We start from the raw sequence: 112,416 nt of genomic DNA on the forward strand, positions 1-112,416 counted from the left end.
GGTGTGGACCGGCGAGGCGCAGGTCGAATCGACCGCGAGCCTGGCGCCGGCCTGGTGCGCGATCTCGGCCGCGCCAGCGATGTCGGTGATGGTCCAGAGCGGGTTCGACGGCGTCTCGACCCAGATGAGCTTGGTCACGCCCGGCTTCACCGCGGCCTTAAGCGCGGTCAAATCGTCGGTCTCGACGAACTCGACGCTCAGGCCCCAGCGCGTCGCCTCAGTCAGGAGCCAGGCCCGCAGCGCCCAGTACATCACCTTGGAGGCGACGACATGGTCGCCGGGCGAGAGCGCCTGGAACACCGCCGTCGCCGCCGCCATGCCCGAGCCGAACAGCAGCGCCCCGGCCTTGGCCTCCTCCAGCATGGCGAGCACGGCCTGCGCCTCATGCACCGTCTCGTTGTCCGGCCGGCCATAGATGAAGCCGGAGGAGTAGCCATTGTCCGGGTCGCGCAGATAGGTCGTCGCGACATGGATCGGCGGCACCACCCCCTTCGTCACAGGATCGACCTTGCCCAGAGCCTGCGCGGCAAGGGAGCGAGGATGGAGCGGGCGCTTCGACATGCGGATATCCGGGAAAGTTCCATGAGCGACTGGAATGTCATCTGGCGCAAGCTGCATGCCCGACGCAACCTTGTCGCCTTGCGGCGCACCCGGAAGCCCCTCATCATGAATTCATGACGACGCTGCCGGAAACCTCCATCGATCGCCGCCCGCCGCTATGGGCCGCACTCGCCATCGCGATCCTGCCGGTGGTGGCCGCCTCGGTAGCGGGAAGCGCGGCGACCGTCCCGCAAATCCCGACCTGGTATGCCGGTCTCGTCAAACCGGCCTTCAATCCGCCGAACTGGATCTTCGCGCCGGTCTGGACGACGCTCTTCGCGCTGATGGCGCTCGCCGCGTTCCGCATCCTGCGCCTGCCGATCGGCCTTCCCGGCCGCCGGCGCGCGCTGGTGGTCTATCATCTGCAGCTTCTGCTCAATATCGGCTGGTCCTTCGCCTTCTTCGGCGCCAACAGCCCGGTTGCCGGCCTTGCCGTCATCATGGTCCTGCTGCTCCTGATCGCAGCAACCATCGCAGCCTTCCGGCCGCTCGACCGGCTCGCGTCGAACCTGCTCTGGCCCTATCTCGCCTGGGTCGGCTTCGCGACGCTGCTCAACGCCTCGATCTGGTGGCTGAACCGCTGAGCTTCATCCGCCGATCGAACGTTCGATCACCCTGAGCACGGTGGCGCGCAATTCGGCGATGGTGAAGGGCTTCGCCATCACTTCGGACACGATCGCCTCAAGGCTCTTGGCGCGCTCGCGCTGCTCGGCATAACCCGTCATCAGCATGATCGTCAGCTCGGGGAACTGCTGCTTGGCGGCCAGTGCGAGCGCGATGCCGTCCATCAGCGGCATGCGGATATCGGTCAGCAGCAGGTCGAAGCGGCCCTGCTCGGCGACGAGCAGGTCGAGCGCTTCGGCGCCGTCCGCGGCGGTGAGGCAGCTATGACCGTCCAGCGTGAGGCCGCGCGCGACCAGCGTGCGCAGAGGCTCCTCATCGTCGACGACCAGGATACGTGACATCGCAGCTCCTCAGAGCATTTTCGAGCGAAGGGGACACCGGTTCGCGTGCAGACAATGCGCCACGACAAAACCCTTCAGATACCCGGGAGCCCGGCCTGATCCTCGGTCTCGACCACGCCGACGAACGGCAGCTGCCGATAGGAATGGGCGACATCCATGCCGTAGCCCACAACGAAATAGTCCGGGCATTCGAAGCCGACATAGTCGGGCTGGATGTTGACGGCGCGCTTGTGCGGCTTCTCCAGGAGAACGGCGGAGGACACCTTCGCGGCGCCGCGTGCCGCCAGCAGGTCCTTGGCGAAGGCGAGCGTGCGGCCGGATTCCAGGATGTCGTCGACCAGCAGCACGTCGCGCCCGCGCACCTCGCTCTGCACGTCGCGCAGGATCTCGACCTGCCCCGACGAGACGGTGCCGGTCCGGTAGCTCGACAGGTGGATGAACTCGACCTGAGGGGCCAGGCCCACGCGATGCATCGCCCGGATCAGGTCGGCCGCGAACATGAAGCTTCCCTTCAGCACGGCGACGACGAGCAGGTCCTGGGGATTGCTGGCGGCGATGGCCTCGGCCATCTCCTCGTTGCGCCGCGCGATCGCAGCCTCGTCGTACAGAACCCTGATCCGCCTTTCCGGCATGATGTCTCCGTTTCGTATCCGGCCGCAGCGGGCCCTGCGCTTCCGATGCGCCGAGGCCTCGTGCAGCGATTATCCATGAACGCCGCCCGGCCGAATGCCATCGCCCGGTCGAGAGGCGCCCCGTCCTAGCAGCCTCAATGCGTGCTGGCGATATTGGCCGCTGTTGCAGCCGAAGTGAAGCGGACCCGTACGGAGCGGCCGTTCTCCGGCGGCGAAGCCAGCCGCGCCCTGAAGCGGATCAGTTCGGCCGGCTCGAGATTCGCCCGCGGCGGCTCGGCCGTCCAGGTGTACAAGGTCGCGCCCGCAACATCCTTCACCGCGACTTCGATCAGCGGCACCTTGGCCTGGCTCCGGGTGATGTTGGTGACGTCACCCTCGACCACGAGGAAGCGGTGCGCGCCGTCCTCAACGAGCCCGCTCTCGATCGCGCTCAGGCTCAAGCCCCGGACATTCACCGGCAGCCCGATCGTCTCGAAGATGCCTGCGAGCTGCGGCGCAGCGCGCACGACCATATTGCGCTGCCAGACGGCGAGGCCGAGCAGGGCAAGGCCGGCCAGAGCGGCCGCGGCCGGAAGCGCGGCGCCACGCTCACGCAAGGCGCCAATCCTCGGAATGCTCGCTTTGCCGGCGCCGCGCTTGCGCCGGCCCGCGGGCGGCACGGCGTCAGCGACCACAACGGATTCGGCCTCGGCTGCATCCCCGTTCTCGCTGGCTTCGGCGGCGAGCGCCGTGATCTCGGCATCGATCGCGGCGGCACGCTCCAGCTCCTCGGCCAAAAGGGCCTGCGTCTCCTGCTCGGTAGGTGCGTCGGGGAAGACGGCGGCCGGGTCGACATGCCACGCGTTCTTGCAGCTGGCGCATCTGACCTTTCGACCTTCCGGCCCCAGTTTGGCCGCGTCGAGTTCATACTGGCTGGCGCAGGAGGGGCAGACGATCAGCATGGATGCCGGGCAATCTCTTCGCAACGATGGCCGGGAGTCTCCGCTACGCTTCGTTCCGGCTTGGAGGCCACGACGGGCTCGCAAGGCACGGATGGCAGCGAACCGAAATGCCCGCTCCTATTGGCACGATTTATGGTTAACGCCCCGTGAAGAATCACTGGCGCAAGCTGTCCGCATCGCGCCTTTCCGGGCAGGCCTGCTTGCGGTGTAGGATCGGCGCGGATTCGCGTTTCGGTGAATGAGGAAGACCGCTTGGTTCGGTTCGAGAATGTCGGCCTGCGTTATGGCATGGGCCCGGAGGTGCTGAAGGACATCAACTTCAGTATCGCGCCGCGCTCGTTCCAATATCTGACCGGCCCGTCCGGCGCCGGCAAGACGACGCTGATGCGCCTGATCCTGATGGCGCTGAAGCCCACGCGCGGACTGGTCAACCTGTTCGGGCAGGACGTCTCGCGCCTCGACGCGGGGACGCTGACCGCGTTTCGCCGGCGCATGGGCGTGGTCTTCCAGGATTTCCGCCTGCTCGATCATCTCACCGTCTACGAAAATGTCGCGCTGCCGCTGCGCGTGCTCGGCAAAGAGGAGACGAGCTATCGCGCCGAGGTGGTCGAGCTGCTGCGCTGGGTCGGCCTCGGCGAGCGCATGCATGCCGTGCCCGCCGTCCTCTCGGGCGGCGAGAAGCAGCGTGCCGCGATCGCGCGCGCCCTGATCGGCCGGCCGGAACTGCTGCTCGCCGACGAGCCGACGGGCAATGTCGACCCCGGTCTCGGCCGGCGGCTGCTGCGTCTGTTCATGGAATTGCAGTCGCTCGGCACGGCGGTGATCATCGCGACTCACGACCTGAACCTGATGGAGATCTACGACGCGCCGCGTCTGGTGCTGGCCGACGGGCATCTGCATGTCGACGCTTGAGAGCGGCCATCACGAGCCGGAGCATGCCGAGCGTGCGCTGCCCTCCAATCTGCGGCGCGACCAGCCCCTCGTGCCGGTCGACAGCGTAGCAGGCCGCGCGCTGATGGCGGTGATCGCGATCCTGACCTTCCTGGCCGCCCTGAGCGCCGGTGCCGCCGTGCTCGCCGCACGCGCCTCCGACCAGTGGCGCGGCGCCATCTCCAACGAGATGACCATCCAGATCCGGCCCGATTCGCACCGCAACATCGAGGAGGACGTCAAGCGCGCGGTGGCAATGGCGCAGGCGCTGGGCGGCATCGACAGCGTCCGGGCCGTGCCCAAGGCCGAATCCGACAAGCTGCTCGAGCCCTGGCTCGGCACCGGCCTCGATCTCGTCGAACTGCCGATCCCCCGGCTCATCGTGCTCAAGCTCAAGCCGGGCGCCAGCCCCGATCTCGCCAGCTTCGGCCCGGCTCTTCGCCGCGATGTGCCGTCCGCCATCCTCGACGACCACCGGCTCTGGGTCCGGCGGCTCTCCGCGATGGCCGGCACCATCGTCATCTCCGGCTTCGCGGTTGTCCTGCTCGTGCTCGCGGCCGCGGCGCTCGCCGTCGCCTTCGCCACGCGCGGCGCGATGGCCGGCAGCCGCGACAGCGTCGAGGTGCTGCATTTCGTCGGCGCCGACGACGGCTTCATCGCCCGTGAATTCCAGAGCCGTTTCATCCGGCTCGGCCTCAAGGGCGGGGCCGTCGGCGGCCTTGCCGCCATTCTCGTCATCGCCATCATCGGCTTCATCGTCTCGCGCTGGCGAACGGCGCCGGAAGCCGAGCAATTGCAGGCCTTGTTCGGCGCGTTCGAGATCGGCTGGGCCGGCTATGCCGCGGTGATTCTCGTTGCCGTGGTGGTGGCCGCCATCGCCGGACTGGTGTCCCGCTTCACCGTCCGCCACTACCTCAGGATGCTGGCATGATCGTTTGTGGAGCGACGGCCGACCGTCAACGAAGTCTTCATTCCTGCGGCAAAAGCCGGCCGGTGGCCGCCGCCGTTATGCCCGATTGCCGGGTTATGCCAATAATATCATGGCCATGATCGGCAGCACGAACGACCATTTCGCGATGGAGCCGCCCGATTCCGCGGCCCGGCGCCCCGGCGCGGGTCGGCGGTTCTCGCTGCGCCGGATTCTGGCGATGAGCATGGCCATAGTCGCCTGTGCCGGCCTGATCCTGTCCGGCCTCGGCTATGCGCGTTTCGCCTCCGGCATCGATGCGCAGGAACCAGCGACCACGCCGCGCACCGATGCGATCGTCGTCGTCACCGGCGGCGCCCAGCGGATCGGCGACGCCATCGGCCTGCTCGGGGCCGACCGCGGTGCGCGGCTGCTGATCAGCGGCGTCAACGAGAAGACAGGCCGCGATGAGCTGGCCAAGCTGAACCCGGCCGCACGCGATCTGCTCGCCTGCTGCGTCGATCTCGACTATCGCGCCCGCAACACCATCGGCAACGCCATCGAGACCCGGCACTGGCTCCGCCAGCACGGCTTCGGCTCGCTGCTGGTCGTGACCTCGAACTACCACATGCCGCGCACGCTGGCCGAGTTCGCGCACGCCATGCCGGGCGTGAAGCTGATTCCGCACCCGGTCGTGACCGAGCATCTCGACACCTCCGGCTGGTGGCATCGTTGGGCGACGATCAAGATTCTCGCGCCCGAATACGTGAAATATCTGGTGGCCCGCCTGCGCAGCCTCGTCGAAAGCGATCCCGAAACCTCGCGGCTGTCCGTGATCGTCGGCGGCCGCAAGCCGGTCTCGTCGAAGCCGGCCGAGCTGATGGGGCCGGCAGCGGAGAAGCGGTCGCGGCTGCAGGGCCACGCGCGCCACGAAGGCTGACGCCCGAAACAACGCGACCGCGCTTGACCGGCGCCGCGTCTCGGGCTCATTGCGCAGCATGCTTGTTCTGCGCTCCCTCGTCTTCAACACCCTGTTCTATGCAAACCTCGTCCTCTGGCTGGTCTTCGGCGTTCTGCCGGCGCTGCTGCTGCCGAGGCGGATCATGCTGGCGGTGGCGATCGGCTGGTCGCTCTCCTCGCTCTGGCTGCTGCGAATCGTCGCCGGTACGCGTTGCGAGATCACCGGCCTCGAGAACATCCCGCAGGGCGGGCTGATGGTCGCGGCGAAGCACCAGTCCTTCGTGGAGACCTTCGCACTCGTCACGGTCTTCCGGAACCCGGTCTTCATCCTGAAGCGCGAACTGACATGGATCCCGTTTTTCGGCTGGGCCCTGAACAAGCTGCGCATGATCCCGGTCAATCGCGGCGCCCGGGCTCGCGCCCTGTCGCAGGTCACGCGCCGCGCCAAGGTCGAGCTCGGCCAGAACGGGCGGCAGCTCCTGATCTTCCCCGAGGGTACGCGCCGTGCCGCCGGTGCCCCGCCGGCCTACAAGTTCGGCGTCGCGCATATCTATGCCGAGCTCGGCGTGCCCTGCGTCCCGGTCGCGCTCAACACCGGCCTCTACTGGCCCCGCCGCAAGTTCCTGCGCCGTCCCGGCACGATCCGCATCGAGATCCTGCCGCCGATCATGCCGGGGCTCGACAAAATCTCCTTCCAGCGCGAGCTGCAGGAGCGGATCGAGACCGCCTGCGACAGGCTGCTGGCACAGGGGCGGACGGAACTCGCAGCGCTCGGGCTCGATCCGCTCGCCACTCCTGACAATCCCTGACAGCAGAGAGCGTCGCGAAGCAGGCATCTTCGGCCGCGACGCTTGACTTATCCCCAGAGCGTTCCCATTTTGTTCCTAGTTCAGGAGGAACGGACATGGCCGCTCTCGCCTATCGCTATACCCCCGATCTTTTCGACGAGCCGCTTGTGGCCCGCGAGATGCCGTTGCGCAGCACGGCAAGCCTCGGCGAGCGCCGCTTCACGGCCTGGCGCGGGCGCTCCGGCCGGCGTTACGTCGCCTCGGTCTTCACCGTCGATGACATCCACGCACTCGGTTTCACCGATGCCGTCCTGCTCGCGGTCTCGGCCGAGCGGCGTGTCATTGCGGCGCGCGATTCCGGCCCCTTCGGGGTCGAGGCAGCGCTGGGCCGCTGGCAGCGCGCGATCACGGCAGCCGGCGCGGCCGAGATCCACGTCCATCTCCTGGCAGAGGATGGGTTCAGCCGCCGCGCCGCCCTGCTCGACCTGATGCCGGAAGCTAATCCGGAAGCCTGATCAGCCTGACAGCGGCGGATGCGTCGCCGCGAGGCCGGGCGCGAGTTCCTGCGCCAAAGCGGCCAGGACCGGATCATAGATCCCCATCTTACGCAGATGCTCATGGGTCTGCAGCACATAGTCCGGGTTTTCCCCGGAGCTGCCGCGCCCCTGCCGGACGAGCTTGAGCAGCTCGGTCGCCGACAGCTTGCCAGCATATTGCAGGTGCTTGCGATCGGCGACGTAGACGAGGCCGCGCACCTCCCGGCCGTCCTCGAGCCTGAGCGGAACATGGCGCTCGATATAGACCGCGGTCGCCTGCTCGCGTGCCCGCAGATAGGACACGGTCTCCTGCGCCCGCGCGCCCGTGACCCGGAAGGCGAGCCCCCGGCAGACACCACCACGATCGAGCCCGAGGACCAGCCCGGGCCGCTCCGGCGTGCCGCGGTGGACATGCGAGAACACGCAGAGCGAGCGGTGATAGCCGTGAAGCCGCGCCTGCACGCTCTCCTCGAAGGCGAAGCCCGGCCGCCAGATCAGCGAGCCGTAGCCGAAGACCCAGAGATCCGCCTTGCCGAATTCGCTCGTCATCGCCATCCCATAATTTGGCCGTGCCGGCCTGCTTGCTGGCTCGCGCCATCCGGCGCAAGTGCCTTCCCGCTCTGGCGCCCGCTTTCCGGGCGAGCTAACAATCCGCCCGCCTTCGCGCAAGGAATGCCTGCCGCATGACCGATACCCTTCCGACGCGCCGCCGCCAGAGCCGGTTCTGGCTCTACGGCCCGTTCCTCCTGCTTGTCATTCTGGCCGCTGCCTGGTCCGCCTTCTGGTTCTATGCCCGCGCACGTGCCTCCGCCGAGATCGACACCGCGCTGGCGCGCGAGGCCGAGCGCGGCCGGGCCTGGACCTGCACCGACCGCACCATCGGCGGCTATCCCTTCCGCATCGAGCTGCGCTGCAACGCGCTTGCTCTCACCTCGACACGTTGGGGCGATGCCGTGCGCATCGAGACCGGCCCCGCCCTCGCCGTCGGCCAGATCTATTCGCCCAGCCTCGTGATCTTCGAACTGTCGGGCCCTGCGAAGGCGACCCTGCCGGAAGGCCGCACGCTCGACCTCACCTGGACGAATCTCGACGCCAGTTTCGCCTGGCGCAACCCGGAGCGCTTCGCGCTCGTCGCCAGCGATCTGACCGCCGTCCTGACCGTCCCCGGACTGAACCCGGAGACCTGGGGCAGCAAGACCCTGGAGGCGCATCTGCGGCGTAATCCGACCCGGCCGGCTCTTGAGCAAGCCGTCGACATCGCCGTCTCCGCCAAGGGCACGGTCCTGCCGCCGATCAACGCCCTGCTCGGCAACACCGACACCGGCGAGATCGACCTGCAGGCGACGCTGACCCAGGCCGAGAGCTTCCGGAAGGGCTTCAATCCCGATGCGCTGGAAAGCTGGCGCGCCGCCAACGGCATTTTCGACCTGACCCGCATGGTCTCGACCAAGGGCAAGGCGCGCGTCGACGGCAGCGGCCAGTTGCTGCTCGATCCGGCGCATCGCGTGGCGGGCGATCTCAGGCTGGCGGCGGCGGGCATCGAGCAGATCGGCGGCATCCGCATCGGCAACCTGCTCGGCGGCCTTGGCGGCTTGCTGGGCGGCCGCGGCGCCGATGCCGCGACGGCGCCCGGCCTCACTCCGCTGCCACCCGTCTCCCTGCGCGATGGCCGCGTCTTCATCGGCCCGTTTCGCCTGCCGCTCCAGCCGCTGCCGCCGCTGTATTGAGACATTTGCAGGCCGTCATGCTCGGGCTTGACCCGAGCATCTCCCGGCACGAAGGCGCTGGCGCCTCTCTCGGCATGAGTTTCTCGGGTCGGCGCTGCGCGCCGCCCGAGAATGACGCGCTCATAAAAAAGGGGCGCCTCGCGGCACCCCTTGAACTGTGTCGAAACCCGCCGACGGTCAGGCCGCAGGCAATGCGGCACGCGGCGCTTCGATGCGGGTGATCGCCTTCTTGACGGCCTCCTGCACCTTCTCGAAGGCGCGCACCTCGATCTGGCGGACGCGCTCGCGCGACACGCCGAACTCCTCGGAGAGTTGCTCCAGCGTGATCGGATCCTCGGCCAGGCGACGCGCCTCGAAGATGCGCCGCTCGCGCGGGTTCAGCACGTCCAGCGCCTCGCGCAGCGCGGTATGGCGGTTGCTGCTCTCCTCGGAATCGGCGAGGCGACGCTCCTGGCTTTCGGAATCATCGACCAGCCAGTCCTGCCACTCGCCTTCGCCATCCTCGCGCAACGGCGTGTTGAGCGAGGCATCACCGCCGAGGCGGCGGTTCATGTCGACCACGTCCTGCTCGTTGACGCCGAGCTTGGTCGCGATCTGCTGAACCTGGTCGGGGCGCAGATCGCCCTCGCCCAGCGCCGAGATCTTGCTCTTGGCCTTGCGCAGGTTGAAGAACAGCTTCTTCTGGTTGGCCGTGGTGCCCATCTTCACCAGCGACCAGGAGCGCAGGATGTATTCCTGGATCGAGGCCTTGATCCACCACATCGCATAGGTCGCGAGACGGAAGCCCTTGTCGGGTTCGAAGCGCTTGACCGCCTGCATCAGGCCGACATTGCCCTCGGACACGACTTCGCCGATCGGCAGGCCGTAACCGCGATAGCCCATGGCGATCTTGGCGACGAGCCGCAGATGCGAGGTCACAAGCTTATGCGCCGCATCGCGGTCGCCATGCTCGCGCCAACGCTTGGCCAGCATGTACTCCTGGCTCGGTTCCAGCATCGGGAACTTGCGGATTTCGTCGAGATAACGTGAAAGTCCGCCTTCGGCGGACAGGACGGGCAGCGAAGCACTCGCCATGCTCGTTCTCCTCATCGAGGCCCCCGCTTGGCGGCAGGCCCTCCGCGCGATCAACCTTCGCGCAGGCTTCGGACGAAGCAAACCAATCCAACGCGGGAACCAGTCATCGGTTCGGCTGGATCGCTCGCTTGCGGCGCCCCCTTGGCCATCCGCATCCGAACAACCCCAGTATATGCGAACTCACTCTGGCGGAAAGGTGGCAGCGACGCCGGATTCGCTCACAGCCTCGCGAGCGCTGCTTGCAGATTCGCAAAGTCCTCCGGCGGCTCGGATTCGAACAACATCTCCTCGCCGGTGGCCGGATGCTCGAAGCCGAGCACCGCCGCGTGCAAGGCCTGCCGGCCGAGCGCGGTGAGCGCCGCCTGTGCGTCCTCGGGCAGGCGGCTCGCCTTAGTGGCGAAGCCCGAGCCGTAGAGCTGGTCGCCGAGCAGCGGATGGCCGATATGGCTCATATGCACGCGGATCTGGTGCGTGCGCCCCGTTTCCAGCCGGCATTCGATCAGGCTGGCCAGCGGCTCGGTCTCGTCGAGCCCTTTGAGCAGGGGCGGATAGCGCTCGATCAGTTCGATGTGGGTGATCGCCTCGCGGCCACGCCCCTCGGGCACCACCATCATCTTCTCGCGGTTGCGGTTGGAGCGCTCGATCGGGGCATCGATCGTGCCCTGGCGAAGCCGCGGCGCGCGCCAGACGATGGCGAGATAGGCGCGCTGCAGCGGGCCGGTGCGGCCATGGTCGGCGAACTGCTTGGCGAGTTTCTGATGCGCTCGGTCGTTCTTGGCGACGACAAGCAGCCCGCTGGTATCCTTGTCGAGCCGGTGCACGATGCCCGGCCGCCTGACGCCGCCGATGCCCGAAAGGCTCTCGCCGCAATGGGCGATCAGGGCGTTGACCAGCGTGCCGTCCTCATGCCCGCCGGCCGGATGCACGACGAGCCCTGCCGGCTTGTCGATGACGATCAGGTGCTCGTCCTCGTAGACGACGTCGAGCGGAATATCCTGCCCGACCGGATCGGCAGGCTTGGCCTCGGGCATGACGAGGGCGAGTTCGTCGCCCTCCACCACCTTGCGGCTGCCGTCGCTGGCGACGGCGCCGTTAAGGCGCACGCCGCCCTCCTTGATGACCTGCTGCAGCCGCGCGCGCGAAATCTCGCCCGCGAGCAAGGTGAGCGCCTTGTCCAGACGCTGGCCAGCCTGTTCGGGGCCGACGTGCAGGGTCACGCCGGCATGTGGATCGGAAATGGATGTCATCGGGCCGCTATACGTCGCATGCGGCGCGACCGCACGCCTTTTCCACAGGGATCGCCGTCATCCTCGGACTTGACCCGAGGATCTTTCGAACAAGGAAGCGCAGGACCTGCCCCCTCTCCCCTTGCGGGAGAGGGTTGGGGTGAGGGGTCGCGCCGCCCTGAATCGTCGCGCTTCTTCGTAGACGTAAATTCTGAAGGGCAGCGCGACCCCTCATCCGTCTCGGCTCCGCCGAGCCACCTTCTCCCGCAAGGGGAGAAGGAAAGGGCTGCGCTCAGCCGAACAGGCGGAAACCGCTCTTCTTCGGTTCCTGCGGCGGCTCGTCGTCGGGCCCCGGATCGTCGGGCGCATGCGAGACCGGGAAGATCACCGGCTTGGGTGGTGCAGACTCGCGTGCAGGCGCAGCAGACTTGGTCTCCACCGGTTTGGACTCGACCGGCTTGGCATCCACGGGCTTCACGGGCTCTGCCGCCATCTGGACCGGCGGCAGGGGTTCCGATGCCGGTTTCAGCTCTTCCTTCGGCTGCACGGCAGGAGCCGCCGTCACCGTCGGCTCCGGCTTGGGCTCTTCCTTCGGGGCCGGCGGAGCCGCGACAGCCGCCGGCTCGATCGTCGTGACGGACTCCGGCTTGATCTCGATCAGCTTGGTCGAATCGTCGAGGTCGAACAGCACGTCGTCGATTGCCTGGGTCCGGCTGCCCAAAGTCGCCGGCGGCACGGTCCAGACGAAAGCATCGAGCCGGCCGGTGATCGGCGAGACCGGCATCCAATGATCAGAGACCAGCCCGTCCGCGACCCAGGCGGCATCGCGCGGCGCCCGTGTCGCCCGCGCCAGCCATTCGCGTACGCGGCCGTCGGCGCCGTGCTCGGCCTCCTCCAGTTCCGCCATCAGCAGGCAGGCGCGCACCGAGGCTCCGCCCGCCAGCAGCGGCTTCAGATTCTCGCGCGCCTTCGGGAACTCGCGCGCCTGTATCGCGGCGCCGGCCAGCGCCAGCACGCTTTCCGGATCGGCCGGCCGCAGCTTCGATAGGGTCGTCGCGCGGTTGAGCCGGTCGAGTGCGCTGTCGCCGGGGCGGGCATCGAGATAGGCCGCCGCGATGTCGGGATGCGGCGCTTCCTTCCAGGCGGCTTCGAGCAGCTTCGACGCCTTGCGGACGTCGCCACGCTCGGCCAGCATCCGGCCTGCGAGCGCAGCAGCCGGCGTCAGAGACGGCGCGAGCTTCACGGCTTCGAGCGCGGCCGCTAGAGCCTTCTCCGGCTCGCTATCGCGCGCCTGCAGCGCCTCGGCCGCCAGCAGGACGGCGCGCTGACGCCGGGCTTCGGCCTTGTCGGCCAGCCTGAGCGCGGCACGGCGCTCTACGGCCGTACGGGCCGCCTGCCAGTCGCCGGCATTGGTGTGGAAATCGAGCAGCGCGTCATTGGCCCAGGCGAGCGAGGGCGAACGGCGCACGGCGTCGTCGGCGAAGGCGCGCGCCGCCGTCATGTCCCCGCGCCGCTTCGCCTCGACGAAGAGCCCACGCAGGCCGAGCACCCGCGTCTCAGGCTTGTCGAGCATCGCCTTGAAAGCGGCCTCGGCCTGGCCGCGATCGCCCGAAAGCTGCGCGGTCTGCGCCTCCAGCAGCAGGGTCAGCGGCTCGTTGGGGACGAAGCGCCGTGCTTCGCCGGTATAGCGCCCGGCCGCGACCGGGTCGCCGGCGCCGATCGCGACCATGCCGCGCGACACCGCCTCGAAGCCGCGCGCCCGGCGCCTGGCCCGCGAGGACAGGCTGAAGGCCGAGGGCAGGCCGAAGACGAAGCGCAGCACCGCCCAGATCAGCAGGACGAGAAAGGCGAGCGCGACCACGCCGACGGCGGCGATCGCGACGCTGGTCTCGATCCGATAGCCCTGCCAGAGCACCGAGACCTCGCCCGGGCGATCCGCCAGCCAGACCGCGCCGAAGGCGAGGCAGGCGAAGACGGCGAGATAGACGAGAACGCGAACCATAGACCCTCTATCCTCCGTCAGCCGGCAGCGCCGAGCGCCGCGACCGCATCCTGCGCGATCTTGGCGATCGCCGCATCTGCCGCAGCCCGCTTTTGCAGATCGGCGCCGAAATCCGCACTGGCACGCCGCGCCGGCTCCGGCAACTGCGCCCACAACCCCGCCGCCTTCGCCATATCGCCGGAGGCGATGGCGCCTTCGAGCCGGATCGGCAGTGTCGCCGGGTCGTTCGAGCCGTTGTCGCCGACCGGCCTGACCGTGACGATCCGGCTCGCCAGCCCGAGCAACTTGTCAGACCAGCTGTCGGATTGCGGCGTGACCTCGCGCTGGAACATCGCCCCATGCTTGCGGAAGCCGGCGAGCAACACCTGCTGCGTTGGTGCGCCCGACGCCGCCACAATCGTCAAGGCAGCGACATCGGCCTGCGCGACGCCACTCTTCGTCAGCGCCGCGATATCGTTCGCGAAGGGGCGCCCGCCAGCAAGCGCGCGCTGCACCCGCTCGGCCAGCACGATCCGCGCCGCGGCCGTGGCTTCGGGACCCAGCGCCGCCGCGCTCTTCGCCTGCGTCTCGGCCGCACCGAGACGCCCCGCGATTTGCTCGAGTCGCTGGCCAAGTGCCGCCGTCGCAGCCTCAGCACGTTGGGCCTGCGCCGCGAAGGCGCTCGTATCGGGAGCCTGCGTATTCGCAACCGTACCGAGCTTCCCGGCCAGCGCCTGGACCTCCGATCCGGCTTTCGCTGCGGCCTCGGAAGCGGCCACCGCCTTGCGATCGGCCGCAGCGACACCCGTCTGCACGGTGTCGATCCGGCGGCGCAGTTCGCCGACCTGCTCGCTGCTCACCGCCGGGCCGGCGCGGTTCAGGGCCAGAAAAGCGCCTCCGGCCCCGACGATCCCGCCGATGAGACCGGCTGCAATCAGGGGAACCCAGGGCGTCGCTGCCGGCGCGCGACGCTCGGCGGCGTCTGCCGATGCTTCGACCGGCGGCGGCGCGAATTCCTGCGGCAGCGCCTCGGTTGGCGCCACCGCCTCCGGCGGATGAGTGTCCACGCCGGCAGCGCCAGGCTGCGCGACCGGCTCCTCCCCATCGGCCTTGAGCTCGATGGTCGGCGGCATGCGCTTGAGGCTGCCGCGCAGTTCCGGCCGGGCCGCACCGGGAGAGCCGGCACGCGTGGAGACCTGCTCCAGCGCAGCCAGCATGCCGGCCTCCTCGGGATGCTCGGCGACCAGCACCGTGCTCGCCCCGGCCGCGATCAGCGGCGCCGCGACATCGGCCGACAGGACGACATGGGTGAGTTCGAGCGCCTCGTCCGAAACGCCGGCCGCCTGGGCCAGCGTGATGAAGGTCCGTGCCCCGCGCGCCGAATAATGCAGGGCGGCATCGCCCGGCTGGCCGTGACGCAAAGCCGCCTGCGTGTCCTCGGGCAGGACGGAGACCGGCTCCGCCGCATAGGCGGTCCAGAGCTTCACGTCGTAGCCGGCCTGCTTGAGCCGGTCCGGCACATCCTCCTTGCGGTCCCGCGCGACGATCATCAGGAGCTTCGCCGGGGCCGGCAGCGTGCGCTTGATCAGCTCGATCAGGTCGTTGCGGTCGCCGTCGGCGCTGCGGGCATCGTCCAGCCCGGCTTCACGCACCTTGGCGGCGGTCCGTGCGCCGACCGTGAAGACCGGCAGATCGCGCCAGGTCGCCGGCCCCTCGGTCAGCGCGGGCAAGGCGTTGCCGCTGGTTAGCACGATCGCATCGAAGCTCCCGGCCGGCGTCTCATCCGACAGCCGGACCACCTCGAAGAGCGGCGCGACGAGCGGCTCGAAGCCGTGATCGGCGATGGCGCGCGCCGTCCGTTCGGCATCGGGACGGGGACGAAAGACGAAAACGCGCATTCACAGCTCCTGACAAGACGGGCGGCGACCACAGGACGATCCGCGAACGATGCAGCATTCCGCGATCGGGCCGCATTGAGGCGGAACAATGATCCTGTGCATGCCGTCCCCTTTTCATCCCTGCCGCAAAGGTCGCGGGCACGCCCCTTGGCCTTGCGCCCTGCCCCGCACTATACGAAGGAATTGCCGGCGAGGAACTGCCGGACGCAGGGCTTCATCCCGTTCTTCCGTTCTACGAGGTTAATCGAGCGATCATGCGTGTCCTTGGGATCGAGACGACCTGCGACGAAACGGCTGCCGCGATCGTCTCCGTCGAGCGCTCGGGCGAGAGCAAGATCCTGTCGAACGAAGTGCTGAGCCAGATCGCCGCCCATGCCGCCTATGGTGGCGTCGTGCCGGAAATCGCCGCACGCGCCCATGTCGAGGCGATCGACCGCATCATCGCGCGTGCCTTCGCGAATGCCGGTCTGAAGCCCGGCGACATCGATGCCGTCGCGGCTGCGGCCGGGCCCGGCCTCGTCGGCGGCGTCATGGTCGGCCTCACCGCCGGCAAGGCGATCGCACTCGCGACCGGCCGCCCCTTCATCGCGGTGAACCATCTCGAGGCTCACGCCCTGACCGCGCGCCTCACCGACGATCTCGCCTTCCCCTACCTGCTGCTGCTCGTCTCCGGCGGTCATACGCAGTTGCTCGCCGTGCGCGGCGTCGGCGACTACCTCAAGCTCGGCGGCACCATCGACGACGCCGTGGGCGAGGCCTTCGACAAGATCGCCAAGATGCTGGCCCTGCCCTATCCTGGCGGCCCCTCGGTCGAGCGTGAGGCACTGAAGGGCGATCCCGAGCGCTTCGACTTTCCCCGGCCGATGCAGGGGCGCACCAATCCGGACTTCTCTCTCTCCGGCCTCAAGACCGCCGTACGCCTCGTCGCCGAGCGGATCGCGCCGTTGTCGGACAACGACGTCGCCGATCTCTGCGCCTCCTTCCAGGCGGCGATCGTGGACGTCATGGTCGACCGGACCCGCGCCGGCTTGCGCGCCTGCCGCGAGGCCGGAATCACCCCCACGACGCTGGTCGTCGCTGGCGGCGTCGCCGCCAACCAGGCGATCCGCAGCGGCCTGACGCGGCTTGCGACAGAGGCCGGACTGCCGATGGTCGCCCCGCCGCAGGCGCTCTGCGGCGACAATGGCGCGATGATCGCCTGGGCCGGGCTGGAACGGCTGCGGCTCGGAATGGTCGACGACATGAGCGCCGTCGCCCGCCCGCGCTGGCCGCTCGACGAACTCTTGGCCAAGCCCGCGTCAGCCGCATGAAACGCGTGCCGGCCTATGCGACCGTCGGCGTCGTCGGCGCCGGCTCTTACGGCGCGGCGCTGGCGCTTGCAGCGACGCGCGCCGGACGCGCCGTCCGGCTCTGGGCTCGCGATCCCCTGACCATTGCGGCGATCGCGCGCAGCCGCCAGTCGCCGCGCCTGCCGGACATCGACCTCCCCGAGACGATCCGCGCCACGGCTTCGCTTGAAGACCTCGCCGGTTGCGACGCGCTGATCGTGGCCGTGCCCACCCAAAACCTGCGCTCGGCCTGCCAGAATCTGGCGGAAAAGCTGTCGGCCGACATGCCGATCGTCTCCGCGGCCAAGGGCATCGAGCAGGCGAGCGGACTGTTTCCGACGCAGATCATCGAAAGCGTCCTGCCCGGCGCCCGCACCGCGATCCTGTCCGGCCCCAGCTTCGCCAGCGATATCGGGCGCGGCCTGCCCACGGCGGTGACGCTCGCAGCGGCCGAGCCGGACTTGGCGCAAGGGCTGGCCGAGGCTCTGAGCTCGCCGGCCTTCCGCATCTACCATTCGGACGATCCGCTCGGTGTCGAGATCGGCGGCGCCGCCAAGAACGTGCTCGCCATCGCCGCCGGCATCGCGATCGGCCTGGGTTACGGCGAAAGCGCGCGCGCCGCGCTGGTGGCGCGCGGATTCGCGGAGCTGCGCCGCTTCGGCGAGGCCTATGGCGGCGAACCCGAAACGCTGATGGGCCTGTCCGGCCTCGGCGATGTCGTGCTGAGCTGCGCCTCGCCGCAATCGCGCAACTTCGCCTATGGGCTGGCGCTCGGACAGGGCAAGGCCCCGGCCGAGGCCTCCGGCGGCAAACTGGCCGAAGGCGCTTTCACCGCGCCGGTGCTGGTCGAGATGGCGAGGTCCCGGCATATCGAGACGCCGATCGCGGAAGCAGTCGCGGAGATCATCGCCGGGCGCATCGGCGTAGCGGAGGCCGTGGCTGCGTTGCTGGCTCGCCCCATTCGGGCCGAACGATAGGGAGAAGGGCATGGCGGGAGACTGGTCGGACCTCACCAAGCGCGTCGCGCGCGGCATCGCCGAGGTCAAGAAGACCACGGGGTCGGAGCTCGTTGCCGAGGGCCAACCCGTGCCTCTGGCCGGGCGGATCGCCGGGCCGGTCCTGCAGCATCGCCGGCGCAAGGCCGAGGGCACGCATCGCTTCGTGCTAATCCTGCCCTTCGGCGAGGGCGAGGTCCGTGTCGAGCTCGACCCCAAGGATTACGCCGCATTGACCCGCGAGATGGTGCGGTTCTGGAACGAACAGGGCGAGGCGGCATCGCAGCCGCCAGTGCCGCTCAAGGAGGACGAGGCCTGATGGCTCACTGGCTGATCAAATCCGAACCGTCCGTCTGGTCCTGGGACGACCAGCTCAAGGCCGGCGCGAAGGGCACGCATTGGGACGGGGTTAAGAACCACACCGCCAAGCTCAACCTGATGGCGATGAAGAAGGGCGATCAGGTCTTCTTCTACCATTCGAACGAAGGGCTCGCGGTCGTCGGCATCGTCGAGGTCATCAAGGAAGCCTATCCGTGGGAAGACGCGGGGCCGCCCTGGGTTCTCGTCGATTTCAAGGCGGTGAAGCCGTTGCCGAAGCCGATGACACTGGCCGACGTCAAGACCGAGCCGAAGCTCGCCAAGATGTCGCTGGTCACCTCCTTCCGCCTCTCGGTCCAGCCGGTGACGGACGAGGAATGGGACATCGTCTGCAAGATGGGCGGTCTCTGACCGCTCAGCGCCGGTAATACGCCGCAAAGGGCGGATACTCAGCCAGCGCGCGTGGCCGGTATTGCAGCATCTTGTCGAGGATCGGCACGGCAGGAGCCTGCAGGCGCGGCTCGACAGACGCTGCCATCCGCGCCGGTTGCGGCTGGAATTCGTGGAGAACGAAACCCTCCCGCGTGCCCTCGCTCCAGGGCAGCCATGAGGTCTTGCGCTCGTCATGCTGCTGGCCGAGCGCGTCGGGCCTGAGTTCCGCGATCAGCCGCGGCTCGACGGTGAGCGGATGCGCGATCGCCTGCGCCTCTGCGATCATCCAGCCGAGCGACAGGTCCGACAATCCCATCTTCAGGCCGTAGCCGCCGCCGATATCGGTGTGCACGCCGGCGAACCAGACCTGCCTGATCTGTCCGGGCGGGGCCTGCGTCTCGTCCCAGAGTTCGGGCGCGAAGACTTCCCGGTTCTCGTCGATGGCGAGCGCGTGGCGGCCATGCGCGACCTGCCGGTTGAGGGTGGCGTCGTGGAATTTGTGGCGTCCGGGCATGCTGCCGATCGCCGGGAGACCAAGCGCGCGCACCGTATCCCAGACCCCGACGAAGAAAGGCGGTGCCGGCTGCGTGCCGTGGCGGCTGCGGAACGCAGCCGCGGCCTCGGCCCGGGCAGCGTCATCCTTGACCATGTAGACGTCCTTGACCGCGCTGGATGCGAGCGCCCTCACCTCCGCGGCCTGGATCGCATCGGTGAAACCGTCCCAGCGCATCACCTTGGCGAAACCGCCCGGCACGCCGCAGAGCGCCAGCACCCCGCCGAGGCTGCGCACCGTGTAGGCGCCGCGGCTGAAGCCGAACAGGAAGATGCGGTCGCCCGGCCTGTAGGCGCAAAGCAGCGCGGCATAGCAGTCGATGATGTTGTCGGTGATGCCGTAGCCGGTCGCCTGGGCGAGCCAATCCTTGAGGCGGCGGAACGGGCCGCGAATCTCGCCCTCGTCCGGGTTGGAGCCGAGACCGGGATCGTAGAAGCAGATCTGCCCGGCAGGGTCCGCCTCTCGCGTCGCCATGAACAGGCGGTAGACACTCGTCCAGTTGATCGGGTTCGCGCCGCCGGCCTGCCCCGTCCCGTCGGAGAAGATGCAGATATTGCGCGCCATAAAGCCCTCCACAGGCGCCGCACCCTACCATGTGATGAGACGATCCGGGGATGTTTTGCCCGAGAGTCATGCTCCGGACGCCTGCCCCTGCCACGAAAGTGCGACGCACAATGGGTTGCCGCGCCGCCTGCGCAACCTATGATGCGGCGAATTCAAAGGAAGCGATGTCCGGCCTGCTCGCCAGAGTCGACGGACCAACGCAACACAGACGGCCGAAGTCTGGGGAGACGCCCGAATGTCCGATACGATCTACGACGTGCCAGCCGGCTGGTCCGAGAAAGCATGGGCGAACGACGCCCGCTATCAGGAAATGTACGCCGCCTCGATCGCGGACCCAGAGACATTCTGGGGCGAGCACGGCAAGCGGATCGACTGGTTCAAGCCCTACACCAAGGTCAAGAACACCAGCTACGAGCCGGGCAAGGTCTCGATCAAATGGTACGAGGACGGCACCACCAACGTCGCCCATAACTGCATCGACCGCCATCTCGCAACGCGCGCGGACCAGACCGCGATCATCTGGGAAGGCGATAATCCCAGCGAATCGAAGACGATCAGCTACGGCCAGCTCCACACCGAAGTCTGCAAATTCGCGAACGTGCTCAAGGCCAACGGCGTCCAGAAGGGCGACCGCGTCACCATCTACCTGCCGATGATCCCCGAGGCCGCCTATGCGATGCTCGCCTGCGCGCGCATCGGCGCGGTCCATTCGGTGGTGTTCGGCGGCTTCTCGCCCGATTCGCTGGCGAGCCGCATCGAGGATTCCGATTCGAAGATCGTGATCACGGCCGATGAAGGCCTGCGCGGCGGCCGCGCCGTTCCGCTCAAGAAGAACGTCGACAGCGCCGACGGCAAGGTGAAAGGCGGTATCGGTACCGTCATCGTGGTCAAGCGCACCGGCGGCAACGTCGCAATGAAGCAGGGCCGCGACCTCTGGTATCACGAGGAGGCCGCGAAGGTCTCCGACGTTTGCCCGGCGGCCGAGATCAATGCGGAAGACCCGCTCTTCCTGCTCTACACATCGGGCTCGACCGGCAAGCCGAAGGGCGTGCTGCACACCACGGCCGGCTACCTCGTCTATACCGCCATCACCCACCAATACGTCTTCGACTACCATGACGGCGACATCTACTGGTGCACCGCCGATGTCGGCTGGGTGACCGGCCACAGCTACATTCTCTACGGACCGCTCGCCAACGGCGCGACGACGCTGATGTTCGAGGGCATCCCGACCTATCCGTCGATCTCCCGCTTCTGGGAGGTGATCGACAAGCACAAGGTCAACACCTTCTACACCGCGCCGACCGCGATCCGCTCCCTGATGGGCGCCGGCGAGGAGCCGGTGAAGAAGACCAGCCGGGCGTCGCTGCGCCTGCTCGGCTCGGTCGGCGAGCCGATCAACCCGGAAGCCTGGGAGTGGTACCACCGCGTCGTCGGCGACCGCCGCTGCCCGATCGTCGACACCTGGTGGCAGACCGAGACCGGCGGCATCCTGATCACGCCGCTGCCGGGCGCGACGAAGCTGAAGCCCGGCTCGGCCACCCGGCCCTTCTTCGGCGTCAAGCCGGAGATCGTCGATGCCGAAGGCAAGGCGCTGGAAGGCGCCTGCGAGGGCAACCTCGTGATCGCCGACAGCTGGCCCGGCCAGATGCGCACGGTCTATGGCGACCACCAGCGCTTCATGGACACCTATTTCGCGACCTATCCGAATAAATACTTCACCGGCGACGGCTGCCGGCGCGACGCGGACGGGTACTATTGGATCACCGGGCGCGTCGACGACGTCATCAACGTCTCAGGCCACCGCATGGGCACGGCCGAGGTCGAATCGGCACTGGTCGCGCATCCTTCCGTCTCGGAGGCTGCTGTCGTCGGCTATCCGCACGACATCAAGGGCCAGGGGATCTACGCCTATGTCACGCTGATGACTGGCGAGACGCCGAGCGAAGACCTGCGCAAGGAACTCGTCGCCTATGTCCGCAACGAGATCGGCCCGATCGCCTCGCCGGACCTGATCCAGTTCGCGCCCGGCCTGCCCAAGACCCGTTCCGGCAAGATCATGCGCCGCATCCTGCGCAAGATCGCCGAGGACGAGTTCGGCGCGCTCGGCGACACCTCGACCCTGGCCGATCCCGCCGTCGTCGACGACCTCATCGAGAACCGCCAGAACAAGCGCAAGGCAGGCTAGCAGGGAACTGGCGTTTTCTCCTCGACCACACGCCGTCATCCCGGATGCAGCGAAGCGGAGATCCGGGATCCATCGTAGAGCTCCGGAGCCCTATGATGGATCCCGGATCGGCGCGGCTTTGCCGCTTGTCCGGGATGACGGCGAGATTTTTCGGCGAGAGCCCTATTTACAGCGCCGCCGCCACCACCTCGATCTCGACCTTGAACTCGGGCCGCGTGAAGCCCGAGACGATCATCAGGGTCGAGGCCGGCGGCGGGCTGGCGACGTGGCAATCGCGCGATTCCATATAGCCTTTCATATGGGCGCGGTCGGTGACATAGGCGTTGATCCGCACGATGTCCGCGAGCGTCATCCCAGTCTCTGCAAGGATCGCGGCGATGTTGGCGAAGCAGAGATCAGCCTGCGCCCGCGCGTCCTCCGGCACGGTCCCGTCTGCGGCGACGCCCAGCTGCCCCGAGCAGAAGACGAATCGCTGGCCCGGCGGCACTTCCATGCCATGACTGTAGCGGGCGAAGGGCGGAGCGATCGCGGCGGGGTTGAGCGGCTTCATGCGGACGGTCTCCAGAATCGGGCCGACTATGCCCGCCCACATCTTAGGGAACCAGAGCCGGCATCGCGGGTTCGCATCGCGCCCGGCCTGCGCTAGACCATGCTCATGCCGCGTTCATTGAGTTGCTGTGATAGTGACGCAAAGTTCGGCTGACCGAGATCGGAACCCGCACCGCATGACGACGATGCAGACCGCCACGCCTGCCGCCCTGACCCGGGTGGTCGCCCTGCTTCCCCTGCTGGCCCTGACGGCCTGTGCCGGTTCGCAGCGTTTCACCGGCCCGATGATGAACCCGCCCTCATACGGCCAGCCCGCCCTGTCCTCGGCCCCGCCCGTCTCTTCGGCGCCGATCACGTCGGAGCCGCTGCCGCCGCCCGGCGGCTATCCGGCGGCATCCGCTCCCCCGCCAGGTGGAGGCCCCCTGCCCGCACCGCAGGACCCGTTCTTCGATCCCAGCGCCGGCGCCCCGCCGCAGGGCCAGCCTTTGCCGCCGACCGGCCAGCCCGAGCAGGCGCCCGGCCTGCGCGGCAGCAACAATCAGGTCGCGGGCCTCGGCCCCAGCGCCACGGCGCCGCGCCCGGCCGCAGGTCGCGACAGCATGGTCGGCGGCTGGACGGCACGCGAGGCGACCGGCGGCTCCTGCCGCGTTCAGCTTTCGAGCACGCCGACGCTGGATCTCTATCGCGCCAGCTCGTCGGGCTGCGCCAACAAGGATCTACAGAGAATCTCGGCGTGGGATTATCGCGACGGCGAGGTCTATCTCTACCAGCAGGGCGGCACCGTAGCGGCACGGCTGCGTGCCGGCAGCGGCAGCGCTCTCGATGGTGCCGTGACCAAATCCGGTGCGGCGCTGTCCCTCAACAGGTAAGGCGCGGGAAGCGCAGGCCAGGCCGTCTAAGCCCGCTCTGCGCTTCGAGCCCAGCCTGAGCTCACGCGCCGAACGCGCGGGCGAGCAGCGTTGTCGGCCAGAAATTCTTCTGGATCGACAGGGCGATGGTCGCGAAGCCGGCAGCATTGTCCAACGCCTCGTCGAGGATCGTGAAGGGCGTCGGGCCTGCGGTCGTGATCACGCCTTCGACATCGGCATAGCCGCCGACGAGATCCGCCTCGAACTTGGCCGCGAGCCGACGCATGGCGACATTCTCCGGCAGGCAGGTCATGTAGAGCGTGCGGATGCCGCGGTTGCGCGATGCCGTGATCAGGCGCCCGAACAGCTTCGTGCCGAAGCCGCGACGGCGCCAGCCGCTCTCGACGCTGAAAGCGGCCTCCCCCGTCTGCGCCACGATATCGTCGAGGCCACGCAATTCGGCGGCGCCGCGAACGATTCCGTCCTCGACATAGGCATAGACGAGCCCGCCCACGCCGAAGGTCGTCGCCGCATAGTTCTCGAGGAATGCGTCATTGACCGCCGTGCCGAAGCGCTGTTGACGGGTCACCGGATCGAGCCGGAGCAGGTGTTCCCGCCGCAGATCGCGCTCGGTCGGCCATAGCCGTCGGATCACGCCAGCGCCGGCCTTGGTGCCAGCGAATTTCGAACGAACCAATTGTCTTCTCCTGAACAGCGCAAACAGCGCGCTACCGACCAGGAGGCGTATCTTCCCTAAGACGTCTCAGATTGTGCATGATTCAGGCGATTGCAAGACAGTCTATCTGCGGCATTTTCGCCGTAGCGAACCAGGAATCGTACCTGAACAGCTTGGTCTCATGCACAAGAAGCATGGCGATTGGGCATTATGAGCTTGAGGATGGCTCGAAAAAAAGCACTACAACCCCGCCAAACGTCGTGCGATAATTTCGCCAAGACCCCGATGACGGCGCGTCCGGCATGAGCTAAGTTGCGTGCTCCCGGTCACTCATACTTGAAGCTCCATGTTCGATCGTCGCAAGCCTCCTGCTGCCCAGCCCTTCGTCACGCACGAAAATATCGAAGCCAAGGTCAAGTGGTTCGACCCCGAGAAGGGGTTCGGTTTTGCATCGCCCGCCGATGGGTCGGGCGATGTCTTCCTGCATGTCTCCGCGATCGGCCCGCTCGATCAGCAGGATCTGCTGCCAGGCGCCACCATCGTCGCCGATCTCGGTGAAGGTCGCCGCGGCCTGCAGGTCGTTGCGGTTCACGAGATCGACGCCTCCACCGCAACCCAGACGACACCGGCTCCCCGCGCTTTCTCGCCCCGCCCGCCCCGCGATGATTTCGGTGGCGGCGGCTATGGCGATAGGGATCGTGGCGGCTTCGGCGGCGGCGATCGTGGCGGCTATGGCGGCGGTGATCGCGGCGGCTTCGGCGGCGGCGACCGCGGCCCTCGCGGCGGCGGCTTCCATGATCGCGACAGCGGTCCGGTCGAAGGCCCCTTCGATGGCGCCGTGAAGTTCTTCAACTCGGATCGTGGCTTCGGCTTCATCGCTCCGGACAAGGGCGGCCCGGACGTGTTCCTGCATGTCTCGTCGCTGAGCCGCAGCGGCCTTCAGGCGCCGATCGACGGGCAGCGCGTGCGCTTCTCGGTCCGCGCCGGCCGCAAGGGTCCGGAAGCCGCCAACGTCAGCTTCATCTGACGGCTTCCATCGCCTCGAAAGATTGAAGGCCCGCCATTGGCGGGCCTTTTCTTTTGATCGGACCTGTGAGGTTTCGGAGCGAGCCGGCTAAGCGGCGCGCTCCGGGCACCCTATCAGTGGCTGTGATCGTCGCCTTCGAGGCCGCCGATATGCTTCTGGGTGTAGAGTTCGAGGCCGATGCGTCCGATCAGGTCGAGCTGAGTCTCGAGGAAGTCGATATGGCCTTCCTCATCCTTCATCAGCGCCTTGAACAAATCCTCGGACGGGTAATCACCCACTTCGCGGCAGTAACGGGCGGCTTCCTGATAGAGCGAGCGCGCTTCCACCTCGGCCTTGAGGTCGCATTCGATCACTTCCTTGACGTTCTCGCCGATGCGCAGCTGGTCGAGCGTCTGCAGATTCGGGAAGCCGTCGAGGAAGAGGATGCGGTCGACGAAACGGTCGGCATGGACCATCTCCTCGATCGATTCCTTCTTCCAGGTCTTGGCCATTTCCTTCAGCCCCCAATTGTCGAGCATCCGGTAATGCAGCCAGTACTGGTTGATGGCGGTGAGCTCCGAGCGCAGCCCCTTGTTGAGATATTCGATGACCTTCTTATCGCCCTTCATGGCGGAGCACCCCGATGCACTACATTAGAATGATCCTAATGTATTCACGCCGGGCCCGAAAGGGAAGAGCGAAAACACCGTCCCACCAATGAATGAGCGAATGGAGCGGACCGGCGCCTCAGGCAGCCGCCGCCACGTCCTCTGCGAACTCGATGCCCTCGAGCATGCGCTCGACCGTGACATGCACGGCGCACTCGATCTCGCGGCTGGCGCAGCTGTTGCACTGCGTCGCGCAGGCGGCCCGTGCCTCGGCCAGGATGGTGCGAACTTCGCGCGCGCAACGTCCGCAGTTCGGGCTGCAGCCGAGGCAGTCATAAGCCTCGCCAGCCGTACGCGGCCCACTGCCGTCAGGGGCGATGGTGCCCTTGATCTGCCGGCAGGAGATAACGTTGCAGGAGCAGACGATCACGCGTGATGGCCTACCACGCGCTTGGTCTCGATCTCCTCGCCATCGGCGCGGCGCAGCCGCACGATGACTTCGACCGAGGAGATCAGCATGCCTTCCGGCGCTTCCGGCAGGCCCGAGACGTGGATGGTCGAGCCGGGGATGTCGGTGACGGTCTCGTCGTCCTCGTTGTAGAAATGATGATGCTCCGACACGTTGGTGTCGAAGAAGGTCTTCGGCCCGGAGACCGAGACCTGGCGCAGCAGGCCGGCTTCGGAGAACTGGCGCAGCGTGTTGTAGACGGTTGCAAGCGACAGCGGCTCGCGCGCGCGGATCGCCTCCTCATAGAGCATTTCCGCGCTGACATGGCGGTCGCCCTTGGCGAAGAGCAGCCAGCCCAGCGCCATGCGCTGGCGCGTCGGGCGCAGGCCGGCCGAGCGCAGACGGGCCTTCACGGCGCTGATCGGGCACGAGGCCGGGTTTTTCTGCGGCCACGGAATGTGGTCGCCCGCCACCGGCTTGTGATCCTGATCCTTGTTCGTCAGAACGCTCATCGATAACGCCTTCCACTACGCCGGTCGCCCCGGCCACGTAGTTTAGAAAACATCTAAACTACTGATATTACTGCTATATTTGGCAAGATCGATGTCAGTTGTCAATCGTTCCGACTGCGGCATCCGGCAGCGGCCCACAGCCGGCCGATCACGAAATCGCGGTCACGCCCAGGCGCCCCGAGAGAAAGCCGGCCCCGCCACGCTCAGTGCCGCGTCAGTGCCCGCCGCCGGCTCCGGCGGCCGCCGCCTTGGGTGGCTTGCGCAGGAAGACGGACAGCACGACCAGGCTCGCGAAGATCACCGTCAGGCCGAGGAAGACGTCGCCGAACGCCATGATCAGGGCCTGCTTGTGGACGCGCTGGTTGATCAACGCCAACGCCATTTTCTCGGCGGCATCGCCATAGTCGCCGAAGCGCTGGATGGTGTTGGCGAGCGCCTCCTCGGCCACCTGCCGCCCGGACACGACCATCTCGTGAAGCCGCATGATGTGCAGATCGGTGCGGGTGTTCAGCAAGGTGTTGATGACGGCGAGCCCCACCGCGCCGCCGAGATTGCGCGTGAGGTTGTAGAGGCCCGAGGCGTTCTTGAGCTGCTGCGGCGGCAACGACCCCAGAGCGACGTTGTTGATCGGCACCATGCACAGCATCAGCGAGCAGCCGCGCAGGATCTGCGGCACGAGGAGCTCGTGGAAATCCCAGTCGGCCGTGATGAACGAGGCCCACCAGGTGCCCACCGCGAAGCCGCCGAAGCCGATCATCATCATGATGCGCGGATCGAGCTTGGCCGAGAGCCGCCCCGCGATCGGAGCGGTCAGGAACATGGACAGGCCCGTGACGAACATCGTCTCGCCGATCATCAGCGCGTCGTAGCCGCGCACGCGCCCGAGATAGACCGGATAAAGATAGGTCAGGCCGTAGAGGCCGATGCCCATGCAGAAGGAGAACAGCGAGCCGAAGGCGAAGTTGCGGTTCCTGAAGGCGTAGAGATCGACCAGCGGATCCTCGCGCGTCAGCGCCCGCCAGAAGAACAGCACCGCGCCGAAGACCATCACGACCGAGAAGAATACGATCTCGTGGCTCTGGAACCAGTCGAGCCGCGTCCCCTCCTCCAGCACATATTCGAGGCTGCCCAGGAAGGCCGCCATGCCGGCGAGGCCCAGCCAGTCGAAGCGCTTGATCAGGCTGTGGTCGGGCTTGTCAAAGTCGATCAGCGTCCAGGCCGCGATCGTCACGCCGATGCCGGGCACCACGTTGACGAGGAACAGCCAGTGCCAGGAGAAGGCATGGCTGAGATAGCCGCCGATGGTCGGGCCGATCGTCGGCGCCAGCGTCGCGACGAGGCCGATCAGCGGCGAGACGATCGGGCGCTTGGCGGGCGGGAAGATGGTGAAGGCCGCGGCGAAGACGCCGGGAATCATGCCGCCGCCGATGAAGCCCTGCACGGCGCGCCACAGGATCATCTCGTTGATCGAGGTCGACTGCGCGCAGAGCACGCTGGAGATGGTGAAGCCCGCAGCGGCGATCGAGAAGAAGACGCGCGTCGACAGCGCCCGGCTGAGATAGCCGGAGAGCGGAATCATGATCACTTCCGCGATCAGATAGGCCGTCTGCACCCAGGCGATCTCGTCGGCAGAGGCCGACAGGCCGGCCTGGATCTCAGCCAGCGAAGCCGAGACGATCTGAATGTCGAGGATCGCCATGAACATGCCGAACACCATCGCCAGGAAGGCGAAGATGCGGCGCATCGGGATGGCGTCCGGGGCCGGCGGCGCTCCCGCCGGCGCGTTCATGGTCGCGGTGGCCATGACGGCCTCCTGGGGATGGGCTCAGCGCTGGCTGGCGGGGCGCGGATCGATCGACACCACGACCGACATGCCCGGCCGCAGCACATGCTTGCCGGTCGATTCCTTGTCGAGCGCGATACGCACCGGCACGCGCTGCACGATCTTGGTGAAGTTGCCGGTCGCGTTGTCGGGTGGCAGCAGCGTGAAGACCGAGCCGGTGCCGCCGGCGATGCCGCTGACCGTGCCGTGGAAGACCTGCCCCGGCAGGGCATCGATCGTGATGCTCGCCTTGTCGCCGACCTTTAGCGGCCCGACCTGCGTCTCCTTGAAGTTCGCGTCGACATAAATCTGGTCGAGCGGCACGATCGACATCAGCCGCTTGCCGGCGCTGACGAGGTCGCCGAGCTGGAGATTGGTGTTGGCGACGACACCGTCGATCGGCGCGGCGATCTTGGTGAAGGAGAGGTCGCGCTCCGCCTTCTGCTCGGCGACCTTGAGTTCGTCGATCTGGCGGGCCGCTTCGACGCGCTGCGCCTCCAGCACCTTGATGTTGGCCTGCGCCTGCATGACGCCGGCCTTCGCGCTCGCCAGCGACGCGATCGCCTGGTCGCGCCCGGCTGTCGCGGCGTCGAGGGTGGCCTGCGAGCCATAGGACTTGGCGGCGAGGCTGTTGGCGCGCTCGAAATCGGCGGCCGTGCGGGTCACCGCCGCCTCGGTGGAATTCTGCTGCGCCTGCGCCTGCACCAGCGCCGCGCGCCCGGCTTCGATCTGGCTGTCGATGCGCGCGAGCGTCGCCTGCGCCGTCGCGGTCTTGGCGCGGGCGCTTTCGAGCGCGATGCGCCAGTCGCCATCGTCGAGCGCGGCGAGAGGCTGGCCGGCCTTGACCTGCTGGTTCTGCACGACCGAGACGGTCGCGATGTTCGCCGCGAGCTTGGCCGACACCGTCGCCATCTCGGCGCCGACATAGGCGTCGTCGGTCGAGATGATGAAGCGGCCATTGCGCCACCAATCGATGCCGTACCACAGGCCGGCGCCGAGAGCTGCGACCGCTGCCACGGTCAGGAGGCCGCGCTTCAGCGGGCTCTTCTTGGCCTTGTTATCGGCGGCCTCCGCGGCAGGCGGGGCGTCCTTGGCCTGCGGCTCGCGTGCCTCGCGGGCGGTGGCAGGGTCGGCTGGCTGGGCGGTTTCGGCCTTGGCGTCGACCAGCTTCAGCCGGTCGCGGCGCAGTTCTGATGCGGTTTCAGCAGACATCGTGCGTCCTGCATGTCAATTCGAACCACCTGGTTCGATTGCGCTTGAAATAGCGCGGGCGATAATGCATATCAAGTCAAATCGAACCGGTTGGTTCGATTCTTTTTTCGCAGTTGCCATGCAGTGTCCGCAGGGCGGGCCAGGAAGTGATGTCAGAAACCTCTGAACCCACGGTGAAGACGGGCCCGCGCAATCGCCGGATTGCGGGCGCCGATCCGGACAAGCACCGCCAGATTCTCGACGGCGCGTTGCAGATCTTCACCTCGCGCGGCTTCGACGCCGCCAGCATGAACGACATCGCCGCGGCGGCCAATGTTTCGAAGGGCACGCTCTATGTCTACTTCCAGGACAAGGAGCATCTCTTCGTCGCGCTGATCCAGCGCGAGCGCGAGGCGCAGAAGCGCGGCGCGATCGAGGCCCTGAACGAGGATTCCGATCCGGTGCGCGCGCTGGGCAATTTCGGCCGGTGCATCGTGCGCATGATCAATGCCGAGCTGGCGGTCAGCGCGCATCGCGTCGTCATCGGCGTCGCCGAACGCATGCCCGATCTCGGCCGGGAATTTTACGAGAACGGGCCGATGCTCGGCTCCCGGCTCATCGCACGCTATCTCGACCGCATGGTCGCCGAGGGCAAGCTCGCGATCGACGACACCTATCTCGCAGCCGTCCAGTTCCTCGATCTCTGCCAGGCCACGCTGACGCGCCCACGCCTGTTCAACGCGGTCCGCACTCCGCCGAGCGACGAGGAGATCCGGCGCGTCGTCGCCTCGGCGATCGAGATGTTCATGGCGCGCTACGCCACCAAGCCGCAGGGCTGACGCCAAACGGGCTTCAAGCGGCGACCTGCTTTGCCCGGATGCGCTCGCGATGAGCCGTATAGAGGCCGGATCCCGCGATGATCACGGCGCCGACGAAGGTCCAGACATCCGGCAGCGTCGCGAACAGGAAGAAGCCGAACAGCGCCGCCCAGAATAGCTGGATGTAGGAGAACGGCGCCAGCAGCGACGCGCCGGCGAAGCGGAAGGCGATGATCACCAACCAGTGCCCCGCCGTCGAGACCGCGCCGATGAACAGGCCGACCAGTGCGATCTCCCAGGTCGGCGTGACCCAGTGCAACGGCAGCAGCAGCGTCATCAGCAGCGCGCCGAAGACCGTCGAATAGGTCACCGTCGCGATCGGGCTCTCGGTGCCGCTCATCAGCCGGGTGATGATGAGCGAGAACGCCCAGCTCAGCGACGAGCAGACCGGCAGCAGCGACGCCGGCTGGAACCCCGCCCCGCCCGGCCTCACCACGATCAGCACCCCGATCAAGCCGATGAGGGTCGCGAGCCAGCGCCGCCAGCCCACCTTTTCGCCGAGCAGCGGGATCGACAGCGCGGTGACGAACAGCGGCGCGACGAAGCTCGTCGCCGTCGCATCGGCGATCGGCAGGAACTTCAGCGACGAGACGAACAGGATCGACGAACCGATGATGCCGACGCCGCGCAGCAGATGCATGCCCGGGCGCTGAGTCCGCAGCGAAACGGAGCGGCCCTGCCAGGCGATGATGATCAGCAGGAAGAAAGCAGAAGTGATGTAGCGCAGCCAGACGATGTGCAGCGCCGGCACGCTCGCGGCGAGGTATTTCGACGCCGCATCGCCCGCCGACAGGAAGATCGTGGCGAGCAGCATGATGCCGATGCCGAGCAGGCCGTTGTCGCGCCGGAGCGAGGCAGCGGGTGTGGCAGGCACAGGCTCGGGTCCGGGAGAGAAGGGCTGCGGCAATGTCTTGGCGGGATTTTTATGATTACGACGCAGCCTAATCGTTTTGATCGGCATCCCGCTGCGCAAAGAAGGCAGGTTCTCCATGCACCGGAGGGCCTCTCGGCCCGGATGCCTCAAAAAGAAAAGGCGGGCACGAAGCCCGCCTTCCTCAAATGCCGGTCTAGCCCGTTCAGGCCGCCTGCTTGCGCGGCTGGATCAGCTTGCGGTTGACCAGTACCTCGGCGATCTGGATCGCGTTGAGTGCCGCACCCTTGCGCAGATTGTCGGAGACGCACCAGAAGGCGAGCCCGTTCTCGACCGTCGAGTCCTCGCGGATGCGCGAGATGTAGGTCGCGTCCTCGCCGGCCGCCTCGTGCGGGGTGATGTAGCCACCCGGCTCATGCTTGTCGATCACGAGGATACCCGGCGCCGTGCGCAGCACTTCGCGCGCCTCGTCGGCGGTGATCGGCTTCTCGCATTCGATGTTGACCGACTCGGAATGGCCGATGAAGACCGGCACGCGCACGCAGGTCGCGGTCAGCTTGATCTTCGGGTCGAGGATCTTCTTGGTCTCGACCATCATCTTCCACTCTTCCTTGGTGAAGCCGTCCTCCATGAAGACGTCGATCTGAGGAATGAGATTGAAGGAGATGCGCTTGGGGAACTTCTTGGTCTCGACTTCGCCGGCCGAGAACACGGCGCGGGTCTGGTTGAAGAGCTCGTCCATGCCTTCCTTGCCGGCGCCGGAGACCGACTGATAGGTCGACACCACGACGCGCTTGACGCCGAAGCGATCATGCAGCGGCTTCAGCGCCACGACGAGCTGCGCGGTCGAGCAGTTGGGGTTGGCGATGATGTTCATCTTGGTGAAGCCGGCAGCCGCCRCGGCGTTCACCTCCGGCACGATCAGCGGCACGTCGGGATGCGTGCGCCAGGCCGAGGAATTGTCGATGACGACGGCGCCCTGCGCGCCGATCTTCGGCGACCAGACCTTTGACACCTCGCCGCCGGCCGACATCAGGCAGATATCGGTGTCGGAGAAATCGTAATGCTCGAGCGCCTTGCACTTCAGCGTCCTGTCGCCGAAGGAAACCTCGGTGCCGATCGAACGGGACGATGCCAGCGCCACGACCTCGCCGACCGGGAAGGCGCGCTCTGCGAGAATGTCCAGCATCTCGCGGCCCACATTGCCGGTTGCACCGACCACTGCGACCTTGAAGCTCATGATGTTATCCTTTGCGGATGAAAGCGGTTCGGGTCTCCCTTTGGGGCCGCCCCGCCCAGTCCTCGGGCGGGTTCGGCAATCTGCCCCCGCCGGGGGGAGATGGACCCGGAACCGAGGCGAAGCGTCAGCGCGACGTACCGGCTTTCCCGGTCGTCGTTTTGGTCGTGAGTTTCGTCGTCTGACGGACAGTCACAGAGCCAATCCCGAAGGGCTGAAAACTTCGCTCGCGGCGCATCGCTGCACCACGGCCCTGTCAGAACACCCGCCGCGCGAAAAAGTCAATCTCCCCCTGACGATCCGGCAAGCGCCGGCCATTAACCCTGCTCGTTGACCGAACGTTCATGCTGCCGACCGATCGGCATCGGCCGGTAACCGCCCGGCGACTCTTCGCGGCCAGCCTGCGCCCCGAACGAAGGGCGAGCCGCCGTGACGCGGCATGGGAATGGTGGTTCGCGTTTGCATTGGGTCGATGTGGTGTCGAGGTTGCAGGCAGGGCTCGATCGGCTCAGGCCGTGGCTCGCCCGTGCCCTTGCCATCGGCCGCAACATCACGGCGCGCATCGCCGGGATCGACGCCGTACCGCTCCTCATCAGCTGTGCCGACCGCATCGAAGCCAGCTTCCGCTGGACCCTGCGGCTCGGCCGTCATCTCCTGCCACGCCGCGGACTCGGCCTGACGGGAGCGCTCGCCTGGCGCTGCGCGGCAGCGCTGGGCGGCATCGGCATGACAGCCATCCTGGTCACCGGCCTTTCGGCCAAGGACGAAGATCAGCCGAGGCTCGCCAGCCTTGCCCTTCCTTCCGCAAATCCCATGGCTCAGGGTGCAGCAACCCCACGCCGGCCACGCCAATCTGCCACTGCGGAGGATTGGGTCGCGATCCCCCGCCCCATGGCGATGTTCAGCCTGGAGGCTTCAGAACTCGGCCGGGAAGCCCCGTCTCTCGAAACCCGACGCAGCCAGGACGGCAGCCGGCGTGAGGATCTTCTGAGCTTCGGCAGCTTTGCCGAGCCGAAAGCGCATCTCGTTCTGCGCCTCGCCACCGGAGAGGGCGCCGCCGCCGGCAGCCGCTCCTTCATGGTTGCGCTGGTGCATGACACCGCTCAGCGTGGACACGCCATCGAACGCAGCAGCGCTCCCATCCCGACCGAGACCCGGTTCGGCCCATTGGAAACAGCCGATGTCGTCCTGGGCGAAGGCGCGGAAAGCCGCTCCTGCGTCGCCTTCCGCACGCCGCCGGGCGAAGCGACCTTCGCGATGAGCGGCTGGTGGTGCGCCGCGTCCAAGCCGAGCGATCGCCGGCAGCTGACCTGCCTCATCGACCGGCTCGATCTTGCCAATGCCGGGGCCGATCAGGAGTTGCGCGCCGTCTTTGCCAGCAGCGAGCTCAAGCGCCAGCCGGGTTGCGCCCCGCCACGCCTCTCGGCCAGTGGCCCGAAAACCTCCTGGCTCGACGTCGATGGCAACCTGCCGGCCCTGCGGATGAAGACCGCCAGCGCCGATCCCGCGCGCCCCGCCAGCGAGATCCGCAGGAATCGCGACAAACCGGCTCGACGCCAGCCCTGACGCTCCGCGAAACTCATCGGCGCTAACAAAGTTGTTAACGACAGCGCGCTACTCTTTGCGCCGGATTAAGGATGCTTACATCGAGTGGGTGCATCCACTCCCGGAGATCGCCGCCATGACGCCGTTCAAGCGTGTTGCCACTGCCCTCACCATCGCTCTGGCGGCATCGACCGTCATGACCACCATCGCCGAGGCCCAGAGCCGGCGCGGTCCCCTGCGCGTCACCATCCAGAAGCGCAGCTACTTCGACGCCGGCAACGTCGTTCCCGTCGGCTCGCTGAACCGCTACGCCAACCAGCACAGCTATGCCTCGCCGGTTTATGCCAGCACCGGCGAGCTCTATGGCGAAGGCACTCTGCCCGGCCGCATCGGCGCCGGCGTCAACCCGTTCGCCAATACCTTCGCGACACCGCGCTTCTGAGCCAGCGTCATCACGTGCGTGCTGCGGCGCGCACGGGATGACGCATGTCGTTCAGGGCAACGCCTTGAGATAACGCACCGGCCGCCCCGGCGCGGCCGCGTTCGCGGCATGGACGATCGCATTCGCGTCGATGCCGAAATGCCGGTAGAGATCGGCAACCGTGCCGGTCTGGCCGAAATGCTCGACGCCGAGCGCCTTCTGCCTGTGGCCATGGACGCTGCCGAGCCAGGCCAGGGTCGCCGGATGCCCGTCCAGCACCGAGACGATGCCGCAATCGCGTGACAATTCGCCGAGCAGCCGCTCGATATGGCTCGTCGCCGCAGCGTTGCCGCGCTGGCGCGCCCGTTCCGCCGCCTGCCAGCCGGCATTGAGCCGGTCTGCCGAGGTGATGGCGAGCAGCCCGACATCGCGCCGGTCCTCGCTGAGCAGCCCGACGGCCTCGATCGCCTCCGCCGCGACGGCACCCGTATAGGCGACGACGACCGAGGCGTTCGGCCCCGGCTTCCTCAGCCAATAGGCGCCGTCGATGATATCGAGCTCCAGCTCCGGCGTCATCTTGCGCTGCGGCTGCTCGACCTGTCGGGTCGAAAGACGCAGATAGACCGAACCGCCGGTCTCGTCGCGCAGCCAGGTCCGCTCGTCCGGATCGCCCTCGCCGTCGCGCTGCATGTAGTCGAAGGACCAGCGCATCATCACCGCGAGCTCGTCGACGAAGGCCGGCTCGAAGGCGCAGAGCCCGTCCTGGCTCATGCCGATCAGCGGCGTCGCGATCGACTGGTGCGCGCCGCCCTCCGGCGCCAGCGTCACGCCGGACGGGGTCGCAACGACCATGAAGCGCGCGTCCTGGTAGCAGGCATAGTTCAGCGCATCGAGCCCACGCGAGATGAAGGGATCGTAGAGTGTGCCGATCGGGATCAGCCGCTCCCCGAAGATCGAATGCGAGAGGCCGAGCGCCGAGAGGTTGATGAACAGGTTCATCTCGGCGATGCCGAGCTCGACATGCTGCCCCTGCGGCGAGAATTCCCATTTCTGCATAGAGGGAATGCGCTCGTCCTTGAAGGTGTCGGCCATCGACGCCTTGGCAAAGAGCCCGCGCCGGTTCACCCACGGCCCGAGATTGGTCGAGACGGTGACGTCCGGCGCCGTCGTGACGATGCGGTCGGCCAGCGGCCCGCCCGCCTTGGCGAGTTCGTCGAGCACCTTGCCGAAGCCCATCTGTGTGGACATCGTCGCCTGGATGCCGGACGGCAGCGTCGCCGGGACCGGCAGCTTGGCGGCGGAGAGGCGCCGGCGGCCCTGCGAGAAGAACGGCACCTTGTCGAGGAAGGCCCGGACCTCGCTTTCGGGCATCCCCAGCCCCTCGAACAGATCCCATTCATGGCCGGGGCGAACGCCGTTCGCCTTGCGGAAGCCGTCGAGCTGCTCCTTGGTCATCAGCCCGGCATGGTTGTCCTTATGCCCGGCCAGCGGCAGGCCGAAGCCCTTCACGGTATAGGCGAGGAAGCAGACCGGCCGGTCATGGTCGATGCCCTCGAAGGCCTCGAGGATCGACGGCAGGTCGTGGCCGCCGAGATTGCACATCAGCTTGGAAAGCTCGGCGTCGGAACGCTTCTCGATCAGCTTGGTCACCGGGCCCTGGTCGCCGAGATCGTCCATCAGGCGCTTGCGCCAGGCTGCGCCACCCTGGAAGGTCAGTGCCGAATAGAGCTGGTTCGGGCAGGAATCGATCCAGGCCTTCAGCCGGTCGCCGCCCTTCTCCTTGAACGCCGCCTGCTGCAGCGAGCCGTATTTCAGCGTCACGACATCCCAGCCGAAATTGCGGAACATCGTCTCGAAGCGGTCATAGAGCCCCTCGCGGATGACGGCATCGAGCGACTGGCGGTTATAGTCGATGATCCACCAGGTATTGCGCAGGCCGTGCTTCCAGCCCTCCATCAGGGCTTCGAAGATGTTGCCCTCGTCGAGCTCGGCATCGCCGATCAGCGAGACCATGCGGCCTTCGGGCCGATCCTTCGCCCAGCCATGCGCCTTCACATAGTCCTGCGTTAGGGAGGAGAACAGCGTCTGCGCGACGCCAAGGCCCACTGACCCCGTCGAAAAATCGACGTCGTCGATGTCCTTGGTGCGGGAGGGATAGCTCTGCGCGCCCTTGTAGCCGCGGAAATTCTCGAGCTTCTCGCGCGTCTGCAGGCCCATCAGGTAATTGATGGCGTGGAAGATCGGCGAGGCATGCGGCTTCACCGCCACCCGGTCCTGCGGCTTCAACGCGGCCATGTAGAGAGCGGTCATGATGGTGGCGAGAGAGGCCGAGGAGGCCTGATGGCCGCCGACCTTCATGCCATCGTCGCTCGCGCGGATATGATTGGCGTTATGGATCGTCCACGACGCCAGCCAGAGAATCTTCTTCTCCAACTCGGCAAGAAACGGCAGGCGCGGATCGTTGGTTGTCATTGTTTTGGCCCGAACTCCCCAGTGCAGCCGATCATGCACGGAAGCTCTGGCAGGACGAACCAAATTTCAGTGTGGAGCCAGCCTTCTTTGGCGGCTTCCACCACGATAGCCCGGGGAACCGCCGGAAATCACCAAAACGAGTGCCCGGCCGGCGGCCCCGAATGCCGGCTACTTGTCGATCTGCGCGATGCGGTCGAGCGCCGCGGCGAAGCCGGTCAGCGTGACGTTGAAGGAAACCGGCTCGTTGTTTCCCAGGTTGAGCGCCGCCACCGTCAGCATCTTGCCGGACTTCATCGCGTCCGTCGCAACCGTCGGGAAGGAGATCGGCAGCAGGCAGCCCTGTGCCATGCAGGTCGAGAAGCGCAGGCCCTGCCCGAGATCCTTGTCGTCGAGCCGCAGCACCGCGCCGCTCTCGAGCTTCATACCGAACGGAAACAGGATCGTACCCTCGGCCCGTCCGTCCTTCGGTGTGCGCAGCTCGATGGCGAAGACGCGCTGCCCGGTCTGGCTGTTGCCCTGCGATTGCAGCAGGACGCAGAGGCGCTGGCCATTGGCAATCCGGCAATCGACCGTCCAGTCGCCAAAGGTCTCGTTGATCGCGGTGGCACCGTTCGGCAGCGTCGCGGCCTGTGTGGCAGGCTGGCTGATGGCCGGAGCGGACGGCTGAGCCTGCGCGACCGGCTGGGCCGGCTTCGCCGGCGGCTTGGGGGCCGGACGCGGGGCGGCGGGACGCTGCGGCGCGGCAGGGGCTGCCTGGGGAGCAGGCTCCTCCTGGGCCCTCAGCACGGGCGCAGCGGCGAGGGAGCCGATCACGAGGGCGGCGGCAAACGAGACGGTCTGAAGATGATGGCGATGCATGTCGGTACGTTCGGCTGAAGATGTCGGCAGCGGTATTGCAGAAACTCTTCGAGAGAGGAAGGCGAAATCGCGCACCGCCTTCAATAAAGCGACGTCTATCTCTCGACATCCAAGCAAGTTTTACATTTTAACGAATTGAATGTGGAATATATCTGCAACGAATACGGCGCGCGGAGCTTCTGCGCCGCGCCCACGCCCCCTGCCTCTAGGCTTCGCAGAGCACGGCATGGACGCCCTGCGGCTGGCGGGCGCGGCGGATCGCATCGCGCACCTCCGGACGTTGGAGGCGCCGGGCGACGCAGGCCAGCGCATTGAGATGCTGCCCCTGCGCGGCATCGGGCGTGAGGATCAGGCAGACGATATCGACCGGTTCGCCATCGACCGCTTCGAAATCCACTGGCTTGGCCAGGCAGGCGAGCAGGCCGATCGGCGCGGACAGGCCGGCGACGGGAGCATGAGGCATGGCGATGCCGCCACCGATTCCGGTCGAACCCAGGGCTTCCCGGCGCTTCAGGGCGGAGCCGATGACCTCGCTCGCCGTGCCGATGAGCCCGGCCGCATGCTGCGAGAGGCGATCCAGGCATTGCTCCTTCGACGACACCTTGAGCCCGGTCAGGATGGCACCGGGCGTGATCAGATCGGACATCTTCATCGCCGTCAGTCGCTCTCGCGCAATCGGTAGCCGACGCCTGGCTCGGTCGTGATGTAGTGCGGCTGCTCGGGAACCGGCTCGATCTTCTGGCGCAGCTGCCGGATATAGACACGCAGATACTGCACGTCCTCGTTGCCACCCCAGACCTCCTTCAGCAGATGCCGATGGGTCAGGACCTTGCCGGCATGCTGCACCAGCGCCCGCAGGATGTCGTATTCCTTGGGCGAGAGCTTCACCTCGGCACCGCCGACCTGCACGATCCGGCGCACCAGATCGACCGAGAGCTCGCCCGTGCGGAAGATCGGCTTCTCGCCCTGCTGGTGCAGCTTGTGGCGCAATGCCACGCGCAGCCGCGCCGCCAGCTCGCGCATACCGAAGGGCTTGGTAACGTAATCGTCGGCCCCGGCTTCCAGCGCCTGGACGATGCCGGCCTCGTCGGTGCGGCTCGACAGGATGACGACGGGCAGCGTTCGTCCCTCGCCGCGCCAGAGGCGCAGGAGTTCCTGGCCGGTCATGTCCGGCAGGCCGAGATCGAGCAGAACCAGATCGGGCGCCTCGGCATTGATCCGTGCGATCGCGTCCTTCGCGTTGACGGCCTCGCTGATCGTATAGCCCTCGGTCCCCAGCCCGACGCGCAGCAGCTTGCGGATCGGCGGCTCGTCGTCGACGACGAGCACCCGGACGGCCATCGTGGTCATGGCAATACCTTCATTTGGTGAGCCTCGGGTGGGATCGGCATGCGGATCGTGAACACCGCGCCCTGCCGGTCCCTGCGGTTGGCCGCGGTGATCGTCCCGCCCATCGCCTCGACGAAGCCGCGGCAGATCGCGAGGCCAAGCCCGGTGCCGGCGCGGACCTGATCGCCCTTGCCGACGCGGTAGAAGCTGTCGAAGATCCGTTCGAGATCGGCCGGCGGGAGGCCCGGCCCTTCATCGAGAATATCCAGCACCACCACCTCGCCTTCCGAGCGGGCGCGGACCCCGATCGTCGTGCCGTCCGGCGCGTATTTGGCCGCGTTGTCGATCAGATTGAACAGGACCTGGTCGAACAGCACGGGGTCGAGCCGCAGCATCGGCAGGTTCGGCGCCAGGGACAGGTCGATGCTGTGCCCGCGCGTAATCTTGCCGGCGCGCCGCAGCGCCGCGCCGACGACGTCACCGACATCGAGCAGGGCATAATTCGGCTCCATCGCGCCGGCCTCGATCCGCGTCATGTCGAGCAGGTTGGCGATGAAGCGGTTGAGTCGCTCGGCCTCCTCGACCACCGTGCCCAGCAGCTCGGAGCGGTCTCCTTCGGGAATGGCCTTGCCGTAGTCGCGCAGCGTGCCGGCTGCGCCCATGATCCCGGCGAGCGGTGTCTTGAGATCATGAGAGATCGAGGTCAGCAGCGCCGAGCGCAAGCGGTCCGCCTCGGCAGCGAGCTTCGCCTTGTCGACGTCGGCAGCGAGCTGCACCCGCTCGATCGCGATCGCCGCCTGATCGGCCAGCGCGTCGAACAGGCGCTGCTGCTCGGTCGTCAGCAGCGCGCCTGGCTTGTCGCTGTCGAGCCCGATCACGCCGATGGCGCCCCGCCCGGTTCGCAGCGGCAGATAGAGCCGTTTTGCGCCGGGCAGCGTATCGGCGCCGCGCCCGGCCGGGCGATCATGCTCCCAGGCCCAGTGGGCGGCGGCGATGTCGGCATCGACCAGGCTGTCGTCGGGCGGATAGCCGGCCCTGACCGCGATGCTGTTGGCTTCCGGCAGCAGGATGACCACGCGCACGCGCAGCATCGCCGCGATCTGGTAGGCGCTCGCCCAGAGCACGTCGTCGAGCGTACCGGTCCCGGCGAGCTTGCGCGAGAACAGGTAGAGGTCTTCGGTCGTCCGCGCCCGCTGGCGTGCCGCCGCCGCCTGGCGCTGGACACGGGCGGTGAGATTGCTCGCGATCAGGGCGACCACCAGGAAGAAGGCGAAGGCGAGCACGCTTTCGGGGTCGCTGATGTTGAGGGTGTAGAGCGGCGGCAGGAAGAAGAAATTGAAGGCCAGCGCACCGATCACCGAGGTGAACAGCGCCGGCCACAACCCCGCCGTCACCGCCGAGGTCAGCACCGCCATCAGGAAGACGAGCGCGATATTGCGAACGTCGAGAAACAGGTTGAGCAATGTGCCGAGGCCGGCGGCCGCCGCGACGAAGACGATGCCCGCGAGATACGGCCCCGGCTCGATCCGGCGCTGGCCCGCGGATTTGGCGATCCGGACTTCCTCGGCACCCGCCTCCTGCCCCGGAATCACGTGGACGCTGATGTCGCCGGCGCCACGGATCAGCGCCTGCGCGACCGAGTCGAACAGGACCTCCCGCCAGCGCGAGACGCCCGGCGAGCCGATGACGATATGGCTGACATTCTTGGAGGTGGCATAGCGCAGCACCTCGTCAACGACGGTCTCCCCCGGCAGGATCACCGCCTCGCCGCCAAGCTGCTCCGTGAGCCGCATCGCAGCGGAGAGCCTGTCCTTCTCGGCTTCCGAGGGTCCGGCGCGGCCGGGCGCCTCGATATGCAGCGCGGTCCAGGATGCCTTCAGCTTCTCGGCGAGCCGCCGGGCATGGCGCACCAGCGAAGCGGCCCGCGTGCTGCCGTCGATGCAGACGATCAGCCGGTCGCCCGCCGCCCATGGTCCCGGAATCGCATGCGCCTGCATATGGCTGAGCAGCTGGTCGTCGACCCGCTGCGCCGTGCGCCGCAGCGCCAGCTCGCGCAGCGCCGTCAGGTTGCCCGGCGAGAAATAATTGGAGACGGCGCGCTTGGCGGTCTCCGGCAGATAGACCTTGCCCTCGTCGAGCCGCTTGATCAGGTCCTCAGGCGTGAGGTCGATGATCTCGATCGCATCGGCCCGGTCGATGATGGAATCCGGCACGGTTTCCCGCACGCGGATGCGGGTGATCTGCGCGACGACGTCGTTGAGGCTCTCGACATGCTGGATGTTGAGCGTGGTGTAGACGTCGATGCCGCGCTCGATCAGCTCGAGAACGTCGAGATAGCGTTTCGGATGGCGGCTGCCCGGCGCGTTGGTGTGAGCCAGTTCGTCGACGAGGACGAGCGCCGGCCGCCGCGCCAGAACCGCATCGAGGTCCATCTCCTCGACGCTCTGGCCGCGATAGGCGACCTCGACCCGCGGCACCACCTCATAACCCTCGATCAGCGCCTGCGTCTCGTGCCGGCCATGCGTCTCGACGATGCCGATGATGACGTCGACGCCCTCGGCGCGACGGGCCCGGCCGGCCAACAGCATCTCGTAGGTCTTGCCGACGCCGGGCGCGGCACCGAGGAAGATCTTCAGCCGGCCACGCATCCCGCCGCGGACCTGCTCCAGCAGCGCATCCGGCGAAGGCCTTGGCGGCTCGGTACGAAGCTCGTCCGGCATGGGTAGACAAAAATCCTCAAAAGGCGCGGCGGCAGGATCGCTCCGGCCACCGCGCTCTTCCTTAGCGTTATTTCGCCGTGCCCGCATCGAGAGCGAGATTGAGCTTCAGCACGTTGACCACCGGCTCGCCCAGGATGCCGAACTGCCGCCCCTCGACATGGGCCGCGACGAGGCTGCGCAGATCGGCCTCGCCGACCCCCCGCGCCTTGGCGACACGCGGCACCTGGAAGTAAGCCGCCTCCGGCGAGACATGCGGATCGAGCCCGCTGGCCGATGTCGTCACCAAATCCATCGGCACGGCGGCTTTCGGGTTCTCCTCCTTCAGCGTCGCGACATCGCCCTTGATGCGTTCGGTCAGCTTCGGATTGGTCGGGCCGAGATTGGAGCCGCCGGAGCTCGTGGCGTTATAGCCGTCACCAGCTGCCGAGGGCCGGCCGTGGAAATAACGTGCATCAGCGAAGGACTGGCCGATCAGCTCGGAGCCGATCACCTTGCCGTCCTTCTCGATCAGGCTGCCTGCGGCCTGGCGTGGGAACAGCGCCTGGGCGAGCCCGGTCATCGCCAGCGGATAGGCGAGACCGGTGATGGCGGTGAGTGTAACGATCATCACGATCGCGGGGCGGATATGCTTCAGCATGGCTGGAATCCTTCAGATCAGGCCGATGGCCGTGACGGCCATGTCGATCGCCTTGATGCCGATGAACGGCACGATGATGCCGCCGAGGCCGTAGACGAGCAGGTTGCGCGAGAGCAGCGCGCCAGCGCCGACAGGCCGGTACTTCACGCCGCGCAGCGCCAGCGGGATCAGGGCGACGATGATCAGCGCGTTGAAGATGATGGCGGAGAGGATCGCGCTCTGCGGCGTGGCGAGCTGCATGAAGTTGAGCGCGCCGAGCTGCGGATAGAAGGCGATGAACATCGCCGGGATGATGGCGAAATACTTCGCGATGTCGTTGGCGATCGAGAAGGTCGTCAGCGCGCCGCGCGTCATCAGGAGCTGCTTGCCGATCTCGACGATCTCGATGAGCTTCGTCGGATCGCTGTCGAGATCGACCATGTTGCCGGCCTCGCGCGCCGCCACCGTGCCGGTGTTCATGGCGACGCCGACATCGGCCTGGGCGAGCGCGGGCGCGTCGTTGGTGCCGTCGCCGCACATCGCGACGAGCTTGCCCTTGGCCTGTTCCTCGCGGATCAGCGAGAGTTTGTTCTCGGGCGTGGCCTGCGCGAGGAAATCGTCGACGCCGGCTTCGGCCGCGATGGCCGCGGCGGTCATCGGATTGTCGCCGGTGATCATCACCGTGCGGATGCCCATGCGGCGCAGTTCCGCGAAGCGCTCGCGAATGCCGCCCTTGACGATATCCTTGAGCTGGATGACGCCGAGCAGCCTGCCGTCGCGAGCGACCGCCAGCGGCGTACCGCCGGCCTTGGCGATCTCCTCCGCAAATGCCTGCACCTCGCGCACCGCCTCGGAATCGCCGCCGGTGCCCGCGGCGCGGACATGGTTCAGGACAGCATCGACCGCGCCCTTGCGGATGCTGGAGCCGTCATGGTCGACGCCGCTCATCCGGCTCTGCGCGGTGAAGGGCACGAAGCTGGCGTGCAGCGCGACGAGATCGCGCGCCCGGATGCCATGCGCTTCCTTGGCGAGCACGACGATCGAGCGCCCTTCCGGCGTCTCGTCGGCGAGCGAGGCGAGCTGGGCTGCATCGGCCAGCTCATGCTCGCTGACGCCCCGAACCGGTTTGAACGCGGTCGCCTGGCGGTTGCCGAGCGTGATCGTGCCGGTCTTGTCGAGCAGCAGCGTATCGACGTCGCCAGCCGCCTCGACGGCGCGGCCGGACATGGCGAGCACGTTGAAGCGCACCAGCCGGTCCATACCGGCGATGCCGATCGCGGAAAGCAGCGCGCCGATCGTCGTGGGGATCAGCGTCACGAACAGCGCGACGAGGACGATTACGGGAATGGCGCCGCCGGCATAGCTGGCGAAGCTCGGGATCGTCGCGGTGGCCAGCACGAAGATCAGCGTCATGCCCGCGAGCAGGATGTTGAGCGCGATCTCGTTCGGCGTCTTCTGGCGCTCGGCGCCTTCGACCAGCGCGATCATGCGGTCGATGAAGGTCGAACCCGCCGTCGCGGTGATGCGTACGCGGATCCAGTCGGACAGCACCTGCGTGCCGCCGGTCACGGCCGAGCGGTCGCCGCCGGATTCGCGGATGACCGGGGCGGACTCACCCGTGATCGCCGCCTCGTTGACCGAGGCGATACCCTCGATCACCTCGCCGTCGGAGGGGATGATGTCGCCAGCCTCGACCAGCACGACATCGTTGAGCTTGAGGCTCGGTCCCGGCACCAGCCTGTAGTTGCTGCGGTCGTTGCCGCTGAGCAGCTTGGCCTGCGTTTCCGCACGCGCCCGGCGCAGCGAATCCGCCTGCGCCTTGCCGCGCCCTTCGGCCACGGCTTCGGCGAAATTGGCGAACAGCACCGTGAACCAGAGCCAGAGCACGATCTGGAAGGAGAAGCCGAGATGGGCCGCTCCGGCGAGCCAGTCGCGCAGGAGCAGGATCGTGGTCAGCGCCGAGACGACGGCGACGACGAACATCACCGGGTTCTTGGCGAGGCTGCGCGGGTCGAGCTTGAGGAAGGCGCCGCCGAGCGCCGGAACGAGGATGCGGGCATCGAGGATGCTGCCGGATCTGGAATGGCTCATGACGAAAGCTCCGTCGTGGCGTGCGCGGGACCCAAGACGGGTCAGACCGCGGCGAGAAGAAGGGAGAGGGTGTGGAAGACGATGGCGATCAGCAGAACCGCGATCGTCGCTCCGCAGATGAGGGTGGAAGGGCGTGGCCCGGTGTCGGTGCGCATGGACCGTTCCTCAGAAGCTCTGGCCGGCGAGCATCGCCAGGTGCTCGACGATCGGGCCGAGCGCGAGCGCCGGGAAGAAGGTCAGGCCGCCGACGATGACGATCACGCCGATGAGCAGGCCGATGAAGAGCGGGCCATGGGTCGGGAAGGTTCCGGCCGATTCCGGCACGGTCTTCTTGGCCGCGATCGAGCCCGCCAGCGCCAGCGCCGGGATGATGACGAGGAAGCGCCCCATCAGCATGGCGATGCCGATCGTCAGGTTGTACCAGACCGTGTTGCCGGTGAGCCCGCCGAAGGCCGAGCCGTTGTTGGCCGCTGCCGAGGTGTAGGCATAGAGCACCTCGGAGAAGCCGTGCGGTCCGGGATTCGCGATCGAGGCGACGGCGTCCGGCAGCACGACGGCGACGGCGGTGAAACCGAGCATCGCGAGCGGCAGGCACAGCACGGCGAGCATCGCCATCTTGACCTCCTTCGCTTCGATCTTCTTGCCGAGGTATTCCGGCGTACGTCCGACCATCAGCCCGGCGACGAAGACGGCGATGACGACGAAGAGGATGATGCCGTAGAAGCCGGCGCCGACGCCGCCGATGATGATCTCGCCGAGCATCATGTTGATCAGCGGGATCAGCCCGCCGAGCGGCATCAGGCTGTCATGCATCGCGTTGACGGCGCCGCAGGAGGCAGCGGTCGTGACGACTGCGAACAGCGCCGAGAGCGTGATGCCGAAGCGCGCCTCCTTGCCTTCCATGTTGCCGCCGTCGAGGCCGAGCGCCTGGACGAGCGGGTTGCCCGAGGCCTCGGCCCAGTAGCAGACGACGACGCCGGCGACGAAGAGCAGGCCCATCACGGTGAAGATCGCCCAGCCCTGCTTCTCGTTGCCGACCATGCGGCCGAAGACGTTGGTCAGGCCGGCGCCGATCGCGAAGATCGCGACCATGTGGATCAGGTTGGTGAACGCGGTCGGGTTCTCGAAGGGATGCGCCGCATTGGCGTTGAAGAAGCCGCCGCCATTGGTGCCGAGATGCTTGATCATCATCTGAGAGGCGACCGGCCCCTGCGCGATCGTCTGCTGCGCGCCTTCGAGCGTCGTCGCCACGGTGTAGGGGCTGAGGTTCTGCGGCACGCCCTGCCAGACGAGGACGAGCGTTCCGATTATGCACAGAGGCAGGAGGATATAGAGCGTCGAGCGGACGAGATCGGCCCAGAAATTGCCGAGGGTCCGGGTCGAGCGGCGCGCGAAGGCGCGGATCACCGCGACCGCGATCGCGATGCCAGTCGCCGCCGAGACGAAGTTCTGCACCGCGAGCCCAGCCATCTGGGTGAAGTACGACATCGCGCTTTCGCCGGCGTAGTTCTGCCAGTTGGTGTTGGCGACGAAGCTCGCGGCCGTGTTGAAGGCGAGGTCCGCCGGTACCGCGCCGATCCCCGCCGGGTTCAACGGCAGGACGTCCTGCACGCGCTGCATGGCGTAGAGCACGAGGAAGCCCGCCAGGTTGAACAGCAGCATCGCCGCGACGTAGCCGGTCCAGTGCTGCTCCTCGTCCTCATGCGTACCCGCGGAGGTGTAGAGCAGCCGCTCGACCGGCTTCAGGACAGGCGACAGCAGCGTGCGTTCGCCGGCGAAGACGCGCGTCATGTAGCCGCCGATGGGCCGCGCGAGCGCAACGACGATCCCGCAGAAGAGCAGGATCTGGATCCATCCGTTGAGTGTCATGGATGAGGTTCCGATTTGTGAGAGGCAACTGCCGTCAGAACCGCTCGGGGCGGATCAGCGCGTAGGTGAGATAGGCGAGCAGGAACAGCGCCACTGCCCCGCCGAGGACATGGTCCAGAAGCATCCGACCCTCCCCTAGAGCGCGTCGCAGGCGGCGACATAGGCGAAGGAGAGCCCGAAGAAGACGAGCCCGATGGCGAGTGCGATGGTGTCCATCATCAGAAAACCCCGAAGATCGCGGCCGCCGACCGAGCGTCGGCGGCGAGCGCCGATGCCATTGCGATGGGATCGGCGGTTCGGGGCGAATATCGCGCTGCGGCCATAGCCGTTCGAGACGGGGGCGGTCGCGGGGAAATAAAGAACTTATAGGAATTTCCGCACGCCCAAGCCGCGCCTATGATCGGCGCCGCAGCAGCCACGAGGCGCCGGTCCTGCCGAAAACGCAGGGAAGCCCGTCGCGGCGTCGCTTGTGACCCGCCCTCGCGCCGTGTCAGAAGCTGGCGCGAATTTGGGCAGACCGGCCCATGCAGGAGGAGCCTTCCCATGAGCAACAGCAAGGACGTCTGGCGTCTGATCGACGACAAGGCCCCGGCCTATTTTGGGCTCTCCAACCGCATCTGGCACATGCCCGAGCTGAACTACCAGGAGGTCCGCTCGGCCGCCGAGCATCGTGCCATGCTGGAAAGCGAGGGCTTCCGCGTCACGACCGGTGTCGCGGGCATTCCGACCGCGGTCATCGGTGAGGCTGGCGAGGGCGGTCCGGTCATTGCGATCATGGGCGAATACGACGCGTTGCCGGGGCTGAGCCAGGAAGCCGGCGTCGCCAGCGAAGCCCCGGTCGAGAAGAACGGCAACGGCCATGGCTGCGGCCACAACATGCTGGGCTCGGCATCGCTGCTCGCCGCCGCCGCGGTGAAGGACTATCTCGCAGCCAACGGCATCAAGGGCCGCGTGCGCTATTATGGCTGCCCGGCGGAAGAAGGCGGCTCGGCCAAGGGCTTCATGGTCCGCGCCGGCGCGTTCGACGATGTCGACATCGCGCTGTGCTGGCACCCGGCCTCGTTCAACGGCGTCAACCGGCCCTTCTCGCTCGCCTGCGTCGAGATCGAGTTCACCTTCAGCGGCCGCGCCTCGCATGCCGCCGCGGCGCCCCATCTCGGCCGCTCGGCGCTCGACGCCGTCGAGCTGATGCATATCGGCGTCAACTACATGCGCGAGCACATGCCTTCGACGGCGCGCGTGCACTACGCCATCATCGACAGCGGCGGCATCGCGCCCAACGTGGTCCAGGCCCGGGCGACCACCCGCCAGTTGATCCGCGCTGCCACGCTCGCCGAGATGTGGGACCTCGTCGCTCGCGTGAAGAAGATCGCCGAGGGAGCGGCCCTGATGAGCGAGACCACGGTCGTCGCCAAGCAGCTATCGGGCGACGCCAACCTCATTGGCAACGGTCCGCTCGAACAGACGATGCACGCCAACCTGCAGGCACTGGGCGGCCCGGGCTTCGATGCCGCCGACCATGCCTTCGCCGCGCAGTTCCAGAAGACGCTGAGCGCCGAGGACATCGCCGCCGCCTATGCCCGCTTCGGCATGAAGCCGAAAGCCGGCGAGGCGCTGAGCGACGAGATCTACCCGCTCGGCGCCGGCAGCGACACCTCGGTCGGCTCGACCGATGTCGGCACGGTGAGCTGGGTCGTCCCGACCGTGCAGTGCCGCACCGCCTGCTATGCCGTCGGCACGCCCGGCCATTCCTGGCAGCTCGTGGCGCAGGGCCTCGCTCCTGCCGCGCATAAGGGTCTCGCGCTCGCCGCCAAGGCCATGGCCGGCGTCGCCTCGGACGTGCTGGGCGATCCCGCTCTGCTCAAGGCGGCGAAGGACGAGTTCGCGGCCTTCCGCGCCAGGAACCCTTTCGCCAACCCGATCACCGACGATGTCGAGCCGCCGCTCGACATGGCCGCGCATTGAGCCTTTCGCGGCGGAGCGCGCACCGAGCCGAAGGCCAATCGAAGGCCATTGCCGGCGCCAATCCCGGCACGATCAGAACGCTGGGTGAGACGTGTTTCGGCTTGGATGTCTCGGTGCGCTGAGACGTCAACTCATCCTGCGCGGCCGTCCGACAAGGCGGCCGCGCAAGGCGCTATGGAGAATTCTCAGCCGCGCCGGTGCTGGGCGGCGACATCGACGCGGATCGCCGGTCGGGTCGCCTTGAATTCGGCGACGGCGGCCGCAGCGAGATCGGAAACCGAGCCGGAACCGCTCGACATCAACTGCAGGATGATGCGCCCGAGGCGATCACGCGCCTCGGTCTCGAGCTCGGTATCGAGCCTCTGATCATGCCCCAATGTGGCCCAGGCTCTGGCCTGGACGGCTTCTGCGACGAGAAGTTCCTGGGAATTCAGGACACCGGGAAAGCGGAAATTGGGCGTAGGCATGGGCGATTCGAACATGGCTGGGCAACCGATATAGGGTCCCCGAGGTTCCCGGCAAGGCATGCGGAATTGCAGCCATGACCTGGGCAACTGCCGCGATGCGCCGCCGGCCCTTGCTTGCGGCGGCTTCCGCCGGCCAGAGTTTCGCGTCAAGCCAGTCGATCCGAGGACCAGCCCGATGCCCCTTCCCGCCTCTGCACGCGTCGATATCGAGCGCTTCTGGACGACGATCGAACGCTCGGGCGAGATCGGCGTCGGACGTCCCGGCGGTCTCTCGCGCCTCGCGCTCGGCGATGCCGACAAGGAGATACGCGATCTGTTCGTCGCCTGGTGCCGGGAGGCCGGCCTGACCGTCCGGATCGACGCGATCGGCAACATCTTCGCCCGCCGCGCCGGCCAGGACGACACGCTGCCGCCGGTGATGATGGGCAGCCATCTCGACACGCAGGTGAATGGCGGCCGCTTCGACGGCATCGCCGGTGTCCTTGGTGGGCTCGAAGTCATCCGCACGCTGGATGCCATCGGCCACCGCACGCGCCGCCCGCTAGAACTGGTCAACTGGACCAATGAGGAAGGCGGCCGGTTCTCGCCGCCGATGGTCGGCTCCGGCGTCTTCACCGGCGTCTACACGCTCGACTGGGCGCAGGAGCGCCGCGACGATGACGGCAAGTCGATGGGCGAGGAGCTTCAGCGCGTAAGCTATGCCGGCGAGGCTCAGGCCGCCCCGCCGCCGCTCGACGCCTATTTCGAGTTTCATATCGAGCAGGGCCCGATCCTCGACCGCGAGGGCTTCCAGGTCGGCGTCGTCACCGGCGGCTACGCCAGCACCGGGACGATCGTCGAGTTCCGCGGTGAGACGGCCCATACCGGCCCTTGGCCGATGGAAAAGCGCCGCAACGCCCTGGCCGCGGGCGCGCGGCTGCTGACCGCCGTCGACGATCTCGGCTGGGAGTTCGCCGGCAGCGGCGGCAAGGCGACGGCAGCGCGCCTCGTCGCCTGGCCGAACAAGCCGGGCATCATATCGGACTGGGCGCAGGTGACCTGCGATGTCCGCCATGCCGACCCGGAGGCCGCTGCCGTCATGGCCGAGCGCATGCTGCGCGCCGCCCATGAGGCCGCCGCCCGCGCCTCCTGCGGCATCGAGATTCTCGACACCTGGCGCTGGGGCGGCAAGGTCTTCGCCGAGGAGATGATCGGCCTCGTCCGCGAGACATCGCTCGCTCTCGGCTACCGCACGCGCGACATCCTCAGCCAGGCCGGGCACGACGCCTATTTCCTTGCCCGGCATACGCCGAGCGCGATGATCTTCGCGCCCTGCAAGAACGGCATCACCCACAACAACAACGAACTCAGCACCCGCGAGGATCTGGAACCCGGCCTCAACGTGCTGCTGCGGGCCGTGGTGGCGCGAGCCGATCGCTGATGGGCAGCCCTTGCGATCACATGAACAATCAGTCCAAATTGGATTTATTGTCCAAAATTGACTTGACCCTGCCGACGGGGAGCTTCACAGATCGCGAGTGACGCCCGGCTCATGCGACGGGCACCGACGCCGCATCGGCCGGAGGCTTTCGTGAAGTTCGACATTTTCCAGATGGAGCGGAACCAGACGCTCTTCGAGAACGACGTCGAGATCAACCTGACCGAAAGCGGCGTCCACCCCTGGGCGATCGAGGATATCCTTGGCGAAGAGGCCGCGCGCGACCTGCTCAGGCAGCCGCTCGGCTATGGCTGGACCGACGGCCGGCCGGACCTGCGCGCCAACATCGCCTCCTGGTATCCGGGCGCCACCGCCGCCAACGTGCTGGTGACGAATGGCTCGTCGGAGGCGACGATGATCGCCCTGATGGCGCTGTTCGAGCCCGGCGACGCGTTGGTCGTCGCCCTTCCGAACTTCATGCAGATCGACGGCCTCGGCCGCGCGCTCGGCTTCGATATCCGCCGGCTGGAATTGTCCGGCGAGAGCGATTGGCAGATCGACCCCGCGCGCCTCGTCGATGTCGCGGCCGGTGCCAAGGCCATCGCCGTCACCAACCCCGCCAATCCGACCGGCAGCGTCCTTTCCGCCGCAAGCCGCGCGGCCCTCGTCGAAGCCGCGAAGCGCAACGACGCCTGGCTGATCGTCGACGAGATCTATCGCGGAGGGGAAATCGAAGGCGCGGAGACCGAAACGCTCTGGGGCAGCTACCCCAAGGTCGTCATCACCAGCAGCCTGTCGAAATCCTTCGCCTGCCCCGGCCTTCGGCTCGGCTGGATCGTCGCATCGCCGGACGTCGTCGCGGCAGCCGCCGAGCGGCAGGACTACACCACCATCGGCAGCGGCATCCTCAGCCAGATCCTCGCGGCGGAGGTGATGCGCCCGGAAACGCGCGGGCGCCTGCTCTCGCGCGGCCGCGATCTGCTGCGCACCAACGCCGATCTCGTCGGCCAGTGGATGGCGCGGCACAACGACTGGTCCTGGCGTCGCCCGGAAGCCGGCGGCATGGCCTTCCTGCGCTATCCGCTGGAAATGTCGTCCGAGGACTTCTCGCAGAAGCTGCGCGAGGAGGAGAGCGTCTTCGTCGTCGCCGGAAGCTGGTTCGGCATCGAGAGCCACATCCGCATCGGGATCGGCGTACCGACCGAAACGCTGCAGAAGGGTCTGGTGCGGCTGGATCGTTTTCTGGCCCGGCACAAAGGCTGATAACGGCCTGCCGTCATGCTCGGGCTTGACCCGAGCATCTCCTGCCGAAGGAGGCTCCTGCGCCTCACTTTCCAGAGATTCTCGGGTCAAGCCCGAGAATGATGGCGGAGACGGCCGTTCAGCGCGTGATCCCGTCCAGCACCACACGCGCGATCGCGATGTCCTGGACCGCGAGCCCGGTCAGGTCGGCGATGGTGATGTCGCGATCGGAACGGCGAGCGGGCGCTTGTCCAGCCAGCACGGCCCCAAGCTCGACGCAATCGCTTCGGCCGATCAGCCCGCCGGCCGCAGCCGGAGCGAACTCGCCATGGTCGAGGCTCTGTTCCAGCGAATCTGCGATCCGGATATCGGCGCGCGCGACCAGCGCCGTCTCCAGCTCCTGCTTGCCCGGCGCATCGGCCCCGAGCGCGGTAATATGAACCCCCGGCCCGATCCACTCATCGCGGATAACCGGTCCCGCAGCCGGCGTCGTGGTGATCAGCGCATCGGATTGCGCGCACAACGCCTCCAGATCGTCCACCGGCTCGACGGCGATGCCACCCTTTGCCAGATCGCGCCGCAATGCCTCGAGCCGCTCGGGCGAGCGCGCCCAGGCGGCGAAGCGCGGCTCGCGCTCCCGCAGCAGATGCGCGGCGGCGCGAATCTGGAAGCGCGCCTGCGTGCCCGCGCCCACAACGCCGATCATCCGTGCGTCCCGCCGCATCCCGGCACGGGTCGCAATGGCGCCTGCCAGCCCCGTCCTCAGATCGGTCAGCCAGCCCTCGTCGCGCAGGATGGCGACGACCGCGCCGGTCTCGGCCGAGAGCGCGATCATCATGCCGCTCGTGGTCGGCAGGCCCTTGGCTGGATTATCGTAGAAGCCGGTCGCGATCTTGACCACGAAGATCGGATCATCAGCGATATGGCCGAACTTGATATGGCAGTCGCCGTTATGTGCGGGAAAGCCGAGATAGCCGACCGGCGGCATCTGCACGCGCCCCGCCGCAGCCGCCCTGAACCCGTCCTCCAGCGCGGCGAAGGCCCGGTCGAGATCGACGGCGGCCTCGATCTCGGCCCGCGTCAGATCAAGCATCCGGCGATCCGTTGGCCTGGTTGAGGTAGTTGTAGACGGTGGCGCGCGCGAGCCCGAGGATGCGCGAGATATAGGCGGCGGCATTGCGACCGCCGAAGGCGCCGTTGGCTGCGAGATCGGCGACCAGCTCGCGCTTCTCGGCACGGCTGAGATTGGTCACGGCCAAGCCCCGCGCCTGCGTCCATTGCTGCACGAACTCGTTGATGCGCTCGTGCCAGTCTTCCTTGAACAGCGCCTGCGGCTTCTCGGTGCCGGCCGGCACGGTCGCGAAGGCGGAGAGTGTCTGCATCAGCGCATGGAAATGCGAGACGTCGACATTGATGCAGAGCACGCCGGCAGCCTTGCCCCCGGCCGAGAGCACGACGCTGATCGATTTCAGCCGCCGCCCGTCCCAGTTCACCTTCTCATAGGGGCCGATCGTCGTCTCGTCGGGATCGAAGCCGATCTCGTCGAGCAGCGAGGGCTCGCCCAGCACGCGCTGCGAAAAGTTCCCGGCGATATGGACGACGCTCTGCGATGCCAGATCGTGCAGCACAACCTCCGCATGCGGCCGGAACAGCAGCGCGACCGCATCGCAGATCGGCACGTAGGGAGCGAGTTCCGGCGTCATGCTCGACCCTCCGGCGCGTCAGCGCGGCTGCGATTTGAGATAGTCGCTGAGCCGCTCGAGCCCGGCCGAGAGATGCTCGCCCGGCGCGCCGATCCCGATGCGGATATAGCCGTCGAGGCCGTAGACGTCGCCCGGCAGCAGCATGATGCCGCGCTCCTCGCGCAGTCGATGCACCAGCTCCGTCGAGTTCATCGAGTGGCTGTACTTGATGAAGGCCATGCCGCCCGCCTTGGGCGGCACGAAGGAGAAGAACTCCTCGTTCGCCTTCACCCAGCTCGTGAGCAATGCGAGGTTTTCCCGGAGGATGGTCTTGCTCCGCTGCAGGATCTCGGCCCGCTTGGCCGGCTGGACGACGATACGCGCGATCTGCTCGCTCAGCGCGCTGGTCGTGATCGAGGTGTAGTCCTTGTTCTGCCAGGCCGTGTAGATATCCGCGGCAGGCCCGACCAGCCAGCCGATGCGCAGGCCCGGCAGCGCCATGGCCTTGGAGAGCCCGCTGGTGATGATCGCCTTCTCGTAGAGATCGGCGAAGCTCGGGGGCTCATCGACCTCGAGCTCGGCGCCCTTGTAGACCTCGTCGGCATGCAGGTAGCAGCCCTGCGCCCGGGCGATCTCGACGAGCGCGTCCATCGTCTCGCGCGAGAGCAGGCTGCCGGTCGGATTGTTAGGATTGCAGATCGTCATCAGCTTGGTGCGCGGCGTGATCGCCTTTCGAACCTCGTCCAGATCGGGCGTCCAGCCCAGCTCTTCGCGCAGCTTCACTTCCTTCACGGTGGCGCCGATCGCACGCGCCCAACCCCAGATCTGCAGGTAGTTCGGCGCGAAGACGATGATCTCGTCGCCGGGCTCGATCAGCGACATCACCATCAGGAAATTGGCTTCGGCCGAACCGTTGGTGACGATCACCTCGTCGGAGCTGCGGTTGCGGTAGAGCTTGGCGATGTCCTCGCGCAATTCGACCGCGCCGTTCGTCCAGCCATAGCCGAGCTCGACATCCATGAGCGTCGCGCGCTGCTCGGCGCTGAGCAATTCGTTGAGCGAATAGGGATGGACGCCGCTATCCGAGAGGTTGAACTCCACGGTGTTCTCGTAGAGCGACTGGATACGCTCCAGGCTGAATTCTTCGATCTTCATGCTGCCCATCCCGTGGCGGCCCGGCCGGCCGCAGCTCTCATGCGAGTATGATGGGCGTGATTTGGACGTCAAGGTCAATTTTGGAATTTACAGTCCAATCTCCGATTGCTATCCCTGCATGGCCTCGTCACAGCTGCTCCCGGAGAGCCTCATCATGTCCGACCAGACCCCCGGCGCCAACAAGATGTGGGGCGGGCGCTTCACCTCCGCCCCGGCCGAGGTGATGCGGCGGATCAACCCCTCGATCGGCTTCGACTACCGGCTCTACCGGCAGGACATCGCCGCATCCAAAACCCATGCCGCGATGCTGGCCCGCCAAGGCATCATCGCGAGCGCCGACAACGAGCGCATCCAGGCCGGGCTCGACCAGATCCGCGGCGAGATCGACCGCGGCGAGCTGAAATTCAGCATCGACCTGGAGGACATCCACATGAATGTGGAGGCACGCCTCAAGGAGATCATCGGCGAGCCGGCCGGGCGCCTGCACACCGCGCGCAGCCGCAACGACCAGGCCGTCACCGATGTCCGTCTCTGGATGCGCGACGCTATCGACGGGCTCGACGGTGCGGTCCAGGAGCTTCAGCGCGCGCTGATCGAGCGGGCGAGCGAGCATGCCGAGACGATCATGCCCGGCTTTACCCACATGCAGGTCGCTCAGCCCGTGACCTTCGGCCACCATTTGATGGCCTATGTCGAGATGTTCGGCCGTGATCGCGAGCGGCTAGCCGGCGCGCGCGAACGCACCAACGTCTCCCCGCTCGGCGCCGCCGCGCTGGCAGGAACCGCCTTCCCGATCGACCGGCAGTTCACGGCGGCTGAGCTCGGCTTCGCCCGGCCGACCGAGAACTCGATGGATTCGGTCGGCTCGCGCGACCACATCTGCGAATTGCTGTTCTGCTGCTCGATGCTGGCCGTCCATCTCTCGCGCATCGCCGAGGAGATCACGCTCTGGTGCAGCGACGGCTTCCGCTTCATTGCGCTGTCGGACGCCTTCACTACCGGCTCCTCGATTATGCCGCAGAAGCGCAACCCCGATGCCGCCGAGCTGGTGCGCGGCAAGACGGGCCGCGTCGTCGGCTCGCTCACCGCCCTACTGATGACGGTGAAAGGCCTGCCGATGACCTTCATGAAGGACATGCAGGAGGACAAGGAGCCGATGTTCGATGCACTCGAAACCGTCGAGCTCTGCGTCGGCGCGACCATCGGCATGGTCCGCGACCTGACGGTGCGGCCCGAGAACATGCGCGCCTTCCTCGATCGCGGTTTCCCGACCGCGACCGACCTCGCCGACTGGCTTGTGCGGGAGGTCGGCATGCCCTTCCGCGATGCCCATCACGTCACCGCCCGTATCGTAGCGCTCGCCGAAGCCAAGGGCTGCACCCTGCAGGCGCTCGACCTCGACGCCATGCGCTCGGTCGATCCGCGCATCAGCGCCGCGGTCTTTGAGGTGCTGGCGCCGGAGCATTCGGTCCGCAGCCGCCGCAGCTATGGCGGCACCGCGCCGGATACCGTGCGCGAAGCGATCGAGCGAGCGAAGCAGCGCTGGCTGACGGACGACGATCGGTGAGCACGATCGAAGACGCGGTCGCGCCGCCGCCTTGACTGAAGAAAATCGCGGCCGCAATGGCAGAAGCAATCCTCCTCGCGGAGGATATCGTCGCCGGTCCTTTCGCTGATAACGCGACGTCGGTCAGGCCGACGTGAACGGTTCGACGCATCCCCCGGCAGGCCAATGGGCTCGTCAAGGGGGACGGCTGGGAGATTTGAGATGAAGCATGACTGGTTGCGCGACATCGCGAATGATTTCGGTGTCGTCGGCGCTCTCCGACAGCTCGGTGGCGAATACGATCTCAACTTCCGTGGCCGGACCGCGCAGGGTGACGTGATCGTCAAGGCGATGCGTCCCAGCGGCGAGCCCGCGCTCGTCGACCAGCAATGCGCAGCGATCAGCCACGCGCTCGCCGCCGATCCGACGCTGCCGCTGCCACGGCTCCTGCCGGCCGAAGGCAAACGCTTCTGGCAGAACGTCGCGGACACTGAGGGCCGCCAGCGCATGGTCTGGGTCCAGCGCGCCTTCGAGGGTATCCCGATGGGCGAAGCCGGGCCGCAGCCGCCCGCCGTCCTCTCCGAGTTCGGCGCGCTGACCGCGCGGCTCGATCTCGCCTTGCGCGATTTCAAGGTCACGGCTTCGCCCGATGCGGCGAAATGGGACCTGACCCAGGCGGGCTGGATCAAGCCGCATCTCGATGTGCTCGAAGGCCCACGTCGCGCGCTCGTCGCGGCGATCGTCGCCGCCTACGAGGCCTTGCAGCCTGCTCTCGACCAGTTGCCTCGGCAGACCCTCCACAACGACCTCAACGACTTCAACATCCTCGTCCAGCCACGCCTCGGCGAGCCCACGCGCATCAGCGGCCTGATCGATTTCGGCGACATGACCACCGGCCCGCGCGTCTGCGAGATCGCCATCGCCGCCGCCTATGCCATCCTCGACCACGAAACACCGGAAGCGGCGCTCGCCGCCTTCGTCGCCGGCTATCACTCCGTCTCAGCCCTGAGCGCCGAGGAGATCGGGCTGATCTGGCCGCTCGTCCGGATGCGGCTGGCCGTCAGCGTCGTCAATTCGACGATCGAGGCCAGGGGCCGCCCGGACGATCCCTATGTCACGATCTCGCAGGCGCCGGCCTGGCGGCTGCTGGAGAATCCGGCCATCGACGGCGAGTTGATGGGTGCTCGCCTGCGCAATGCCTGCGGCCTGCCGGTCACCGACGCAGCCGGCCGCATCGCAAGCTGGATCGCCGGACAGCGCGGCAGCTTCGCGCCTGTGCTCGGCCGCGCGCTCGACGGCCTGGCGGTCGGCTCGCTCGCCGTCGCCGAGGCCACGGTTCCGCAGAACCCGTTCAGCATGCGTGCTGACGAGGCCCGGAACCTCGGGGCGGCCATCGGCATCGCCTCCGAATGGTGGCTCGGCCAATATGGCGAGCCGCGGCTGGTCTATACCGACAAGGCCTTCCGCAAGGGTCGCTGGCTCGCTTCGAACCGCCGCACCATCCATATGGCCATCGATGTCTTCGCGCCGGCCGGCGAACCGGTCCGCGCACCGCTCGCCGGCCGCGTCGCGCTGGCCGAGAACCGCAAAGGCCATCTCGACTATGGCGGCGTCGTCATCCTCGAGCATCGCACGCCCGAGGGCGACGTCTTCCACACGCTCTACGGCCACCTCGCCGCCGATGGCGCCGCGAAGCTGAAGCAAGGCCAGCAGATCGCGGCGGGCGAGGCCTTCGCCACACTCGGCCCGGCCGAGGAGAATGGCGGCTGGGAGCCGCATCTGCATTTCCAGCTCGCGCTGACGCTCGACGGCATGGGCCATGACTGGCCGGGCGTCGCCGATCCCGACGATTGGGCGCTGTGGCAGGCGATCTGCCCGAACCCCGCCGCACTGCTCAACCTGCCCGACGAAGTCGTCGCCTACCGCGCAATCGACGAGGCCGCACTGCTCGCCGAGCGCAGGGCCCGCTTCGGCGCCAACCTCAAGCTCAGCTACAGCAGGCCGATCACCTTCCTGCGCGGCTGGCGCCACCATCTCTTCGACGCGATGGGCCGGCCCTATCTCGACGCCTACAACAACGTGCCGCATGTCGGGCATGCCCATCCGCGCATCCGCAAGGTGGCGATGGACCAGCTCGCGCGGATGAACTCCAACACGCGTTATCTGCATCCCGCGCCGATGGCGCTGGCCGAGCGCCTCACCGCGAAGCTGCCTGGGGAGTTGGAAATCTGCTTCTTCGTCAATTCCGGCTCGGAGGCCAACGAGCTCGCGCTGCGCCTCGCCCGCGCCGCCAGCGGCGGCTACGACATCGTCACGCCCGATCACGGCTATCACGGCAACACCACCGGCGCGATCGACATCTCCGCCTACAAGTTCAACAAACCGAATATGGGCGGCCGCAAGCCCTGGGTACAGCTCGTCGACGTCGCCGACGACTATCGCGGCCGCTTCCGCCGCGACGATCCCAGCCGGGCGCTGCACTATGCGCAGCAGGTCGACGGCGCGCTCAAGGCCATCGCGGAGCGCGGGGGCAAGGTCGCCGGCTTCATCGCCGAGACCTTCCCGAGCGTCGGCGGCCAGATCATCCCGCCGCCCGGCTATCTCGCCGCGGTCTACGAGCGCATCCGCGCCGCCGGCGGCATCTGCATCGCCGACGAGGTCCAGACCGGGCTTGGCCGCCTCGGCGACTATTATTTCGGCTTCGAGCAGCAGGCCGTGCGGCCGGACATCGTCGTGCTCGGCAAGCCGCTCGGCAACGGCCACCCGATCGGCGCGGTGATCACTACCCGCGCCATCGCCGAGCGCTTCGCCGAGGGGCCGGAGTATTTCTCGACCTTCGGCGGCTCGAACCTCTCCTGCCGTATCGCCTCGGAAGTCCTCGATATCGTCGAGGATGACGGGCTCTCGGCCAATGCCAAGGCGATGGGCGACAAGCTGCTCGCCGGCATGCGCGAGCTCGCCGAGCAGTACCCTTGCGTCGGCGACGTCCGCGGCATCGGCCTCTTCCTCGGATTGGAGCTGGTCACGGATCGCGAGACGCTGGAGCCCGCAACCGATGCGGCCGCCCATGTCATGAACCGCCTGCGCGACATGCGCATCCTGGTAGGGCGCGAGGGCCCGGCCGACAACATCCTCAAGATCCGCCCGCCGCTGACGGTCGAAGCCGATGATGTCGACATGATCCTCGACCGGCTGAATATCTGCCTGCGCGAGGTCGAGGCCGCGCGCTAAGAGACACAGCCGCCGGTCTCAGCCCTCCCGGAGGCTGCGGCCGCGATGCGGCGGGGGCGGCAGGAAGTCGAGCTTTTCCTCGATCACGGCGCCGTCCTCAGAGACGATGGCGAACCAGCGGCGGTTGCCGCAATGCACGGAGAGCCGCCAACGGCCGTGATCCTCGGCCTCGCCGCGCTCGACACGGCTGGTCACGAGGCCGCGGCGCTGCATGCCCAGCCATTCCGCGGACGACCAGCCGAAGCGGGCAGCGATCCGCTCCGCATCGATCACGAAGGCGCCGCTGGCATCGCGGACGACCGGAAAACCGGCCGGGTCAGTTCGCTGTTGCTCCATCGCCGACTTCCCCATGCGAAGCCGGATGCGGCGGCATGACCCGCAGCGTCTCGGCCAGACACAGGAAGAGATGGTAGAGGACGCGGCTCGGCAGCGATACCGGCAACGGCTGGCCGGCACGGTCGAGCTGGTTGTGCCAGAGCCCGGTCCGCAGATCGATGAAGTGGCGGAACATCAGCTCGACATGGCGCGGCAGGCTCGCCGCAGCGTCCTCGTCCGCAACGAATTCGACGCGGGCACCGAGCGCCTTGATGAATTCCGTCTGCGGCCAGAGCAGCTTCGTCGGCGCGACGATCCTACCCTCGGGGCCCACACCATCCAGCACCAGCGGCGGATAGGCGGGGTCGCGATCGAGGCCCTGCGCGAGCCCGAAACGATAAAGCCCTTCCGCGAGCGCGGGCGCCTTCTCCCAGCCGGTCAGCCGATGGTGATGATGCAGCAGCCAGACCCATTCGAATTGGTGACCGGGCTCGCGCAGCCGCCCCGGATCGCCCGCGACGGGCTGCCAGTCCGTGCCGAAGAACTCGCCGAGCGTGCCATTACTGTCGATGAAGCGCTCGGCCGCGAGCTGGACGATGCCGTTGGCCGCGTCGAACCAGCGCTGATTGCCCGTCGCTTCCGCCAGGGCGTGGAAGGCTTCGAGCAAGTGCATATGCGGGTTCTGGCGGCGCGGCAGCGCGCCGAGATCATCCTCCGCATAGCCGCCGAGCGGAGCGGCGAGCTCGCTTTCGATCAGGTCCATCGTCGCCCCGGCGAGGCGCAGCGCAGCCGCGTCTCCGGTGGCCCGGTGATAATGCGCGCAGGCGAAGAACACGAAGGCGAGATCGTACAGATCGCGGCGCGGTACGCTTACGGCTCCGTCGGGCCGGAAACGTTTCGGCACGTAACCATTGGCCTCATGCGCCTTCAGCAAGAGCGCGAAGCCGTGCTGCGCGGCCTCCAGCGCCGCTTTGTCTCCGCTCAGCCGGGCAGCATGGCTGAAGGTGTAGACCAGCCGCGCCGTCGTCAGCGCGCTGCGATCCGGTGCCGCAACGGGTTGTCCGTCCGGCGTGAACTCCTCGATGAAGCCGCCGGCCTTGCGATCAACCGAACGTTCGATCCAGGCCGGAATCAGCGTTCCATGGGTCCAGCGCTGCAGGCCGGCAGGCGACAGATCGCGCATGGGCTGGCTCAATGCGCCTGCGCGTGCAGAATCTGGCCGAGGAACTTGCGGGTCCGCTCGCTCTGCGGCGCCGAGAAGAACTGCTCGGGCGGCGCGACCTCGACGATCTCGCCGGCATCCATGAAGATCACCCGGTCGGCCACCTTGCGGGCGAAGCCCATCTCATGGGTGACGCAGATCATGGTCATGCCGCTCTCCGCGAGCTCCACCATGGTGTCGAGCACTTCACTGACCATTTCGGGATCGAGCGCCGAGGTCGGCTCGTCGAACAGCATGATCTTCGGGTTCATACAGAGCGAACGCGCGATCGCGACGCGCTGCTGCTGCCCGCCCGAGAGCTGGACCGGGTATTTGTGCGCCTGCTCGGGGATATGGACGCGTTCCAGGATCTTGCGGGCGTTCGCCTCGGCCTCCGCCTTGGCAATGCCGCGCACCTTCATCGGCGCGAGCGTGCAGTTTTCCAGCGCCGTCAGATGCGGAAACAGGTTGAAGCTCTGGAACACCATGCCGATCTCGCGGCGGATATCTTCGATGCCCTTGAGCTTGGCATGGACGGTCGTGCCGTCGATGACGATCTCGCCCTTCTGGTGCTCTTCGAGCTGGTTGAGGCAGCGGATCAGCGTCGATTTGCCGGAGCCGGAGGGGCCGCAGACGACGATGCGTTCGCCACGCGACACGGTCAGGTCGATATCGCGCAGAACGTGGAAGTCGCCATAGAACTTGTCGACCTTGCGCATCTCGATCATCACGTCGCCGATCTCATGGTCGGCGGAAGGGGCGGTCGCGGACATCGGGCAAAAACCGTTCTGGATGGCAGGCTCTCGAAAGCCCTTGGGATGCGCCCGGCCGGGGCCGGGCGCATGTCTTGCAGGATCAGAACTGCGGCATCGCCGGCAGCTTGGTCAGCGGAATGCCGAACCACTTCTGGTTGATCTTCGAGAGCTCGCCATTGCCCTCGATCTCGGCGATGAACTTGTTGGAGTACTCGGCGAGCGCCGTATCCGACTTGCGGAAGGCCATGCCGTTCGCCTGCTCGCGAAGCGTGATCTTCGGCTCGATGTTGAGCTGCGGATAGTCCTTGAGGAGCTGGGCGAGGATGGTGTTGCTCGCGCCCATCGCCTGGACCTGGCCGGAGATCAGCGCCTGCAGCGCGGTCGCATCGTCGTCATAGCGCTTCAGCGGCGTGCCCTGCGGGGCGACGGCGCTGATCGCGGTGTCCTGCGTCGAGGCGCGGGCGACGCTGATCGTGACCTGCTTCAGGTCTTCCGGCGTCTTGACGTTCACGCTCTTGGGCGCGAGCACATAGATCGTCAGCGTGCTGTAGGGGTTAGAGAACAGCACCTGCTTCTGGCGCTCGGCGGTGATGCCGAAGGTGGCGATCAGCACGTCGACCTTGTTGGTCAGCAGATAGGGGATGCGGTTCGGGCCGGTCACCGGCACGAGCTCGAGCTTCACGCCGAGCGACTTGGCGAGCAGCGCTGCGACATCGGCGTCGTAGCCGGCAGGCTGCTGCTGGGCGTCCGTGCCGCCGAAGGGCGGATAGTCGGTGAGAACGCCGACCATCAGCTTGCCGCGCGCCTTGATCTCTTCGGGCGTGGCGGCGTGAGCCGGGGCAAGCGAGGCAGCGGCGAGGCCGGCGAAGACCAACGCGCCGAAGCCGCGACGGCAAATCGATTTAAACAGGGACATGGGACGTTCTCCTCTGAGGGTAGGCTGGTATTGCATCAACGCGTTCCGAGCAGGCTCAGCGCGCGGCGACGAGGAGCTTTTGCTCCATTCTCTTGCTGTAGGCCGAGAGCGGCCGGCAGATGATGTAGTAGACCAGCGCGACGAGCGCGAAGATCGTGAAGGGCCGGAAGGTGGCGTTGTTGATGATCTGCGCCGCACGCGTCAGCTCGACGAAGCCGATGATCGAGGCGAGCGACGTGCCCTTGATCAGCTGCACCAGGAAGCCGATCGTCGGCGGAATCGCGATCCGGACCGCCTGGGGGGCTATGATCAGCGCCATCTTCGGCGCATAGGGCAGGCCGAGCGAAGTCGCCGCCTCCCATTGCCCGCGCGGCACCACCTCGATCGCGCCACGCCAGATCTCGCCGAGGAAGGCGCTGGCATGGAGCGACAGGCCCAGCGCCGCCGCCGTCCAGGGATCGACCGACCAGCCGAACAGCCCCGGCACGAAGAAGGCGAGGAAGAGCTGCATCAGCAGCGGCGTGCCCTGGAAGACCTTGATGTAGCCGGCCGAGGCGATCCGCAGCCATTTGAATTCGCCGGTCCGGGCGAGCGCCACCAGCAGGCCGCCCAGCGCCCCGCCGAGGAAGGCGACGAAGGACAACAGCAGCGTCCAGCGCACCGCCATGAGGATGTAGATGATGTCGGCTTGTCCGAGTACGCGCATCGGGGCCTCAGCGGGTTGGCTTGCGCAGGAAGGCGCGCTCGATCCCGGCGAACGCTGTCCAGAAGAAGACGGACAGGCCGAGATACATGCATGTGACGACGAAATAGACCTCGAAGCTGCGGAAGGTGCGCGACTGGATGTCGCCCGCCACCGCCGTCAGCTCGCTGGCCGCGATCGCCGAGCAGACACTGGTGTTCAGCATCAGCAGGATGAACTGGCTGGTGAGCGAGGGATAGATCGCCTGGATCGCCGGCTTCAGGATGATATAGCGGAAGATCTGCAGCGGCCGCATGCCGAGCGACTTGCCCGCCTCGATCTGCCCCTTCTGGATGCTCTCGATGCCGGCGCGGATGATCTCGATGCCGTAGGCGCCGACGTTGACGACCAGCGCCAGCAGTGCCGCCGTGTTCGAGGACATCTTCAGGCCCATCGACGGCAGGCCGAAATAGATCATGAAGATCTGGATCAGGAACGGCGTGTTGCGGATCAGCTCGATATATTCGTCGATGATCCAGCGCAGCCATTTCGGCCCGGAGGTCTTGCCGAGCGCACCCGCGATCGAGACCACCATGCCGATCGCCATCGCCACCGCCGACAGCACGAGCGAATTGAACAGACCCTGCAGCAGCTCGGGCCACGCCGCGAAGACGTCGGCGAAATCGAACTCATAGCTCATGCGGACCGCCCATAGGGGGCGGCGAAAGCAGGAATGCCTTCATGCGCCATCCTCATCCCAATCCTCCCGGCCGGCTCGGGCACCGGCTTCTCTCGGCCGTGCCGCAGAATCCCTACAATCGCGGAATCAGCAAGCCGCCATCGGCGTTTATCACCGTCCCTGTCGCATAGGCGAATTGCCCGCTGCTCAGGGCGGCGACGACGGCGGCGACATCCTCGCCCTCGCCCCAGCGCCCGGCCGGGATCAACCCCTCGGCTATGCGCGCATCGTATTTCGCTGCGACCTTCGCGGTCATGTCGGTTCGGATCACGCCCGGCCGCACCTCGAAGACCGGGATGCCCTCCGGCGCGAGCCTGACGGCGAGCGCCTTCGCCCACATCGAGAGGCCGAGCTTCGAGACGCAGTACTGCGCCCGGTCGATCGAGACCAGCTCCGTGCTGGCCGAGGTGACGAAGACCATTGCCGGCCGCTCCGCCTTGCCCGCGAGCATCGCCTTTGCGACCTCCTGGCTGAGGAAAGCTGCGCCGCGCAGATTGACGTCCATGACGACGTCGAAGCTGTCCGGCGTCATCTCCAGCATGTCGCCGCGCACCGGCGCGCCGATGCCGGCATTCGAGACGAAGAGATCGAGCCGGCCGAAGGCGGCTTTCACATCCGCGACGAGGGCGGCATGGCTCTCGACCGCGGCGACGTCATGCCTGAAGAACCGCGCCGCGGCTCCGGCCTCTTCGAAAAGCTTCGACGCCTCGGCGACGGCCTCGTCCTCGGCGATGTCGGTGAAGGCGATGTCATGGCCGACCTTGGCGAGTGCGACGCCGATGGCGCGGCCGATGCCGCGCCTTGCGCCGGTGATCAGGGCGACGGGACGCGTCATCTCATTCCCCCCGATAGAGCGGCGTGCGCTTTTCCTGGAAGGCGGCGACGCCTTCCTTGACGTCTTCGGTATATGAGACGAGCGAACTCGCCAGCGTCTCCATGATCGCGGCGCTATCCTCGTTCTCGGCAGCGTTGATGAGCTGCTTGACGACGAGGTTCGCCACCGGCCCGCGCTGGCTGATGCGCTCGGCCATGGCCTGCGCAGCCGCGAGCGCTCCGCCCTTCTCGACGACCTGATCGACGATTCCGAGTGTGAGCGCCGTCTCGGCCGTGACGATTTCGCCGGTCAGAGCCAGCCTCCTCGCAACCTGTCCGCCCAGCCGCTTCACCAGACGCTGCGTGCCGGACCAGCCCGGGATCATGCCGAGCCCGGTTTCGGGCAGGCCGATCTTGGCCTGAACCTCGCAGATGCGGATATCGGCGGTGACGGCGAGTTCGAGCCCGCCGCCCAGCGCATGGCCGTTCATCGCGGCGATGACCGGCGGCTTCATCCGCGCCAGCTTGTCGAAGACGCGGTGGCCGGCGCGCACCCAGCCCTGCCCCATCTCCAGCGGGGACAATCCGCCCCAGGCGACAATGTCGCCGCCGGCGCAGAAGGCCTTGCCTTCGGCCGTCAAGATGACGGCACGGACCGAGCGATCGGCGTCGATGGCATCGGCGAAGCGGCCGAGCAAACCGACCATGACGTCGTCGAGCGCGTTGAGCTTTTCCGGCCGCGCGAGTGTGATCGTCGCGATGCCGGAGGCGATGTCGAGGCGGACCGGGTCGCTCATGCCGCCCTCGCCGGGACTTCGAGGCCGATCAGGGCTTCATCGAACAAGGCCGCGTCCATCAGCTTCGGCGTTTGCGGCACCAGCAGCGGGAACTCGCTTTGGGCGAGGATATCGCGCTCCAGATCGACGCCGGGCGCGATCTCGGTGACGACGATACCTTCCGGCGTCAGCTTCATCACGCAGCGCTCGGTGATGTAGGTCACGTCCTGCCCCTGGGCGACGGCGCGCGGCCCCGAGAAGGAGATGTGCTCGACCGCATCGACCAGCTTCTTCACCTTGCCCTCCGTCTCGATGACGAGCTTGCCATCCGCGATGGCGAGCTTTGCCGCGGCGCTGAAATAGCCGGAGAAGACGATGCGCTTGGCCCGCGCGGTGATATCGATGAAGCCGCCGGCGCCGGCCGTGACATGCGGCCTGACGCCGAGCTTGGAGACGTTGACGCAGCCCTGCTTGTCGATCTGCAGGAAGGAGAGCAGCGACATGTCGAAGCCCGCCCCCTGGAAATAGGTGAACTGATAGGGCGAGGGCACGATCGCCTCGGCATTGGAGGCACAGCCGAACTGGAACTCGAGCAGCGGCACGCCGCCGACCGCACCCTGCTCGATCACCCAGGTGACGGCGCCGTGCTGGCCCTCCTCGATCAGGATGCGCGGGACATTGGCCGAGATGCCGAAGCCGATATTGACCGCGTCGCCGTAACGCAGCTCCTTCGCCACGCGCCGCGCGATCACCTTGGCGACGTCGAAGGCCGGCGTCTCGAAGCTCGATAGCGGCCGCCGCACCTCGCCGGAGATCGCCGGGTCATAGACGGTCTGCGTCGTCTGCATCTGGTCGGGCGCGACGACGATCGCATCGACGAGGATGCCGGGCACGAAGACCGCTTGCGTGTTGAGGCTGCCGGCCTCGACCACGCGCTTCACCTGCGCGATGACGATGCCGCCATTGTTGCGCACCGCCAGCGCCTGATCGAGCGGGCCGAGCAGGCCGCCCTCATGCTCGTAGGAAAGGTTGCCGCGCTCATCGGCCGTGGTAGCGCGGATGATCGCGATCTTCGGCACGATGCTGCGGAAATAGAGCCAGTCATCGCCATCGAACTCCACGCGGGTAACGATCGGCTCCGCCGCGGCCCGCGCATTCATGGCGCAGCCCTGGTGCTTGGGGTCGACGAAGGTGTCCATGCCGATCTTGGTCAGCACGCCCGGCCGCTTTGCCGCGGCCTCGCGATGCATGTCGAAGAGGATGCCGCTCGGGATGTTGTAGGCGGGGATCTCATCGCCGGTGACCATCTTCCAGATCGCAGGCGGCTCGGCCGAGGACGGGCCGGACGGGTAGGACCCACCCATGATCCGCGCCAGCAGGCCGGGCTTGGCCAGATGGTCGATGCCCTTGACGCCCCACATGTCGCCGGCCGCGATCGGATGCAGCGTCGTCAGGTTGCGTGGATGGCCCGAAGCGTCGAAGCGCCGGCCGATCGCCGCCAGCACAGCGTCGGGGCAGCCGAGACCCGAAGAGGACGAGACGGTGACGATCGCCTCGTCCGGGATCAGGGCAGCGGCTTCGTCGGCGGAGAGGATGCGGGGAAAGGCCATGGTTTTTGTCTCTGGGTGAACGTTTCAGCCGGCGGCGGCCAGCGCGCGCTGATAGGCGCCACAGGATTCGCGGATGACGAGATTGGCGGAGCCGATGAAGGTTTCCGGCTCCGCAGCGGGATCGGCGATCTGTTTCAGCAGCATCGCGGCGGCGCGCTCGCCGAGCCCGACGGCATCGATGGCGATGGTGGTCAACGCCGGCGAGACATGGCGCGCCTCGCTGGTGTCGTCGAAGCCGACGATCGCGATGTCGCGGCCGACGACGAGCCCGTGCCGCGCCGCGGCCAGCATCGCGCCGATGGCGACGACGTCGTTGTAGCAGACCACCGCCGTCGGCCGGTCGCTGAGCGAAAGCACGGAGCCCATCGCGCTGAAGCCGCCGTCGCGCGTCGGCATGCTTTCGAGATTAAGTCCCGGATCGACCGCGTGGCCGGCGGCCTCCATTGCGGTGAGGAAGCCCCGATGCCGCTCCTGCCGGACGACCATCGAGTTCATGCCGCCGAGATAGGCGACGCGCTCATGGCCGAGATTGATCAGATGGCGTGTGATCCGGCTGCCGCCCGCCACGTTCTCCGGCACGACCAAGCCCGCCTGCGCGCCCGGCAGGCGGCGGATCGCCACCAGCAACGCCGTATCGGCGGCCTGGGCCCAGTCGAGATGCTCGGGGCGGGTATCGAGCGCGGGGCAGAGGATGATGCCGCCGGCACCATGCTCGCGCATCATGCGCATCACCTGGTCCTGCCGCACCACGCTCTCGGCGGTGTTGGCCATGAAGGCGACATAGCCTGCCATCTGCAGGACTTTCTCCACGCCGATCGCGAATTCGGCGAAGAACGGGTTTGAGAGATCGTTGAGGACGAGGCCGACGATGCGGGATTGCGCGTTGCGCAGGTTGGCGGCACCGCGATTATAGACATAGCCCAGCCGGTCCATGGCCTGCTGGACCTGCCGGCGCGTCTCGGGCTTGACGCTGCCGCGCCCGGTGAGGACGAGGGAGACCGTCGATTTCGAGACGCCTGCGGCGTCCGCGATCTCGATGATCGTCACCTTCCCCTTGCTGCCTTTCGGCTGCGACATCGTTTCATCCCTGAAGCATCTTGTGTTTTTTCTTATGGAACGTTCCATTATCAGTCTTACGAAAACAATGCAATATCCCTCTTTCAAATGATTTTATGCCCTTGTATAAGGCTGGAAAGGCGTTCTTGAACTGGAACGTTCCAATAAATTACACCGGAGGAAGCGATGGCCGAGATTACCCTGCCCCGCGCGGACGGCAGCAGCGAGCGCTACCGGCTGGCGCCGCCCTCCCCTTATCCCCGCACCGCTCCAGCCAATGGCGTCCGCACCGTCTACGCCGCCGCCCATGTCGTCGCCGACCCGCTGAAGCTGCAGGAGCCCTGGCGCATCCCGGCCGTGGATTGGGACGCGACGCTCGCCTTCCGCCACCACCTCTGGGGTCTCGGCTTCAAGATCGCCGAGGCTATGGACACCTCGCAGCGCGGCATGGGGCTGGATTGGCCGAATGCCGCCGAACTGATTTCCCGCGTTCTCGCCGAGGCCAAGACGACGCCCGGCGCCGATCTCGCCTGCGGCGCCGGCACCGACCAGCTCGATCCGCAGGCCGCGCGTAGCCTCGACGAGGTCATCCGCGCCTATGAGGAGCAGATCGGCCATGTCGAGAAGCATGGCGGCAGGATCATCCTGATGGCGAGCCGCGCGCTCTGCCGCGTCGCGAAAAGCCCGGACGACTACCTCTCCGTCTACGGCCGGCTGATCCGCCAGTGCCGCGGCAAGGTGATCCTGCACTGGCTCGGCGAGATGTTCGATCCCGCGCTCGCCGGCTATTGGGGCAGCCGTGATTTCCACCCCGCCATGGACACGGTGCTGACCCTGATCCGCGAGCACGCCGCAAAGATCGACGGCATCAAGATCTCGCTGCTCGATGCCGGCAAGGAGATCGAGATGCGGCGCCTCCTGCCCGAGGGCGTCGTCATGTATACCGGCGACGACTTCAACTATGCCGAGCTGATCGCAGGCGACGCGCAGGGCTTCTCGCACGGGCTGCTCGGCATCTTCGACCCGATCGCCCCGGCCGCCGCCGCGGCCTTCGCGAAGCTGGAGGCGGGCGACCGGGCCGGCTTCCACGCCATCCTCGATCCCACAGTCGCGCTCTCGCGCAAGCTCTTCGAGGCGCCGACGCAGCATTACAAATGCGGTGTCGTCTTCCTTGCCTGGCTCAACAGCTTCCAGAGCCATTTCCGCATGGTCGGCGGCGCCGAATCCGCGCGCGGCATCCTGCACTATGCCGATCTCTTCCGCCTCGCCGATCGGTCCCGGCTCTTCGTCGATCCGGATCTGGCGGCCCGCCGCATGGCGCATCTATGTGCCCTCAACGGCGTCGCCTGAGGGAAGGAACGCACCATGCATGCCCCCCTGCTCGACATCGAGATCTACGACCAGATCCGCGAGACCGCCCGGCGCTTTGCCGAAGAGGTCGTCAAACCCGTCGCCGCCGATCTCGACCGCGACGAGACCTTTCCCGCTGAGATCTACGCCCGAATGGGCGAGCTCGGCCTGTTCGGCATCACCGTGCCGGAGGAGTATGGCGGCGCCGGGCTCGACACCTTCGCCTATGCGATCGTGATGGAGGAATTGTCGCGCGGCTATGCCTCGATCGCCGATCAATGCGGCGTCGTCGAATTGATCGGCACGCTGCTCACCCGCTACGGCACGCCCGAACAGCTCAGGCGCCTGCCTGACATCATCGCCGCCAGGACCCGCATCGCCTATTGCCTGACCGAGGCCGAGGCCGGCTCCGACCTATCCAACGTCCGCACCACCGCGCGCGAGACGGCGGATGGCTACGTCATCGACGGCAGCAAGCTCTGGATCCACAACGCGCCGGTCGCCGATCTCGGCTTCGTGCTGGCCTCGACCGACCCCACCGCCGGCCATCGCGGCATGAGCATCTTCCTGGTCGACCTCCATGCGCCCGGCGTCTCGCGCGGGCCGAAGGAGCACAAGATGGGCCAGCGCGCCAGCCAGGTCGGCGGGCTCAATTTCGACGGCGTCACCGTCCCGCGCGAGGCCATGCTCGGCCCTAAGGGGCGCGGCTTCCACATCATGATGAGCGTATTGGAGAAGGGCCGCGTGGGCATCGCCGCGCTCGCCACCGGCATCGCGCAGGCCGGGCTCAAGGCCGCCCTCGGCTATGCCCGCGACCGGCGCCAGTTCGGCAAGCCGATCCTCGACAATCAGGGCCTGCAATGGATGCTGGCGGATATGGCCAAGGACATCGCCGCCGCCCGCGCCTTGACCGAGCGCGCCGCGCTCCTGATCGATCACGGCAAACCCGCGACCTCCGCCTCCTCGATGGCGAAATGCTTCGCCAGCGACATGGCGGTGGCGCAGACCGCCAACGCCGTCCAGATCTTCGGCGGCTCCGGCTATATCCGCGGTTTCGAGGTGGAGCGGCTCTACCGCGACGCCAAGATCACCCAGATCTACGAGGGCACCAACCAGATTCAGCGCACCATCATCGCGAAGGAACTGATCAAGGCCGCGCAATAGCGCGGAGGCCTGCCCGCGCCCCTCCCTTGCCGCCTCGGCGCGTGGCGCTCGACATTCGCCGCCAATCGCGGTCCGCTACCGAAAAGCGAATCCCGTTGCAGCGGGATTCGCCGAGATCATTCGGGAGGATCAGGGGATGAAGACGATCAAGGGACCGGCGATCTTCCTCGCCCAGTTCGCCGGCGACGCAGCGCCGTTCGACAGCCTGGCGAGTATCGCCCGCTGGGCCGCGGGGCATGGCTACAAGGGAGTCCAGATTCCGAGCTGGGATGCACGGCTGTTCGACCTCGCGCGCGCGGCCGAGAGCAAGACCTATTGCGATGAGGTGCAAGGCATTCTCAGCGAGGCCGGCGTCGCGCTGACCGAACTCTCCACCCATCTCCAGGGCCAGCTCGTCGCGGTCCATCCGGCCTACGATCTCGCCTTCGACGGCTTCGCCGCCCCGCAGGTGCGCGGCAATCCGAAGGCCCGGCAGGAATGGGCGGCGCAGCAATTGCGGCTGGCCGCAAAGGCCTCCCGGAAACTCGGGCTTTCAGCCCATGCGACATTCTCCGGCGCGCTGGCCTGGCCCTTCATCTACCCCTGGCCGCAGCGGCCGGCCGGGCTTGTCGAGACTGCTTTCGAAGAGCTGGGCAAACGCTGGCGCCCGATCCTCGATGCTTTCGACGAGGCCGGCGTCGACCTCTGCTACGAGCTGCATCCGGGCGAGGATTTGCACGACGGCATCACCTTCGAGATGTTCCTGGAGCAGGTCGGCAACCATCCGCGCTGCAACATCCTCTACGACCCCAGCCATTTCCTGCTGCAGCAGCTCGACTACCTGTCCTTCATCGACATCTATCACCAGCGCATTCGCATGTTCCATGTGAAGGACGCCGAGTTCAATCCGAGCGGCCGGCAGGGCGTCTATTCCGGCTTTCAGCCTTGGGCGCAGCGTGCCGGGCGGTTCCGTTCCCTCGGCGACGGCCAGATCGATTTCGGGGCGATCTTCTCGAAGCTGACGCAGCATGATTTCGACGGCTGGGCCGTGCTCGAATGGGAATGCTGCATCAAGGATTCCGAGCAGGGAGCAGCGGAAGGAGCGCCCTTCATTGCCAGCCACCTGATCAATGTCGCCGCGCGGGCCTTCGATGATTTCGCCGCCAGCGGCATCGACCTTGCCGCCAATCGTGCGCTGCTGGGGATAGGCTGACGACGTTCGGGAAACGCGGCCTCGCGCAGGCCGCGCCTTGAGCATGCGGAAACGTCAGGCTGTCAGCACGACGACGTCGTCCTGCCGGGCAAAGAAACTGTCCGGATGGCAGCGCCGCAGATTGGCCTCGCGCAGCTCGAGCTCCGGATCGGGCAGGTCCGGCGAATGATGCACGCAGGCAAGGCGCTTCGCGCCGGCGCACGCCAGCAGACGCAGCCCCGCTTGCCAGGTCGAGTGTCCCCAGCCGCGGTGAGGTTCGTAGTCGATCGCTTCGTCCCACATCGCGTCGTAGACGATGAGGTCGGCACCGCGGCAGAAGGCGATGAGATCGGGTTCCGGATCGCCGGCTGCATGCTCGTGGTCGGTCAGGATCACCAGCGTCCGGCCGCCATCGCGAAACCGGAAGCCAGCTGCGCAGGGATCATGCCGCAGCGCGATCGTCGCGATTTCAAGTCCCGAAAAGCCGAGTTCGTCACCCGGCGCAAAGCACGAGAAGCGAGGCTTGCCGGGAGCCTGCGTCAAGCCGACGGGGAAGAACGGCTCGGCAAACAGCGTCGATAGCTGCGCACCGGGATCGGCTGCCATGCAAGCCGGCACATGCATCGCGATCTCGCCCCGCATGCGCCAGAGCGGCGCGAACGCAGCCAGACCTATGACGTGGTCGAGATGCAAATGGCTGAGAAGAAGCGTCGCATCGCCCTCCTCAATGGCGGCCATGGCCTGCCCGAGCCGGCGCAATCCGGAACCAGCATCGACGATGATCCGGCTCCCGGCGATTTTGATCTCGAAGCACGTCGTATCGCCGCCGAAGCGCTCATAACAGCGGCCGGAGACCGGCATCGATCCGCGCGTACCCCAGAAGCGGATGCCGAAGCCGCAGTCGAGCAGCCCCACTGTTTCAGTCACGTTCCGAACCATCGGGGTCGCGCCTGGAGACGATCGCGACGTTGTCCTGGAGCCGTTTGACCATCAACCGCATGACGGACAACGTCATGTCCGGGAATTCTTCCAGCAAAGCGACGAACACCTCTTTGCGAAGCTTCAATGCCGTCAGCTCGCTGGTAGCACGGATGGTCGCCGATCGCACCTCGCCGGTGACGACGCCCATTTCGCCGACGATCGCAGGTGCTTCGATATGGGAGACGCGAACCGGCTTTTCCGGAGGCCCGATCAGGACGTCCGCTGTGCCGGCTATCACGACATAGGCCGAGTTGGATTCGGCGCCCTGCTCGAACAGCGGATCGCCCGCGGCGAAAACGGTTCGCTCGCTGGTGAAGGCCAGCAGCTTGATGCGCGCGAGATCGAGATTGGCGAAGATCGGGACGGCTCTCAACGCGCGGACATCATCGCGCTCGCCGCTCTCGCCTTCGGCCGGGAGCGCGGCGGCTGCAGGTTGCGTGCCGGGAACCGGGCGCAATCTGGCGCCGTCGAAGACCACGGAAATGTCCATCGGCACCTCGCCATCATACTCGCGTGCGACGACGATCAGGGTGCGGCCCTTCATGGCCTCGCGAAGGCGTCTCAGGATGGCTTTGCCCTCGGTCGGGCTCAAGCTGCTCAAGGCGTTGTCCAGGATCAGCAGTGATGGGCGTTTGATCAGGCAGCGCGCCAGCGCGACCTGGGTCTTGACCGCCGGAAAAAGCAGACGGCCAGCATAGCCCGCGGGCTGCGCCAGACCGATCCGATACACCTCGCGATCCAGTCCGAGATCGGCCAGGGCATCGCGAATGGCCTCGTCGACGCGCTCGCGCGTGCCGGCGCTGGCCTGGGTGACGCGGCCGAAGATAAGGTTCTCCCGGATCGATACGGCTCCCCATTCATTGGAGTCGTAGAAGTCGATGATCCCTGCACCGTCCTGCGAAATGCGTGCGCGGAAGGCCTGACGCGCCAGCAGGATGCGTCCCTCCATCTCCTCGTCGAGAAGACCCAGCCGGTGTTCCGGCTCGACATAGAGCAACGACAACCCCACGAAGCTGGTCCGGTCGGCTTCGCCCATCTGTCCGGCATCCGCCCGCGCAAGACGCTCGCGATAGGCGGGGAACTCCTCGGCCGCGATGAAGGAAAAGCTTTCGAACAGGAGGTGATCAGGCGTCAGATCCGAGAAGATTTCGAGCATGGTCGCGGCGATGCGCTGGCCGATCATCGTCAGATCGTCGGTCAACGCGAGCGCCTCGAGCACGTCCCGGGCGAGATCGTATTCAGCCAGCTTCGCCCCGCTGATCGCCGTCTTGTTCGGAACGCCGAAGAGGATGTTCTCTCCGATCGTGGCCGTGCGGATGTACCGAGCCGGATCATAGGGCTCGACGGCATCCCCAGCGCCTCGGGCGGCCAAAGCCCCGCGGATATGCGCCCTGATCGCCGGCAAACTGGCAATCAGTGAAGTGACTTCATCAGCCACGGACTTGCTCGCAAGGCCATGGCGGAACACGGCGTCGGAAAGGCCGACGATGCGCAATACCGCGGCCAGGTGCGTCTCCAAGGCCTCTTCGTCGGTCGGCGTCGAAGCCGCGCCACCGCTCATCCGGTCGACATCGGGGTCGGCCTGAGAGCCCGGGCCGCGCAGGCCGTAGACGATGTTGTCGCGCAGCGTTCCGTCGAAGATCGCTGGCTCGGCGCCCGCATAGGCGATGCAGCGACCGCGTGCCTCTTGCGAGATCGCGTCTATCGAGGCATCGCCGATCTTGAGCGACCCATCGCTCGGAGTGAGCCGTCCGCCGAGAATACGGGCAAGGCAACCGGCACCTTCGCCCGTTCCCGACAGCATGATGTGTTGCTTCAGCGGCAAAGCGAGGGAGATCCGGTCGAGCATGCGATCTCCCGTCGCGCTGATGGCCGTGAGCCCTTGCGCAGCGATCATGCCCGTTTCCGGAAGCTGGTCGAAGACGGGCTCTGCCGCCTGAATTCCAGCCTGAACCGAGGGAGTGGCGAGAGCGAACTGTTCCGTGACCTGTTGAAACTTGGCTTCGGCATCCAGCCTCTGCTGGTCCCAGTCGATGAGATCCTTCACGGGCGGTGGCAGATCACGATAGGCGGCGATCACCGCCACGAGTTGGCCGATCCCGAGACTTCCGGTCAGGGCCGCGTAGCCGCCGATCGTGTAGAACAGGAACGGTGTTATCTGAGCCATGAGGTTGTTGAGGGCCTTGACCGCGAATTTCCGCCCGTAAAGCCGGTAGCGAATACCGAACAGAGCTTCGAGCCTTTGTGCGACCAGCCCGCGTTCCAGCGCGGCGGTGCCATGGTTCGAAACCTCGTCCAGAGTCTCGACCACCTCGCCGATCTTCCCGGCCAGGGCGCGGGAGGCGATCTGGCGCTGCTTGCCGAGCCGGATCTGCTCTCGCCGCAATCGCGGAATGACCAGCATCTGCGATGAAATCATCAAGATGGCGACAATGCCGAGCAGCGTATTCTGCACCAGGATGAAGACGAGCGCGGTCATCGCCTGCCCGCCCAGGAAGACGGGCTGGACGAAGGCGTCGCCGACGAAACCGCCGATCGGTTCGACTTCGTCCTTGATGATGGAGGCCGCCTCGGCCGGCTTCAAACGCTGCCGTTGTTCCGGCGTCGACGAAAGCAGGGATGAGAACAGGCCGAAACGCAGGCGCTGCAACAGCCTTTCGCCAAGCGCCCCTTTCCTCATATTGATGACGTATTTGAAATACCCATTGATGAATATCAAAACGAGAAACGCAAAAGATAATATAAAGAGATACGATATGCGACTTACTGCGATTCCGTTGGATTTTATCTCGAAGCCAAAAGCGTTAATTCCGGAATTGAACGGCAGGATATTTACATATCCGCCTCCGTTCGGAAAATCCTTCCCCTGCAAAGCACCTGAGATAATATATTTAGGCAATTCGAGGGAGAGATAATAAAACGGAAGAGATATGACGACGATCGCAATAATACCTATCTGTTGCCGATAGCTGTTGCGCCAGACATAGGCAAACAGGCGGCTCGGGGCAGGCATTATGTGGATCGAGCCAAGCTGTGTGCCAATTTCGAAGCCCCTCACCACGGCGACTATCGCGTATTCTGGATGAAGGCAGGAATTCGGTCTCGCGCGCTATGCCGGCGGTCGCTATGAGCCGGAACGTTCCTGAGACCGAAGGATCGCAAGGCTATGCAAGGCGGCTTCAGGCCAACGAATACTTTCGAAGATACAGTATCCCGATAGCGATCTATACCCTAAAGTAAGGCACGAATATTTCAAGCCATATCGCGCCGCCCGCGACGCCGCCTTGCGGCCGAAACGCCGATCGCTTCAGGCCCGGGCTTCCACGCGCCCGGCGAAGCGCGTCGGTCTCGAAACCGATCGCGCACCGTTGACGAAGAACGGATCGGGCGCGGGGGCTTTCCCTCCCCGACGCCCGTGATGTCGCAGCCGGCAGCCAAAGCCGACGCGGTCTAGATTCTCGGTTCGCCGAGCGACAGCATCAGCCGGTTGGCCCAATTGAAGAACGCGGCCGAATGGATCAGATCGGCGATCGCGAGATCATCGAGGCCGAGATCGCGCAGCTTGCGCACATGCTCGGGGCCGAACGCGACCGGAGTTGCCGTCAGCGCCACGGACGCCTCGATCACCGCATTCCAGAGCGGATCGATGTCGGCGCCGACGCCTTCGTCGAGCAGGCGCTGAACCTCGTCCCGGCGCTTCGAATAGGTGCTCGCGAAGCGCGCATGGACCGAAGCGCAGTAGATGCAGCCATTGCTGCGCGAAACTGCCGCTGCCGCCAGCTCCCGCTCGGCGCGCGGCAGCCCGGCGCGGGTGTTGTAGAAGATGTCCTTGTCCGCCAGCGTGCGGAACCGCAGGATATCGGGATCATGCGCGAGCAGCCTGAAATAGGCGCTCTTGGCGCGGGCGATATCGACCAGCCCTTCCTTCTGGCGATCGGTCAGCGCCTCTTCCGGAACGGGATCGAGCCATGCTTCCCAGCCCAGCTCGGCCTGGGTGAAGGCGTTCGGTGCGGCGGCGATCGGGCGTTCGAGTGTGGTGTCGGTCATAGCGTCACTCCGTCGGGGCGGAATTCAAAGGCCGAGCACGCGCAGGCCATGCGCGGCGCGGATCTGGAAGGAGAGGAAGGCGACGATCTGCGAGAGCGTCACGATAGCCGATGTGCTCCAGCCGGCAGCCTGCAAAGCGTCGAAATCCGAGGCCTTGGCGTCGCGTGGATGAAAGACCAGAGCATGCGTATGCTCCAGAGCCGCAGAGAGAAGATCGCCCAGCTCCGCGCGGTCGGCGGCTGCTATGGCGAGAACCGGCCCGGCGGTGTCCTCCTGCGACAACGGGCCAGGTGGATATGCGCCGTACGGCCCACGCGTCGCGGCACGCTCGGCTTGCGCCCGGATGAGCGACGCGAGCGCTGACCCTCCGGCTTGCTGCCCGAGCAGCTCAAGATAGTGTTTCGAGGCCGCATCGTCGCCGTGAAGCAGCGCGACGAAGCTCGCCACCGCAAAACGTTCGCCAGGCGCCGCGCCGGTCTCGTCCTTGGCCTCGAACAGTGCCTCATAACTCGCCTGTGCGTTGCCACGGGTCTCGGGGCGCTCGCGTCGCAGGGCATCGAGCGGCGAGCCCCCGGCGATACCGGCAAGGCGGTCGAGGACGTCGATTGTCTGCTGGTTACTCATGGCGGGTTCCTCATGCCTGGACGGTGTTCGCGCCCGCCGGCTGGCGGGGCAGTTCGCGCTGTTCTGCGAGCGGGTCGCGCCCGCGCCAGCCGAGAGCCGGCGCAACCTCCTGCGCGGTCAGCTCGATCGAGCGCAGGGTCAGCGAATGCGGCGGGTCGACCGAATGGACCTGAAAGACGATATCCGTGACGCGCGGCAACACCGTGTCGGCAGCAAGCGAAGCAACCACATCCTCGGGCGTGCCGACATGGGTGTCCAGGGTCTTGATCAGCCCTGGCAGGCTGCGGTCAGCGATCTGGTGGCCGCTGGCAATGAAGCGATCGAGCACGCGGTTGAGGCCATGCTCGGCATGTCTCAACGCTTCCTGCCGGCTGTCGGCGACGAAGAGTGAGCGTGAGGCCATGATACGCGGCGCAGCGCCTCTCGGCAGGTTGGCGAGATAGGCGTCGACGATCGGGTGCTGGATTTCGGGCAGCGTCGCCTGCGGATTGCCGGGGCTGCGCGGCTGCGTCCGGGAGAGCATGAGCCCCGCCCCGGCCTTGCCGATGCGCTCAGCGCCCACAGCGGAAAAGGTCGCGTGCCAGACCCTGTCGGCCAGCGTTCCGGCCTCGGGGTAGAGCCTGTTCCTGTCATGGCCGAGCGCCGCGCCGCCCCAGGCTTCCAGCAGACTTTCGAGCTTGTCCGCGAAGATCGCGGTGCGCTGTTCCTTGTCGAGCCCGAAGGCGAGGAAGGTTTCTGGCGTCGCGCCGGTGCCGAGACCGACTTCGAGGCGACCTCCCGAGAGCAGGTCGACGACCACCGTATCCTCGGCCGTGCGGACAGGGTCCTCCATCGGCAGGATGATGATGCCGGTGCCGAGCCTGATCGTGCTGGTCCTGGCCGCGACATAGGCCAGGAACGGCAGGGGCGAAGGCAGCCCGCCCTCGTCGCGGTGGAAATGATGCTGCGCGACCCAGGCGCTGTCGAAGCCGTGCCGCTCTGCATGAACGATCTGCTCGGTTGCGAGCCGGTAGCGCTCGCGGGCCGGCGCATCGTCGAGAAGACGGGTGAAGAAACCCAGGCGTTTCACGCTCATGCCGCCTCCGCGCCGCCGAGATAGGCGTCCCTGATGCGGCTATCGACCAGCAGATCGGCAGCCTTGCCTTCGAGCACGATGCGGCCGGTCTGCAGGACATAGCCGCGATGGGCGATCTGAAGGGCCAGGCTCGCATTCTGCTCGACCATGAAGATGGCGACACCCTGACCATTGATATCGCGGATCAGCTCCAGCACCCGGTCGACCCAGAGCGGCGAGAGGCCCATCGTCGGCTCGTCCATGATGACGATGCGCGGCCGGCCCATCAATGCGCGCGCCATCGCCACCATCTGCTGCTCGCCGCCCGAAAGCGTACCCGCCTGCTGGCTCAGGCGCTGCGCCACACGGGGGAACAATGTCAGAATGCGTTCGAGATCTGCCGCGATGCCGGCCTTGTCGTCGCGCACGAAAGCCCCCATCAGTAGATTCTCGCGCACGCTCATCGCGCCGAACAGGCGGCGCGCCTCCGGCACGGTGCCGACCCCGAGACGCACGATCTGCGGCGTCTTGAGCTTCAGCGTCGAGATGCCGTCGACCAGAACGTCACCCGCTGCCGGCTTCACCAGCCCGAGGATGAGCTTCATCGTCGTCGATTTGCCGCTGGCATTGCCGCCGAGCAGGCTGACGATCTCGCCCTGACCGACATGCAGCGACAGGCCGAAATGGGCCTGCACGGGGCCGTAGAAGGTATCGACGTCCTTCAGCGCGAGAATGGGGTGGGTCTGGCTCTGGGTCATGGCAATCCCTTCATGCGGAAAGGGAAAGCGGCTGCGCCTCAGCCGCCGTTGGCTCGGCCGCCGAGTTTGTGGTCCCGACGCTGCCATGGCCGAGATAGGCCTCGATCACCTTCAGATCGCTGCGCACCGCGAGCGGTTCGCCTTCGGCGATCTTCTTGCCGTCGTCGAGCACGACGACACGGTCGGAGAGGCGCATCACCATGTCCAGCTTGTGCTCGATCAGCAGGATGGTCTGCCCGCGCGCCTTGAGATCGGCGATGATCTCGAGCATCTCCGCCGTCTCGGTCTGGTTCATGCCGGCGGTCGGCTCGTCGAGTAGCAGAAGCTTCGGCCTCGCGGCGAGCGCACGCGCGATCTCGACGCGGCGCCGGTTGGCGTAGGAGAGGCTGTAGGCCGGCTGGTCGATGCGCGGCAGCAGCCGGTCGCCGAAGATCGCCAGGATCTCGCGGACCTCCTCGCGCAGCGCCGCTTCCTCCGCCTTGACCGAAGGCGGGCGGATCAGCGCCAAAGCGAGTTCCGCCAGCGGGCCGATCACCGGCCAGGCGGGGCGGACGGCCTTGAGGCGGCGATGGGCGCCGACCAGCACGTTGTCGGCGACACTCAGATTGGCGAAGACGCGGCCATGCTGGAAGGTCCGGGCAAGCCCGGCGGCCGCCAACGCCTCCGGCGGCTTGCCGGTGATGTCGACGCCATCGAAGCGGATCGAACCCTCGTCGGGCCGATCGAGGCCGCTGATCAGGTTGAAGGCGGTCGTCTTGCCCGCGCCGTTCGGGCCGATGACGCTGACGAGTTCTCCCTGTGCAATCGACAGATCGACACCCGCTACTGCAGTGAGTCCGCCGAAGCGGCGCACCAGCCCGCGCGCCTCCAGCAGCGGAAGGGGGATGGCCGTGTCGGGCAAGGGGAAGGAGACGGTCACGGGCATCTCCTCAGACGGTTCCGAGCAGGCCCTGCGGCCGGAAGCGGACCAGCAGCAGCAGCGCGATGCCGTAGAGCAGGATGCGGTATTCCGCCGCGACGCGGAACACCTCCGGCAGGCCAATTAACGCGAGCGAGCCGAGGATGGCGCCGCCGACATTGCCCATGCCGCCGAGGATCGCGATCGTCAGCGCCAGCACCGAGATCTGCGTGTTGAAGGTCTCGTGGTTGATGAAGGAGTACATATGAGCGGTGAAGGCGCCGCTGATGCCGGCGAAGAAGCCGCCGAAGGCGAAAGCCAGGCCCTTGTAGCGGTTGAGCCCGATGCCGAAGGAGCGCGCCGCCACGTCGTCGTCGCGCACGGCCCTGAGCGTGCGACCGAGATGCGAGCCGAGCAGCCTGACCTGCAGCAGCGCCAGCGAAGCCATCAGCGCGAAGGCGAACCAGTAGATCGCGTTGGTGTCGTATAGCTCGAAACCAAAGAGCGAGAGCGGCGGAATGCCCGCGACCCCGATCGGCCCGTGCGTCACGCTCTCCCAGTTCAGGATGACGAGCGCGACGATCTCGCCGATGCCGAGCGTGGCGATCGAGACGTAATGGCCGCGCAGCCGGAAGGCCGGGGAGACCAGCAAGGTGCCGAGCCCCGCCGCAGCCACACCACCCAGAAGCAGCGTCAGCCAGACCGGCCAGCCGAAATCCGAGGCGAGCAGCGCCGAAGTATAGCCGCCGATCGCCAGCAGGGCCGCGTGGCCGAGCGAGACCTGGCCGCTGGTGCCGGCGACGAGCGTCAGGCTCAGGCCCAGCAAGGCATAGAGCCATGCATTGGTCAGCGTCTGGATCAGGTAGCCATTGTCGATCAGCAGGGGCAGAGCGATGAAGAAGGCGGTCGCCGCCGCCAGCAGCGGCACGGGCAGCCGCACCGGCCTACTCGGCGCGACGAAGGTGCCGGTCATCGGCTCAGGTGGGAGCTGGCGGCGACTGGCGAAGAGCCCGTTGGGCCGCAGCACGAGGATCACGATCAGCAGGATGAAAGCGAAGAGATTGCGATAGCTCGTGCCGAGCAGCGCGACGCCATAGCTCTCGATCACGCCGAGCAGCAGCGAGCCGACGATCGCGCCCGGTACGTTGCCGACGCCGCCGACCACCTCGGCCACGATGCCCTTCAGCGTCGCCTCGAAACCCATCGTCGGAGTGATCACATTGTAATACATGCCGACCAGCACGCCGCCGACCCCGCCGAGCGCCGAGGCGATGGCGAAGACGATCATGTTGACCTTGTCGACATCGACACCCATGGCGCGGGCTGCGTCGCGGTCGAGCGCGGTGGCGCGCACTGCCCAGCCCCATTTCGACAGCTTGAGGAAGGCGAAAAGCGCGCTGGCGGCCGTGATGCCGATGCCGCCGATCAGCAGATCGAGCACCCCGATCGAACCGCCGCCGATCGTGATGCGCCAGTTCGGCAGCTGCATCGGCACCGAGCGGGGATCGGGGCTGAACAGGATCTGCACGGTCTGATCGAGCACGAAGCTCAATCCGATCGTCGCGAGCAGTGGCGCGATACGGGGCGCATCGGCCAGCGGCCGGATGCCGAACCTTTCGATCAGGATGCCGAGCCCCGCCGTGAAGGCGACCACGACGAAAAGCGTGACCGGAAAGGGCGTCTGCAGAACCGAGACCGCGACCCAGCCGACATAGGCGCCGACGACATAGACCGAGCCATGAGCGAAATTGATCAGCCGGCTGACACCGAAGATCAGGGCAAGCCCCACCGCCAGCAAGGCGTAGATATTGCCGATGATCAGGCCGTTGATGGTGTGGTCGAACCAGGAGGTCATCGCTGCGTCGGTTCTTGGGATCGTCCGGACGAAAAAACGAGGTCATCCCGGGCTTGACCCGGGATCCATGCCGGAGTGCGCCGATCGAGGCTCAGGCATGGATCCCGGATCGGCGCCGCTGTCGCGGTTTGTCCGGGATGACCCGAGCCTCTTGCGGAAGGCGTTCGAGGCTCAGTTCGTCGCCTTGCCGTCCCAGAGCGTGAAGCGGCCGTTCTTCACGACGAGATCGGCGTTGCGGGCGCCCAGCACGCGGCGTGCCTGCGGATCGAAGCTCGCCTTGCCGTAGATCACGCTCGGCACGTCCTTGACCTTGGAGAGCGTGTCTCGGATCGTCCTGCGCTCCAGATCCGGCGCCTCGCGCAGCACCTGCCCGAACAGGATCACCGTGTCGTAGGCATAGGCGTTGAAGGCGTCCGGCTCCTTGCCGTATTTCGCCTTGAAGGCATTGACGAAGGTCTGGACCTCCGGCCGCGGGTCCTCGGGGAAGAAGCGCGCCGCGGTGAAGACGCCTTCGGACGCGTCGCCGCCGAGCTCCACGAATTTGGGAGAATAGATCGAGCTCGACGCTGCCGCCGGGATGCTCAGGCCGGTCTGCCGGGCCTGACGCACGATCAGCGCGGCGTCGGCATAGTAGGAGACGAGGAAGAGCCCGTCGGGATTGGCATCGCGTACGCGCACCAGCGTCGAGCGGAAATCCTTTTCCTCGGGCAGGTAGCCCTCGGCCGCGACAACCTCGGCCCCGAGTTGCTTGGCGGCCGCGACGAAGTGGTCCTTGCTGGTGCGGCCCCAGTCCGTGTTGAGGTGCAGCAGCGCGATCCGCTTGAAGCCCAGGCGCTTGACCGCATAGGCAGCATTGAGCGGCTGCTCGTCGGCCTGGCTGACCGAGTTGCTCCAGATGAAGTCGCCCGGCTTGGTGAAGTCCGGATGCGAGTTGGTAAAGCCGAACTGGACGAGGCCGGCGCGCTGGTAGATCGGCGAAGCGGCCATCGAGGCCGGGCTGGCGAAATCGCCGAGCTCCGCGACGATACGCTTGTCGGCGATGAACTTCTGCGCGACGGCGACGGTCTGCTTCGGGTCGCTCTGCGTGTCCTCGAAGATGTAGCGCAGCGGACGGCCCTTGATGCCGCCGCTGCCGTTGATCTGGTCGAGGGCGAGGTCGAAGCCCTGCTTCCATTGGGCGCCATATTGGGCATTGGGGCCGGTCAGCGGGCCGCTGACGCCGAGATAGATCGGTTCGCCATTGGGCTCTGCGGCTACGGCCTCGCCGATAGCCGGCAGGACAAGCGCGGCGCCTCCGGACAGCAATAGCGTACGACGGGTGATCATGACGATGTTCCGCAATAATCCGAGCTGCCGACGACAGCTGCCAATTGCGGAAAAGACTGCGCCTCGGGCCGGATACCGTCAATGAAACGTTCTTTCAAAAGAACACTGCATTGGAGACGCAATCTCTCCCGCGCGTCATCCGAAGAAAATTCCTATCGTAACTGCGGAATAATGCGTCACTTTTTGTTGAATTATTCTTCTCCTCGGAAGGAGATGGACGCCTGCGCCGGCCATTTGTCCCGTATGACAAACGATCCCTGACCTGCGGCATGCCCTCCGCCACGACGCGGAGCGATGGAGCGCCCGGGAACCGCGCGCTCCATCTGATGCGAAGTGCCTCACTCGGCCGCCTGCAAGACAGGGGCGTCGCTATCGTGCCGCGCCAGCGGGCGGTTGCCCGCCAGCTTGCGCATCAGCACGTAGAAGACCGGCGTCAGGAAGATACCGAAGGCGGTTACGCCGATCATGCCGGCAAAGACCGCGATGCCCATCGCCTGGCGCATCTCGGCGCCGGCGCCGGTCGACGTCACCAGTGGCACCACGCCCATGATGAAGGCGAGCGAGGTCATCAGGATCGGCCGCAGCCGCAGCCGGCTCGCCTCGATCGCCGCTTCGACCGGTGTCCGGCCCTCGAATTCGAGCTCCCGCGCGAATTCGACGATCAGGATCGCATTCTTGGCCGATAATCCCACCAGCACCACGAGCCCGATCTGGGTGAAGACGTTGTTGTCCCCGCCCGAGAGCCAGACACCGGTCAGCGCCGCGAGAAGGCCCATCGGGATGATGAGCAGGATCGCGATCGGAAGCGTCATGCTCTCGTACTGAGCCGCCAGCACCAGGAAGACGAGGAGGATGGCCACGGGGAAGACGATCACCGCCGAGTTGCCAGCCAGGATCTCCTGATAGGTCAGCTCGGTCCACTCGAACGCGAAGCCCTTGGGCAGGGTCTCGGCCGCGATACGCTCCACCGCTTCCTGCGCCTGCCCCGAGGAGAAGCCCGGCGCCGGGCCGGCATTGATGTCGGCGGAGAGGAAGCCGTTGTAGCGCATCGCCCGCTCCGGACCCGAATCGGCGCGCACGTTCAGGACCGCGCTGAGCGGGATCATCTCGCCCGCGTTCGAACGCACCTTCAGCTGCCCGATATTCTCCGGCTGCGCCCGGAAGGGAGCATCGGCCTGGACGCGCACCGTGTAGGTGCGGCCGAAGCGGTTGAAGTCGTTGACATAGGTCGAGCCGAGATAGGTCTGCAGCGTGTCGAACACCTCCGTCACCGGCACGCCGAGCTGGCGGGCCTTGGTGCGGTCGATATCGGCATAGAGCTGCGGCACGTTGACCTGGAAGCTCGAGAACATGCCGGCGATCTCCGGCGCCTGCGCGGCCTTGGCCATGAAGGCCTTGGTCGCCTCGTCGAGCGCGGGATAGCCGAGGCCGGCGCGATCCTCGATCTGCAGCTTGAAGCCGCCGATGGTGCCGAGACCCTGCACGGGCGGCGGCGGGAACATCGCGATGAAGGCCTCCTTGATGCCGCCGAACTCCTTGTTGAGCTGCATCGCGATGGCGTTGCCGTTGAGCGAGGGGTCCTTGCGCTGGTCGAAGGGCTTCAGGCCGACRAAGACGATGCCGGAGTTGGAGGAGTTGGTGAACCCGTTGATCGAGAGGCCGGGGAAGGAGATCGCGTTCTCGACGCCGGGATGCTTCAGCGCGATCTCGTCCATGCGGCGGATGACATCCTCCGTCCGGTCGAGGGTCGCGGCATCCGGCAACTGGGCGAAGCCGACGAGGTACTGCTTGTCCTGGCCGGGCACGAAGCCCGATGGCACCGCCTTGAACAGTACGCCGGTCAGGCCGAGCAACACGACATACACCGCGAGCATGATCGCCCGATGCGAGATCACCCGGCGCACGCCGCCGCCATAGGCCTCCGAAGAGCGGTTGAAGAAGCGGTTGAAGGCGCGGAAGAACCAGCCGAACAGCTTGTCCATGACGACAGTCAGCCCGTCCTTGGGAGCGTGGTGGCCCTTCAGCAGCAGCGCCGCGAGAGCCGGCGACAGCGTCAGCGAGTTGATCGCCGAGATCACCGTCGAAATCGCGATGGTCAGCGCGAACTGGCGGTAGAACTGCCCGGTCAAGCCGGAGATGAAGGCGAGCGGCACGAAGACGGCGACGAGCACCAGCGCGATCGCGATGATCGGGCCGGAGACCTCGCGCATCGCCTTGTAGGTCGCCTCGCGCGGGGAAAGCCCGTTCTCGATGTTGCGCTCGACATTCTCGACCACGACGATCGCATCGTCGACGACGATGCCGATGGCGAGGACGAGGCCGAACAGGCTGAGCGCATTGATCGAGAAGCCCATCACATACATCACCGCGAAGGTGCCGACGACCGAGATCGGCACGGCGACGAGCGGGATGATGGAGGCCCGCCAGGTCTGCAGGAAGACGATGACGACGAGCACGACGAGGGCGATGGCTTCCAGCAGCGTCGAGATGACCGCCTTGATCGAGGCGCGGACGAACTGGGTGGTGTCGTAGACAATCGAGTAGTCCACGCCCTCGGGCATGTTCTGCTTGATCTCGCGCATCACCTCCTGCACGCGGTCGGCGATCGCGATGGCGTTGGAGCCGGGCGCCTGGAAGACCGGCACGGCGACGGCCGACTTGCCGTTGAGCAGCGAGCGCAGCGCGTATTCGGCGGCGCCCAGTTCGATACGGGCAATGTCGCGCAACCGCACGATCGCGCCGTCAGTACCGGTCTTGACGATGATGTCGCCGAACTGCTCCTCGTTGTGGAGCCTGCCCTGGGCGTTGACCGAGAGCTGAAGATCGAGACCGGGCGCGTTGGGCGAGGAGCCGATCACGCCGGCCGCTGCCTGGACGTTCTGGGCGCGGATCTCGCGGACGACATCGCCGGGCGAGAGGCCGTGCTCGGCGACCTTCTGCGGATCGAGCCAGACGCGCATCGAATAGTCGCCCGAGCCGAAGAGCTGAACCTGGCCGACGCCGTCGATCCGCGCCAGCCGGTCCTTGACGTTCAGCACCGCGTAATTGCGCAGATAGGTCATGTCGTAGCGGCCGTTCGGCGAGGTGATGTGCACCACCATCGTCAGGTCGGGCGAGCTCTTGACCGTGGTGACACCAAGCCGGCGCACCTCCTCCGGCAGACGCGGCTCGGCCTGGCTGACGCGGTTCTGCACCAGCTGCTGCGCCTTGTCCGGGTCGGTGCCGAGCCGGAAGGTAACGTTCAGCGTCATGACGCCGTCCGTCGTCGCCTGGCTCGACATGTAGAGCATGCCTTCGACGCCGTTGATCTGCTCCTCGATGGGCGTCGCCACCGTCTCGGCGATGACGCGCGGGCTGGCGCCCGGATATTGCGCGCGCACGACCACGGTAGGCGGCACGACTTCCGGATATTCGGAGATCGGCAGAGCCCTGATCGAGAGCAGCCCGGCCAGGAAGATGAGCACGGAGAGCACCGCCGCGAAGATCGGCCGGTCGATGAAGAATTTCGAGAGATTCATGGGACGCCCCCTTGGCGAGCGGCTTGTCGTTGGATGAAAAACGCCGTCATGCTCGGGCTTGACCCGAGCATCTCCCACCGAATGAGGCTCCTTCAGCCTCATCCTGCCTGAGTTTCTCGGGTCTGCGCTCCGCTTCGCCCGAGAATGACGGCTATGTGCCTCAGCGTTGGGCGAGTTCGGTCGCGGGCTTCCTCAACTCGCTCTTCTCGGCCATCGGCACGGGCTCCGGCGCAACCACCGCACCGGGCCGGACACGTTGCAGCCCGTTGACGACGATGCGTTCGCCGGGCTTCAGCCCGGCAGTGACGACCCGCAGCCCATCATGCGCAGCCCCCAGCGAGACTTCACGCCAGACCGCCTTGGCGTCATCGCCGACCACGAAGACGAACTTCTTGTTCTGGTCGGTGCCGACCGCCCGCTCGTTGATGACGAGCTGCGGCTCGGCCTTGGCCTGCCCGAGCTGCACGCGGACGAACTGGCCCGGCATCAGCCGGCCTTCCGGGTTGTCGAGCAGGGCGCGCACCCGCACCGTGCCGCTGGCGCCGTCGATGCCGTTGTCGACGAAGTGCAGCCGGCCGCTGACGCTCGTGTTGCCGCCAGCAGCCGTCGTCAGCTTCACCGGAATCTGCTCCAGCGCGCGCGAGCCGTTCGGCAGMGAGGCCAGCGCATCGAGCAGGCTGCGCTCGTCGGCATTGAACGCGGCATAGATCGGATCGACCGAAAGCAGGCTCGTTAGCACCTGCCCGCCGGCCGCGATCAGATTGCCGATGGTGACGTCGAGCCGCCCTATACGACCCGCGATGGGCGCGCGGATCTGGGTGTAATCGAGATTGAGCCGCGCCGTGCGGCGGGCGGCTTCGGCCGCGCGCAGATTCGCTTGCGCCTCACGCAGGGCATTTACGCGAGTGTCGAGGTCGCGCTGCGAGAGGTTGCGGCTGGCGCTGAGCTGCTGGCCGCGCTCGTTCTCGCTCTCGGCCAGTGCGACGCGCGCCTGCGCGGCGAGCACCTGCGCCTGGACCCGCTCCAGCTCGGCGAGATAGGGCGCCTGATCGATACTGACGAGCAGATCGCCCTGCTTGACGAGATTGCCCTCGCGGAAATGCACGGCCTCGACGACGCCGGCGACGCGCGAGCGCAGCTCGACGCGCTCGATTGCCTCGAGCCGGCCGGAGAACTCCGCCCAGGGCACGATCTCGCGCGCCTCGACGGTGGCGACGGAAACGGGAATGGCGGGCGGCGCGGCTGGCGCCGTGTCGCCCTGCGCGCGGTTGCCGGAAAGGCCGATGGTGATGATGGCGGCCAGAGCGACCGAGGCGGTGAGCCCGGCCAGCAGGCGACGACGGTTCGTTCCCTGAATCATGGGTCAAAATCCTTATGGAATGATCGGAATGGAATTGGCGAAGCGGCCGAGCGCTAGGGCGGCGCCGTCAGGGCATAGAAGGCCGCGATGGCGCCGCGTGTGGCGCAGAGGCAGGAACCTTCCTTCGGCGCCTCGGCATAGGCCTGCGGCCAATGCGTCGTCGCGTCGAGCTCGACATGGCGGACGGTCACGCCGGCCTTGTGCAGCCGAGTGGCATATTGTGCGGCCTCGTCGCGCATCGGGTCGTCCTGTGCGCTGATCAGCAGCGCCGGCGGCAGCCCGGTGAGACGCGTCGCCTGAAGCGGCGCTGCATAGGGATGGGCCGCGCGCTCGGGCGTGCCGAGATAATCGGCCCAGCCATCTGCCCAGCGGCAACCCACCGGACCGGCCTGCACCTCGCGCAGCGAAGCGGTCGCGAGGCAGGCATCGAGCATCGGCGAAAGCAGGATCTGCCCGGCCAGCGCCGGCCCGCCACGGTCGCGGGCCATCATCGCCAGCGCCGCCGCCAGATTGCCGCCGGCCTCCTCGCCCGCGACATAGACCGGAGCCTTGCGAGCCGTCCATCGCGCGCGCCCTCTGGCGAGAGCCTCGAGCGCGACATAGATGCCTTCCAGCGTATCGGGGAAACGCAGCCCCGGGGCGAGCGGATAGGAGAGCGAGAACACCACCGCGCCAGCCTCGGTCAAAGCGGTAGCGACTGCCTGTCCCTCGGCGAGAGAGCCACTGTTGAAGTGGCCGCCATGCAGATGCAGCACGAGGCCGGCATCTTCAGGCACGTCCGCGGGCACATAGAGACGGCCCGCGACGCTCTCGCCACGCACGCTCAGGCTCTCGTCCCGCCAGAAGACGGAGAGAACCGGCTGCAGCCTCTGTGTTGCGATAGCGGGCATGGCTCACCTTCGCTGTTGCGTTGCAGCATGAGGTAGTGGGTGGCCTGATCGAAATAAATAGGCTAATCACTCATTCATTGTTTACACAGAGAAACAATCAGAGGGCACATGGACCAGCTCGGAGCCATGCGGGCGTTTGTCAGGGTCGTCGAAACCGGGACGTTCACGCGTGCGGCGGATCTCCTCGACATGCCGAAGCCGACAGTCACGAAGCTGATCCAGCAGCTCGAAGCGCATTTGCGAGCCAAGCTGCTGAACCGCACGACGCGGCGTGTGACGGTGACCATGGATGGGGCCGCCTATTACGAACGAGCGCTACGCCTGCTCTCCGAACTCGATGAGCTCGACGCCAGCCTGACGGTCGCACAGGCGCGCCCGAGCGGACGGCTGAGGGTCGATTGCAGCTCGGCGCTGGCGATCTCGGTGATCATCCCGGCGCTTCACGAGTTCCAGGCCCGCTATCCCGACATCCAGCTCGACCTCGGCCTCAGCGACCGTCCGGCCGACCTCATCGGCGAGAACCTGGACTGCGCGGTGCGCGCCGGCGAGATCGCCGACCAGAGCCTGATCGCCCGGCGGATTGGCGAGATGCAGCTCATCACCTGTGCTTCGCCCGATTATCTCGCCCGCTTCGGCACGCCACGCCATCCGCGCGACATCGAAAGCGGGCATCAGATCGTCGCCTACCGCCCGGCTCTGGGCGGACGCGTCTTGCCGATGATCTACCAGAATCGCACGGAAACGATCGAGATCGCCGGCCGCTACACCATCTCGCTCAATGACGGCACCGGGTATCTTGCCGCCGGGCTTGCGGGCCACGGCATCATGCAGCTGCCGACCTTCATGGCTCGCGAGCCGATCGCGGATGGGCGGCTGGTGCCGCTGCTGCTGGACTGGTGCGCGGCTCCAAAGCCGCTGCACATCGTCTATCCCCCGAACCGGCATTTGAGCAACAAGCTGCGTGTCTTCGTCGATTGGCTGGCGGAGCTGTTCGCCAGGGACAATCTGGTTCAGCGGCCCGGTGTCCCACCGCCAGCGCAGTACGTGGAGACCGCCGCCTGAACTCGGTGGATTACCGAGCCGGCAGCTTGGGGGCCTGAAGATTCACCGCCGTTCTAGCCCATCATCCGCGCAACGATAGCGCGCAGCTCTGCCCGGGATAAGCTGGAAGATTGGGGTTTCCAGTTCGGAGAAGACTTAGGCGGCAATACATTTTGCGGAACTGCAGCAGGCTGCTGCTTTTTGATCTGTTTAAGTCGTGTGATGTTTTTCATATCAATCCGATGGCGCACGGCTTTGCCGTCGCGCCTTGTAAAATCGCCGCACCGAAAGCTCCCAAGGAGCTGCGCACAGCGATCGATTTTTCGAGGGAGTGAGGCCGGCGCCTCGCTTGGAGGCAATGCCAGCTGATTGCTCTGTCGACCGCTATGGATAGCGAGTCATTGTGGCTAATCAACGTTGGCGTCGGCCAAACCGGTTGGTCAGGAATCTACTGTCTTGGATCGACGGCAACGCCATGCCGAGCGGCACGGCGCGGGCGCCTGTCAATGGCCTGCGTTGCTTCTTCGAGCATCTTGAACGGGCCGCCGTGTATGGTGGCCCATCGTTCCAGCAGGACGGTCACGCGCAACACTGGGATGGGCCTGATCGTAAGGCGATCGATAGCCATCCCCCGATTGTCGAATTATCGGGCGATGCGACTCCGCCGGACAGTGCTTTTTGCGGCAGGCGCGCGCGGTGCACTGGCTGCAACCGCAGCAGCGGCTTCGGCCTCGGCCGCCTCTTTTGCCAGCCGGAGCGCGCGCAACTTGGCGGTCCGATCCCGAACCGCAGCCTGTTCGATCCGCAGAGCTTCGAGCGCGCTGTCCGCCTCGACACGACGTTGCGCCGCAAGCGTTGCCCTGCTCTGCGCTCGCAACTGAGCTTCGTCTGACGAAATCCGCTTGGTCGACATCGCAGAACTCCTTGGCGCTCTTAAACGCCAGCTGTCAGCGGCGCTTTCCGGCAGCACGCGTTTGCATGTACTGGACCGCTTCGAGAAGCACTTTGCGCGGACGATCAGCTTCGATTCTGGCTCGTTCGGCCGCGCGGGCTACTTCGCGAGCCCGTTCTTCCTGGCGTTCTTCTTCGGCGATACGCTCACGTTCGGCCGCTGCGAGACGTTCCTCTTCAGCGCGGATCCGGGCCTTCTCGCTCTCCCGTTCGGCTCGCGCCCCGGCCAAAGCTTCCCGCTCGGCGCGGCGTTGAACCATGATCGGATCATCCGCCTTCGGGCGAGCCTGGAAGCGTTCGAGAAGCGCTTTCTTTGCGCTGGCCGAATGAGCCCGACGATCCGTGAAATTCTGCGGGTTGAAGCTCAAGCCTGTTTCCTCGCTATCACGCCAACGCGGCGGGACGCGGCGGGCGAGCGGGACGCTCTGCACGCTTGGGAGTGGGGATCAATCCCTCGCGCTGGGCCTGCTTGCGCGCTGCCTTGCGGGCGCGGCGGACGGCTTCAGCTTTTTCACGGGTGCGGCGTTCAGACGGCTTCTCGTAGGAACGACGAGCCTTCATTTCGCGAAACACGCCCTCGCGCTGCATCTTCTTTTTGAGGACGCGGAGCGCCTGCTCGACATTGTTGTCGCGAACGAGAACCTGCATTCGGATATCCTTCTGGTAAAAGAAAAGGGCCGGGCTATCCCGACCCTCCGTGACCATCCGTCGCTTTATCGAATTAGGCGCCGGTACATCCGCGGTCGCCACACATCTCGATTATCGCGCCGGACGGCGTCTCGACTCACTCGGCCTGCAGATTATCCGCAGAAACCTTGCCGGAGCGCTTGTCCTGCACCAGCTCGTAGGAGACCTTCTGGCCTTCCTTGAGCGTACGCAGACCAGCGCGCTCGACAGCGCTGATATGGACGAAAGCGTCCTGGCCGCCGTCTTCGGGCTGGATGAAACCGAAGCCCTTGTCGTTATTGAACCACTTAACCGTGCCGCGGGCCATGCTGACCTCCTGTAAAAAGCGACCGTGCATACGCAGCGGACGCCACGCATGTTTCGATTTGAGCAGGAAGTTCGTCAGCGGTGCGCAATAGGGCGCGGGGCCAATTCGTTCGGCCTAGATCGATTGCCGCAACATGAGCCCAACACGTGACTTTGTCAAACCTGACTGTTCTCGTGACAATTCCGGACGGGTTCCTCGCGGAGCTTATCGCTCGGAAAGAAACACTGGATTGCTGCTGTTTAGCAGCATTACGCGCGAGAGCGAAGCGGATGACGCCGGCCCGCTACGCTGCAGCAAGGCGCCTCAAAGCCATCTGGAGCGCCCGATCTGTGAGTCGGGCCCACGCCGTCGGCGAAAGCCCTCTAGGCATCGATGCCGCCCAGGCAGAGATACTTGATTTCGAGATAGTCCTCGATTCCGTATTTTGATCCTTCGCGGCCGAGTCCGGAAGACTTGACCCCGCCGAATGGCGCGACGGCTGTCGAGATCAGCCCCTCGTTGATACCGACCATTCCGTATTCGAGGGCTTCCGCCACGCGCAGGATCCGGCCGATATCGCGACTATAGAAATAGGACGCCAGGCCGAACTCGGTATCGTTGGCCATCTCGATCGCCTCCGCCTCCGTCTTGAAGCGGAACAGCGGCGCCACCGGTCCGAAAGTCTCCTCGCGGAATATCCTGGCTTCCCGCGGGACGTCGACCAGGATCGTCGGCGTGAAGAAGCTGCCGCCAAGCGCATGGCGCTTCCCGCCCGTGATGACTGACGCGCCGCGGCCGAGCGCATCGGCGACGTGATCTTCAGCTTTACGGACGGCGGCCTCGTCGATCAGCGGGCCGACGGCCACGCCGTCACCGAAGCCATCGCCGACCTTCATCGCCTCGACCGCCTTTTTCAGCCTGGCGGCAAAGGCGTCATAGATTCCGTCCTGTACCAGCAACCGGTTGGCACAGACGCAAGTCTGGCCGGCATTGCGGTATTTCGAAATCAACGCGCCTTCGACCGCCGCGTCGAGGTCGGCGTCGTCGAAGACGATGAAGGGCGCATTGCCGCCCAGTTCCATGCTGGTCTTCTTGATCGTCGGGGCGCACTGCGCCAGCAGGGCCGCTCCAACCTCGGTGCTCCCCGTGAAGGAAAACTTGCGCACATCGCGATTCGAGGTCATCTCGCCGCCGATTTCGCTGCCCGGCCCTGTGATGACGTTACAAACGCCCGCCGGAAAGCCCGCTCGCTCCGCCAGGACAGCGATCGCAATCGCCGAGAACGGCGTCTGGCTCGCCGGGCGCAGCACGCCTGCGCAGCCCGCAGCCCAGCCGGGGCCGGCCTTGCGCGTGATCATCGCAGCCGGAAAGTTCCAGGGTGTGATCGCCGCGAAGACGCCGATCGGCTCCTTCTGCACGATGATGCGGCGGCCGGGGAGATGCTGGGGAATGGTATCCCCGTAGATGCGCTTTCCCTCTTCCGCGAACCATTCGATGAAGCTGGCGGCATAAGCGATTTCATTGCGGCTCTCGGCCAGGGGCTTCCCTTGCTCCGCCGTCATGATCCGGGCGAGGTCTTCCTGATTCTCCATCATCAGCGCGAAGAGGCGCCGCAGTTTCACTGCGCGCTCCTGCGCCGTCAGCGCGCGCCAGGCCGGCTGGGCGCGCTTGGCCGCCGCGATCGCGCGGGCCGTCTCCTTCGCGCCGAGCGAGGGCACCCGGCCTATTGCAGCTCCAGTGGCCGGATTGGTGACCGAGATGCTCCGCCCCGTATCGGCCTCCAGCCACGCGCCGTCGATATAGTTCGCCTCGCGGAACAGAGAGCGATCCTTGAGCGTCGCCAGAAATGTTTCGTCGGCCATATGCGTGCTCCTCACTTGCCGTGTCCTCGCCGAGGCAGGCTTCCGCCTGCCGCGATGCCGATGCGCGTCCCGAGCATCTAGTCCGTCGGGCGTCCATAATGATATATGATATTTATTGAAACGAGGAGATAGCCTGTGCTCAAGATTTTTGGTGCGCCAAGCCGTTACGTTCAGGGGCCGGACGCGCTCAGCGGTCTCGGACCTTTCGCGGCGAGGCTCGGGCGGCGTGCAGTGGTCGTCTCGGATCCGCTAGTCGGCAAGATGATCGGCGAGAGAGTTCTGCGATTATGCGCCGAGGAGCAGGTCGACGCCCGGATCTCCCTGGTCGAAGGCGAGGTCACGCATCAGAAGATTGCCGCCGTCGTCGAAAGCGTGCGCGCTCATGCGCCCGATCTCGTCATTGCCGCGGGCGGCGGCAAAAGCATCGACATCGGCAAGGCCGTGGCCAACGCCCTCAAGACGCGTCTCATCACGGTGCCCACCGTCGCCTCCAACGACTCACCCACGAGCAAGAACTACGTGATCTACGATGACCGGCATCAGCTCGTCGCGGTGGAGCACCTGCCCTTCAATCCGGACTATGTCGTGGTCGACACATTGCTGCTGTCCAAAGCACCGAAGCATCTGTTTCTTGCCGGGATCGGGGATGCGATCTCAAAGAAGTTTGAGGCGGAACAGGCGTTCGCGGCAGGCGGCGCGAATATGTTCGGGGAACATTCGACTCTCGCAGCACAGCTGCTCGCTGACGGCTGCTACCGCATACTCCGGGCCGACGCCGCGGCCGCGCTGGATTGTGCAGGCTCGGGAAGCCCGACGCCTGCATTCGAGCGAGCCGTGGAAGCCACCCTGCTGCTCAGCGGCCTGGGCTTCGAAAGCGGCGGCCTGTCGATCGCTCACGCGCTGACGCGGGGTTGGCCGGCCGTTCCGGGTGTCGCGGCGGCGATGCATGGGCTGCAGGTCGCCTTCGGGCTCCTGATCCAGTTGACGCTGGAAAAGCGGGATGACGCGATCGTCGCCGAGCTGGCCGAGTGGTACCGGACGGTCGGCCTGCCGCGCAGCATGGCTGATCTCGGAGCGGCCGAAGCTTCGCAGGCCTCGCTCCTGGAAGCCGCAGAGCGGACCCTGACGGCGCCCCATGTCAGGAATTTCAAGCGGGCCTTGTCCGCGGCAGAGCTGGCGGCCTGCCTGGACACGTTCCGGCATGCGACTCCGATCTGAGTGGAGCGCCGCGCCGACAGCCCAAAAACACGAAAGAGCCCGTCAGGGCTCTTTCGATGTCATGCTTCAGGATTTGATCTTTGCGAGCGTCTCCCGCGCGACGCTCTCGATACCGCCGGCGTCGAGTTTGTAGTGCGCGTAGAGGTGGGTCGGTGGGGCAATCAGGCTGTACTCGTCATGGATGCCGTGCCGCACCAGCTTGATGCCCGCTCCCTCGTCAGCCAGGACCTCGGCCACCGCAGCCCCCAGCCCGCCGAGCACATTGTGCTCTTCGGCCGTCATCAGGATCTTCGACCGGGACGCGGCTTTCAGAATGGCTGCGCGGTCGAGCGGCTTGATCGTCGCCATATCGATCACGCCGACCGAACGGCCTTCACCGTTCAGCTTCTCGGCTGCTGCAAGCGCCGAGGAAACCGGCAGGCCGCATGCGATGATCGTGAGTTCCTCGCCAATCCCGTGCTCGATGGCCTTGCCGATCGTGAACGGCGTATCGGAGGAGTAGACCTCCGGCTCGCGGCCACGGCCGATCCTGAAATAGATCGGCTCGGGCCAATCGGCGGAAGCCTTGAGCGCTGCCTCGAACTGTGGGCCATCGGCCGGAGAGATGACCGTCAGATCAGCGATCGAGCGCATCGTCGCGATGTCCTCGGTCGCGTGATGGGACGTGCCATAGAATCCGAGGGAAATGCCGGTGTGATGCCCGATCAGCCTCACCGGCTGGCCGCCATAGGCCACATCCATGCGAATCTGCTCGCAGCAGAGCAGTCCGAGGAAGGACGCGAAGTTCGCCACGAACGGCATGTAGCCGGTCGTCGCCAATCCGGCAGCGGCCGACACCATGTTCTGCTCTGAAATGCCGAACTGGATATAGCGATCCGGATAATGGCTGGCGAACTTGTTGAGCCCGTTCGAATACTGCAGATCGGCGGATCCCGCGATTACCGGATGCCCGGCGTCAGCGAGGTGAATGAGCGCGTCCGAAAAATGGTTCAGGCCCGGCGTAATGGCGTTGAGCGCGCGATACTGCCAGGAATTCGGCGACATGGGCTGCGACATTGATCAAATCTCCGTGGCGAGGATTTCTTGGCGTACGCGTTCGGCATCGGCCGGATCGAGGTAGCCCAGGTGCCAGCCGGGTTCCGTTTCCATGAACGAAACGCCCTTTCCCTTGACCGTCTTCGCAATGATGCAGCAGGGCTGCGTCCTCCCCGCATCGGCCTTCACCCGCCGCAGAAGCGCGGTCAGTTCATTCAGGTTGTGGCCGTCGACCACGTGGGTCTCCCAGCCGAACGCGCGCCAACGCTCATCGAGCGGCTCGACGCCGATGACGTCGTCGACCGAACCGTCCAGCTGGAAGCCGTTTCGATCGACGATCGCAACCAGCCGCGACAGCCTGTGGTGGGAGGCGAACTGAGCGGCTTCCCAGACCTGCCCTTCCTGCATCTCACCGTCGCCGACCATGACGAAGGTCGTGAAATCCCGGTTCTGCAGGCGCCCGCCCCACGCTATGCCGGCACCGTTGGAGAGAGCGTGCCCGATGGAGCCCGACGAGAAGTCGACGCCCGGAACCTTGCGCATGTCGGGATGATCGCCGAGCGGATTGCCAAGACGGGTATAGCCGTCGAGCAACTCCTTCGTGATGAAACCCAGCTCGGCGAAGATCGGGTAGAGGCCGACCGCGGCGTGCCCTTTTCCCATCAGGAACCGATCGCGGTCCTCCCATTTCGGCTCGCCCTGGCGGAGGTTCATGACGTCGTAGTAGAGCGCCGCGAAGATCTCCGCGGCGGAGAAGACCGACGAGTAGTGCCCGACCTTCGCGATTTCGATGAGCCGTACGGTTTCCAGCCGGATGAACCGCGCCTTCTCGCGGAGCAGCGCGAGTTGTTCCGCCGTCAGCGCAAGCGAATTGCTAAGCTGTCGGTCAAGGGCGTCCGTTTCCATCTCATCACTCCATTGCTATATGATATATCATTTTCGCAGACGCCCCGCCGTCAGCAGGAGCGCACTGAGCGGCTCGACGACCAGCGCCCGCTCGCGTTTGAACAGGGGCGAAATGACATAGGCCTGGATACAATACCCGATGGCGAACAGGATGGGCACTGTAGCGATGACAGTAAAATACGGATGGAGACCTGTTATACTGACGATCGTATAGGAGATATACATCGCCAGCATCAGTAACGATCCATGCGCGAAATTGATGACGCGCAGAACGCCGGATGTGATCCGGCGTATAGGCGACGACCAGCATCGCATCGGGCTTCGCTGCGCGGATCTTGAGCAGCTGCGCCGAGAAATCGACCTGGTTGGGCGGATAGGATTCGTTCAGCACGACTTGCATGCCGCGCGCGGTCACGAGCTTCTGGATGGCCGCGACATGCGAGCGACCCCAGTCGGTGCCCTCGTAGAAGAGCCCGATACGGGCCGGGCCCTTGCCGGTTTCCTGCTTCAGCAGATCGATGGCGTCGATCTGCTCGCGCGCATCGTACTGAGCCTTGTTATTCGGCCGGAATACGTATTTGAAGCCGCGTTCGGTAATCTCGTCCTTCACAGCGCCGGTGACGAGCCAGGGCGTCTTGTAGCGCTCGGCGACCTCGGAGGCGGGGAAGGTGACGGCGCTGTTGTAGGCGCCGACGATCATGGCAACCTTTTCACGCTGAATCAGACGCTCGGTTTCCGCGGCGCCGACATCGGGCTTCGACTGCGAGTCGGCGAATATCAACTTCAGCTTGGCGCCGCCGAGCGATTTGATCCCGCCCGCGCCATTGATCTGCTCCGCGGCAACGACAGCGCCCAGCCTGGTCTGGTTGCCGATTGTCGCGGAGGCTCCAGACAGCGGCAGGACGAAGCCGATCGAGACCTCGTTCTCGGCCTGGGCCCGCGCGGCCGTCCCTAGAACGGCCGTCCCGGCGGCCAAGGCCGCGGCTGAAAGCACAATGCGTCGATTGAAACCTGACATAGACCCTCTCCTCCCACATCTTCTTTTAAATATGATACAGGATATATCTTCGAACGGAGGTGCTGTCAACGCTGCGCCGCTTCCCAGCCGGTTGGGGCGAGGTGTCAGTTGGTGCGGGGCCTTAATTCTCGCCGCGCGGCAGCCGAGCCCGGAACACAGCCGGATCTGCAACGGGGCGCTGGCTTTAGAGTGGCGAGATGCGGCGCCAGGCGACCGCGATGCAGGCTCCGCAAGAACGGCCGGCAGCACGTCGGGCCGCAGCGAAAGGAACCGCCAACCTATAAAGCAAGGCTCGCTAAGCGGCTCGCAAGGGAGCCGGCGCGACGCCGACGGGCCAAGGGGTCATCTTTGGAAGCCGGGCCATCGTTAGAAACTGGCCGGCTACCCGAGCGCCCTATGCGGACAAGCTTTCCGCCTTGCGCTCGACCCAGTCGATCATCACGCGGTCCCACTTGATGTCCGCCTGAATCGCCTGCCTGGTCTTTTCGGGGTTCCGTTCCCGCAGGCCGTCCAGCACTTCGAAATGCTTGTGATCGCGGCTACCGAGTTCGCGCGGCGGCATCTCCTCATGAAACCGCCGGAGCAACGGCCCCATCATCACCCACATGTTTCCCACGGTCGCCAGAATCAACGGCGCTCGCGCCGCCGAGATCAGCGCGAAATGAAACAGGCGATTCTGAATGGCGGCCTCGCGTGAATCCACGGCCGCGGCGTTGTGGAAGTCCGCCTGAATCCGCTCGATCTTGGCCAACTCAAGTTTGGTGATGCGCTCCGCGGCCATGGCCGCCGCTTCGCCCTCCAGATGAATCCGGATGCGCTGGATCTCGTCGAGATTTGCCGCAGAAAGCTCGGGGACATGGATCGCGGTCGCTGCCTTCATTTCCAGCACATGGTCGCTGACCAGACGGAAGATCGCCTCACGTACCGGCGTTATCGAAACACCGAGCTCATCCGCCAATTCCGCAATACGCAGGCGGTCGCCCGGTTGAAAGCGTCCTTCCATCAGGGCGCCACGGATATTCTCGTAAACGCGCTCCGAAAGGTTCCCTTTTACGACTGGCTTAAGCGTTTTCATGGATGCCCTCGCGACCTCGTCTTCATATATCATATTCCGGTCTCGGGTCTAATCGAGGGCCGAGTGCCGGAAAATGCCCCTTGCGGCCTTTTTCAAATGAAATATGATATATGGTGTTTCATCGCTTGGAGGAGCGCTCGTGACGACACCATCAATCTCCGGCAAGACCCGGCTCGTCCCTTTGGTCGGCTACCCGGCCGGCCATATCCGCGCCCCGTCCTTTCTCAATCCGGCCCTCGCMACGCGGGGCATCGATGCCATCGTCATTCCCTGGCAGGTGGCGCCGGGCAACTTGCCGACGGTGATCGATGCATTTCGGCATTCCGAAAGCATGGCCGGGTTCATCGCGACCGTGCCGCACAAGACGGCGCTTCCCCAGTTATGCGACCACCTGACGGATGATGCCGCGGCACTGCGGGCCGTGAATGTCGTGCGGCGCGGCGAGGATGGCCGGCTCGAAGGCGGAATCCTGGATGGCGAGGGCTTCGTCGCGGGCTTGAAGAGCCAGGGCCACGACCTCACCGATCGTAATGTCCTTCTCATCGGCGCCGGTGGAGCGGCGTCCGCAATCGCGCTCGCATTGGCGCGGGAGCCGATCGCGTCTCTGACGATTGCCAATCGCAGCCGCGACAAGGCTCAGGCGCTGGCTGCCCTGGTCGGCGACATGACCGGCAAGAAGGCCTCGGAAGGCCCGGCCGATCCGCGCTCATACGACATCGTCGTCAACGCTACCGTGCTCGGCATGAAGGATACCGACCCGCTTCCGGTCTCGGATACAGGCTTCCGTCCGGGCCAGCTTGTCGCCGAAGCCATCATGCAACCGCCAAAGACCCGCCTCCTCTCCGAGGCCGAACAGGCCGGTGCGGAGATCCATCTCGGCGAGCACATGGTCCGCGCTCAGATCGGCCTCCTGATCGATTTTCTGTTCAACCCGTAGGCCGCGCGATCCTGGCCTCGGCGCAAGACATTCACCGCATCGGAGACGTAGATGCCTGACCAAAAGAAATCTGGAGCCGGGACGGCCATCGTCACCGGCGGCGGCACCGGCATCGGACGGGCCTGTGCCGAATTACTCGCCGAGAGAGGCTTGCGCATCATCGCGATCGGGCTGGATCGCGACGAGAATCTGCCTCCGGCGATCGAGTTCCGCAAGCTCGACGTCACCGACGAGACCGCGCTCGCCGAGCTCGCGGAAGCCTGCCCGGATGCGTCCGTTCTCGTGAACGCAGCTGGAATCATTCTGCACGAGAACCGCGAGTTCACGCCTGAGGGGTTCCGCAAGGTGTTGGACGTGAATGTCACGGCAGGGCACATCGCCACCATGTCATTGCGTCCGCATCTGGCGCGAAATCGCGGATCCGTCGTCAACATCGCGTCGATGTGGAGCTATTTCGGTTCCCCCCGCAATCCTGCTTACGCGACGTCCAAGGGCGCGGTTGTCCAGTTGACCCGCTCTCACGCCGTCGCGTTCGCACCGGAAGGCATTCGCGTGAATGCCGTAGCTCCCGGTTGGATCGAAACGCGCCTCTCGGCCGGGGCTCTGCAGAACCCAGAACGCGCGCCCGCGCTGCTCGCCCGCATTCCGCTCGGACGGTGGGGCAGCCCTCGCGACGTGGCCGAGGTCGTCGGGTTCCTGACGTCGCCCGCCGCAAGCTACGTCACCGGCGCCATCATTCCCGTCGACGGCGGCTTTGGAATTGCGTGAAGCCGCTTCGGTTGGCGGCCATTCAGCGCCCGCCAACCACCGGCCTCTCCCCGTCCCGCTCGCAACAACCGGTGTACGCAATGATCTATGAAGAGCGCGATTATCGCATCAAGTTCGGCAAGCTGTCCGAGTTCCTCCAACTCTATGGAGACCACGGGCTTCCGATACAGAAGGAGCACTTGGGCAACCTCGTCGCTTATTTCACCAGCGAGATCGGCGAACTCAATCATATCGTCGCGATCTGGAGCTATGAGAGCTTCGAAGATCGCGCCGCCCGCCGCAAAAACATGCTGGCGGACCAGCGGTGGCACGAATACCTGAAATGCGTCGATGGCTTCATCGATGTTCAGGCCACTCGCATCCTCTCGTCCGTCTCGTTCTCGCCTTTGCAGTAGCGCTCAAGCTTTCCATCGCTTGAAAAAGAAGGGCTTTCTCAGGTTGGACGTCGCGCGCGCGCATGGTTCGGGCGCGCGGCCTAACTCGCCCCCTCCCAAGCCCGCACCGCGCTATCCGTCGTGAGGAAATCGATCAGGGCCCGTGTAGCGGCCGACAGGCGGCGATGCGGCGCGAAGAGGATCGAAAACGGCCGGGTGCGCCCGCTTGCATACTCCAGAATCTCGACGAGCCGCCCTTGGGCAATGCGATCACGCACGATGAAATCGTAGGACTGGCAGATGCCCAGGCCGGCTTCGGCCAGCGATACGACGCCCAGCACATCGTCATAGACATGGACACGGCCCGACGGCGTCCAATCGATGTCGCGTTCGCCTGCGCGAAACAGCCAGGGCGCACAACGACCGGTGCTCGGCATGACGAAGGGCAGGCATCGATGGTCGGCCAGATCCTCGATCGTCTTCGGCGTTCCGGCCCGGTCCAGATAGTCAGACGACGCCACCAGACGCAGCGGCGCATCTTCCAGCTTCCGTCCGACGAGCCCGCTATCCTGCAGCGGCCCTAGGCGGATCGCCAGATCATAGCCTTCGGCCACGAGATCGACGTTGCGGTTGGCGATGCTCAACTCGATCTGGACCTCCGGATAGGCTCTCGCGAACCCCTCGAGCGCCGCGGGAAGCCGGTAATGGCCATAGGTCGTCGGCACGCTCAGGCGAATGCGCCCCTTCAGTTGCGCCCCTTCCTGCCCCTGAATGGCTCGCTCGGCGTCGTCGATCAGGAAGAACGCATTGCGCGCCTGGTCGAGATAGGCGCGGCCGGCATCCGTCAGGTTCAGGCGCCGGGTCGTCCGACGCATCAGCTGGGCGCCGAGCCGCGTTTCCAGGCGCGTGATCGCCCGGCTGAGAACCGACGGCGTCGTCGACAACGCGACCGCCGCATCGGTCATCGATCCCTTCTCCGCCACCGTCACGAAAACCTCAACGTCCCCTAGATGGTCGAACCGCCTGCCCATTCTTGCCTCTCGCGACTAAATCGATTTCGACACCGGCATTTTTCGCCATTGCTGGCGCCGCTCAGCTTCGCGCGGATTTGGGCAGCCGCGCGTGCGCCGACAGAGGCGTTACCATTTGGCTCCATAGCGAACAAATCAATTCCATCGCTGATTATTTATCGCTGCAATCGGCCTGAATAGATTGGCGTCATCGGACCCCGAAATGTCCACGATGATTATGTTCAGGAGCAAATCATGGCCAACATCGATGGACAGCGCAGACCCGTCCTGTTCGTTCTGACCAGCCGCGGCGCGAAAGGCGAAACCGGGGAGCCCACCGGCTTCTATCTCGGCGAGGTGACGCATCCGCTGGCGGTGCTGGAAGCCGCCGGCATTCCGGTCGAGTTCGCCTCGATCAGGGTGGCGAGCCGCCGGTCGACGGGCTCGATCTCGACGACGCCGTCAACGCGCGTTTCTGGAACGACGACGCTTTCCGCAGTGCCATCCGAACGACGCAGCGTCTGGCGGACGTGAAGCCCGAGCGCTACGCGGCCATATTCTTCGCGCGCGGCCATGGCGCCATGTGGGACTTTCCGAAGAGCCCGGCGGTGAACAGCGTCACGCGCAGCATCTACGAGGCGGGTGGTGTCGTCGCCGCCGTTTGTCACGGCCCGGCAGCACTGGTCAACGTCACGCTGAGCAACGGCACCCATCTCGTGGCCGGCAAGAATGTCGCCGCCTTCACCGATGACGAGGAGCGCGCTGTCGAGCTCGACAAGGAGGTTCCCTTCCTCCTCGCAACCACGCTCGTTGCACGCGGCGCTCACCATCATCCCGCGCCCGACTGGACCGCCAAGGTGGTGGTGGATGGCCGCTTGATCACCGGCCAGAACCCGCAATCCGCAGCCGGAGTCGGCGAAGCCCTGCGCGATCTGCTGAACGCCCGTTCCTGAAAATCCCAACTCGAACTGACGGCGTTCCCTGCCTGGCGGCGGGTCGCGCTCACTTGGAGACTATCATGAAGCTCATTCGCACTCTCGCTGTCGCCCTGGCGTTGGGAACGACCGCCATCAACGCGCAGGCCGGCAATGTCCTGGTCGTTCTTTCGGATACCGGACGCCTCGACCTGAAGGACGGGAAGGTCTTTGAAACCGGCTTCTATCTCAACGAGCTGATGCAGCCGGTCAAAGCCCTGCTCGACGCCGGCCACGACATCACCTTCGCGACACCGAAGGGCAACGCGCCCACCCTCGACAAGTCCTCCGTCGACAAGATGCATTTCGCCGGCAACGAGACGGAGATGCAGGCGAGCAGCGCGCTGCTCGAAAAGCTCAACCTGACGTCGCCGACCAAGTCGCCCGTCATCAGCCTCACTCGCGTGGAACAGATCGGCTACGACCGTTTCGACGCGGTCTTTGTCCCCGGCGGCCATGCCCCGATGCAGGACCTCCTGGTGAGCCCGGAACTCGGCAAGCTTCTCACCGACTTCCATGCCAAGGGCAAAACCACGGCGCTCGTTTGTCACGGACCTATCGCGCTGCTTTCGGCCCTGCCTGATGCCAAGGGGTTCACCAGCCAGCTTGAGGCCAATGGCGCCACGAAGAAGCAGGACTGGATCTACGCCGGATACAAATTCACGGTGATCAGCAACAACGAAGAAGAAATGGCGAAGGGCCTGCTCAACGGCGGAGAGATGAAGTTCTATCCGCAAAGCGCCCTGGAGGCCGCCGGCGCCAGCTTCGTCAGCAACAAGACCCCATTCACGTCGAATGTGGTCGTCGACCGCGAGCTGATCACCGGCCAGAATCCGGCTTCCGCCCCGGCTGTCGCCGCCGAGCTGCTGAAGCGCCTGAAATAACCCTCGTCATTCCTGATAGCCCAGTCTCCCACCTGCGGGGACTGGGAGCCTCCAGCGTGTGCCGTCGACAAGAAGCCGAACGGCGACGCGCAGGCAAATGACTCCCTCAACTCAAAAGGCAAGAGATGACCGCCAACATCAAAGTCGTGGCCCGCGTTGTCATAACGATGGGAAAAGAGAATGCGTTCGAGAATCACGCCAGCGCTCTTTCCGTCGCAACCCGAACCGAAGCAGGATGTGTATCCTACCATCTTTTCAGCAACCCCACCCAAAAGGGCGTCTACGTCTTCGTTGAAGAATGGGCATCGCGATCCCTATGGGAACAGCACATGTCCGGCGAGGCCATACGTGCATTCAATGCGCAGCTGCCGGCCGGAACCATTGCCCAGATCGAGATCCACCCGCTCGAACAGATCGCCTGATCGCACGCATCGGCGCAAACGGACCTCAAGATGCTTCGCTTTGCCGCCGAGCACGCTCGGCGGCACCGTCGAGATTGGTGTCGGCACGATCAGCCATCGCTCGTTCCTTATCGAGAGGCTTTGTAGAGCTTGGTGGCAATCTCGAACATTTCCTCGGGGGCATAGTCCGGCGTGAACGCGGAGGGAACGCCGGTCAACTGATGGATCTTGCCGCCCTCCGGCATGCCCTCGACGACTTCCAACTCGCCTGGGGGATCGCCCGGCAGGGCCATTTCTCCGTTGCCCCATATGCCCGCCATCTCCCGGTAATCGCTGGGGCTGAACGTGTAGAGGCGCCGGTGCGAGCCTTCCTGAAGGTACTTCTGACATTCGGGGATCTTGTCGAGATTGATGTTCGGCGTCGGCAGCATCTTCTCGATCTCGACGCCGGTGATCTGCTTCAGCGCAAGTGCATAGGCATGAGCGTGGACCGAGCCGCGGACCAGCAGATAGCCGCAAACCTCGCGTCCTGTCGGGTCGGTCAGCGTCTCGTAGACGCGCAGCTTATGGAGCCGAGCGCCGCATTCGAGATGGAAGTTGTGCAGCAGATCGGTCACGACATTGCCCGTTGTCGTGATGAAATCGGTGTTCCAGGAGACGCCGTTGCTATTGACCGGCGTCGCGCCACCCGCATTCGACAGGAATGCCGCTGCAAGCCGCATATCCTGCATGCCTTCGTAAGGCGCCTTGGAGATGTCTCCGCCGTCGCCGAGGTCGCCATCCTTCTTGTCCGGCCCATTGGCAATCATGGCCACGCCATTGCTAACCAGCTCGACATGGCCGAGTTCTTCGGCCGTGATGCTGGCGACCAGACTGTAGAAGGGCCGCAGCTTCTCCTTGCTGCGGAAATTGAAGCTCTGGAACATGTAGTTCCCGAGGGTGGACATCTCGCCATACTTGCCGCCGAGCAACTCCTGGAGAGCGGCGGCGGCATTGGGATCTGCCTTTTTTGGAGGTGGCAGTTCGGCCTGAAGCCGATCGACGCGCATGAACATGAAATTGAACTCCCGTTTTACCTTTGCGAAAAACGGYCATGCGCAGCGCTATGTTCCGATCAACTGATAATTAAAATCAGTATGTCAAAAGACATACCGGGCGGTATTTCGCTGCAATTTCAACGAATGCTCTAAATTTTTCAAATAATACGTGAATTTATTTTGACATGCCGGGCAAACAGGCGCCTTTAGAGAGCGGGATTTAACGCCTTTATTTCCGCAGATAACGCGGTTGATCGGTTTTTCCCGTGAAACCCACAATTGAAACTTATACGGTCGCCATACCGTGGTACCAGCCAGAAGATTTCGCTTGCCTTTGGGCAATGGCTCTCGACGGCAATGACGAGCCGCCCGATTACGAGGCTTGGCGCCGGCAGGCACTTGCGGTCTGCAACGAATGGCTGGCGAGGGGCAGAGCGCTTCAGTTCGTGACGGTTCGACCGGCTGCCTTGATCGCATGGCTCGACGAGCGCGCTTTGGCGAACACCTCGGAAAACCGGCGCCGGTATGTCGAGAGCCTTGCCATGGGGAAGTCCACGGAGGCGACCTAGAGCACAATGCCGAGTAGCAGGAAACCACGTTCCATGTTCAAAATGTTCTACGAGATGTCGATGCTCGCAATTGAAGCCCAGCAAGCGATCTGGCTTCGCACCCTCAAGCTCGCGAGAGGTGGCGCGGCGGCTGACAGCGAAGCAAAACGAATGGTGGCCGAGAAAGTCGCCGCGGCCCAGCAGGCCGCTGGAAGGCTGGCAACCGGCACGGCACCGATCGGGATTGTTCGAGGATACCGGCAAAAGGTCCGCTCGAACGTAAAGCGGCTATCGAGATCATAGCGAACCCGGTCGGGCTGTGGCGGCATTCGACGCGACGATGCTGCCGACCGCCCGTGATGGCGACGAACGCGAAGGCCCGCCACGCAGCTCCGCGCGGACATATGCCCGTAGGCCAGGAGTTGGTGCGTCGAGCCCGCGGGAGCGGCAAGACCTCGGCCGGGCTCAGCCAAGGAACGGCGCTGGACTGAGGCATCAGATTCAGGTGTCGATCGACTGCGGATCGCACTCCAGTCCTTGATACCGCAAGCACGGCGAGGCCGGAGGCGACCGCAAGGCTAGTGACACCTTAATCGAAGGCGTGCGCACTCAAGGCAGGACAAGCGGCGATTGAACGTATAGTAACAAGTTTTGTCGCCTTATTGTGCAGTGAGCCGCTCAGGGGCCGGTGCAAGCTGCATGCTCATCCGCGGGGAGAACTGATGAGAGGAAGAGCGCGCGCGTCCACCCGACGCCCCGAGGAGCCCGGCGAGAAGCCTTCGCAACCGGCCGTCGGTCGGCCAAACGGCTATGTGCTCGACGAGCAGGTCGGCTTCCTGATGCGCCGGGCGCAGCAGCGCCATATCTCCATCTTCCAGCAGACCATCGGCGAGAATGGTCCGACGCCGACGCAATTCGCCGCATTGAGCAAGCTTGCTGCAGGGGGCGAAGACATCTCGCAGAACCAGCTCGGCCGCATGACGGCGATGGACCCTGCGACCATCAAAGGCGTCATCGCCCGCCTGGCCGAACGTGGCCTCGTCGAACGCCTGCCCGATCCCAACGACCAGAGGCGCATCCTCATCCGGCTGAGCGAGCAGGGGCAGGCGACGATACCCGAGCTCTTCGAGAAGGCGAAGGCGATCACCGCCGCGACGCTGGAACCTCTGTCGCGAGAGGAGGCGAAGCAACTGCTTGCGCTCCTCGCCAAGCTCGGCTGAGCAGAACGCCATCCACCGCAATTGCGTGCCTGCTCGGGTGCCCTGAGGTCGAGGCCTTTAGTGCGTGCTGGAGTTTCGTGGAAAGGCTGGTCATCCCGGACGGAGCGAAGCGCAGATCCGGGATCCATGCCTGAACCTCGACTGGACGCGCTCCGGCATGGATCCCGGGTTAAGCCCGGGATGACGACGTGCTTCCGTGAAAAAACAGCACGCTCTAGAGCGACAGGTACTGGCTGCGGATGGCTTCGTCGGCCTTGAGCTCGTCCATCGTCCCGGTGAAGCGGATGATGCCCTTTTCGATGATCGCGGCGCGGTTGGCGACGTTACCGGCGAAATGCAGGTTCTGCTCCGAGATCAGGATGCTCAATCCCTCGTCCTTCAGCGCCAGGATGGTCTTGGCCATCTCCTCGACGATGACCGGCGCCAGCCCCTCCGAGGGTTCGTCGAGGAGGACGAGCTGCGGATTGCCCATCAGCGTGCGGGCGATGGTCAGCATCTGCTGCTCGCCGCCGGACATCGCGCCGCCCGGCCTGTCCCGCATGCGGCCGAGATTGGGAAAAAGCGCAAAGAGCCGCTCCGGCGTCCAGTGCGGCACGCCCTCTCGCGGTGGCCGCTGGCCGACGGAGAGGTTCTCCATCACGGTCAGTTCCGAGAAGATGCGCCGTTCCTCCGGCACATAGCCGATGCCGAGCCGGGCGATCTCGAAGGGCTCGCGCCCGTCGATGCGACGCCCGTCGAAGGAGACGCTGCCGCCGGCCGGGGGCACGAGGCCCATGACCGCCTTCATCGTCGTGGACTTGCCGGCGCCGTTCCGGCCCATCAGCGCCAGCACCTCGCCCCTCGCCATGCCGAAGGCGACGCCCTGCAGGATATGCGCGCGCCCGTAATAGGCGTCGAGTGCGGAGATTTCGAGCAGCGCGGTCATCAATGGCCTCCCGAAGTCGCGCCGGAGCCGAGGTAGACCGCCCGCACATTGGGATCCTGCCTGACATCCTCGGCCGTGCCGTCGGCGATCAGCCGGCCACGGTCGAGAACGATCACGCGGTCGGAATGGGTGAAGACGACATCCATGTCGTGCTCGGTGAAGAGCACCGCGATATTTTCGGCAGCGGCGATCCGGGCGGTCAGCGCCATCAGCTCGATGCGCTCGCGCGGCGCCATGCCGGCGGTCGGCTCGTCCATCAGCAGAAGGCGGGGCCGGTTGGCGAGCGCGACGGCGAGCTCGACACGCTTGAGGTCGCCATAGGCCAGCACGCCACAGGCGCGATCCGCCTGCTCGAGCATGCCGACCTGCGCGAGCAGGGCCTCGGCCTCCGCGACATGCCGCGCCCGGGCCGGCGCGAAAGGGTTCCAGAGCCCGCGCTCATGGGAGATCAGCGCCATCTGAATGTTCTCGCGGACAGTCATCGAGGTGAAGGTCGCGGTGATCTGGAAGGTCCGACCCACGCCCATGCGCCAGACGATGCGCGGCTTCAGCCCCGTGATCGGCCGGCCGGCGAGGACAACCTCTCCCCTGTCGGGGCGCAGCTGGCCGTTGAGCATGTTGAAGCAGGTCGTCTTTCCGGCGCCGTTCGGGCCGATCAGCGCCAGCATCTTGCCGGCTTCGACCGAGAAAGACACGCCCTGAACGGCATGGACGCCGCCGAAGGACTTCGCCAGATCGCGCACGACCAGAACGGCATCGTCCGCAAGATCGGACCGCAGGGATGCAACGGCGCTCATCGCACGCCCTCCACAGCCAGCCGGGCCGGGATCGCGCCATCATCGGTGTGCTGCGCATCGCGCCGCCGCTCCCGCAGCGCCAGCAGGCCGCCGACGAGACCGCGCGGGAAGAGCACGACCAGCAGCACGATCGACAGCCCCAGCATGAACCGCCAGTACATCGTCAGCTTCATCAGCTGCTCGCTCAGGCCCGCGAAGGCAAAGGCGCCTATGATCGGGCCGGACACCGTCTGCACGCCGCCGAGCAGGACCATCAGCAGCGCGTCGACCGAGCGCGGGATCGCCATGTAGGTCGGGAAGACCGAGCCCTTGAAGAAGGCGAACAGGCCCCCCGCGATGCCAGCCGAGAAGGCCGCGACGGTGAACGCCACCCACTGCACGCGCATCACGTCGATGCCGATGGCCTCGGCGCGCAGCGGATTGTCGCGCGCCGCCCTGAGCGCGTAGCCAAGCGGCGAGAACACGGCGAAGCGCAGCGCGATGATGCAGATCGCGCACACCACCAGGGCCAGATAGTAGTACGCCGTCTTCGAAACCGCCCAGGGCGACGGCCAGACGCCGAGGATGCCGTTGTCACCGCCGGTGAGATCGACCCACTGGAAGGCCGTCGCCCAGGAGATCTGCGCGAAGGCGAGCGTCAGCATGGCGAGATACACACCGGACAGCCTGACGCAGAACCAGCCGAAGACCACGCCGGCGATGCCCGCCAGGAATGGCGCAATGATCAGCGCCGGCTCCATCGGGGCCCCCAGCCATTTCACCGCCAGCGCCGAGCCATAAGCGCCGAGGCCGAAATAGGCGGCGTGGCCGAACGAGGCCATGCCGCCCGGCCCCATCATGAAATGCAGCGATGCGGCGAAGAGCGCGAAGATGACGAGTTCGGTCAGCGTCAGCAGCAGATAGTCGGGCGTCGCCAGCGGAGCGAGCACGAGCAGGATCAGGGCGGCGAGCCCGGCCAGCTTCGTCGCGCGGTCGGCGGGCGTCAGCAAGGGCTCGGCTGCGGCCGGGCCGCGCGCATGGCCGACCGGGCGCTTGCCCATCAACCCGTAGGGCTTGATGACCAGAACCACCGCCATGACCAGGAAGACGAGAACGAGCGTGATCTTGGGGAAGATCAGGATGCCAAAGGCATGCAGGATCCCGATCAGCACGGCAGCGAGATAAGCGCCGGTCACGCTGCCGAGCCCGCCGACCACCACGACCACGAAGGCCTCGGAGATCATCGCGAGGTCCATGTGCAGGGTCACGGCCTCGCGCGGCAGTTGCAGGGCGCCGCCGAAGCCGGCGAGCATCGCGCCGAAGGCGAAGACGGAGGTGAACAGGAGCCGCTGGTTGACGCCGAGCGCGCCGACCATGTCGCGGTCCTGCGTCGCGGCCCGCACAAGCGTGCCCCAGCGCGTCTTCTGGAACAGGAACCAGAGCACCGCGAGCACGGCCGGCCCGACCGCGATCAGGAACAGCTCGTAGGTCGGGAAGCGGTTGTCGAAGAGCACGACGAAGCTGCGGAAGCCGGGCGCACGCGGCCCCAGCTTGTCCTCGGCGCCCCAGGTGGCCAGCGCGATGTCTTGGATCATCAGCACGACGCCGAAGGTCGCGAGCAACTGGAAGAGCTCCGGCGCCTGGTAGATGCGGCGCAGGATCGTGACCTCCATCAGCAGACCGACGACCGCAACCAAAAGGGCCGCAAGCACCACGCCACCCCAGAAACCGAGCGCGTCGCCGGGGCCGAACCAGGTCACCAGCGTCCAGGCCAGATAGGCGCCCAGCATGTAGAGGGAGCCATGCGCGAAATTCACGATACGGGTGACGCCGAAAATGATCGACAGCCCCGATGCGACGAGAAACAGAGACGATGCGGAGGCAAGTCCGTTCAGCGTCTGCGTGAGAATGAGATCGAACATGAGGACCTCGCCTTCGGGCAGTATACGACACTGGCCCCGCCGGCACGTTAGGCCACGACGGAGGCGATCGCAGAGCAGAAGGTTTGAGACGACATCCCGGACGGATCAGCCCGTCCGGGAACCGGCTATGTGGCGGCTGAGCCTCACCCGGCGGGGCGCATGGCTTTCACGACATCGTCGCTCGGCAGGTACTTCGCGCCGTCGCGATAGCTCCAGTCGATCATCGTGCCCTTGCCGTTCCTCACCGCCGTCTTGCCGACGAAGGCGCCGAGCGTCGACTGATGGTCGACGGCGCGGTACTCGGCCGTGCCGAAGGCGGATGGGAATTTGAGCCCCTTCATCGCGTCGATCAGCTTCTCGTTGTCGGTCGTACCGGCCTTGGCCAGTGCCGCCGCGATCGAGTTCATCGTGTCGAAGCCGACGACCGAGCCCAGCCGCGGATAGTCGTTGTACTTCGCCTTGTAGGCGTCGCGGAACTTGACGTGCTCCGGCGTCTGCAGATCGGCATGCGGGTAGCCCGTCACGATCCAGCCTTCCGGCGTCTCGGCGCCGAGCGGATCGAGATATTCCGGCTCGCCGGTCAGCATCGAGACAACGGCGCGCCCCTCGAACAGGCCGCGCGTATTGCCCTGGCGCACCAGATTGGTCAGGTCGGCAGCGAAAGTGACATTGAAGATCGCGTCGGGCTTGGCCGCTTCCAAGGCCTGGACCGTGGCGCCGGCATCGATGCGGCCGAGCGCGGGGAACTGCTCGGCGACGAACTCGACATCGGGCCGCGCCTTCTTCAGCAGTTCCTTGAACCACTTCACCGCCGACTGGCCGTATTCGTAGTTCGGCGCGACGATCGCCCATTTCTTGGCCGGCAGCTTCGCGGCTTCCTCGACCAGCATCGCGGCCTGCATATAGGTCGAGGGGCGCAGCCGGAAGGTGTAGCGATTGCCCTTTGACCAGACGAGAGCATCCGAGAGCGGCTCGGACGCGGCGTAGAGCCGCTTGTTCTGAGCCGCGAAATCGGCGATCGCGAGGCCGACATTGGACAGGAAGCCGCCCGAGAGCAGGTCGACCTTCTCGGCATTGATGAGGTCGCCGGCATGGCGCACCGCGTCCTCCGGCTTGCCGGCATCGTCGCGGAAGATCGTCTCGAGCTTGCGGCCGAGCACGCCACCGGCGGCATTGACCTGATCCTGAGCCAGTTCCCAGCCCTGGCGATAGGGTTTCAGGAAGGCCGGCTGGGCCGTGTAGCTGTTGATCTCGCCGATCTTGATGGTGCCGCTGCCCTGTGCCCGAACGAGCGAGGGAGCAGCCATGGCTGCTGCGCCTGCGGAGGCGGCGGCTAGAAARCGTCTGCGGTCTATCGTCATCGCTGTTCCCCTCGTTCTTGCTTCAGATGCGCGGCGCCTATTCGGTCCCTTCGTCGCTGGCAGGTTCCTCCATGCCGGCTTCAAAGGGCTTTATCGCGGTCGTCTCGTGCAACTGAATTGTTTGTGCACCTACGAATTTGATGGGGTCCAAAATTCTTGTCAACCTATAATAATTCTGCCCGCTGCCCGCATTGAAGGCAGCCGCCGCGGGCAAGCGGGCGGCACTCAACGCCGGAAGGCGGCTAAGGTCGCCGTCCCCGCATGGCGTCGCAATGCTCCGGCAGCGCTGAGGACTCACCGAACGTTGCTGGGCTTCTAGCGCTTCCGCCCGGCGGGCGCGATGCAAAATTGGGCATGCGGCCATCCTCATGCGTTCATGCCGGCCCGCGCCCGGTAGCCGATGCAACCGGGACCGCCAGCCCCCGGACTACGCGGGTGTCTTGTCCCACTGTTGACGGGCTCCCGTTCGTTCGCTTACATTGTTTGCATACAAACAATAACAATCTGCGCCGCCGGCGCGAGGGGT

The 112,416-nt window shown here is 66.1% G+C and carries 104 protein-coding genes and 1 pseudogene; 37 read left to right on the plus strand and 68 right to left on the minus strand.

Translation table 11 applies throughout. From position 1 onward, the window contains the following. Positions 1-561, minus strand: a 561-nt coding sequence (locus AC1DVA_RS11670; protein WP_476806011.1) for an aminotransferase class V-fold PLP-dependent enzyme, incomplete at its 3' end; no start/stop codon positions are given. A gap of 113 nt (positions 562-674) precedes the next feature. On the opposite strand from AC1DVA_RS11670, the gene AC1DVA_RS11675 reads away from it, so the two are divergent. Next, a complete protein-coding gene (locus tag AC1DVA_RS11675) occupies positions 675-1,184 on the plus strand; it encodes a TspO/MBR family protein (protein ID WP_265050248.1) in 510 nt (169 codons plus the stop codon). A 3-nt stretch (positions 1,185-1,187) separates the two neighbouring features. On the opposite strand, the gene AC1DVA_RS11680 is transcribed toward AC1DVA_RS11675, so the two are convergent. The 3 genes from AC1DVA_RS11680 to AC1DVA_RS11690 form a co-directional block, all read right to left on the minus strand. After that, positions 1,188-1,565, minus strand: a complete 378-nt coding sequence (locus tag AC1DVA_RS11680) for a response regulator (RefSeq protein ID WP_265050249.1) — start codon at positions 1,563-1,565, stop codon at positions 1,188-1,190. Positions 1,566-1,639: 74 nt separating this feature from the next. Then, positions 1,640-2,197 carry a hypoxanthine phosphoribosyltransferase gene (hpt, locus tag AC1DVA_RS11685; protein WP_265050250.1) on the minus strand — a complete coding sequence of 186 codons (558 nt, stop codon included), beginning with the start codon at positions 2,195-2,197 and terminating at the stop codon, positions 1,640-1,642. Between the two features lie 134 nt (positions 2,198-2,331). After that, positions 2,332-3,138, minus strand: a complete 807-nt coding sequence (locus AC1DVA_RS11690) for a zinc-ribbon domain-containing protein (protein WP_265050251.1) — start codon at positions 3,136-3,138, stop codon at positions 2,332-2,334. A gap of 288 nt (positions 3,139-3,426) precedes the next feature. On the opposite strand from AC1DVA_RS11690, the gene ftsE reads away from it, so the two are divergent. The 5 genes from ftsE (at position 3,427) to AC1DVA_RS11715 (ending at position 7,238) form a co-directional block, all read left to right on the plus strand. After that, positions 3,427-4,050, plus strand: coding sequence for a cell division ATP-binding protein FtsE (gene ftsE / locus AC1DVA_RS11695; protein ID WP_442865036.1), 624 nt, complete (start codon positions 3,427-3,429; stop codon positions 4,048-4,050). After that, positions 4,037-4,999 (plus strand): cell division protein FtsX, encoded by a 963-nt coding sequence (locus tag AC1DVA_RS11700; protein WP_265050253.1) that lies wholly within the window; start codon positions 4,037-4,039, stop codon positions 4,997-4,999. Before ftsE ends, AC1DVA_RS11700 begins: the two co-directional genes overlap by 14 nt. A gap of 115 nt (positions 5,000-5,114) precedes the next feature. After that, positions 5,115-5,915: a YdcF family protein gene (locus AC1DVA_RS11705; protein ID WP_476806012.1), complete on the plus strand. Its 801-nt coding sequence runs from the start codon at positions 5,115-5,117 to the stop codon at positions 5,913-5,915. Between the two features lie 58 nt (positions 5,916-5,973). Next, the gene (locus AC1DVA_RS11710; protein WP_265050254.1) at positions 5,974-6,744 is read left to right on the plus strand and encodes a lysophospholipid acyltransferase family protein; all 771 of its coding nucleotides are present in this window, start codon (positions 5,974-5,976) and stop codon (positions 6,742-6,744) included. Positions 6,745-6,839: 95 nt separating this feature from the next. After that, on the plus strand, positions 6,840-7,238 hold the full coding sequence (locus AC1DVA_RS11715) for a hypothetical protein (RefSeq protein WP_265050255.1): 399 nt from the start codon (positions 6,840-6,842) through the stop codon (positions 7,236-7,238). On the opposite strand, the gene AC1DVA_RS11720 is transcribed toward AC1DVA_RS11715, so the two are convergent. Beyond that, positions 7,239-7,808 (minus strand): gamma-glutamylcyclotransferase, encoded by a 570-nt coding sequence (locus tag AC1DVA_RS11720; RefSeq protein ID WP_265050256.1) that lies wholly within the window; start codon positions 7,806-7,808, stop codon positions 7,239-7,241. A 134-nt stretch (positions 7,809-7,942) separates the two neighbouring features. Between AC1DVA_RS11720 and AC1DVA_RS11725 the strand changes: the two genes are divergently transcribed. Next, a complete protein-coding gene (locus AC1DVA_RS11725) occupies positions 7,943-8,986 on the plus strand; it encodes a DUF2125 domain-containing protein (protein WP_265050257.1) in 1,044 nt (347 codons plus the stop codon). 177 nt (positions 8,987-9,163) lie between these two features. Here AC1DVA_RS11725 and rpoH read toward each other — a convergent pair whose 3' ends face one another. The 4 genes from rpoH to AC1DVA_RS11745 form a co-directional block, all read right to left on the minus strand. Further along, on the minus strand, positions 9,164-10,060 hold the full coding sequence (gene rpoH, locus AC1DVA_RS11730) for an RNA polymerase sigma factor RpoH (protein WP_265050258.1): 897 nt from the start codon (positions 10,058-10,060) through the stop codon (positions 9,164-9,166). Between the two features lie 218 nt (positions 10,061-10,278). Beyond that, complete coding sequence (locus AC1DVA_RS11735) at positions 10,279-11,307, minus strand: RluA family pseudouridine synthase (RefSeq protein ID WP_265050259.1); 1,029 nt, start codon at positions 11,305-11,307, stop codon at positions 10,279-10,281. A gap of 271 nt (positions 11,308-11,578) precedes the next feature. Next, a complete protein-coding gene (locus tag AC1DVA_RS11740) occupies positions 11,579-13,288 on the minus strand; it encodes a heme biosynthesis HemY N-terminal domain-containing protein (RefSeq protein WP_265050260.1) in 1,710 nt (569 codons plus the stop codon). 17 nt (positions 13,289-13,305) lie between these two features. Then, a complete protein-coding gene (locus AC1DVA_RS11745; protein WP_476806013.1) occupies positions 13,306-15,165 on the minus strand; it encodes a uroporphyrinogen-III synthase in 1,860 nt (619 codons plus the stop codon). A 254-nt stretch (positions 15,166-15,419) separates the two neighbouring features. Here AC1DVA_RS11745 and tsaD point away from each other — a divergent pair, with 254 nt between their 5' ends. From tsaD to AC1DVA_RS11765, 4 genes are read left to right on the plus strand one after another with little or no spacing between them, the layout of a single operon-like run. Then, on the plus strand, positions 15,420-16,475 hold the full coding sequence (tsaD, locus tag AC1DVA_RS11750; protein WP_265050262.1) for a tRNA (adenosine(37)-N6)-threonylcarbamoyltransferase complex transferase subunit TsaD: 1,056 nt from the start codon (positions 15,420-15,422) through the stop codon (positions 16,473-16,475). Continuing rightward, on the plus strand, positions 16,472-17,470 hold the full coding sequence (locus AC1DVA_RS11755) for an NAD(P)H-dependent glycerol-3-phosphate dehydrogenase (protein WP_476806014.1): 999 nt from the start codon (positions 16,472-16,474) through the stop codon (positions 17,468-17,470). The genes tsaD and AC1DVA_RS11755 overlap by 4 nt, the downstream gene beginning before the upstream one ends. A gap of 10 nt (positions 17,471-17,480) precedes the next feature. Then, complete coding sequence (locus AC1DVA_RS11760; RefSeq protein ID WP_265050264.1) at positions 17,481-17,807, plus strand: hypothetical protein; 327 nt, start codon at positions 17,481-17,483, stop codon at positions 17,805-17,807. Continuing rightward, complete coding sequence (locus AC1DVA_RS11765) at positions 17,807-18,217, plus strand: EVE domain-containing protein (protein WP_476806015.1); 411 nt, start codon at positions 17,807-17,809, stop codon at positions 18,215-18,217. The genes AC1DVA_RS11760 and AC1DVA_RS11765 overlap by 1 nt, the downstream gene beginning before the upstream one ends. Positions 18,218-18,221: 4 nt before the next feature. Here AC1DVA_RS11765 and AC1DVA_RS11770 read toward each other — a convergent pair whose 3' ends face one another. Next, the gene (locus tag AC1DVA_RS11770) at positions 18,222-19,355 is read right to left on the minus strand and encodes a DUF2235 domain-containing protein (protein WP_476806016.1); all 1,134 of its coding nucleotides are present in this window, start codon (positions 19,353-19,355) and stop codon (positions 18,222-18,224) included. Between the two features lie 235 nt (positions 19,356-19,590). On the opposite strand from AC1DVA_RS11770, the gene acs reads away from it, so the two are divergent. Then, a complete protein-coding gene (acs, locus tag AC1DVA_RS11775; protein WP_265050267.1) occupies positions 19,591-21,543 on the plus strand; it encodes an acetate--CoA ligase in 1,953 nt (650 codons plus the stop codon). Positions 21,544-21,709: 166 nt separating this feature from the next. Here acs and AC1DVA_RS11780 read toward each other — a convergent pair whose 3' ends face one another. Beyond that, positions 21,710-22,093, minus strand: a complete 384-nt coding sequence (locus AC1DVA_RS11780; RefSeq protein WP_265050268.1) for a RidA family protein — start codon at positions 22,091-22,093, stop codon at positions 21,710-21,712. A gap of 175 nt (positions 22,094-22,268) precedes the next feature. On the opposite strand from AC1DVA_RS11780, the gene AC1DVA_RS11785 reads away from it, so the two are divergent. Beyond that, positions 22,269-22,961 carry an AprI/Inh family metalloprotease inhibitor gene (locus tag AC1DVA_RS11785; RefSeq protein WP_442864840.1) on the plus strand — a complete coding sequence of 231 codons (693 nt, stop codon included), beginning with the start codon at positions 22,269-22,271 and terminating at the stop codon, positions 22,959-22,961. Positions 22,962-23,022: 61 nt separating this feature from the next. On the opposite strand, the gene AC1DVA_RS11790 is transcribed toward AC1DVA_RS11785, so the two are convergent. Next, entirely contained in the window at positions 23,023-23,637 is a 615-nt protein-coding gene (locus AC1DVA_RS11790; RefSeq protein ID WP_476806017.1) for an N-acetyltransferase family protein, read from the minus strand. Between the two features lie 325 nt (positions 23,638-23,962). On the opposite strand from AC1DVA_RS11790, the gene AC1DVA_RS11795 reads away from it, so the two are divergent. Further along, positions 23,963-24,643: a cold-shock protein gene (locus tag AC1DVA_RS11795; protein WP_320109512.1), complete on the plus strand. Its 681-nt coding sequence runs from the start codon at positions 23,963-23,965 to the stop codon at positions 24,641-24,643. 113 nt (positions 24,644-24,756) lie between these two features. Here the strand turns inward: AC1DVA_RS11795 and bfr are convergent, their stop codons facing one another. The 5 genes from bfr to AC1DVA_RS11820 form a co-directional block, all read right to left on the minus strand. Next, a complete protein-coding gene (gene bfr, locus AC1DVA_RS11800; RefSeq protein WP_265050270.1) occupies positions 24,757-25,251 on the minus strand; it encodes a bacterioferritin in 495 nt (164 codons plus the stop codon). 118 nt (positions 25,252-25,369) lie between these two features. Beyond that, positions 25,370-25,660 carry a (2Fe-2S)-binding protein gene (locus AC1DVA_RS11805; protein ID WP_265050271.1) on the minus strand — a complete coding sequence of 97 codons (291 nt, stop codon included), beginning with the start codon at positions 25,658-25,660 and terminating at the stop codon, positions 25,370-25,372. Further along, positions 25,657-26,190, minus strand: coding sequence for an iron response transcriptional regulator IrrA (gene irrA / locus AC1DVA_RS11810; RefSeq protein WP_265050272.1), 534 nt, complete (start codon positions 26,188-26,190; stop codon positions 25,657-25,659). The genes AC1DVA_RS11805 and irrA overlap by 4 nt, the downstream gene beginning before the upstream one ends. A 214-nt stretch (positions 26,191-26,404) precedes the next feature. Beyond that, entirely contained in the window at positions 26,405-27,994 is a 1,590-nt protein-coding gene (locus AC1DVA_RS11815; RefSeq protein ID WP_476806018.1) for a DHA2 family efflux MFS transporter permease subunit, read from the minus strand. A gap of 21 nt (positions 27,995-28,015) precedes the next feature. Further along, positions 28,016-29,224, minus strand: a complete 1,209-nt coding sequence (locus AC1DVA_RS11820) for an HlyD family secretion protein (protein ID WP_265050273.1) — start codon at positions 29,222-29,224, stop codon at positions 28,016-28,018. Between the two features lie 149 nt (positions 29,225-29,373). Here AC1DVA_RS11820 and AC1DVA_RS11825 point away from each other — a divergent pair, with 149 nt between their 5' ends. Then, positions 29,374-30,042 (plus strand): TetR/AcrR family transcriptional regulator, encoded by a 669-nt coding sequence (locus tag AC1DVA_RS11825; RefSeq protein ID WP_265050274.1) that lies wholly within the window; start codon positions 29,374-29,376, stop codon positions 30,040-30,042. Positions 30,043-30,055: 13 nt separating this feature from the next. On the opposite strand, the gene AC1DVA_RS11830 is transcribed toward AC1DVA_RS11825, so the two are convergent. Together AC1DVA_RS11830 and AC1DVA_RS11835 are read right to left on the minus strand one after the other, a co-directional pair. Continuing rightward, positions 30,056-30,955, minus strand: a complete 900-nt coding sequence (locus tag AC1DVA_RS11830; protein WP_265050275.1) for a DMT family transporter — start codon at positions 30,953-30,955, stop codon at positions 30,056-30,058. Between the two features lie 202 nt (positions 30,956-31,157). Continuing rightward, positions 31,158-32,192, minus strand: coding sequence for an aspartate-semialdehyde dehydrogenase (locus AC1DVA_RS11835; RefSeq protein WP_476806019.1), 1,035 nt, complete (start codon positions 32,190-32,192; stop codon positions 31,158-31,160). Positions 32,193-32,666: 474 nt separating this feature from the next. On the opposite strand from AC1DVA_RS11835, the gene AC1DVA_RS11840 reads away from it, so the two are divergent. Further along, entirely contained in the window at positions 32,667-33,755 is a 1,089-nt protein-coding gene (locus tag AC1DVA_RS11840; protein WP_476806020.1) for a hypothetical protein, read from the plus strand. Positions 33,756-33,870: 115 nt separating this feature from the next. Beyond that, positions 33,871-34,176: a hypothetical protein gene (locus tag AC1DVA_RS11845; protein ID WP_265050278.1), complete on the plus strand. Its 306-nt coding sequence runs from the start codon at positions 33,871-33,873 to the stop codon at positions 34,174-34,176. 51 nt (positions 34,177-34,227) lie between these two features. Here AC1DVA_RS11845 and AC1DVA_RS11850 read toward each other — a convergent pair whose 3' ends face one another. The 9 genes from AC1DVA_RS11850 to kdpF form a co-directional block, all read right to left on the minus strand. After that, positions 34,228-36,627 (minus strand): transketolase-like TK C-terminal-containing protein, encoded by a 2,400-nt coding sequence (locus tag AC1DVA_RS11850; RefSeq protein ID WP_265050279.1) that lies wholly within the window; start codon positions 36,625-36,627, stop codon positions 34,228-34,230. A gap of 168 nt (positions 36,628-36,795) precedes the next feature. Then, positions 36,796-37,485, minus strand: a complete 690-nt coding sequence (locus AC1DVA_RS11855) for an invasion associated locus B family protein (protein ID WP_265050280.1) — start codon at positions 37,483-37,485, stop codon at positions 36,796-36,798. Between the two features lie 205 nt (positions 37,486-37,690). Further along, positions 37,691-38,131 (minus strand): PTS sugar transporter subunit IIA, encoded by a 441-nt coding sequence (locus tag AC1DVA_RS11860; RefSeq protein WP_265050281.1) that lies wholly within the window; start codon positions 38,129-38,131, stop codon positions 37,691-37,693. Between the two features lie 11 nt (positions 38,132-38,142). After that, complete coding sequence (locus AC1DVA_RS11865; protein WP_265050282.1) at positions 38,143-38,835, minus strand: response regulator transcription factor; 693 nt, start codon at positions 38,833-38,835, stop codon at positions 38,143-38,145. Next, entirely contained in the window at positions 38,832-41,534 is a 2,703-nt protein-coding gene (locus AC1DVA_RS11870; RefSeq protein WP_265050283.1) for a sensor histidine kinase, read from the minus strand. Before AC1DVA_RS11870 ends, AC1DVA_RS11865 begins: the two co-directional genes overlap by 4 nt. A 67-nt stretch (positions 41,535-41,601) precedes the next feature. After that, positions 41,602-42,171, minus strand: coding sequence for a potassium-transporting ATPase subunit KdpC (kdpC, locus tag AC1DVA_RS11875; RefSeq protein WP_265050284.1), 570 nt, complete (start codon positions 42,169-42,171; stop codon positions 41,602-41,604). Between the two features lie 12 nt (positions 42,172-42,183). Further along, positions 42,184-44,241: a potassium-transporting ATPase subunit KdpB gene (kdpB, locus tag AC1DVA_RS11880; RefSeq protein WP_265050285.1), complete on the minus strand. Its 2,058-nt coding sequence runs from the start codon at positions 44,239-44,241 to the stop codon at positions 42,184-42,186. A gap of 165 nt (positions 44,242-44,406) precedes the next feature. Beyond that, positions 44,407-46,110, minus strand: a complete 1,704-nt coding sequence (gene kdpA / locus AC1DVA_RS11885; protein WP_265050286.1) for a potassium-transporting ATPase subunit KdpA — start codon at positions 46,108-46,110, stop codon at positions 44,407-44,409. A 34-nt stretch (positions 46,111-46,144) separates the two neighbouring features. Next, positions 46,145-46,234: a K(+)-transporting ATPase subunit F gene (gene kdpF, locus AC1DVA_RS11890; protein ID WP_265050287.1), complete on the minus strand. Its 90-nt coding sequence runs from the start codon at positions 46,232-46,234 to the stop codon at positions 46,145-46,147. Between the two features lie 419 nt (positions 46,235-46,653). Here kdpF and AC1DVA_RS11895 point away from each other — a divergent pair, with 419 nt between their 5' ends. After that, a complete protein-coding gene (locus AC1DVA_RS11895) occupies positions 46,654-48,075 on the plus strand; it encodes a M20 family metallopeptidase (RefSeq protein ID WP_265050288.1) in 1,422 nt (473 codons plus the stop codon). 185 nt (positions 48,076-48,260) lie between these two features. Here the strand turns inward: AC1DVA_RS11895 and AC1DVA_RS11900 are convergent, their stop codons facing one another. Next, positions 48,261-48,542: a hypothetical protein gene (locus AC1DVA_RS11900; protein WP_265050289.1), complete on the minus strand. Its 282-nt coding sequence runs from the start codon at positions 48,540-48,542 to the stop codon at positions 48,261-48,263. Positions 48,543-48,717: 175 nt separating this feature from the next. Here AC1DVA_RS11900 and AC1DVA_RS11905 point away from each other — a divergent pair, with 175 nt between their 5' ends. Both AC1DVA_RS11905 and AC1DVA_RS11910 read left to right on the plus strand, forming a co-directional pair. Next, a complete protein-coding gene (locus tag AC1DVA_RS11905; RefSeq protein ID WP_476806021.1) occupies positions 48,718-49,962 on the plus strand; it encodes a Zn-dependent hydrolase in 1,245 nt (414 codons plus the stop codon). Positions 49,963-50,112: 150 nt separating this feature from the next. Further along, positions 50,113-51,222 (plus strand): aminotransferase class I/II-fold pyridoxal phosphate-dependent enzyme, encoded by a 1,110-nt coding sequence (locus AC1DVA_RS11910; protein ID WP_265050291.1) that lies wholly within the window; start codon positions 50,113-50,115, stop codon positions 51,220-51,222. 118 nt (positions 51,223-51,340) lie between these two features. Here the strand turns inward: AC1DVA_RS11910 and AC1DVA_RS11915 are convergent, their stop codons facing one another. Genes AC1DVA_RS11915 through AC1DVA_RS11925 form a run of 3 tightly spaced genes read right to left on the minus strand, consistent with a single transcriptional unit; the run spans position 51,341 to position 54,038 of the window. Then, complete coding sequence (locus tag AC1DVA_RS11915; RefSeq protein WP_476806022.1) at positions 51,341-52,294, minus strand: ornithine cyclodeaminase family protein; 954 nt, start codon at positions 52,292-52,294, stop codon at positions 51,341-51,343. Further along, on the minus strand, positions 52,287-52,904 hold the full coding sequence (locus tag AC1DVA_RS11920; RefSeq protein WP_265050293.1) for a helix-turn-helix transcriptional regulator: 618 nt from the start codon (positions 52,902-52,904) through the stop codon (positions 52,287-52,289). Before AC1DVA_RS11920 ends, AC1DVA_RS11915 begins: the two co-directional genes overlap by 8 nt. 18 nt (positions 52,905-52,922) lie before the next feature. Continuing rightward, on the minus strand, positions 52,923-54,038 hold the full coding sequence (locus AC1DVA_RS11925; protein ID WP_265050294.1) for an aminotransferase class I/II-fold pyridoxal phosphate-dependent enzyme: 1,116 nt from the start codon (positions 54,036-54,038) through the stop codon (positions 52,923-52,925). Positions 54,039-54,192: 154 nt separating this feature from the next. Here AC1DVA_RS11925 and argH point away from each other — a divergent pair, with 154 nt between their 5' ends. Together argH and AC1DVA_RS11935 are read left to right on the plus strand one after the other, a co-directional pair. After that, entirely contained in the window at positions 54,193-55,605 is a 1,413-nt protein-coding gene (gene argH, locus AC1DVA_RS11930) for an argininosuccinate lyase (RefSeq protein ID WP_476806023.1), read from the plus strand. 201 nt (positions 55,606-55,806) lie between these two features. Continuing rightward, complete coding sequence (locus AC1DVA_RS11935; protein WP_476806024.1) at positions 55,807-58,815, plus strand: aminotransferase class III-fold pyridoxal phosphate-dependent enzyme; 3,009 nt, start codon at positions 55,807-55,809, stop codon at positions 58,813-58,815. A gap of 18 nt (positions 58,816-58,833) precedes the next feature. Here the strand turns inward: AC1DVA_RS11935 and AC1DVA_RS11940 are convergent, their stop codons facing one another. The 10 genes from AC1DVA_RS11940 to AC1DVA_RS11985 form a co-directional block, all read right to left on the minus strand. After that, complete coding sequence (locus tag AC1DVA_RS11940) at positions 58,834-59,151, minus strand: DUF6522 family protein (RefSeq protein ID WP_265050297.1); 318 nt, start codon at positions 59,149-59,151, stop codon at positions 58,834-58,836. Further along, positions 59,132-60,313: an AGE family epimerase/isomerase gene (locus tag AC1DVA_RS11945; protein ID WP_265050298.1), complete on the minus strand. Its 1,182-nt coding sequence runs from the start codon at positions 60,311-60,313 to the stop codon at positions 59,132-59,134. Before AC1DVA_RS11945 ends, AC1DVA_RS11940 begins: the two co-directional genes overlap by 20 nt. Before the next feature lie 8 nt (positions 60,314-60,321). Then, the gene (locus tag AC1DVA_RS11950; protein WP_320109513.1) at positions 60,322-61,104 is read right to left on the minus strand and encodes an amino acid ABC transporter ATP-binding protein; all 783 of its coding nucleotides are present in this window, start codon (positions 61,102-61,104) and stop codon (positions 60,322-60,324) included. A gap of 82 nt (positions 61,105-61,186) precedes the next feature. Beyond that, positions 61,187-62,002, minus strand: coding sequence for a transporter substrate-binding domain-containing protein (locus AC1DVA_RS11955; protein ID WP_265050299.1), 816 nt, complete (start codon positions 62,000-62,002; stop codon positions 61,187-61,189). Between the two features lie 55 nt (positions 62,003-62,057). Then, positions 62,058-62,708 (minus strand): amino acid ABC transporter permease, encoded by a 651-nt coding sequence (locus AC1DVA_RS11960; RefSeq protein ID WP_265050300.1) that lies wholly within the window; start codon positions 62,706-62,708, stop codon positions 62,058-62,060. Positions 62,709-62,715: 7 nt separating this feature from the next. Then, positions 62,716-63,384, minus strand: coding sequence for an amino acid ABC transporter permease (locus AC1DVA_RS11965; RefSeq protein WP_265050301.1), 669 nt, complete (start codon positions 63,382-63,384; stop codon positions 62,716-62,718). 112 nt (positions 63,385-63,496) lie between these two features. After that, positions 63,497-64,258, minus strand: a complete 762-nt coding sequence (locus tag AC1DVA_RS11970; RefSeq protein WP_265050302.1) for a 3-ketoacyl-ACP reductase — start codon at positions 64,256-64,258, stop codon at positions 63,497-63,499. A gap of 1 nt (position 64,259) precedes the next feature. Further along, positions 64,260-65,033: an enoyl-CoA hydratase/isomerase family protein gene (locus tag AC1DVA_RS11975; protein ID WP_265050303.1), complete on the minus strand. Its 774-nt coding sequence runs from the start codon at positions 65,031-65,033 to the stop codon at positions 64,260-64,262. After that, the gene (locus AC1DVA_RS11980; protein ID WP_265050304.1) at positions 65,030-66,622 is read right to left on the minus strand and encodes an acyl CoA:acetate/3-ketoacid CoA transferase; all 1,593 of its coding nucleotides are present in this window, start codon (positions 66,620-66,622) and stop codon (positions 65,030-65,032) included. Before AC1DVA_RS11980 ends, AC1DVA_RS11975 begins: the two co-directional genes overlap by 4 nt. Before the next feature lie 24 nt (positions 66,623-66,646). Next, a complete protein-coding gene (locus AC1DVA_RS11985; protein ID WP_265050305.1) occupies positions 66,647-67,699 on the minus strand; it encodes a LacI family DNA-binding transcriptional regulator in 1,053 nt (350 codons plus the stop codon). A gap of 165 nt (positions 67,700-67,864) precedes the next feature. Between AC1DVA_RS11985 and AC1DVA_RS11990 the strand changes: the two genes are divergently transcribed. The 3 genes from AC1DVA_RS11990 to AC1DVA_RS12000 all read left to right on the plus strand — a co-directional run bounded on the left by AC1DVA_RS11990 (position 67,865) and on the right by AC1DVA_RS12000 (position 71,384). Further along, a complete protein-coding gene (locus AC1DVA_RS11990) occupies positions 67,865-69,028 on the plus strand; it encodes a dihydrodipicolinate synthase family protein (RefSeq protein WP_476806025.1) in 1,164 nt (387 codons plus the stop codon). 15 nt (positions 69,029-69,043) lie between these two features. After that, positions 69,044-70,192, plus strand: coding sequence for an acyl-CoA dehydrogenase family protein (locus AC1DVA_RS11995; protein ID WP_265050307.1), 1,149 nt, complete (start codon positions 69,044-69,046; stop codon positions 70,190-70,192). 136 nt (positions 70,193-70,328) lie between these two features. Then, positions 70,329-71,384: a sugar phosphate isomerase/epimerase family protein gene (locus tag AC1DVA_RS12000; RefSeq protein ID WP_476806026.1), complete on the plus strand. Its 1,056-nt coding sequence runs from the start codon at positions 70,329-70,331 to the stop codon at positions 71,382-71,384. Positions 71,385-71,438: 54 nt separating this feature from the next. On the opposite strand, the gene AC1DVA_RS12005 is transcribed toward AC1DVA_RS12000, so the two are convergent. The 12 genes from AC1DVA_RS12005 to AC1DVA_RS12060 form a co-directional block, all read right to left on the minus strand. Then, positions 71,439-72,290, minus strand: a complete 852-nt coding sequence (locus AC1DVA_RS12005) for an MBL fold metallo-hydrolase (RefSeq protein WP_265050309.1) — start codon at positions 72,288-72,290, stop codon at positions 71,439-71,441. Next, complete coding sequence (locus AC1DVA_RS12010) at positions 72,283-74,823, minus strand: cyclic nucleotide-binding domain-containing protein (RefSeq protein ID WP_476806045.1); 2,541 nt, start codon at positions 74,821-74,823, stop codon at positions 72,283-72,285. Before AC1DVA_RS12010 ends, AC1DVA_RS12005 begins: the two co-directional genes overlap by 8 nt. A gap of 971 nt (positions 74,824-75,794) precedes the next feature. After that, on the minus strand, positions 75,795-76,391 hold the full coding sequence (locus AC1DVA_RS12015; RefSeq protein ID WP_265050311.1) for an alkylhydroperoxidase domain protein: 597 nt from the start codon (positions 76,389-76,391) through the stop codon (positions 75,795-75,797). Positions 76,392-76,415: 24 nt separating this feature from the next. After that, complete coding sequence (locus tag AC1DVA_RS12020; protein ID WP_265050312.1) at positions 76,416-77,015, minus strand: CMD domain protein; 600 nt, start codon at positions 77,013-77,015, stop codon at positions 76,416-76,418. Positions 77,016-77,025: 10 nt separating this feature from the next. Beyond that, complete coding sequence (locus AC1DVA_RS12025) at positions 77,026-78,090, minus strand: putative FMN-dependent luciferase-like monooxygenase (RefSeq protein WP_265050313.1); 1,065 nt, start codon at positions 78,088-78,090, stop codon at positions 77,026-77,028. Beyond that, positions 78,087-78,827 carry an ABC transporter ATP-binding protein gene (locus AC1DVA_RS12030; protein ID WP_265050314.1) on the minus strand — a complete coding sequence of 247 codons (741 nt, stop codon included), beginning with the start codon at positions 78,825-78,827 and terminating at the stop codon, positions 78,087-78,089. The genes AC1DVA_RS12025 and AC1DVA_RS12030 overlap by 4 nt, the downstream gene beginning before the upstream one ends. 10 nt (positions 78,828-78,837) lie before the next feature. Next, positions 78,838-79,713 carry an ABC transporter ATP-binding protein gene (locus AC1DVA_RS12035; protein WP_265054925.1) on the minus strand — a complete coding sequence of 292 codons (876 nt, stop codon included), beginning with the start codon at positions 79,711-79,713 and terminating at the stop codon, positions 78,838-78,840. A 43-nt stretch (positions 79,714-79,756) separates the two neighbouring features. Beyond that, on the minus strand, positions 79,757-81,580 hold the full coding sequence (locus AC1DVA_RS12040; protein ID WP_265050315.1) for an ABC transporter permease: 1,824 nt from the start codon (positions 81,578-81,580) through the stop codon (positions 79,757-79,759). A gap of 171 nt (positions 81,581-81,751) precedes the next feature. Continuing rightward, positions 81,752-82,906 (minus strand): ABC transporter substrate-binding protein, encoded by a 1,155-nt coding sequence (locus AC1DVA_RS12045; protein WP_265050316.1) that lies wholly within the window; start codon positions 82,904-82,906, stop codon positions 81,752-81,754. Between the two features lie 338 nt (positions 82,907-83,244). Continuing rightward, positions 83,245-86,424, minus strand: a complete 3,180-nt coding sequence (locus AC1DVA_RS12050; RefSeq protein WP_476806027.1) for an efflux RND transporter permease subunit — start codon at positions 86,422-86,424, stop codon at positions 83,245-83,247. 160 nt (positions 86,425-86,584) lie between these two features. Next, entirely contained in the window at positions 86,585-87,784 is a 1,200-nt protein-coding gene (locus tag AC1DVA_RS12055) for an efflux RND transporter periplasmic adaptor subunit (protein WP_476806028.1), read from the minus strand. A 53-nt stretch (positions 87,785-87,837) separates the two neighbouring features. After that, positions 87,838-88,674, minus strand: coding sequence for an alpha/beta hydrolase (locus AC1DVA_RS12060; protein WP_265050319.1), 837 nt, complete (start codon positions 88,672-88,674; stop codon positions 87,838-87,840). Between the two features lie 108 nt (positions 88,675-88,782). Between AC1DVA_RS12060 and AC1DVA_RS12065 the strand changes: the two genes are divergently transcribed. Further along, positions 88,783-89,736: a LysR family transcriptional regulator gene (locus AC1DVA_RS12065; protein ID WP_265050320.1), complete on the plus strand. Its 954-nt coding sequence runs from the start codon at positions 88,783-88,785 to the stop codon at positions 89,734-89,736. A 454-nt stretch (positions 89,737-90,190) separates the two neighbouring features. Then, complete coding sequence (locus tag AC1DVA_RS12070) at positions 90,191-90,607, plus strand: hypothetical protein (RefSeq protein WP_476806029.1); 417 nt, start codon at positions 90,191-90,193, stop codon at positions 90,605-90,607. Between the two features lie 55 nt (positions 90,608-90,662). Here AC1DVA_RS12070 and AC1DVA_RS12075 read toward each other — a convergent pair whose 3' ends face one another. The 4 genes from AC1DVA_RS12075 to gabD all read right to left on the minus strand — a co-directional run bounded on the left by AC1DVA_RS12075 (position 90,663) and on the right by gabD (position 93,501). After that, positions 90,663-91,034 carry a DUF6481 family protein gene (locus AC1DVA_RS12075; RefSeq protein WP_265050322.1) on the minus strand — a complete coding sequence of 124 codons (372 nt, stop codon included), beginning with the start codon at positions 91,032-91,034 and terminating at the stop codon, positions 90,663-90,665. A gap of 16 nt (positions 91,035-91,050) precedes the next feature. Further along, positions 91,051-91,314 carry a 30S ribosomal protein S21 gene (rpsU, locus tag AC1DVA_RS12080; RefSeq protein WP_265050323.1) on the minus strand — a complete coding sequence of 88 codons (264 nt, stop codon included), beginning with the start codon at positions 91,312-91,314 and terminating at the stop codon, positions 91,051-91,053. A 136-nt stretch (positions 91,315-91,450) separates the two neighbouring features. Continuing rightward, a complete protein-coding gene (locus tag AC1DVA_RS12085) occupies positions 91,451-91,660 on the minus strand; it encodes a cold-shock protein (RefSeq protein WP_265050324.1) in 210 nt (69 codons plus the stop codon). A 362-nt stretch (positions 91,661-92,022) separates the two neighbouring features. Next, on the minus strand, positions 92,023-93,501 hold the full coding sequence (gene gabD, locus AC1DVA_RS12090) for an NADP-dependent succinate-semialdehyde dehydrogenase (protein ID WP_476806030.1): 1,479 nt from the start codon (positions 93,499-93,501) through the stop codon (positions 92,023-92,025). Between the two features lie 135 nt (positions 93,502-93,636). Here gabD and AC1DVA_RS12095 point away from each other — a divergent pair, with 135 nt between their 5' ends. Then, positions 93,637-94,719, plus strand: a complete 1,083-nt coding sequence (locus tag AC1DVA_RS12095; RefSeq protein ID WP_476806031.1) for a glycerol dehydrogenase — start codon at positions 93,637-93,639, stop codon at positions 94,717-94,719. A gap of 66 nt (positions 94,720-94,785) precedes the next feature. Here AC1DVA_RS12095 and AC1DVA_RS12100 read toward each other — a convergent pair whose 3' ends face one another. The 4 genes from AC1DVA_RS12100 to AC1DVA_RS12115 all read right to left on the minus strand — a co-directional run bounded on the left by AC1DVA_RS12100 (position 94,786) and on the right by AC1DVA_RS12115 (position 98,753). Next, on the minus strand, positions 94,786-95,775 hold the full coding sequence (locus AC1DVA_RS12100; protein ID WP_476806032.1) for a transketolase family protein: 990 nt from the start codon (positions 95,773-95,775) through the stop codon (positions 94,786-94,788). A 3-nt stretch (positions 95,776-95,778) separates the two neighbouring features. Next, positions 95,779-96,660 carry a transketolase gene (locus tag AC1DVA_RS12105; protein ID WP_265050328.1) on the minus strand — a complete coding sequence of 294 codons (882 nt, stop codon included), beginning with the start codon at positions 96,658-96,660 and terminating at the stop codon, positions 95,779-95,781. Between the two features lie 4 nt (positions 96,661-96,664). Then, on the minus strand, positions 96,665-97,678 hold the full coding sequence (locus AC1DVA_RS12110; protein ID WP_476806033.1) for an ABC transporter substrate-binding protein: 1,014 nt from the start codon (positions 97,676-97,678) through the stop codon (positions 96,665-96,667). 394 nt (positions 97,679-98,072) lie between these two features. After that, complete coding sequence (locus tag AC1DVA_RS12115) at positions 98,073-98,753, minus strand: GntR family transcriptional regulator (protein ID WP_476806034.1); 681 nt, start codon at positions 98,751-98,753, stop codon at positions 98,073-98,075. A 139-nt stretch (positions 98,754-98,892) separates the two neighbouring features. On the opposite strand from AC1DVA_RS12115, the gene AC1DVA_RS12120 reads away from it, so the two are divergent. From AC1DVA_RS12120 to AC1DVA_RS12130, 3 genes are read left to right on the plus strand one after another with little or no spacing between them, the layout of a single operon-like run. Next, positions 98,893-99,690, plus strand: a complete 798-nt coding sequence (locus AC1DVA_RS12120; protein ID WP_476806035.1) for a shikimate dehydrogenase family protein — start codon at positions 98,893-98,895, stop codon at positions 99,688-99,690. Between the two features lie 51 nt (positions 99,691-99,741). Then, a complete protein-coding gene (locus tag AC1DVA_RS12125; RefSeq protein ID WP_265050333.1) occupies positions 99,742-100,458 on the plus strand; it encodes an SDR family NAD(P)-dependent oxidoreductase in 717 nt (238 codons plus the stop codon). A gap of 11 nt (positions 100,459-100,469) precedes the next feature. Beyond that, positions 100,470-100,853, plus strand: coding sequence for an NIPSNAP family protein (locus tag AC1DVA_RS12130; RefSeq protein WP_476806036.1), 384 nt, complete (start codon positions 100,470-100,472; stop codon positions 100,851-100,853). Positions 100,854-100,933: 80 nt separating this feature from the next. Here the strand turns inward: AC1DVA_RS12130 and AC1DVA_RS12135 are convergent, their stop codons facing one another. Beyond that, positions 100,934-101,863 carry a LysR family transcriptional regulator gene (locus AC1DVA_RS12135; protein ID WP_476806037.1) on the minus strand — a complete coding sequence of 310 codons (930 nt, stop codon included), beginning with the start codon at positions 101,861-101,863 and terminating at the stop codon, positions 100,934-100,936. Positions 101,864-102,097: 234 nt separating this feature from the next. On the opposite strand from AC1DVA_RS12135, the pseudogene AC1DVA_RS12140 reads away from it, so the two are divergent. The 3 genes and pseudogenes from AC1DVA_RS12140 to AC1DVA_RS12150 all read left to right on the plus strand — a co-directional run bounded on the left by AC1DVA_RS12140 (position 102,098) and on the right by AC1DVA_RS12150 (position 104,122). Next, positions 102,098-102,795 (plus strand): annotated as a pseudogene (locus tag AC1DVA_RS12140) (type 1 glutamine amidotransferase domain-containing protein). Positions 102,796-102,860: 65 nt separating this feature from the next. Beyond that, positions 102,861-103,700 (plus strand): type 1 glutamine amidotransferase domain-containing protein, encoded by an 840-nt coding sequence (locus AC1DVA_RS12145; RefSeq protein ID WP_265050336.1) that lies wholly within the window; start codon positions 102,861-102,863, stop codon positions 103,698-103,700. A 125-nt stretch (positions 103,701-103,825) separates the two neighbouring features. Next, complete coding sequence (locus AC1DVA_RS12150) at positions 103,826-104,122, plus strand: putative quinol monooxygenase (protein ID WP_476806038.1); 297 nt, start codon at positions 103,826-103,828, stop codon at positions 104,120-104,122. Positions 104,123-104,229: 107 nt separating this feature from the next. Here AC1DVA_RS12150 and AC1DVA_RS12155 read toward each other — a convergent pair whose 3' ends face one another. After that, the gene (locus AC1DVA_RS12155) at positions 104,230-105,156 is read right to left on the minus strand and encodes a manganese catalase family protein (RefSeq protein ID WP_476806039.1); all 927 of its coding nucleotides are present in this window, start codon (positions 105,154-105,156) and stop codon (positions 104,230-104,232) included. Positions 105,157-105,404: 248 nt separating this feature from the next. Here AC1DVA_RS12155 and AC1DVA_RS12160 point away from each other — a divergent pair, with 248 nt between their 5' ends. From AC1DVA_RS12160 to AC1DVA_RS12170, 3 genes are all read left to right on the plus strand, one after another. Continuing rightward, entirely contained in the window at positions 105,405-105,707 is a 303-nt protein-coding gene (locus tag AC1DVA_RS12160) for a hypothetical protein (protein WP_265050338.1), read from the plus strand. 33 nt (positions 105,708-105,740) lie between these two features. Next, positions 105,741-105,989 carry a hypothetical protein gene (locus AC1DVA_RS12165; RefSeq protein ID WP_265050339.1) on the plus strand — a complete coding sequence of 83 codons (249 nt, stop codon included), beginning with the start codon at positions 105,741-105,743 and terminating at the stop codon, positions 105,987-105,989. A gap of 419 nt (positions 105,990-106,408) precedes the next feature. After that, positions 106,409-106,906: a MarR family winged helix-turn-helix transcriptional regulator gene (locus AC1DVA_RS12170; protein ID WP_265050340.1), complete on the plus strand. Its 498-nt coding sequence runs from the start codon at positions 106,409-106,411 to the stop codon at positions 106,904-106,906. 214 nt (positions 106,907-107,120) lie between these two features. Here the strand turns inward: AC1DVA_RS12170 and AC1DVA_RS12175 are convergent, their stop codons facing one another. The 4 genes from AC1DVA_RS12175 to AC1DVA_RS12190 all read right to left on the minus strand — a co-directional run bounded on the left by AC1DVA_RS12175 (position 107,121) and on the right by AC1DVA_RS12190 (position 111,836). Further along, complete coding sequence (locus tag AC1DVA_RS12175; protein WP_265050341.1) at positions 107,121-107,831, minus strand: ABC transporter ATP-binding protein; 711 nt, start codon at positions 107,829-107,831, stop codon at positions 107,121-107,123. Continuing rightward, positions 107,831-108,628, minus strand: coding sequence for an ABC transporter ATP-binding protein (locus AC1DVA_RS12180; RefSeq protein WP_265050342.1), 798 nt, complete (start codon positions 108,626-108,628; stop codon positions 107,831-107,833). The genes AC1DVA_RS12175 and AC1DVA_RS12180 overlap by 1 nt, the downstream gene beginning before the upstream one ends. After that, complete coding sequence (locus AC1DVA_RS12185; RefSeq protein WP_265050343.1) at positions 108,625-110,529, minus strand: ABC transporter permease; 1,905 nt, start codon at positions 110,527-110,529, stop codon at positions 108,625-108,627. Before AC1DVA_RS12185 ends, AC1DVA_RS12180 begins: the two co-directional genes overlap by 4 nt. A gap of 143 nt (positions 110,530-110,672) precedes the next feature. Beyond that, positions 110,673-111,836, minus strand: a complete 1,164-nt coding sequence (locus AC1DVA_RS12190) for an ABC transporter substrate-binding protein (RefSeq protein ID WP_265050344.1) — start codon at positions 111,834-111,836, stop codon at positions 110,673-110,675. Between the last annotated feature and the right edge of the window lie 580 nt (positions 111,837-112,416).

The organism is Allobosea sp. P4_C6 (assembly GCF_056402015.1).

What these genes read in the sequence shown, in the direction of transcription:
- AC1DVA_RS11755 (WP_476806014.1), top strand. Translation starts at nt 16,472, where the DNA reads ATGAAACGCGTGCCGGCCTATGCGACCGTCGGCGTCGTCGGCGCCGGC.
- AC1DVA_RS12045 (WP_265050316.1), bottom strand. Translation starts at nt 82,906, where the DNA reads ATGATCACCCGTCGTACGCTATTGCTGTCCGGAGGCGCCGCGCTTGTC.
- AC1DVA_RS11925 (WP_265050294.1), bottom strand. Translation starts at nt 54,038, where the DNA reads ATGAAGATCGAAGAATTCAGCCTGGAGCGTATCCAGTCGCTCTACGAG.
- kdpA (WP_265050286.1), bottom strand. Translation starts at nt 46,110, where the DNA reads ATGACACTCAACGGATGGATCCAGATCCTGCTCTTCTGCGGGATCGTC.
- AC1DVA_RS11710 (WP_265050254.1), top strand. Translation starts at nt 5,974, where the DNA reads ATGCTTGTTCTGCGCTCCCTCGTCTTCAACACCCTGTTCTATGCAAAC.
- AC1DVA_RS11690 (WP_265050251.1), bottom strand. Translation starts at nt 3,138, where the DNA reads ATGCTGATCGTCTGCCCCTCCTGCGCCAGCCAGTATGAACTCGACGCG.
- AC1DVA_RS12025 (WP_265050313.1), bottom strand. Translation starts at nt 78,090, where the DNA reads ATGAGCGTGAAACGCCTGGGTTTCTTCACCCGTCTTCTCGACGATGCG.
- AC1DVA_RS12170 (WP_265050340.1), top strand. Translation starts at nt 106,409, where the DNA reads ATGAGAGGAAGAGCGCGCGCGTCCACCCGACGCCCCGAGGAGCCCGGC.
- AC1DVA_RS11720 (WP_265050256.1), bottom strand. Translation starts at nt 7,808, where the DNA reads ATGACGAGCGAATTCGGCAAGGCGGATCTCTGGGTCTTCGGCTACGGC.
- AC1DVA_RS11735 (WP_265050259.1), bottom strand. Translation starts at nt 11,307, where the DNA reads ATGACATCCATTTCCGATCCACATGCCGGCGTGACCCTGCACGTCGGC.
- AC1DVA_RS12150 (WP_476806038.1), top strand. Translation starts at nt 103,826, where the DNA reads ATGACCGCCAACATCAAAGTCGTGGCCCGCGTTGTCATAACGATGGGA.
- AC1DVA_RS11850 (WP_265050279.1), bottom strand. Translation starts at nt 36,627, where the DNA reads ATGACAACCAACGATCCGCGCCTGCCGTTTCTTGCCGAGTTGGAGAAG.
- kdpC (WP_265050284.1), bottom strand. Translation starts at nt 42,171, where the DNA reads ATGCTGAAGCATATCCGCCCCGCGATCGTGATGATCGTTACACTCACC.
- AC1DVA_RS12125 (WP_265050333.1), top strand. Translation starts at nt 99,742, where the DNA reads ATGCCTGACCAAAAGAAATCTGGAGCCGGGACGGCCATCGTCACCGGC.
- AC1DVA_RS12010 (WP_476806045.1), bottom strand. Translation starts at nt 74,823, where the DNA reads ATGACCGCGCTCGTCTTCATCCTGGTGCAGAATACGCTGCTCGGCATT.
- irrA (WP_265050272.1), bottom strand. Translation starts at nt 26,190, where the DNA reads ATGAGCGTTCTGACGAACAAGGATCAGGATCACAAGCCGGTGGCGGGC.
- AC1DVA_RS12155 (WP_476806039.1), bottom strand. Translation starts at nt 105,156, where the DNA reads ATGTTCATGCGCGTCGATCGGCTTCAGGCCGAACTGCCACCTCCAAAA.
- AC1DVA_RS12110 (WP_476806033.1), bottom strand. Translation starts at nt 97,678, where the DNA reads ATGTCAGGTTTCAATCGACGCATTGTGCTTTCAGCCGCGGCCTTGGCC.
- AC1DVA_RS11745 (WP_476806013.1), bottom strand. Translation starts at nt 15,165, where the DNA reads ATGCGCGTTTTCGTCTTTCGTCCCCGTCCCGATGCCGAACGGACGGCG.
- AC1DVA_RS11995 (WP_265050307.1), top strand. Translation starts at nt 69,044, where the DNA reads ATGCATGCCCCCCTGCTCGACATCGAGATCTACGACCAGATCCGCGAG.
- AC1DVA_RS11860 (WP_265050281.1), bottom strand. Translation starts at nt 38,131, where the DNA reads ATGTCCGATCTGATCACGCCCGGTGCCATCCTGACCGGGCTCAAGGTG.
- AC1DVA_RS11950 (WP_320109513.1), bottom strand. Translation starts at nt 61,104, where the DNA reads ATGTCCGCGACCGCCCCTTCCGCCGACCATGAGATCGGCGACGTGATG.
- AC1DVA_RS11965 (WP_265050301.1), bottom strand. Translation starts at nt 63,384, where the DNA reads ATGAGCTATGAGTTCGATTTCGCCGACGTCTTCGCGGCGTGGCCCGAG.
- bfr (WP_265050270.1), bottom strand. Translation starts at nt 25,251, where the DNA reads ATGAAGGGCGATAAGAAGGTCATCGAATATCTCAACAAGGGGCTGCGC.
- AC1DVA_RS11765 (WP_476806015.1), top strand. Translation starts at nt 17,807, where the DNA reads ATGGCTCACTGGCTGATCAAATCCGAACCGTCCGTCTGGTCCTGGGAC.
- AC1DVA_RS12105 (WP_265050328.1), bottom strand. Translation starts at nt 96,660, where the DNA reads ATGGAAACGGACGCCCTTGACCGACAGCTTAGCAATTCGCTTGCGCTG.
- AC1DVA_RS12180 (WP_265050342.1), bottom strand. Translation starts at nt 108,628, where the DNA reads ATGAGCGCCGTTGCATCCCTGCGGTCCGATCTTGCGGACGATGCCGTT.
- AC1DVA_RS11675 (WP_265050248.1), top strand. Translation starts at nt 675, where the DNA reads ATGACGACGCTGCCGGAAACCTCCATCGATCGCCGCCCGCCGCTATGG.
- argH (WP_476806023.1), top strand. Translation starts at nt 54,193, where the DNA reads ATGTCCGACCAGACCCCCGGCGCCAACAAGATGTGGGGCGGGCGCTTC.
- AC1DVA_RS11865 (WP_265050282.1), bottom strand. Translation starts at nt 38,835, where the DNA reads ATGACCACGATGGCCGTCCGGGTGCTCGTCGTCGACGACGAGCCGCCG.
- AC1DVA_RS11935 (WP_476806024.1), top strand. Translation starts at nt 55,807, where the DNA reads ATGAAGCATGACTGGTTGCGCGACATCGCGAATGATTTCGGTGTCGTC.
- AC1DVA_RS11845 (WP_265050278.1), top strand. Translation starts at nt 33,871, where the DNA reads ATGACGCCGTTCAAGCGTGTTGCCACTGCCCTCACCATCGCTCTGGCG.
- AC1DVA_RS12000 (WP_476806026.1), top strand. Translation starts at nt 70,329, where the DNA reads ATGAAGACGATCAAGGGACCGGCGATCTTCCTCGCCCAGTTCGCCGGC.
- hpt (WP_265050250.1), bottom strand. Translation starts at nt 2,197, where the DNA reads ATGCCGGAAAGGCGGATCAGGGTTCTGTACGACGAGGCTGCGATCGCG.
- AC1DVA_RS11820 (WP_265050273.1), bottom strand. Translation starts at nt 29,224, where the DNA reads ATGTCTGCTGAAACCGCATCAGAACTGCGCCGCGACCGGCTGAAGCTG.
- gabD (WP_476806030.1), bottom strand. Translation starts at nt 93,501, where the DNA reads ATGGCCGACGAAACATTTCTGGCGACGCTCAAGGATCGCTCTCTGTTC.
- AC1DVA_RS11900 (WP_265050289.1), bottom strand. Translation starts at nt 48,542, where the DNA reads ATGCCTACGCCCAATTTCCGCTTTCCCGGTGTCCTGAATTCCCAGGAA.
- AC1DVA_RS11680 (WP_265050249.1), bottom strand. Translation starts at nt 1,565, where the DNA reads ATGTCACGTATCCTGGTCGTCGACGATGAGGAGCCTCTGCGCACGCTG.
- AC1DVA_RS12015 (WP_265050311.1), bottom strand. Translation starts at nt 76,391, where the DNA reads ATGACCGACACCACACTCGAACGCCCGATCGCCGCCGCACCGAACGCC.
- AC1DVA_RS11715 (WP_265050255.1), top strand. Translation starts at nt 6,840, where the DNA reads ATGGCCGCTCTCGCCTATCGCTATACCCCCGATCTTTTCGACGAGCCG.
- AC1DVA_RS11740 (WP_265050260.1), bottom strand. Translation starts at nt 13,288, where the DNA reads ATGGTTCGCGTTCTCGTCTATCTCGCCGTCTTCGCCTGCCTCGCCTTC.
- AC1DVA_RS12020 (WP_265050312.1), bottom strand. Translation starts at nt 77,015, where the DNA reads ATGAGTAACCAGCAGACAATCGACGTCCTCGACCGCCTTGCCGGTATC.
- AC1DVA_RS12175 (WP_265050341.1), bottom strand. Translation starts at nt 107,831, where the DNA reads ATGACCGCGCTGCTCGAAATCTCCGCACTCGACGCCTATTACGGGCGC.
- AC1DVA_RS11785 (WP_442864840.1), top strand. Translation starts at nt 22,269, where the DNA reads ATGACGACGATGCAGACCGCCACGCCTGCCGCCCTGACCCGGGTGGTC.
- acs (WP_265050267.1), top strand. Translation starts at nt 19,591, where the DNA reads ATGTCCGATACGATCTACGACGTGCCAGCCGGCTGGTCCGAGAAAGCA.
- AC1DVA_RS12190 (WP_265050344.1), bottom strand. Translation starts at nt 111,836, where the DNA reads ATGGCTGCTCCCTCGCTCGTTCGGGCACAGGGCAGCGGCACCATCAAG.
- AC1DVA_RS12100 (WP_476806032.1), bottom strand. Translation starts at nt 95,775, where the DNA reads ATGTCGCAGCCCATGTCGCCGAATTCCTGGCAGTATCGCGCGCTCAAC.
- AC1DVA_RS11980 (WP_265050304.1), bottom strand. Translation starts at nt 66,622, where the DNA reads ATGGCCTTTCCCCGCATCCTCTCCGCCGACGAAGCCGCTGCCCTGATC.
- AC1DVA_RS11825 (WP_265050274.1), top strand. Translation starts at nt 29,374, where the DNA reads ATGTCAGAAACCTCTGAACCCACGGTGAAGACGGGCCCGCGCAATCGC.
- AC1DVA_RS11945 (WP_265050298.1), bottom strand. Translation starts at nt 60,313, where the DNA reads ATGCGCGATCTGTCGCCTGCCGGCCTGCAGCGCTGGACCCATGGAACG.
- rpsU (WP_265050323.1), bottom strand. Translation starts at nt 91,314, where the DNA reads ATGCAGGTTCTCGTTCGCGACAACAATGTCGAGCAGGCGCTCCGCGTC.
- AC1DVA_RS12165 (WP_265050339.1), top strand. Translation starts at nt 105,741, where the DNA reads ATGTTCAAAATGTTCTACGAGATGTCGATGCTCGCAATTGAAGCCCAG.
- AC1DVA_RS11985 (WP_265050305.1), bottom strand. Translation starts at nt 67,699, where the DNA reads ATGTCGCAGCCGAAAGGCAGCAAGGGGAAGGTGACGATCATCGAGATC.
- AC1DVA_RS12065 (WP_265050320.1), top strand. Translation starts at nt 88,783, where the DNA reads ATGGACCAGCTCGGAGCCATGCGGGCGTTTGTCAGGGTCGTCGAAACC.
- AC1DVA_RS12145 (WP_265050336.1), top strand. Translation starts at nt 102,861, where the DNA reads ATGAAGCTCATTCGCACTCTCGCTGTCGCCCTGGCGTTGGGAACGACC.
- AC1DVA_RS11915 (WP_476806022.1), bottom strand. Translation starts at nt 52,294, where the DNA reads ATGCTTGATCTGACGCGGGCCGAGATCGAGGCCGCCGTCGATCTCGAC.
- AC1DVA_RS11795 (WP_320109512.1), top strand. Translation starts at nt 23,963, where the DNA reads ATGTTCGATCGTCGCAAGCCTCCTGCTGCCCAGCCCTTCGTCACGCAC.
- AC1DVA_RS11700 (WP_265050253.1), top strand. Translation starts at nt 4,037, where the DNA reads ATGTCGACGCTTGAGAGCGGCCATCACGAGCCGGAGCATGCCGAGCGT.
- AC1DVA_RS11870 (WP_265050283.1), bottom strand. Translation starts at nt 41,534, where the DNA reads ATGCCGGACGAGCTTCGTACCGAGCCGCCAAGGCCTTCGCCGGATGCG.
- AC1DVA_RS11955 (WP_265050299.1), bottom strand. Translation starts at nt 62,002, where the DNA reads ATGTCCCTGTTTAAATCGATTTGCCGTCGCGGCTTCGGCGCGTTGGTC.
- AC1DVA_RS11905 (WP_476806021.1), top strand. Translation starts at nt 48,718, where the DNA reads ATGCCCCTTCCCGCCTCTGCACGCGTCGATATCGAGCGCTTCTGGACG.
- AC1DVA_RS11975 (WP_265050303.1), bottom strand. Translation starts at nt 65,033, where the DNA reads ATGAGCGACCCGGTCCGCCTCGACATCGCCTCCGGCATCGCGACGATC.
- AC1DVA_RS12040 (WP_265050315.1), bottom strand. Translation starts at nt 81,580, where the DNA reads ATGACCTCCTGGTTCGACCACACCATCAACGGCCTGATCATCGGCAAT.
- AC1DVA_RS12070 (WP_476806029.1), top strand. Translation starts at nt 90,191, where the DNA reads ATGCCGAGCGGCACGGCGCGGGCGCCTGTCAATGGCCTGCGTTGCTTC.
- AC1DVA_RS12030 (WP_265050314.1), bottom strand. Translation starts at nt 78,827, where the DNA reads ATGACCCAGAGCCAGACCCACCCCATTCTCGCGCTGAAGGACGTCGAT.
- AC1DVA_RS11960 (WP_265050300.1), bottom strand. Translation starts at nt 62,708, where the DNA reads ATGCGCGTACTCGGACAAGCCGACATCATCTACATCCTCATGGCGGTG.
- tsaD (WP_265050262.1), top strand. Translation starts at nt 15,420, where the DNA reads ATGCGTGTCCTTGGGATCGAGACGACCTGCGACGAAACGGCTGCCGCG.
- AC1DVA_RS12060 (WP_265050319.1), bottom strand. Translation starts at nt 88,674, where the DNA reads ATGCCCGCTATCGCAACACAGAGGCTGCAGCCGGTTCTCTCCGTCTTC.
- AC1DVA_RS11895 (WP_265050288.1), top strand. Translation starts at nt 46,654, where the DNA reads ATGAGCAACAGCAAGGACGTCTGGCGTCTGATCGACGACAAGGCCCCG.
- kdpF (WP_265050287.1), bottom strand. Translation starts at nt 46,234, where the DNA reads ATGCTTCTGGACCATGTCCTCGGCGGGGCAGTGGCGCTGTTCCTGCTC.
- AC1DVA_RS11855 (WP_265050280.1), bottom strand. Translation starts at nt 37,485, where the DNA reads ATGCATCGCCATCATCTTCAGACCGTCTCGTTTGCCGCCGCCCTCGTG.
- AC1DVA_RS11990 (WP_476806025.1), top strand. Translation starts at nt 67,865, where the DNA reads ATGGCCGAGATTACCCTGCCCCGCGCGGACGGCAGCAGCGAGCGCTAC.
- AC1DVA_RS12135 (WP_476806037.1), bottom strand. Translation starts at nt 101,863, where the DNA reads ATGGGCAGGCGGTTCGACCATCTAGGGGACGTTGAGGTTTTCGTGACG.
- ftsE (WP_442865036.1), top strand. Translation starts at nt 3,427, where the DNA reads ATGGGCCCGGAGGTGCTGAAGGACATCAACTTCAGTATCGCGCCGCGC.
- AC1DVA_RS11920 (WP_265050293.1), bottom strand. Translation starts at nt 52,904, where the DNA reads ATGACGCCGGAACTCGCTCCCTACGTGCCGATCTGCGATGCGGTCGCG.
- AC1DVA_RS12085 (WP_265050324.1), bottom strand. Translation starts at nt 91,660, where the DNA reads ATGGCCCGCGGCACGGTTAAGTGGTTCAATAACGACAAGGGCTTCGGT.
- AC1DVA_RS11940 (WP_265050297.1), bottom strand. Translation starts at nt 59,151, where the DNA reads ATGGAGCAACAGCGAACTGACCCGGCCGGTTTTCCGGTCGTCCGCGAT.
- AC1DVA_RS11725 (WP_265050257.1), top strand. Translation starts at nt 7,943, where the DNA reads ATGACCGATACCCTTCCGACGCGCCGCCGCCAGAGCCGGTTCTGGCTC.
- AC1DVA_RS12115 (WP_476806034.1), bottom strand. Translation starts at nt 98,753, where the DNA reads ATGAAAACGCTTAAGCCAGTCGTAAAAGGGAACCTTTCGGAGCGCGTT.
- AC1DVA_RS11815 (WP_476806018.1), bottom strand. Translation starts at nt 27,994, where the DNA reads ATGGCCACCGCGACCATGAACGCGCCGGCGGGAGCGCCGCCGGCCCCG.
- AC1DVA_RS11760 (WP_265050264.1), top strand. Translation starts at nt 17,481, where the DNA reads ATGGCGGGAGACTGGTCGGACCTCACCAAGCGCGTCGCGCGCGGCATC.
- AC1DVA_RS11705 (WP_476806012.1), top strand. Translation starts at nt 5,115, where the DNA reads ATGATCGGCAGCACGAACGACCATTTCGCGATGGAGCCGCCCGATTCC.
- AC1DVA_RS11970 (WP_265050302.1), bottom strand. Translation starts at nt 64,258, where the DNA reads ATGACGCGTCCCGTCGCCCTGATCACCGGCGCAAGGCGCGGCATCGGC.
- AC1DVA_RS11770 (WP_476806016.1), bottom strand. Translation starts at nt 19,355, where the DNA reads ATGGCGCGCAATATCTGCATCTTCTCCGACGGGACGGGGCAGGCCGGC.
- AC1DVA_RS11780 (WP_265050268.1), bottom strand. Translation starts at nt 22,093, where the DNA reads ATGAAGCCGCTCAACCCCGCCGCGATCGCTCCGCCCTTCGCCCGCTAC.
- kdpB (WP_265050285.1), bottom strand. Translation starts at nt 44,241, where the DNA reads ATGAGCCATTCCAGATCCGGCAGCATCCTCGATGCCCGCATCCTCGTT.
- rpoH (WP_265050258.1), bottom strand. Translation starts at nt 10,060, where the DNA reads ATGGCGAGTGCTTCGCTGCCCGTCCTGTCCGCCGAAGGCGGACTTTCA.
- AC1DVA_RS12185 (WP_265050343.1), bottom strand. Translation starts at nt 110,529, where the DNA reads ATGTTCGATCTCATTCTCACGCAGACGCTGAACGGACTTGCCTCCGCA.